Raw genomic sequence first — 108,642 nt, forward strand, 5'->3', positions numbered from 1 at the left:
ATTAATTTCTGGGAGGATTACCGGGGGATGGTGACCGGGCGGGTGAGCACGCCAGCGTCTTGTAAAAAACGCCCCTCCCTTCAACCTTGGCACACATCTCGCATAGCGTCTGCCATGAACCCGCAGCGCCCCAAACGTCCGTCTGAGAAAACCGCGCAGGATCTGGCGCAGGATGCCGGGTTTCAGCTGCTGGTCGGCCAGATGCGCCAGGCCCGCGCCGCGCAGGCGCGCTTTGCCGGGCGCATGGCGGCGGTCTTCACCGGCGCCGGTATCGCCGCCGTTTACCTTATTGTCTCCAGCCTTTCCGAATAGGCCGCGCGGCCACGCCGCCTTGCCAGGCGCGCCCTTTTCTGGTGCCCTCGAAGCCGCCCCACAACCCTGGCCGGAAACCTCCGCCAGCAACTCCAAAGGCCCGGCGTGAAACGCTTGCCCGCCCTTCTTGCCGCTGCCGCGCTGCTGGCGGCGCTGCCCGCCCCTGCCGGGGCGCAGGGCGCGCTGGTCGCCACGGCGGCTGAGCTCACCGCCCAGGCAGAGACGCTCCAGCCCGGAGACTGGGTGTGGGCGCCCGCCCTCTCCCCCGCCGGCCCGGTCACCCTGTTTGTGGACCTCACCCGGCAAACCGCCACCGTCTATCGCAATGGCGTGCGCATTGGCATCTCCACCATCTCCTCCGGCAAGCCCGGCCATGAAACGCCCACGGGCGTTTTCGTCATCCTGCAGAAGGATGCCGATCACCGGTCAAACCTCTATGACAACGCCCCCATGCCCTATCAGCAGCGCCTCACCTGGGATGGCATCGCGCTGCATGCCGGCGCCCTGCCCGGCTATCCGCAGAGCCATGGCTGCATCCGCCTGCCGCTGGAATTTGCCAAACGCCTCTTCGCCGTCACCGAGATGGGCGGCACGGTCATCGTCTCCGGCGTGGCGGGAGAGCCCGCGATCACGCCCGCCCCCGGCCTCCTGGCGGCCGAAGGCCCCGGCGGCGTGCCGCTGGACCACGCTCCACTGGCAGGCGACGAGCTTTACCGCTGGATGCCGGACAGCGCCCCCGAAGGCCCGCTCACCCTCGTCATCTCGCGCCGCGATCAAACCCTGGTGGCCCTGCGCGGGGCCGCCGAAATCGGCCGCGCCCGCGTCTATGTCCCGCAAGGCGAAACAGCCACGCATGTGCTGATGCTCAGCCAGGCGCCGGGGGGCGCCCTTCACTGGATCCAGTTGGAACTGCCCGAAGGCAAGCCCGGCGCGCCGGTGGCCACGCTGCCGCCCGCCTCGCCCGATGAGCTGGCCGATCAGGCGCTGCTGCCGCCCGCCTTTGCCGCGCTGCTGGAGCCCCTGCTGCTGCCGGGCACCACCATCCTGATCACGCCGGAATCTCTGGAAGAAGGCTCCGGCGGCCTGCCCCTCACCATTGCGGACGCCATCGGCTGAGCGCCTGAAAGTCTTCCTTCAGCGCGCCGATGAAAGCGGCCGACGCAGCCGCCGCCGCATGCGCAGCGCATGGGCCAGATCGCTTTCCCCGCCGCCGGGCGCGCTGCCCACATCCAGCCGGGACAATCCCGCCGCCAGCCGCGCCAGCGTCTCGGCCTCGTCATTCTGTAGTCTCGCGGCGGTTTTCCGCTCTGTCCGTTTCATGTCCATGTCTGTCTCCTGATGCTTACTTTGTCAGTTCGCTCGGTCGAGATCAGCCTCCCGTGGCGTCAATATAGGTCAGCGCGGCGTCCCTTCCCACCCCGCACAACCTTAAGGATTGTTTGCATTCGCCCCGCTTTGGCGGCAAAGGAGCGCCATGCTGAAAACCCGCATCATCCCCTGCCTCGACGTGAAAGACGGGCGCACCGTGAAGGGCGTCAACTTCGTGGACCTGAAAGACGCCGGCGACCCCGTAGCCCTCGCCCGCGTCTATGACGCCGCCGGCGCTGACGAGCTTTGCTTCCTGGATATCACCGCCAGCCATGAAGGCCGCGGCACGCTGCTGGAAACCGTCAGCCGCACGGCAGAGGCCTGTTTCATGCCGCTCACTGTGGGCGGCGGCGTGCGCTCGGTGGAAGATATGGTCGCGCTTCTGAGGGCAGGCGCCGACAAGGTGGCGATCAATTCGGCCGCGGTTGCAGATCCAGCGCTCATCTCCGCCTGCGCCGCCAAGGCCGGCCGCCAATGCGTCGTCGTCGCCATCGATGCGCGCGCCGTGGACGGCCATTGGGAAATCTTCACCCATGGCGGGCGCAAGCCCACCGGGATCAACGCGGTCGAGTTTGCCCGCGAAGCTGCGCGCCGCGGCGCGGGCGAAATCCTGCTCACCTCGATGGACCGGGACGGCACGAAATCGGGCTACGACATCCCGCTCCTGAAAGCGGTCTCCTCCGCCGTCACCATCCCCGTCATCGCCTCTGGCGGCGCGGGCAGCGTGGCAGACTTCGCCCCCGCCGTGCTTGAAGGCGGCGCCAGCGCTGTGCTCGCCGCCTCCATCTTCCATTTCGGCGAAGCGACCCTGGCCGAGGCCCGCGCAGCCCTCGCCGAAGCGGGCGCGCCGGTGCGCTCCCTTTAAGCCCTTCTCCCGAAGGAGAAGGGGCTTGAAACGTTACTCCGAAAACACCGGCTTGCGCTTCTGCATTTCGGCCATCACCGCTTCCATCTGGTTGGGTGTACGGATCACCTTCTTCTGCTCGTCGCTTTCCATTTGCAGCAGTTCGGCGTCGGTGCTGTCGGCCATCGCATTCAGCAGGCGTTTGGCCCCCTGCATCGCGGCGGGGTTCTTGCTCGCCATCAGCTTGGCCAGCCACAGCGCATCTTCCAGCGGCGTCTCGGAAACCTTGGTGGCAAATCCCAGCGCATGGGCCTCGGTACCCTTGAACTCGCGGTTGGTGTAAGTCAGCTCACGGAGCACATCGTCGCGCACATTGCCGCGCCACAGGGGGAAGCCCGCCATGTCCGGCACGAGGCCCCATTTCATTTCCATGATCGCGCAACGCGTTTCCGGATGAATGATGCGGATGTCCGCGCCTGAAAGAATCTGGAAGCCGCCGCCGAAGGCCACGCCATGGGCCGCTGCGATCACTGGCACCGGCAGCTCGCGCCAGCCCCAAGCCACATATTGGGCAAGGTTGGCAATGCCATGGCTGCGGTCGCCCAGATTGGAGGTCACATTCCCCTGCCCCGGCTTCTTGTCCTCGCTCGCGGCGAAGTTCGACAGGTCGAGACCGGCGCAGAAGGCACGGCCCTCGCCGGAAAGCACCACCACACGCAGGCCCTTGGTCGCCTTCAGCGTGTTGATCGCTTCGGCAATGCCGGCGAACATCGCCGGGTCCAGCGCATTCATCTTGTCGGTACGGATCAGGCGCACATCGGCAACGCCATCCTCCAGCATGGTAATCGAAACGCGGTCTTTCATCATGGCATCCTCCGGAACTTTGAGGTGAAGCTGGCGCCCTTCCGCTGGGGACGTCAAGCGGTCTGGAGGGCGGAAGTCCGCGCAAACTTTCCAGGGGGCTGGCCAACATGGCGGCTGAACGCGGTGCTGAACGTGCTGGCCGATCCATAGCCCACCCGGCGGGCGACCTCATCCATCGGCAAGTCCTCCCGCCGCAGCAGATCCTTGGCCAGGGCCATCCGCCAGGCCAGCAGGTATTCCATGGGCCGCAGGCCGACCGTGCGGGTAAACCGGTCAAAAAAAGCAGAGCGGGAGAGGCCCGCCTCCCGGCCGAGTTCATCAATCGTCCAGGGCTTCTGCGGGTCCTCATGCATCTGCCGGAGCGCCTCTGAGATGCGGACATCTGACAGCCCCCGGAGTAGTCCGGGTGCCGCATCGCCACTTTGCGATGCGCGCAGCGCCTCGATCAGCAACACTTCCACAAGGCGCTCCAGCACCAGGTCACGCCCGGCTCTCTCGCTGCTGGCTTCCTGCCCGAACAGATGCACAAGCGCCGAAAGCCGACTGTCGCCATGAATATGGATCAAGCGCGGAAGAAGCGACACAATCAGGGCGGCATCGGGCGAGCCAAAGAGAAAATAGCCGCCCTGCAGCCGCACATCCGGCGGGCCTGACGCACGTCCGTGACGCACCTCCTCACCGGAACGCATCGCTTTCCTTGGATCGATCCGCTTTGCAGGCGCAGGTTCAAAGCCGGACATCGTGAAGGCCGGCGTGGAAGGCAAAAGCACAAAGTCGCCTTCCTCCAGGGTGATTGCGGGCTCGCCGGCAACGGCCAGCCGGCACCGCCCTTCGAGCACTGCACAGAAGCCCGGATGTCCGAACTCGGAATAACTGACCGCCCATCTTCCGGCGCCGCTGATGCCCTTGGAGAACATCGTGCTTGGCCGCAGCAAACGGATCATCTGAGAAAGGGGGTCGATCATTTCGGACTTTTGCAAATGAAATAGAGACTATTGATTGATGATAGTCCTGATCACGCGCCTTAATCTCTTTCCTGTCAAGCATAGACAGGAAAGGAACTCTCACCATGAACACCGTCCTCATCACCGGCTGTTCGTCCGGCTATGGCCTTGAAACGGCCCGCTACTTCCATGCCCAGGGGTGGAACGTAATCGCCACCATGCGCACGCCCCGCGAAGGTATCCTGCCCCCGTCCGCCCGCATGCACGTTCTGCCTCTGGATGTGACCCGGCCGGAGAGCATTGCAGACGCGCTGGAGATGGCGGGCCCGATTGATGTTCTCGTGAACAATGCCGGTATCGGCGTTGTCGGTGCTTTCGAAGCAACGCCCATGGCGCATATCCGCAAGGTGTTTGAAACCAACACGTTCGGCGTGATGGCCGTGTGCCAGGCAGCGATACCGATGTTCCGGGCCCGGAAGTCCGGAGTGATCGTCAATGTCACCTCCAGCGTGACCCTCGCCCCGATGCCGCTGGCTGCGGCCTACACAGCCAGCAAGCAAGCGATTGAAGGCTTCACCGGATCGCTCGCCCATGAGCTGGCCTATTTCGGGGTCCGCGCCAAACTTGTGGAGCCCGGCTACGCACCAACGACACGCTTCTCGCAGAATACCGAAGTGCGCCTCGAAGATCTGATTCCGGAAAGCTATGCCGGCTTTGCTGAGCCCATCCTAGAAGGCTTTGCCACCCCCGCTCTTGTCACAAAGGAGCAGGACGTTGCCGAGGCCATCTGGCGCGCCGCGGGCGATCTCACCGGACAGCTCCGCTTCCCCGCTGGTCTGGATGCCGTGGCCCTCGCCGCAGCCTGACCGGCAATGCGCCTTCCCGCCCCTTCTCCCGGCAGGGAGAAGGGGTTAGAGGAAGACTATGACTGCCAAAGCCCCCCTCGCCTCGCCTGCGCGCCTCGCCGCTGCCCTGACGCATCTTGCCGAAACCATCGACGCGCGCGCGCTTGAGGGCGACGCCGCCTCAAGCTGGACGGCGAAGCTGCTCGCCAAGGGCCCGGATGCTGCCGCCTCGAAAGTGGCCGAGGAAGGCGGGGAGCTGGCAGAGGCCGTTCGCCGCGAGAGTGACGAGCGGGTAGCGAGTGAGGCGGCGGACGTCCTCTACCATGTCTTCGTCGCCCTCCGGTCGCGCGGGGTCGCGCTCGACGCCGTGGCCGCCGCCCTCGAAAAGCGCCAGGGCACCTCTGGCATCTCCGAAAAAGCCGCGCGCCCGCCCAAGGACTGAAAAAACTCCAACGGCGTTGGAGTTTTTGGTCTCGCGGTTGGAGTTTTTTTAGAGCTTCGTTGGAGTTTTTGGCGCCCTTATCCACGGGATAAGCGGGCCCCTGTCCAACCCCTTACATATCTTTCGGGGGCTTGAGGCGGCGCTTGGTCTGGTGGGCTTCGGCCTTCTCGCCATCGGGCTTCTCGCCCCGCATGTAATGGCGCTGCCAGCGCTCTTTCATGGCGTTTTCCTCGCCAGATTTGAGGCGCGTGTTGAAGTCCGCCCGGCTTTCCCGCCAGCCTTCATATTCCTTCACCAGCTCCGGATTGGTTTTCAGCAGCTTGCGTTCCGGCGTGATCTCTTCCAGCCGCTTGTGTTCCATAAGTGTAATGAAAGCAAAGGGTTCCCCCTTTTTGAAGATCACTTCGCCCGGCCGGGTCATCTGCCAGTTCATGGTGAAGGGAAAGGGCAGCCAGTCGGTCTCCACCAGGCCCGTCAGCGGCGCGATCCCGTCCTTCGGCCAGTTGGGCGCCCCGGTCACCCAGACGCCCCAGCCGGGCGGGGTGCGGAAGAGGTGCCCGGTATGGAACGTCACGATGCCGCGCATGAAATGGGCATCCGCAAAGCTCGGAATCGCGCGCGGGTCGCCCGTCGTCAGAAGCTGGATGTCTTCATTCCGCGGCCCGCCATTCCATTTGATCTTGATGTCCATCGGGCAGAGAATTTCCCAGCCCGTGGAGTTCGCCATCGTCAGCGGCAGGCACCGGTAGGGGTGGCGGTCGGTGAAGGCGTCCATCCATTCCCGGTCAGACCGGCCGGGCACGATCTCGGGGGCGACGTCGTAAATCTTATAACATTCAAGGCGCATGAATGGCTTTCCGCTTCCTGGCTGCTTGACGGGCAGGCAAAGTCCTGCCCCAAAGGACACCATGCCTGCAAGCCCTGATGACCTCTTCGCCTATCTCGACAGCCTCGGCATCGCTCACCAGACCACTTGGCATGAGGCCATGTTCACGGTTGAGCAGTCCTCTGCCCTGAAGGCGGACATGCCCGGCGCCCATACCAAAAACCTGTTCCTGAAAGCCGCCGATGGCGATCTCGTCCTGATCGCCGCCGAAGCGCATAATCAGTTGAAGCTCAACCAGCTGCACCGGAAGATCGGCACAAAACGCCTCTCCTTCGGCGCGCCGGATCTGATGACCGAAGTGCTCGGTGTCACGCCCGGTTCGGTCACCGCCTTTGCCCTGATGAACGACCGCCCGGCCCGCGTGCGGTTCCTCGTCGACGCGGTCCTTGCCGGCGCGGATATCGTGAACTTCCACCCGCTGACCAACACCGGAACCACGGCCATCAGCCAGGCAGATTTCCGCCGCTTCGTGGACGCGACCGGGCACGGCTTTGAAATCTTGGATTTTTCCGAGCTCTGAACCGGCCCCGCTTGACCCCATGGCCGCTTGGCGCGCAGGCTGGCGCATACGCCCTGCCTGTTTGAGCCTCGCCATGAAGCCGCAAGAGCCTGCATCCCCGTTCGAAATCGACATTGGCCTGCGGTCGCTGGACGAACTTTTCAACTCGCTCGACCCCTCCCCCCTCGTAGACCGCGATATCGACGATGCCATCGAGGATTTCATCGTGGATTCCGTGCCGGAGGCTCCGCGCGGCGCGCAGATCTCCCTGGTCCTCCATCTGCCCATAGGCCATCTGAGCGGCCTTGACCCGGCCGCGCTGGAGCAGTCGATCACCAACTACTTCTCATTTCTGGAAGCCCGGCAGACGCGGCAGCTCAGGCTATTCCTGAAGGAAAGCCGCCGAGACGCGCTGGTCGGCCTTCTCTTCCTGATCGCCTGCATTGCCGGCAGCCAGCTGGTCCGCGCGCTGGGGCCCAGTATGAGTACGGCCCTCATCAGCGAAGGGCTGATCATCATCGGATGGGTCGCAAACTGGCGCCCCGTCGCGGCGTTCCTGTATGACTGGAGACCGATGCGGGAGAAGGCGCGCATCTATGCCCGCCTCTCCGCCCTCCGGCTTCAGCTGCGCGAAGATGTCAGGAAAGCGCCTTCGCCGTTTCCGGCTTGATGATGCCGCGATTGAGTAGTTCTTCGGCGATCTGCACGGCGTTGAGCGCAGCGCCCTTGCGCAGATTGTCCGACACGCACCAGAAGGCGAGGCCGTTCTCGGTGGTGGGGTCGTTGCGGATGCGGCTGATATAGGTCGCCCACTCGCCCACGCACTCTTTCGGCGTGATGTAGAGGTCTTCCTTGGGATCATCGACCACCATCAGGCCGGGGCTTTCGCGCAGCAGGGCGCGGCACTCATCCGCCGTCATATGGCCGATGGTCTCGATATGAACCGCTTCGGAATGGCCGACGAACACCGGCACGCGCACGCAGGTGGCGACCAGTTCGATGCTCTCGTCGACGATCTTCTTCGTCTCGACGCGCATCTTCCATTCTTCCTTGGTGTAGCCGTCATCCATGAACACATCGATCTGCGGGATCAGGTTGAAGGCGATCTCTTTCGGGAAGACTTCCGGGGTAGGCTCATCGTTCACAAACACGCCGCGCGTCTGGTTCCACAGCTCGTCCATCGCGTCCTTGCCCTTGCCGGAAACCGACTGATAGGTGGCCACAACCACGCGCTTGATGCCGACGGCATCATGAATGGGTTTCAGCGCCACAACCAGCTGGGCCGTCGAGCAGTTGGGGTTTGCGATGATGCCCTTCTTCTCATAGCCGAGCACGGCGTCAGCGTTCACTTCCGGTACGACCAGCGGCACATCCGGGTCCATCCGCCACTGCGAGGAGTTGTCGATCACGATGGCGCCCGCCTTGGCGATCTTGGGCGACCAGACCTTCGAAACAGACCCGCCAGCCGACATCAGGACAACGTCCACCTTGCTGAAGTCGAACTGTTCGAGATCATGGCATTTCAGCGTGCGGTCGCCATAGGAGACTTCCTTGCCGATGGAGCGGCGCGAGGCGACAGCGTAGACTTCATCGGCCGGAAACAGCCGCTCATCGAGAATATTGAGGAGTTCCCGCCCAACATTGCCTGTGGCGCCGACAACCGCGATGCGTGTGCCCATGATAATCTCCTCTTGTGCTTGTTCGCGGGCTATATGGCCCATCTCGACCGCATCTTAAAGCGGCTTGTGCAATTCCCCCGCGTCGGGCAGGACTGCCCCGGGCTTAACAGGGCGGAGCTGGGATCATGCTCGACGAGATAATCCGCAAGTATATCGCCGCGTATAATGAGCGCGATATTGATGGAATGCTGTCCTATGTGACCGAAGATGTGGTGTTCGAGAACATCTCCAACACCGGCCAGTCGATGCGGCTGGAAGGCAAGGACATGATGCGCCAGGTGGCCGAAGTTTCCGGCAATGCCTTCTCCTATCGCCGCCAGCGGCTGATCAATCTTGTCTCCGGCGCGGGCAAGGCAGCCGCCGAAATCGAGTTTGAAGGCCGCGCAGCCGTGGACCTTCCGACCGGCGTGAAAGCCGGCCAGTCGGTCAAGGTGCGCGGGGCAAGCTTCTTCGAATTCCGCGGCCCCCTGCTCTGCCGGATTGCCGATTACAGCTAAGCAGAGAAGCGGCGATCATATTCGCTGCGCAAGCGCACCCAGTTGTCCCAGTGGGGCGCAGCTTTGGTTCCGGCGAGTTTCGCTTCCAGAACATCCACATGCGCATGCCAGCCGGCGGAGACGCTGAGCAGGACATCGCGCGTCGGCGGGCGGCGATGGGTGATGGTCAACAGCGTGTCTTCGCCCTTTTCGGCCAGTTCGAACAGAACGTCCGACTGCACGCCCCAGCTGATGAACAGGCGGCGAGGCGGGTCCACGTCGAGTATTTTGCAGGTCATGCGGTTTTCAGCGCCCATGCCGTCTGGCCGCGCGCCGGGCGGATCGGTCAGCTCATCATTGCGCCAGACAAATTCAAACTCGGTGCCCGGAGAAAGGTCCATAACGCCCGAGGCGAGCCATTGCCGGCGCAGCTCGCTCTGCGTGAGATAGTCCCATACGCGTTCGACCGGGCCCGGCAGCAGACGCTCAAGCTTCAGAACCGTCGGCTCAACGAGTTGGCCGTAGGCGGAGGATTTCGTGGTCTGGGTCATGATTTCTTTCCTTTGGGGGATGAGGCGCTGGCATCTGCCTCGCGCAGCAGGCGTTCGAGCGTGTCGAGGCGGCCAGTCCAGAAGCGTTCATAGAAGGCAAGCCAGGATGAGACGTCCGCGAGCGGGCCGGCCTCAAGATGGCAGACATGGGTGCGCCCGCGCACTTCGCGGCGGATAAGCCCCGCCCCTTCCAGCGCCTTGATGTGTTTCGAGGCTGCGGCAAGCGACATCTCGAAGGGCTCGGCAAGCTGGCTGACGGTGCGGGCACCTTCGGTCAGATCACGGAGCATATGGCGGCGGGTGGCGTCTCCCAAAGCATGGAACACGGCGTCGAGGCGGGGGGCATCTAGTTCAACCATGTGGTTGAATATAGACCGCGCCCCCGAATAGTCAACCATTTGGTTGAATTATTATCAGCCCGCCGCTTTCAGCATGGGCCGGCGCAATTCCGGGCTGAGCCTTTCGCCCATCAGATCGATGAAGTTTTCCGAATAGAAGGCTGTGATCTGCGATGGCGTGCAGCCCTGCAGCGTCTCATCAAACCGCTTTAGGGGATTTCGTCCGCCTTCCACATGCGGATAGTCCGACGAAAAGAGACAGATCTCGTCGCCTGCATTGCGGATGATCCAGCCGGCATCCTCATGCGGATAGGGCGCGGCGCGGAACTGGCGGCGCACAATTTCCGAAGGTTTTGCCGAGAGCTTCTGCAAGCGCTCTTCATTGCGCACGAAGGCATGCGCCGCCGAATCCATCGCGCGCATCCATCCGGGAACCCAGGACGCGCCAAGCTCGATGGCGCCCCATTTCAGCTTCGGAAACCGGTCAAACACGCCATCGAAAATCAGTGTTGCCAGCGTCTGCATCGCAGCATTGGGAATGGGCATATAGGAAACGGACGTGAAATTGTCGTCGCCGCCATGGAAATCCGGCACAGGCGGAAGCCCGTTCTCCTTGTAAACCGGGTTCATCTTCTCCTCGCCGCCGACATGTAAGAGGATCGGCAGACCCGCCTCCTCTGCCATGCGCCAGACCGGATCAAGGCCGATATGGCTCGGCGAATGCTTCTGCGGGCAGAGCGAGGGAACCATCAGCGCCTTTGCGCCCAGCCGAATGGCAAGCCTTGCTGTTTGCTCCGCCCTCTGAAAATCTTCCAGCGGCACATAGGCGACGGCGAGGAGGCGGCGGTCGATGGCGCAGAAATCGGTCATCATCCGGTTATGCGCGTCAGCGGCTGCGTAGCAGAGCTCCATATCGTCTGACTGGTCGAGCCCGAAATTGCCAAGACAGAAGGTGGTGAAGACAAGCTGGCTGGCAAAGCCCAGCCGGTCGAGCGCGGCGGGCCGGTCTTCACGGCGGAAAGCGCCGAGCGCTTCATAATTCTTCTTCAGCAGGATCGCATCGCCCGCCGCCGCGCGATAGGCGGCGTCTTCATGCCGGGCACGTTCCTCATCCATCCAGTGGGCGTGGGACTGTTTCCACTTGTAGACCGGCAGCGCGTGATAGCGCGCCAGCAGGCGGCGCTCGAAATAGGGATCGAGCACATCCGTCATCTCCATCAGATGACTGTCGGCATCATGAATGAGCCGCCCGGCAGCGTATGACATTACTTGTTTCCTCCGCTCTTGTTTTGAGCGGAGGATGTCACAAGGCAGATGGATTGTCCAAATCCGGACGGAAAAGGACGATCAGAGCGCCGCCAGGATCGCGTCTGCCATCTGGCGGGTGGTGAGGTCGCCGCCGAGATCGCGCGTGCGCGCGCCGCGATCAAGCGCCTTGCCAACGGCCGCAAAAAGCGTGTCAGCCGCTTTTTCTTTCCCCAGAGACCAGCGCAGCGCCATTTCCAACGACAGGATCGCGGCACAGGGATTGGCTATTCCCTGCCCGGCAATGTCCGGCGCAGATCCGTGAACCGGCTCATACAGACCCGGCACACCCGGCGCGCCGAGCGAGGCCGATGGCAGCATGCCGATGGACCCTGTCAGCATCGCAGCCTCGTCAGAGAGAATATCGCCGAAGAGATTGTCCGCCAGGATCACGTCAAACTGTTTGGGCGCCCGGACGAGTTCCATGGCGCAAGCATCGGCATACATATGGGATAGCTCGACACCGCCGCCGAGTTCGGCATGGGCGAGCGTCACTTCCTGGCGCCAGAAGAGACCCGACTCCATGACATTCGATTTTTCGACCGAGGTGACACGGGCATCGCGGCCGCGGGCAATCTCGAAGGCCACGCGCGCAACGCGCTCGATCTCCGGATGGGTATAGACAGCCGTGTCATAGCCCCGGCGCAGGCCGCCCTGCTCGTCAATGCCGCGCGGCTGGCCGAAATAGACCCCGCCCGTCAGTTCCCGGACGATCATGATGTCGAGGCCCTCGACGCGGTCTTTCTTCAGGCTGGAGGCTTCCACCAGCGCCGGAAAACAGAAAGCCGGGCGAAGATTTGCAAAAACGTCCAGACCCTTGCGCAAGGCAAGCAGGCCAGCCTCCGGGCGTTTGTCGCGTCCCACGCCGTTCCATTTGGGGCCGCCCACAGCGCCGAGCAGAACTGCGCTCGCCTTGCGGGCGCGCTCCAGCGTCTCATCGGTCAGCGGTGTGCCATGCGCATCGAAGCTGGCGCCGCCAACAAGGCCCTCCTCAATCTGCACATCGGGCACAAGCGCTTCAGCGATACGCCGTGCCTGAGCCACAACTTCGGGGCCAATGCCGTCACCCGGCAGCAGAAGGAGGGTCTGTCTCATGGGAATTCAACGCCTGCAATGTTCCAACACTGCGGCGCGTCTTACTGCCAGGCTGCCGATTAATCAAAAAGAATTCGGATCGACATTCTGCTTTGCCGCTGAGCCGGCGGCTTCGGCCTGAGCGGCTTGATCCTGATCCCGCTTTGCCCAATCGGACACCGTCCGGCATTCACGCTTGGCAATTTTCGAACCGGTTATGTCGAGCGTGCGGCACTCCCGCTCTTCATTTGCTGCCATGCCGGCCGGCGTACCGGCGCAGGCAACCATTGAGAGCATGGCGATGAGTGGCAAACTGCGCAGTATAGAACGAACCATAATTCCCCGCTTTCTGTGTATTTCAATTTCTAGGAAGCGATGTTGTGCAAGGCAACGAATAATCGTTGCCCCACTCGTTTTATTATTTGGGAAATAATACCCACATCATCCGGAGGCCGGGCTGCCGGAATTTTCACCAGCAGAGTGCCAGCTTCCGCTAAACGCCTGATAGGAAAATATCAGCGCGCCCGTTCCAGCCAGGGCGTGGTCAGGCGGCGCTGCTCTTCGAACCGGTCAATATGGGAGCCGGCCGTCAGTGAGGCACCGATTTCATCAAGGCCCGCGATGAGATTCGACTTTCGGCCTGGGTCAACGTCGAAGTGATGCACTTCGCCCGACGGGGTCGTCACGGTCTGGCTTTCCAGGTCCACCGAGAAAACATGGTTCGGCCCGCCAGCTTCTGCAGCGAGCTTTTCACAAACCTCTGCCGGAAGCCGGACGGGAAGAATGCCGTTCTTGTAACAGTTGTTGTGGAAGATATCGGCAAAGGAGGGGGCGATAATGCAGGTGATGCCCTGATCGGCCAGCGCCCAGGGCGCATGCTCCCGTGAGGAGCCGCAGCCAAAGTTTTCGCCTGCGATCAGGATGCTCGCCTTGGCATATTGCGGGCGATTCAACACGAAATTCGGGTCTTCGGAGCCATCAGCGCGCGTTTTCAGCTCATAGAAGAGGCCCTTGGCCAGACCGGTGCGCTCGGTCGTCTTCAGGAACTGTTTCGGGATGATCATGTCGGTGTCGACATTGGACATGGGCTTGCCCTTGTCCATGAGCGGCGCGGCGGTTCCATCAAGGCGTGTGAACGGGGTCATGGGGAGAGCTTCTAAACCGTCTCATGGGCAATGAACAAGGTCGGTACATTCATAGTACCGTTGCGGATGGTGAAGACCCGGCTGCCGGGCTTGCGGCCCTTGCGGATCTCGGAAATGTCAAAGCCGCTGTCGGTGAGGCGCTTGTGCGCCGCCTCGATGTCTTTGACCGCCCAGGTCAGCCCCCAGAAGGTATCGGGCCGGCCGGTATCCTCTGGCTCTGACAGGCGCCGGGCAATCTCGATCGTCAGCCCGCCCGTTCGGAAAAAGATCAGGCGCACGCCCCAGTCCGGGTTGGTCCGGTCCATAGCCAGCCGCAGTCCGAGCTTTGCGCCATAGAAGGCGAGTGCCCGGTCCGGCGCTGCCGTGTTGACCACCGCATGATCGAGCCCGTGGACCGCATCTGCCGCCGCTGGCGCCGGTGCAAGTGCCCCTTCCCCCGGCTCGACGACGAACACCTTGATGCCGCCAGCTTTTTCGTCGGGTAGACGCAGGCTCTGCCAGCGGCGTTCTGCGCCGGTTTCGGCGTGTCTGGACTGTCCGGACTTGATGTCACCGGGCTCGAGCCCCCGGCGAACGAATATCTCGCGGTCTGCCGCCAGGCCGTCGCTGCCAAATGCGAGCGTGGTCAGCCCCGGCCCATTCACCTCAATCAGCTCTGCCAGCCGCTGGCCCAGCGGCCCCTCTCCAGCCGGCGCCAGCAGTTCAAGCGAGGTGTTGCCCAGGCGGAACAATGCCGAAGCGCCCCCGCCTTCAACCTCTGCTCCCCAGTCTGCCTTGCGGCCGAGAAGCCGTTCATACACCGCCACGCCGGAGACGATCTCCGGGCAGAGCAGCACCAGATGGTCGAGCCCGGTGATCACGGCGCTTTCACGCTGGCTTGCGGCAGGCAGTCCTGCGGACCTTTGAACCCGGCCAGATCTTCCACCCGGCCCATCCATTTACGGACATTGCCGAACGCCTGCAGGTCAATCTGCGCCTGACCGGCATAAGCCGCGATGCCATAGATATCGAGGTCAGCGATCGTGGCCCCGCCGCCCACCAGCCAGCCGCGCCCGGTGAGCAGACCGTCGAGCTCCTTCAGCGCGCCAAGAGCCGACTGCAGGTTTGCCGCCTGAACCTCCTCCGGAAATTTGAAGAAACCCAGCTTCACCGCCCGCGTGCGATAAATGCCAGTGGTAAGCGGGCCCGCGGCCCAGAACTGCCATTCCCGCGCGCGCAGGCGTTCTGACCGATCCTTCCCGCCAAACTGGCCTGTTTCATCGGCGAGGTAATCCAGGATCACCGAAGATTGGGAAAGACAAATGTCCTTTTCATGATCGTCCAGAACCGGCACCTGACCGTAGCGGTTCTTCGCCAGGAAGGCATCCGCCTTGTGCGCGCCTGCCCGCAGATCGACATGTTCGTAATCGTGCGGCGTGTTGGTCAGGCGCAGCATCAGGCCGACTTTGTAGGTCGGCCCCGAAGGCCACATTCCATGCAGGGTAAATCGGGCCACTGAATATCCTCCGGACGTCATTATCTGACGGCACTATATCCACCAGCTGCCGGAGATTGGCGAGCCCTGCCTCTGCGGAGACCCGGCCGGATTACACGCCGTCAAACAATGCCGTCGAAAGATACCGCTCGGCAAAGCTCGCCAGGATTACCACAATGGTCTTGCCCGCCATCTCCGGCCGCTTGCCGATGCGAACGGCGGCGGCAGCCGCGGCGCCCGACGAGATGCCGCCGGGAATGCCTTCTGTCTTGGCAAGTTTGCGCGCCGTTTCAAACGCCTCCTCGTTGGAGACCTTCACGATCTCGTCGATCAGGCTCGTATCGGCATTGCCGGGCACAAAGCCCGCGCCGATGCCCTGGATCATGTGCGGTCCGGGCTGGCCCCCCGAGAGCACGGGCGAGGCTTCCGGCTCAATGGCGAACATCTTCAGGCCCGGCTTGCGCGGCTTCAGGATATGGCCCACGCCGGTGAAGGTGCCGCCCGTGCCTATGCCGGAGACGATGGCATCGACTGCGCCGGCCGTATCGGCCCAGATTTCTTCGGCTGTGGTCTTTTCATGGATTGCCGGATTGGCCGGATTGTCGAACTGGCTGGGGCTGACCGCGCCGGGAATTTCGGCCAGCAGTTCCTTGGCCCGCGCGATAGCGCCGCCCATGCCCTTTTCCTTCGGGGTGAGCACCAGTTCCGCGCCGAGATAAGCGAGCATCTTGCGCCGCTCGATCGACATCGATTCCGGCATGGTGAGGATCAGACGATAGCCCCGCGCGGCGGCCACGAAGGCAAGACCGATACCGGTATTGCCGGAGGTCGGTTCGATCAACACGCCGCCCGGCTTCAGCTTGCCCTCCGCCTCCAGGCCAAGCACCATGGCAAGACCGATCCGGTCTTTCACGCTGGCGAGCGGATTGAAGAATTCGAGCTTGAACAGGAGATCGGCGCCGACGCCTTCCGCCTTGGCAAATTTCTCGGCGCGAACCAGAGGCGTGGAGCCAACCGTCTCCAGGATCGAGCCATAGACCCGCCCGCGCGGGCCATCCAGCGTTACGCCGCCATCAAGCTTGACTGTTCCGGTCATGACTTTCTCCCTTCAGATCTTTTCTGAAGGGAGAATATCGGGCCGCGCGGCCGCAATGGCAACCGCGGCAGCGTTTAGCAGACCTAAACCCAGCTCAGCAGGTCGCGCAGCTGCCGCCAACGGATTCCAGCAGGCGGGCGTCCTTGTCCATCGCCGGGTTGGCGGTGGTCAGCAGGCGGTCGCCCACGAAGATCGAGTTGGCGCCGGCGAGAATGCAGAGCGCCTGGCCTTCGGAACTCATGGTTTCGCGCCCTGCGGAGAGGCGCACCCAGCTTTTCGGGAACACGATGCGGCAGACGGCGATGGCCCGGGCGAGTTCCAGCGTATCGAGCTCTTCGCTGTTGGCCAGCGGCGTGCCTTCGATCGGCACCAGCTTGTTGACCGGCACGCTTTCCGGATGCGGGCTGAGCAGGGAGAGCTCATGGATCAGGCCGACCCGGTCAGAGCGCGACTCGCCCATGCCGAGGATGCCGCCGCAGCACAGCTTGATGCCCGCCTGGCGCGCGCGGCCCAGCGTCTCGATCCGGTCATCAAACGTCCGTGTCGTGACGACCGTGCTGTAATACTCGCGCGAGGTGTCGAGGTTGTGATTGTAGTAGTCGAGGCCCGCTTCCTTCAGCGCCTCGGCCTGGCCCTCTTCGAGCATGCCAAGCGTGACGCAGGTTTCGAGGCCCTCTGCCTTCACGGCAGAAATCATCTCGGCCACTTTCGGCAGGTCGCGGTCCTTCAGCGAGCGCCAGGCGGCGCCCATGCAGAAACGGTCCGCGCCATTTGCCTTGGCGCGGCGGGCCGCATCGACCACCTCTTCCACCGGCATCAGCTTTTCCGCCTTGAGACCCGTCTTGAAGCTGGCCGACTGGCTGCAATAGCCGCAATTCTCGGCGCAGCCGCCGGTCTTGATGGAGAGCAGCTGGGATTTCTGCACCTTTCCATCCGGCCAGTTGGCGGCCTTGACGGCCAGGGCGCGCGCAAACAGCTGATCGAGCGGCAGCTCATACAGCGCTGCGATTTCCTCGCGGGTCCAGTTCTGGCGGGGGGTGAGGTCAGCAGAAGTCATGAGGCGATTTCCTGATCAGTTAACGGATTATCCGAGCACGCCATTGATGGCAGCGCGGGCGGCCAGCGTGGGGCTCATCAGGTGAGTACGCCCACCCCTGCCCTGCCGGCCTTCGAAATTGCGGTTGGATGTGGAGGCGCAGCGCTCACCGGGCGAGAGAATGTCCGGGTTCATGCCAAGGCACATGGAGCAGCCCGGCTCCCGCCATTCAAAGCCGGCTTCCATCAGAATGAGGTCGAGACCTTCGGCTTCGGCCTGCGCGCGCACAAGGCCAGAGCCCGGCACGACCATGGCGCGCACACCTGGGGCCACCTTGTTGCCCTTGGCAACGTCTGCGGCGGCGCGCAGGTCTTCGATGCGGCTGTTGGTGCAGGAGCCGATGAACACGCGCTGCACCGGCGTGCCCGCAATCGGTTTGCCGCCTTCAAGGCCCATATATTCCAGCGCCCGCTCGCAGGCGGCGCGCTTGACCGGATCGGCAAAATCTTCCGGCTTCGGAATAAGCCCTGAGAGCGGAATGCCCTGTTCCGGGCTGGTGCCCCAGGTCACGGTCGGCTCAACTTCTTCGCCTTTGATGTGGATCACCGTATCGAACACGGCGCCTTCATCGGTGAACAGCGTGCGCCAGTATTTCTCGGCCACTTCCCAGGCGCCGCCCTTGGGCGAGGACGGGCGGCCCTTCATATAGTCGAACGTCACGTCATCGGGTGCCACGAGACCAGCGCGCGCGCCGCCTTCGATGGAAAGGTTGCAAAGCGTCATGCGGCCTTCCATCGACAGCGCGCGAACAGCCTCGCCGCGATATTCGATCACATGGCCGGTGCCGCCGGCCGTGCCGGTGATGGCGATGACGTGCAGCGCAAGATCCTTGGCCGTCACCCCGTCGCGCAGGCGGCCGGAGACTTCCACCGCCATATTCTTCATCTTGCGCGCGCGCAGGGTCTGCGTGGCCAGCACATGTTCGACTTCCGAGGTGCCGATGCCATGGGCCAGCGCGCCAAAGGCGCCATGGGTGGAGGTATGGCTGTCGCCGCATACGATGGTCATGCCGGGCTGGGTGCGCCCCTGTTCCGGGCCGACGACATGGACGATGCCATTATTGATGTCGCCCATCGGGAAGAATTCGATGCCATGTTCGGCCACGTTCCGCGTCAGCGTTTCCAGCTGGTTGCGCGCTTCGGGGTCTTTCACGCCGGCAAAGCCAAGGGCCTGGTTCTCGGTGGGGGTGTTGTGATCGGCAACCGCCAGCGTCAGCTCCGGCCGGCGCACCTTGCGGCCTGCAGATTTGAGACCGGCAAAAGCCTGAGGCGTGGTAACCTCATGGATGAGGTGAAGGTCGATATAGAGAAGGCTCTCGCCCGACTGCGCGTCGGTGTGAACGACGTGGGATTCCCAGATTTTGTCGTAGAGCGTCTTAGGGGACATTTCGGCCTCTCACTTTCGCGGCGCACAATAACGCTGAAGCGCACATAGGGAAGACTTGCCCATGCGAAAACGCCCTCCGCGAAGGGAGGGCGTTTCACATAGCTGATATGTTTCAGCCAGAAGCTTACGCTTCACCGCCCTCGGCGGGAGCTTCTGCAGCGGCGGCGGCTTCAGCCGCAGCGGCCTCGGCAGCAGCAGCGTCAGCCTTGGCCTTTTCGGCGCGGGCCTGGGCAGCAGCTTCCTTACGGTTTGCTTTCTCGGCGTCTTTCTGGCGGCGGCGCTCGGTTTTCGAGACAGCAACTTCCTGCACCTCGATGCCGTGGCCGGTCGTACGCTCGGCGATACGGGCACCTTTGCCGCGCAGGTCGCGCAGATAGTAGAGCTTCGCGCGGCGCACGCGGCCTTTGCGGAGCACTTCGATCGAGTCGATCAGCGGAGAAACCAGCGGGAAAACGCGCTCAACGCCTTCACCGAAGGAAATCTTGCGGACCGTGAAGCTCTCATTGATGCCACCGCCAGAGCGGGCAATGCACACGCCTTCGTAGCGCTGGACGCGCTCACGGTCGCCTTCCTTGATCTTCACGTTCACGGCGAGGGTGTCGCCGGGGGAAAATTGCGGGATTTTCTTGTCGCCGAGTACGCGCGCGATTTCAGCGGTCTCAAGCTCTTTAATCAGGTTCATCGCCAGTCTCCGGCGCATTAGAGGTCGGGGTTTCGGAGTAAGCGGCGTATAAATCGGGGCGGCGCTCAAAAGTCAACGCCTTTGAGCGGCTGATTCGCCACTCTTCTATACGCCTGTGGTCGCCGGACAGCAAAACTTCCGGCGTCTTGTGGCCCTCCCACTCTCTGGGAAGGGTGTATTGGGGGTATTCGAGGAGGCCGTTCTCGAAAGATTCCCCTGTTATTGAAGCAGAATTTCCTGCCACGCCGGGAAGAAGGCGGATCGCCGCCTCCAGCATGGCCATTGCGGCGACATCCCCGCCGGCCAGAACGAAATCTCCGAGGGACACTTCCTGCATATCCCGCGCTTCGATGGCGCGCTCGTCCAGACCTTCAAACCGGCCGCAGAAAAGGATGACGCCGGGCCCGGCGGCCCAGTCCCGTGCCATTTGCTGGTCAAACCGGCGCCCCCGCGGCGAGAGATAGATGACAGGCCGTTTCAAAGCCGTCTCAGTCTGTTGCATTTCGTTGCAGCTTTGCACCGCATCGATGGCAGCGGCGGCCACATCCGGACGCAAAACCAGCCCTGCCCCGCCCCCGGCGGGCGTGTCATCCACCTTGCGGTGCTTGCCGAGACCGAACTGGCGCAAATCGACCGTTTCCAGATCCCAGATGCCTTCGGCGCGCGCGCGCCCGAGGATCGAGGCGCCGAGTGGCCCCGGCCAGGCTTCCGGGATGAGGGTGATGGCTGTGGCCTTGAACATGGGCGCCCTTTAACGCGGGCCGGGCCCCGCGTCACCCGCCTGCTGGCTCTGGGTCCGTATCTGGCGCCTTGGCATTCAGCGGCACAGCGCCGCCGCCATTGCCGAACATCAGCTCGCGGCCTGCAAAGGTGCCGCCGGTGAGCTGGAGGGCGAAGCGTTCCTCGTCGCGGCGGCGGACTTCTTCGATGGCGTCGGTGATGGCGTCTTCCGGTTCGCCCAGCCGGTCCAGCGCGGCATGGGCGAATTTGAGGGCGGATTCGAAGGTTTCGCGGACGGGATAGTCAGCCCCTGCCCGGACAAGCTGGAGGCCGTGATCCCGGTCATAAGCCCGCGCCAGAAGGAGGGCGCCGGGAAATTCGTGTCGGACGAGCTCCACAATCTTTGTGGCAGCGGCCTGGTCATCGACGCAGACGAGAATGAGACTGGCATGGTGGGCGCCGGCGGCGTGGAGAATGTCCAGTCGCGCGCCATCGCCATACCAGACCTTGAAGCCGAAATCGGCGGCGGCGCGGATCATGTCCGGATCATTATCAATCAGGGTGATGGTGTAGCCACGCGCCAGCAGCGGCTGGCTGACGACCTGGCCGAAGCGGCCAAAGCCGATCAGCAGGGCGGTGCCGCGCGCATCATGCGGGGTTTCAACGCCCGAAGCATCGACCTCCACTTCCGGCATCAGCCGGTCATGCACCAGGACGAAGAGCGGCGTCATCAGCATCGACACGATAATGATGGCCGTGAGCATGGCGCTGCCTTCCGGATCAATGATGCCGACGGCGAGGGCGGCGGCATAGAGAACGAAGGCAAACTCGCCGCCCTGGGTCATCAGCACGGTGCGTTCGATGGCTTCCCGGTGGCCGGCCTTGAACAGGCGGGCAACGCCATAGACGCCGGCGGCCTTGAGCAGGGTGAAGGCGACCACGCTGATGGCGATGACCTGCCAGTTGGCGGCGACCACGTTGAGATCCAGTGACATGCCGACGGCGAGGAAAAAGAGGCCGAGCAGGACGCCCCGGAAGGGCTCGATATCGGCCTCAAGCTCGTGCCGGTAAGACGATTCTGACAGCAGCACGCCGGCCAGGAAGGCGCCCATGGCGGTGGAAAGGCCGCCCAGCTGCATCCACCAGGCGGCGCCCAGGACCAGAAGCAGCGAAGCGGCGGTCATCACTTCGCGGGCGCGGGCCGCCGCCAGCACGCGGAAGATCGGGTTCAGCAGATAGCGCCCGGCCAGGACGAGGCCAAGAATACAGCCAAGGCCGATGACCACGCCCATGAAACGGTCTGTCAGCGTCACCTCTTCCCCACCCGGCGCGAGGAAGGCAACGAGCGCCAGAAGGGGCACAATGGCGAGATCCTCAAACAGCAGGATAGAGACCATCTTCTGGCCGCGCGGCTTGGCGAGGTCTCCCCGCTCCTGCAGCATCTGCATCACGATGGCGGTGGAGGTGAGGACAAAGCCCGTGCCGGCGATCAGGGATGTTTGCGCAGAATAGCCAAGCGCCATCCCGACCCAGGAGAGCAGCAGGATACAGATACCAACCTGGGCAAAGCCGAGGCCGAAGATTTCCTTCCGCATGGACCAGAGCCGTGAGGGCTGCATCTCCAGCCCCACGATGAAGAGGAACATCACCACGCCGAGTTCGGCGACATGCAGGATGGCCGTCGGCTCGGTGAACACCCGGAAGCCGAAGGGGCCAATAATAAGGCCGGCAGCGAGATATCCGAGCACGGACCCGAAGCCGATGCGCTTGAACAGGGGCACGGCCAGCACGGCAGATCCGAGCAAAATGACGACCGGGGCGAGATCCACCGCATGGGCGGCGTGCGTTTCAGTAGCCATCTGGTTCCCCTTGCGGTCAGCCTGAGGCTCAGTCTTAGAGGGATTGGCGGCAGGCGCAACGACTGGCTGGCCCGGCGGCCTGCCCGCGCAGCATGGGTGGCAGACGCCCCGATTTGCGGTTATGAGGCGAGACCTCCACAAGGCTGACCCATGAGCACAGCGCCTCAGCTTACCGTCCTCATCCCCTTCTTCAATGAAGCCGGCAACATCCATCCGGTGATCGATGAGGTGCATTCAGCCCTTGCCGGCATCGATTTCGAGATTGTCTGCGTCAATGATTGCTCAGCCGACGCGACCGGGGCGGAACTGGCCGAAGCCAGGGCGCGCCATCCGGAAACAGTGACCGTGCTGACCCATGTGCAACGCCGGGGAAAATCGGCCGCGCTGTTCACCGGCCTCAAATCAGCGCGCGGACAATGGGTGCAGCTGCTGGACGGGGATGGGCAAAACGACCCGGCCGACACAGCCCGGCTGTGGCAGGAGATCATTGCGCCGGGCGCGCCGCCACGCCTGGGCATCATTGCCGGCAAACGCAACAGCCGGAACGATTCAGGCTTCAAATGGGTACAGTCGCGCATCGCCAATGGCGTGCGCCGGTTTGTGCTTCAGGATGATGCCAAGGATACCGGCTGCGGCTGGAAACTGATCCGCGCTTCGGCGTTCAGAGACCTGCCCTTCTTTGCCTCGATGCACCGTTTCCTCCCGGCCCTGATCAAGCGGGCCGGATGGGAGGTGCGCGAGGAACTGGTAAATGATCGCCCGCGCCTGGCCGGGCAATCCAAATACGGATTCCTCGGCCGCCTGGGCGCGGGCATATTCGACCTGATCGGCATGTTCTGGCTGATCCGGCGCGGCGGATATGGCATTGCCGCCGAGTGGAATGATCCGCGCGCGAACGGTTAGTCCCGGTCGCGGCGCGGGCCGTCGCCTCTGGAGATACCGCCGCCCCGGCCTTCTCCGCCACGGCCGCCCCGCTCGACGCGCGGGGGCGGCGCTGGCCGGGATACCGCTGTCGGCGGAGGTGTGGGAGGCGATGAGACTGACGGCGCGGAAGGGGGCGCAGCGCTGCCACCGCGGCGGCCACTGTCTCCCCGCCACCCGCCATCACCTCCGCCGCCGCCACGGCGCGGTGTATCGGCAGCCGGGCGTGTTCCGCCGCCTCCGGGCGCACCCAGAAGCGCGCCATCACCGCCGGGCCTGCGGCCTTCACCGCGCCCGCCGCCTCGGTCCGGACGGCCCGACGGGGCCGAAGGGCTGACCACCGGGGGTGAGGACGGCGTTACCGATCCGGCGTCACGGTTGCCACTCCAATCGCCTCTTCCGTCTCCGCGACCACGGCTATCGCCGCGCGGGCCTCTATCATCGCGGGGCGGCGTTACGATGGCAGCGCCGCCATCGCGGGCGCCGCCGCTCCAGCTGCCGCTTCTGCCCCGATCGCCGCGACGGGGATCTGTCGGAATTGCACTGGTATCGGCGCGCGGGGGACGCCCGCCTCCCGTCCGCGGACCATCCGTCCTGGGAGTTTCTGCACGGGGGCCATCTCTACGAGACCCGTCCGTACGCGGCCCATCGGGGCGTGAGCCATCGCTCCGCCATCCGTCGCGCCCGCGCCCGTCGCCGCGATCACTGCCGGGGCCACGGCCACCTCCGGTCCAGCCGCTATCGCGGCCTGGTCCCCGTCCGGGGTCTCCCCGCCAATCCGGCTTGCGGCGCCAGTCTTCCCGGTGGCCTCTGCGGTCCCAGTGTTTGTGGCTCTTGCCCCAATGGGTTTTCCAATAGGTGTTGATAATGACCGGGCGCGGATGAACGCGGTAGGTGTAGGAGACATAGCGCGGGCCGCCGACAGGGCGCCAGGCAAAGCCGTAGGGATCGTACCCCCAACGCGGATCGTAATAACCAAAGCGCCAATAATCGGGCGAATAGCCATAATGCTGAACACTGACGCGGACGGTGCTGGAATAGCCGTAATTCCAGGTGTCGTAGCCATAGGACTGGTTGTGCGCGTAGCGGATGTAGCCGTTATTGTCGCGCGTGAACATCAGGCCATGCTGGGCCTCGGTATATTCGAAGATCGGACGGATGGAGGAGACGCGGCCGTTGAGATCAAACCAGCCGAGATCGGGCACATCTTCGCGGATGAATACGCAGCGGCCGGTGAAGTCCGCATGCTCACAGAGTTCCCACTGGCCGGCCAGAACCGCGACCGAGCGAGGGCGGTCGTTGAAGGCCAGGTCGTGCAGAGAGCCGAAGGGGTCGAAAGCTTCGCGCACATCACCCTGGAAATTCTGCGAGGAGAACAGCGCGATGGCTGCCGGGGGCTGGTAGTCATCATAATAGCCATCCTGCGCAAGCGCCGGGAGGGCAGCCGCCGCCGGAAGCGAGAGGACAAGCGCGAAATACCGGATCGAGTCCCGCATGAGGGCTCCTTTCGTCCATTACGCCCTCAGAATGACACGGGCCACCTGAATGGCCCGCAACAAACTGCAATTTTTATGCAGCAGGTATGTCAGGCTTCGTCGTCATCGGGGTTCGCCCAGAGAGCGAGTTCGGGGATGACGATGCGGCGGGCGGCCATGTCGATCACCGGCACATCGGCGCGGGTGAACGGGACATAGACTGTGGCTTGGGCGCCGGGGATCTCGATTTCGAGGAGGTCATCGGAGCCGAAATTCTGAACGGCGCGGACGCGGCCTTCCGGCGTATCGCCAACAGTATAGACGGACATGCCGATCAGGTCTTCGAAGTAGAATTCGTCTTCATCGGCTTCCGGCAGACGGTCGCGGGAGACATGAACGAGGCAGCCGCGCAGCGCGTCCCATTCTTCCTTCTGAAGGTTTTCCTTCGGGCGGACGATGAAATGGTCCTTGCCCGGCCGGGCCGATAGCGGCGTTACCAGCACCTTGCCGGCCTCGTCCATCAGGGGGCCATAGGTGAAGAGGGCGTCCGGGTCAGCGGTGAAGCTTTTCACCCGCACCTCGCCACGAACACCATGGGCGCCCTTCAGGACGCCCATGGGAATAAGTCTGTCAGTCTTTGCTTTTGCGCTCATGCGCGCTTGTTAGCGGCAAACCACGTCGGAGAGAACGGGGCCAGGTGCTTTATAGACCGCTTCATAAAACCCCATGCTCTGGCAGAAGCGGGTGGCAGCGCCTGAGCCGTCATTGATGCGGCGGCCATTGGTGGTCGGCGTGGGGAAAAACACGGTCTGCTCCCCCTGGAAACCGCCGCGCGTATCCTGCACCGGGCCGGTGACCGGCGGGATGGGGCGGCGCCACGGGCCTTCGCGGCGCACATCATAGCGGCGGAAAGAGGTGATCTTGTCGTTGAGGCCGATCGAGGAAAGATTTCCGGTAGACGCCTCCAGCAGTTCGCACTGGCCGCGATAATCGGCATGTTCGCAGACCAGCCAGTCGCCGCGGTTGATCATGATGGAGCTGGCTGTGTCGTTGAAGCGGTATTGGGAGAGGTCTGCCACACCCTCGTCAAAGCCCACAAAAGCGCCGCCATAATTGCCATCCGCGAAGAGGGCGATGTCATAGCTGCGGGGGCCTTTGTCATAGGGCACGCGCTTGGCCGAGGAGATGGCGCCGGAAAGGCCGATCTCTCCGAGATTGCGCACCGAGCGGTCGATATATTCGCAGCGGCCTTTGTAGTTGCCATCGGCGCAGACCATCCAGACGCCGCCGCGCACATCAATGCTGCGGGCCTTGTCGTTGAAGCGGATGGTATTGAAATTCGGCTGGTCGCCGGTGAGTTCCACCGCTTCGCCGCGCAGGTTCGTATCCGAATAGAGCGTGATGCCGGGCGGGCCGGAGGGGGCGCCGCCGCCACGCTGCGCAAGGGCCACGGGGCTGATGGCGGCAGCGGCAAGGCCGGCGGCCAGAAGCAGGCGGGACAGGGCGGACGTGAACATGAAGCCAGGCTCCTTTTGATCTTCGCGTCTAGACTTCGCATGGATGATCTGAACGATCTGTGCAGCCGCTGTTGGCCAACGTTCAGATCAGCACGAAAGAAAAGACCGGCGCCCCAGAGGAACGCCGGCCGTTTCAGGAGATGGCAAAAGCCGGAAGCTTAGCTTTCGGTTGCTTCTTCGGCCGGGGCCTCGGCAGCTGCGGCGCGGGCAGCTGCTTTCTCGGCGCGCTCTTTCGCGCGCTCCTGGGCTTTCTTGCCGGGCTCGGCTTTCTTCGGGTTGTTGCCGTGCGTCCAGGTTGCCACAGGCTTGCCGTCAACTTCGACTTTGGAGAGGAAGCGGGCGACGCGGTCGGTCGGCTGGGCGCCTTTCTTGATCCAGTCGGCGGCTTTTTCAGCGTCAACCTTCACGCGGTCCGGGGAGTCTTTGGCAATACGCGGATCATAGGTGCCGATCTTTTCGATGAAGCGGCCATCACGCGGGGCGCGCGCGTCGGCAACGACGATCGAATAGAAGGGGCGTTTTTTCGAGCCGCCACGGGCGAGCCGGATTTTGAGTGACATGGGGATCTCCTGTAAGTCTTGTCTCTCGGGGTTTCTTATTCGGCCTCTTGGCCGCGGATCTGCTCATGATGGCGGATGACTTCCGCCACGATGAAATTGAGGAACTTTTCGGCAAAGGCCGGATCAAGCCCGGATTCCTTGGCCAGATGGCGCAGGCGCTCGATCTGCTGGGCCTCGCGGGATTTGTCCGCAGGCGGCATATTGTGCAGCGCCTTCAGCTTGCCGACCTGCTGGGTCAGCTTGAAGCGCTCTGCCAGCGTGTGGATGAGGATCGAGTCCAGATTGTCGATGGACGCGCGCAGCTGGCCAAGCTGGAACTGGGCAAGGGCCTGATCAGGATTGGTCATTTCTTCTTGTTCCCTCCAGGAAGACCGGGGAGGCCACCGGGCAGGCCCGGAAGGCCATTGCCGCTGAGGCCGGGAAGACCGCCGGGGGGCAGCGCGCCGCCACCCATCTTGGCGAGGTCAGACTGGGAAATCCCTGCCTGCTGCGCCATGCCGAGCAGGTTTTTCATGCCGCCCTTGGTGCGCATCTTCTTCATCATGGTAGCCATCTGAAGGTGCATCTTCAGCAGCTTGTTGACATCTGACACCTCGACCCCGGCGCCAGCGGCGATGCGCTTGCGGCGGGACGCATTGAGGATGGCCGGCTTGCGGCGCTCCTCGCGCGTCATCGAATAAATGATCGCCTCCTGACGTTTCAGGATACGGTCATCGACATTGGCGCTCGCCATCGCTTCCTTGGCTTTGCGCACGCCGGGCATCATACCCATGATGCCGCCGAGGCCGCCCATACGCTGCATCTGGCGCAGCTGGTCGGCGAGGTCTTCAAGATCGAACTCGCCCTTCTTGAGCTTGGCCGCCATACGCTCGGCCTTCTCGGCGTCGTAATGTTCGGCAGCTTTTTCGACGAGGCTGACAATATCGCCCTGGCCGAGGATACGGCCCGCAACGCGCTTGGCATCGAAGGCATCGAGCCCATCAAGTTTTTCACCAACGCCGAGGAATTTGATCGGCAGGCCGGTGACTGCGCGCATCGACAGCGCGGCGCCGCCCCGGCCATCGCCGTCCATCCGTGTCAGGACAAGGCCGGTGAGCGGCAGGCGCTCATGAAAGCGGCGGGCGGTTTCCACCGCGTCCTGGCCGGTGAGAGCATCGGCCACGAGGAGAACTTCAGACGGGTTGGCAATGGCGGCAATCTCTGCCGCCTCGGCCATCATCTGCTCGTCGATCGAGGTGCGGCCGGCAGTGTCGAGGATCAGGACATCATAGCCGCCGATCTTGGCCGCCTGCATGGCGCGGCGGGCAATGTCAGCGGGAAGTTGGCCGGCAATGATCGGCAGAGAGCTGACGGTTTCGCCCGCCTGCTTTGCCAGGATCGCCAGCTGTTCCATGGCCGCCGGGCGGCGCACGTCGAGCGAGGCGAGGAGAACTTTCTTCTTGCCGCGATCAGCCAGGCGCTTGGCGATCTTGCCGGTGGTGGTGGTTTTACCCGAGCCCTGAAGGCCCGCCATCATCACAACGGCCGGGGGCGTGTCGACGCGGAGGTGGCTTTCTTCCTCATCGGCGCCGAGCATATCGACCAGCGCGTCATAAACGATCTTGATGACCTGCTGGCCCGGCTTCACCGAGCGGATAACCTCTTCGCCAACGGCGCGGGTTTTAACCTTTTCAACGAATTCCTTGACGACGGGCAGCGCCACATCGGCCTCAAGCAGGGCAACGCGGATTTCGCGCAGGGCTTCGCTGACGTCCTTGTCGGACAGCGCGCCACGGCCCGTCAGGCCGTCGAAAATACTGCCAAGGCGTTCGCTTAGAGCGTCGAACATACCGCGTTACTCCTCATTCTGCGCGCAATAGACAAAAGCCCCGCTGAGCGAAACTTCGCCGGGCGGGGGGCCCCGCTGGCCTCCCGTTCCGTCTATATAGGAACATGTGCCGGTCAGGGCGCGCTTATGGACTGCGCGGAATTTGGGGCGCCTAAAGCACGCGGCAATCCACAGGTCAAGCTTCGGCAGCCTCCAGGGCCTCCACATGCTGGCGGAGGCTGGCGATCGTGCGGTCTATTTCCGGGCCAATCAGGGAGAAAGCCGCCACATCGGCCCAGAGGCCGTTGGCGGTGCGCATATAGTGGCGCAGCGTACCTTCGCGGGCCGCGCCAAAGCGCTCAACCGCTGCGATGGCCTCCTTATTGGCGACATTCACCAGGAATTCGATGCGCTGGAAGCGGCAATCCTTTGCCCGCTGCATCAGGGCAAGGGATGTGGCCGCCGAGACGAGGCCGCCACGCATTTGGGGCGGTTGCCAGCGGTATCCGATGCGCAAGCGCCGGTGGAGACGGGCGATGTTCATATAGGAAACCACACCGGCAAACGCGCCGTCGGTGGTCCGCGTGATGGCGAAGGGCACCATCCGGCCTTCCCGGGCATCCTGCAGGGTCTGGTCGAAATAGGCGTTGAAACTGGTGCCGGTGTCCATCAGCGGCATCCAGTTCCACATCGCTTCGATGGCGCCGGAGGCCGCAAGGATTTCCCGGTGCGCCTCGATGACAGGGTCCAGGCGCACGTTTGCCACCACAAGTCCGGGCGCATCGAGCTTCATGACAGGCATTATGCCACAAGTAGCCCTCACCGGCAAAAGAAAGCCAAAAAGAAACGGGCCGGAATGAACCGGCCCGTCCTCACATATCTGCGCGCAGAAGCCTGCGGCCTGCCCGGCTATTCCGCCGCTTTCGGGAAAAGCTGGCGGGAGAGATAGGTGTATTCCAGCGCCGAGCGTTTGGCCCGGGCCGTCTGGTCTGCCGCAGCGGCGTGGCCCCCATCCATGTTTTCGAAATAGAGGAAAGGCAGGCCCGCCTCTTCGAAACGTTTGGCCATCTTGCGGGCATGGCCCGGATGGACCCGGTCGTCCTTCGTCGAGGTGACGAAGAAGGGCACCGGATATGGCTTCGACGCATCGAAATTCTGGTAGGGCGAGATGGTTTCGAGGAAGGCGCGTTCCTCCGGCAAATCCGGCGAACCATATTCATCAACCCAGGAAGCGCCTGCCAGCAGGAGGTGGTAGCGCAGCATGTCTAGCAGTGGCACCTGCACGACCACGGCATTCCAGAGATCCGGACGCTGATTGAGCATCACGCCCATCAAGAGGCCGCCATTCGAGCCGCCCATGATGCCGAGATGTTCGGGGCTCGTGATCTTCCGTTCAGTGAGGTCTTCGCCGACGGCGATGAAGTCGTCATAGATGCGCTGACGGTTCTGTTTGAGGCCCGCCTGGTGCCAGTTGGGGCCGAATTCGCCGCCGCCCCGGATATTGGCGAGGACATACGCCCCGCCCTCTTCCAGCCAGAGACGGCCGCTGACGGGGCTGTAGCCCGGCGTCATCGACACCTGGAAACCACCATAGCCATAGAGCAGGGTCGGCGTGGTGCCATCAAGCGGCATGTCTTCACGGTGGACAATGAAATAGGGCACGCGGGTGCCGTCTTTCGAGGTGGCGAAGAACTGCTCCACCTTGAGGCCAGTGGCATCAAACTTGGCGGGGAGGGATTTGAGCGGCGTGACGGCGCCAGAGGCGACATCATAGTTCAGCAGCGAGCTGGGCGTGAGGAAATCCTCATAGTTGAGGAAGACGGCGGTTTCATCCTCATCAGCAAACGCGATGCCGACCTGACCTGTGCCGGGGAGTTCCACCGGCGATGTGGTCCATCCGCCAGCCGACGGCTCGATGCGAAGCACCTTGCCTACGACATTGTCGCTGATGGAGAGAAGCGCCGCGCCCTTGGCGATGGCCACGCCATTGACCGCCTGGGCTTCCGTCGGGCGGAAGGCAAGCGTGACCGGCGGCAGGGAGCGGGTTTCGAGGAAAGCGCCAAGTTCGAAAGAAAGAAGGTCACCGGCCTTGAAGGCTTCCTGGCCTTCAGGCGTCCAGTCCTGCTCAATGGTGAAGAGGAACTGGCCCTTATAGATGCCATTGGGCGTGGCTTTCAGCGGCAGCGGCCAGCGGACACCCTCGGTCTCCCCTTCCGGGAACCAGAAATACTTCTGGGTAAAGAAGGTTTCTGCCTGCACCGCGCCCTGAAGGACGCGGCCATCTTCCAGCTTCATCGTCATCGGCCAGACGCCGACATCGGTTTCCTTGCCGCGGAAAAGTTCAACGGCTTCTTCCACCGGCGTGCCGCGCTGCCAGCGCTTGACGATGGAGGGATAGCCCGATTCCGTCAGTGTGCCTTCGCCCCAGTCAGTGGCGATCAGCAGCGTATCAGGCCCGGCCCAGGCAAGGCCCTGCTTGGCTTCAGCGGTGACGAAGCCGCCCTCGACGAACTGCTTCGTGGCCAGATTGAATTCGCGATTGATCACCGCGTCCTTGCCGCCATCTGACAGCGAGACCAGGCAGAGCCATTCTCCGCCCGGCGCCGGCCGCAGGCAGTTGGCGCCCTTGTAGACCCAGTTGGCGCCTTCATCGGCGGACAGCTTGTCGAAATCGACAATCGTTTCCCAGGCGGGGGTTTCGGTGGCGTAGCTGGCCAGAGGCGTGCGGCGCCAGAGGCCGCGGACGTTCTTTTCGTCCTGCCAGAAATTATAGACGTAACCATCGCGCACGCTGCCATAGGGGATGCGCTCGGACGAGTTGAGGACTTCAAGGGCCTCCGCCTCAAACCCGGCATAGCGGGGATCGGACTGAAGCTCGGCCAGCGTCCGCTCATTCTGCGCGGTCACCCAGGCAAGCGCCTCTGCGCCCTCCACCTCCTCCAGCCAGAGATGGGAGGTTTCATCAAAGGGTACAGCGGCGGGGGGAGTATCAGCGGTCAAATTGGTCTCCGATGGGGTGCCCGAAGCACAGGCGGCAAGAAGCAAGGCGCTCAGCGACACGAAAACGGTGCGCATGAAATCTCCTATTTCTGAAATCTATGGACCGGCAGCCCAGGCATATGAATGCCCCCGGTCCCTCTCAAAACATGAGGTTTGATACCGGCGGGGAGAAAGCTGTGCAACCGGCTTCGCAGCCTGGCGAAACCTGCTCAAGGCAGACGCTCCAGCACAATGCTCTCCAGAACGATGGCGCGCGACCCTTCCGGAATTGCCGGGCGGATGGCGATGTAATCGACCCCCTGCTCCCCCTGAAGCGGGGGCACATCATATTCAAAGCTCACCTCTGTGAAGCCTTCCCCCAGATCCAGCGTCTGCCAGCCGGAATCCCCCGACCGGCCGGCCGAATAATTCATCTCGACCTGGCTGGCGCCCCTGACATCTGCGGGGCGGACACGGGCGGTCACGCGAATGCGCCGCCCGGCGAACTGCATCTCGACATCTGCTGCGATCCGGAAATGCGGGTTGAGTTCAGGGGCGGCAACCAACCCGTCTGCTGTGCCTTCGATATGGAGGAAATAGGTGCCCCGGTCCCGGATCAGCTGGGCGCTGGCATCGGTGCCCTGCACGATCTTGTTGAGATAGGTGTCGTCAATCACGATGCGCGAATAGTCCACGCCATCCCCTGTTACAGCGCCCGTGGGCAGACGGCCAATGCCCGGCTGGATCGCCAGGAGGATCATCAACACGGTCAGCAGGGCCGCGAGGGGAAAGAAAATCTTGTCGCGCATCGGCGCTCCTGCATTACGGGCCGAATGCCTGTCAGGCGCTGGCCAATCTGTCAGGCTCCTGTTAGCAGGTGGACGCAGATATTGGCGAGCCAATTGCAGCGTTAGTCCGGGGGGAAGGCAACACCTTATGTCGGTATCGGCGCTTCAGAGGCGGGCCCGTGAGGCCAGAAGCTGGCTGTTTGACAGCTGCTTCCCGCTTTGGGCGGATCATGGCGTGAATGAAGCCGGCCTCTTCCCAGAGGCGCTGACGACATCGCTGGATGATGCGACGGTCGATACCACGCGCGTGCGGGTGCAGGCCCGGCAGACCTATGTTTTCGCTGAAGCCTGGCGGATGGGCTGGAAGCGCGACACGGCCGCCCGGCTGGTGAATGCCGGCGTGGCGACGCTGGCTGGCCCGGCCCTCAACCCGCAGGGGCTGACAGGGCGCGCGTTATCCTACACCACCGGCCAGCTGACCGACCCGACCTTTGACCTTTACGATAACGCCTTCACGCTGTTCGCCCTGGCAGAAGCCGCGCGCGGCCCCGGACCTGCAGAACATGCACTCACCGCAGCCAACGGCATCCTCGCGAACCTGGACCGGGAAGCGCACGACCGGGTGAATGGCGGATACGCCGAAGCCCTGCCCCCACCTGCCCAGCGCCAGCAGAACCCGCATATGCACCTGCTGGAAGCGTGCCTGTCGCTGCACACACTCCAGCCAGACGGGGGCCATCTGGCCAGGGCCGATGAGTTGGCCAGCCTGTTCGAAACGAAATTCACCGCCGGGGACCAGGGGCTGCTGGGCGAGTTCTTCGCGCCGGACTGGTCGCCTCTGCCCGGGGACGCCAGCCGGATTGTGGAGCCCGGACATCAGTTCGAATGGGTATGGCTGCTGCATGCCTACGCCCGCGCGCGGGGAGAAGCGGTCTCTGCATCTGCTGAGCGCCTTTACGCGTATGCGCTGACGACACTGGACGTGGAGGGACGGGCGATTCAGACGGCCGCCCGCGGCGGCGCGCCGGTAGACGCATCACGCCGTACCTGGCCGCAGACTGAAGCGCTCAAAGCCCATCTTGCGATGCTGGAAGCACGCCGGGACGAACGCTACGCCGCGGCCGCCTGCCGCAGCTTTGACATCCTGATGGACGAATATCTCACTGAAGACGGTGGCTGGATCGACCATTTCGGCGCTGACGGGGCCATCCTTTCTTCCAGCATGCCTGCCTCCACCGGCTATCATGTGGTGCTCGCCTTTGCAGAGCTGATCCGCGTGATGGGCGCTTGATATTCGGCCAATTTGCAGGAAAGAGAGCGGCCAAACCCGGCAGCCTTGAGCCAGGCCGCCCAGAAATTGAGGAATGCCATGACCAAGCTCGTCCTGATCCGGCACGGCCAGTCTGCCTGGAACCTTGAAAACCGCTTCACCGGCTGGTGGGACGCAGACCTGACGGAGAAAGGCGAAGCCGAAGCCCGCAAGGCCGGGCAGATGCTGGCGGCGCTCGACGCCGATTTCCGCGCCGGCTTTACCAGCGTGCAGACCCGCGCCATCCGCACGCTCTGGCTCGCCCTGACCGAAATGAAGCGTGTTTGGCTGCCGATCGAGAAGGACTGGCACCTCAATGAGCGCCACTATGGCGGCCTCACCGGGCTCGACAAGGCCGAGACCGCCGCCAAGCATGGCGAAGAACAGGTTCACGTCTGGCGCCGCAGCTATGACATTCCCCCCCCGCCCCTGGAAGTGGGCAGCACCTACGACCTCACGCCTGATCCGCGTTACAAAGGCATCGACATTCCGAACACGGAAAGCCTGAAAACGACACTGGAGCGCGTGCTGCCCTATTGGGAACAGCGTATCGCGCCCGAGCTGATTGCCGGCAAGGACACGCTGATCGCTGCGCATGGCAACTCGCTGCGCGCGCTGGTGAAACACCTGTTCCGGGTGCCGGACGACCAGATCACCGGCGTTGAGATCCCCACGGGTAACCCGCTGCTGATCGAACTCGACACCAATCTCAAGCCGGTTTCCGTGCGCTATCTCGACGAAAGCCGGGCCCAGCCGCTGCCACCGCTGCCATGAGCAAACGGCGCGACCGGCGGATGATGGGGCGGGCCTTTCAGCTTGCCCGCCTCAATCAGGGCCTGACCGGAAAGAATCCGTCCGTGGGCTGCATATTGGTGGATGCTGCCGGGCATATCGTGGGCGCCGGGGTTACCGGCACCGGCGGGCGGCCGCACGCTGAAGAGATCGCGCTAGAGGAAGCCGCCGGAAAAGCCAAAGGCGGCACAGCGTATGTGACGCTGGAGCCCTGCCGCGAACGCTCCAGCGGGGCAGCCTCCTGCTCGCGCAAGCTGGTGGATGCCGGGATTGCGCGCGTGGTTGTGGCCATCGAAGACCCCCACCCCACTGCGCGGGACGGGCTGGTGATCCTGCGGGAAGCGGGCGTGCGCGTGGAAACCGGCCTGGGAAAACACGCCGCAGCGCGGCTTTATCGCTGGTTCTTCGCGGCGTCTCAGGACCACTGATCAGCCGGCAAATGGCCCGGCATGGGCGCGGACGCGCTCATAGAAGGCGGCCGAGTCGCGCTGGAAGGCGGCCTTGTTGAACTGCGCCTCATAACTGGCGCGCCCGCCTTCGACCAGCTTTGCGGCGAGCGCCTTGTCGGTGATCACGCGGGAGAGTGCGTTGGCGAGCGCGTCGACATCATTCTTCGGAATGAGAAGACCGTTCACCCCGTCCTTCACATAGGCGGCCGGACCGACCGCGTCGGCAGCGACGAGCGGACGAGAAGCCGCCCAGGCATCGACCGTCACCGTGCCGAAAGGTTCGTAGCGGGAGGGAAAGGCCACCACATCGCACGCTTCCAGCAGAGCGCCGCGATCATTCCGCCAGCCGAGAAAACGGACGCGGTCATCGAGGCCAAGGCGTGTGCAATGCGCTTTGAGTTCTGCCTCGAGCGGCCCCTCCCCCGCAATCCAGACATAAAGGCCGGGCACTTTCGCCGTCGCGTCCAGCAGTGTGTCGAGGCCCTTCTTCTCATGCAGGCGCGCCAGGGCGAGCGCGACGGGCGCATCGGCGGGTGTATTGAGGGCGGCGCGATCTGCCGGGGCTGATCCGGTAAAATCAGCATACGTATGAATGATGGCAGAGCGGTCTTCCGGCACGCCCTGCTCGCGGATATGGCGCAGAAGATCGATGGTGAGGCCCACATGCCATTCGCAATTGGTGAAGCGGGCGAGCTTGTAATAGCCGCCATACCAGGCAACCGACCGGTTGCGGTAAGCCTTGGGCGCAAACTGGCCGGCGCGGCCCATCCAGTATTCGATCACATCCGGCTTGAATGCCTTGATCGCGCGGCCAAGAACGCTGCGCGTCGGGAATGGCCACGCATTGTTGAAGCTGGCGGTATCAACCCCGATGCCGGCGTCCTTGAACTTGCCGATGCGGAACTGATTGTCCGGGCGCGTCACCACATGCTGGGCGTATCCGGCCTCAGCGAGGGCCAGCACCGATTCCAGCATGATGTTCTCTGCGCCGCCTTCAGCCGCGCCCGCCATGACATGCATCACCCGCATTTTCATCTCCCGGAACCGTATTCCTGTTGCAACAGCGCATACCGGGGAACAGCGTTTGCGGCAAACTATGCTTGGCAGCGGGAAGTGAACTGCCTAGAGAGACCCCATGTTTCCCGAGAGATTTTTCTGATGGCCGGCTACAGACTCTTTGGCGCTGACACGTCGCCCTACTCTTTCAAGGTGCGCGCGGCGTTGCGTTACAAGGGGCTCGACTTCGAATGGGTCGCCCGCTGCAGCGCCAATGACGCCGAGTTCCGCGAACTGGCCAAGGCGCCGACGGTGCCGCTGCTGGTTTCGCCCGAAGGCAAGGTGAACCAGGATTCCACGCAGATCCTGTCGATCCTCGACAAGGCCCATCCAGAGCCCGCGATCCAGCCGGAAGATGCCACGCTCGCCCTTATCTCGCTGATCCTTGAGGACTATGCGGACGAATGGCTGAACAAGGCGATGTTCCAGCAGCGCTGGGGCCAGATGCCTGACCGGGACGCGGCCTCCATTCGCGTGCTGGTGCAGCTGAACGGCGGCAAACGCCCGCGCGCGTACAAGACCCCGGCCAAGCAGATTGCCGAGCGGATGCTGGCGCGTCTGCCGCTTGTGGGCGCAGAAGCAGACAATGCCCCGGCGCTGGAGGCGTCTTATCGCAACTTTGCGCTGCGCCTTAACGACCATCTGAAGGAACATCTGTTCCTGCTCGGCGGGCGCCCATCGGCGGCGGACTTCGCGCTGGCCGCGCAGTTCCAGCAGATGCTGACCGACCCGACGCCGGCGGCCTGGCTGAATGACCGGGCGCCTTTCGTGGTAGCGTGGTGCGAGAATATGGCTGATCCCAAGGCAGGCGGGCCGTTTGCCGAGCTGGACGCACTGAAGCCCACGCTGCTGGCGTTGTTCGAGGGCGATGTCGCCCGCGCCTATCTGCCCTGGGCGAATGCCAATGCGGCGAGCGCCGGACGCCAGGCCAAGCGGTTTTCGGTGACGCTGGAAGGCGGCGTGTTCGAACAGGCGACGCAGAATTATGCCGGGCGCTCTTTCCAGAAGCTGCGCGACCGGGTGCGCGGGGCGAAAGAGGCTGAAGGCCTTGCCGCCTTCCTGGCTGAAGCGGGAGCGGACGGCTACTTCGCCGAGCCGCGCACAAAGGAAAAGACCCCCGCAGCCTGAGCTGCGAGGGCCTTCCGTTCCGTCGCCTCACGGCAAACGCTGTAAGCTGATTTAAGCTGCGTTGTCTGTGGCGGACTTCTTGCCGATCAGTTTCGGACCCTTGGCAGAGGTGCCCGTGCCGATTTCGATCTTGCGGGCTTTCTTCTCTTCCGGGATCTCGCGGATGAGGTCGATGCGCAGCACGCCATGCTCAAGGCTGGCGGCGGTCACGAGAACGTGATCGGCCAGCTGGAAGCGGCGGATGAAGCTGCGCTGGGCGATGCCGCGATGGAGGAAATTGCGGCCGTTGCCGTCTTCGGTTTCGCCTTTCTTGCCGGCGACCGTAAGCAGGCCTTCCTTGGTTTCGATTTCGAGGTCAGCCTCGGTAAACCCGGCGACGGCGATTTCGATGGCGAAGGCGTTTTCGTCGACTTTCTCGATATTATAGGGGGGATAGCCCTGCGTCCCGTCGAGGCGGGAGGCCTGATCGATCATGCCAGCGAGACGGTCAAAGCCGACCATGGTGCGATACAGGGGGGTGAGATCGATATTGCTCATTTTACAGTCCTCTCAAAAGCAACTGTGGTTGGAGTTTTTCGGAGGGGAAGCGAAACTCCAGCCCGTTCACATGGCGCTGGCACCTCTTCCGGCCCCGGCCCGCTTTGCGGCACCGTGACAAGCCCTATGTGGGTAGCGTAGGAGGTGTATCAAGACCCCTGGGATGGAGACGTTTTATGAAAAAACTGATGCTGATGGCCGCTTCGGCGGCGATGCTGGCCGCCTGCAACCAGGCAGCCCCGCCGGCCGAAACGCCCGCAGATGGCGCCGCCGAAACCGCAACAACGGAGGCTGCGCCCGCCACCAGCCTGGCCGACATCGTCAATTCCGACCTGCGCTCGCCCGAGGAAAAGGCGCGTGACCAGTGGCGCCACCCGGTGGAGACGCTGGAATTCTTCGGCGTCGAAGCAGGGGACAAGGTGGTCGAGATCTGGCCGGGCGGTGGCTGGTATACCAATATCCTGGCGCCCTGGCTGGCGTCTGGCGGCGGCACGCTGGTGGCCGCCGGCTTTGACATCGCCTCCGTGGACGACGCCGAGCGGCGCGCCCGGATGGAGGAGCGCCTGGCCGAATTCCAGGCCGCCTATGCCGACCCGCGCTTTGGAACCATTGAATATTCAGCGTTTTCCGCTACGTCCGGCCCGCTGACCGAGGCGGGCACGGCCGACGCCGTGCTGACCTTCCGCAACATTCATAACTGGATGGCCGGCGGCTATACCGAGAAATTCTTCACCGACGCCTATGCCGCGCTGAAGCCCGGCGGCACCCTGGGCGTGGTGGAACACCGCCTGGCCACCGCCGCCGGTTTTGAATTCGTGGAAGCGAGCGAAATCAACGCCAACCCGGCCGACACCGCCGACCACCCCTTCGGCGTGTGGACCCTGCCGCCCAACAGCGCCACCTCTGGCCGCGAGGGGGTGACCATCGAGGGCTTTGACCCGGAGAAATACAAGGCCATCGGCGAAAGCGACCGGATGACCCTGAAGTTCCGCAAGCCGGAATAGGGCCCCGCCCTTCCCTGACAAAGCCCGCCCGGACCCCTCCGCGGCGGGCTTTTTCTTTGGGGACAAGCGCGCCGGAAAAACTCCAACGGAAACTCCAAGGAACGGGGCAAAATCTCCAACGGGGCTTCAAACGGGCGCTTTACCCTGCCCCGCCTCGGCGCCATGCTCCGGACATGGACCTGCCCACGCCTGGCCAGATTGAAACCATCATGCGGCGGGCCGCAGACTTGGCAATGGCGCACTCGGCAATGCGCGACACGCTGATCGTCGATGAAAAATCCAGGGGTCAGTTTGTCACCAACGCGGACATCGAAGTCGAAGATCTGCTTCGCGGGGAAATTACAGCGGCCTTCAAGGGCGCCCGTATTCTCGGCGAGGAAAAAGGCGGCGCCCTGGACGAGACCGCAACGGGCTGGGCAATTGACCCGATTGATGGGACCACGAACTATGTGTTGGGCCTGCCCATATGGGGCATTTCAGCCGGGTATCTACAAAATGGCCGCTCTGTGCTGGGCGCGATTGCCCTGCCGGAACTCGGACTCCTGCTTTCGGCAGAAGCCAAAGGCGGGCTGCGTGTGAACGGGCAGCCCGTTGCCCAACGCCGCCCCTTGAGGGCCCCAAAACTCATCGCCCTGGGAGAAAACGATTTTGAGGCGGGCTCCGATACCGATTCAAGAGCCCAGCTCTTTCGAGCGAAAGGGTTTGCCGTCGTGCGCTATCGCTGCGCCGTCTTTTCACTCGCCTCTGCTGCTCTGGGTAGGTTGAGCGGATATATCGAGCATGGTTGCGGCCTTTGGGATGTTGCCGCTGCCGAAATCATCTGCCGCGAAGCCGGCATGACCGTCGCGATCAGACAGGTTGCGCCGGGTCGCTACAGCGTTGATGCGCGCTGGCCTGATCTGATCTGACGCTATTTCCTTCCCGCCTTCCTGAGTATCGGATCACTTCGCGGCTCGTAGGTCGGATAGAGGCTGGGAAGCCGAAATCCGGCGCACACGGGCGCTGTGTTTGGCGATGGCGGATTTCGCTACGCTCTATCCGCCCTACGCGTTGCAAACCGGCGTTGCCGTCCAATTCCCGATCGGCCGGGTTCAAGTCCAGGTCCCTGCCTTCGCGAGGGCGTCTTCGGACAGGGGCGCACGGGTGTCGAGTTGAGCTTGCTTGACAGCAATACCGACTGGTTGGTATGTATTCCTTCAAGGAGCACCCACGCATGGCCCGGAAGGCAAATCCGCAGACGCGCGACAATCTGATGGAGGCTGCATTCGGGCTGGTGCGGCGGCAGGGGCTTTCCGCGACGAGTGTGGATGAGATCTGCGCGGCGGCCGGGGTTTCCAAGGGCGCGTTCTTTCATCATTTCAAGAGCAAGGAGGAGCTGGCCGCCGCCGCCGCAGACCATTGGAGCGCGGTGACCGAGGCCTTCTTCGAGACCGCGCCTTATCATCAGCCTGCTGATCCGCTCGCCCGCCTGCTCGGTTATATCGACTTTCGCCGCGAGATGATGAGCGGGGAGATTGCCGAGTTTACCTGCTTCGTGGGCACCATGGCGCAGGAAGCCTGGGCGACCAGCCCGCCTGTGGCGGCGGCCACCTGGGACAGCATGCGCCGGCATGGCGAGAGGCTGGTGCCAGATATTGAAGCGGCGATGGCCGCACACGGACTTTCCGGGGGCGCGGCGGGCGGCTGGAGCGCGCAGAGCCTGGCACAGCACATTGTGGCAGTAACGCAGGGCGCCTTCATCCTGGCCAAGGCGAGCGGGGACGCCGGCCCCGCGCAGGCCAGCCTTGATCACCTGCGCCGGTATATCTGCCAGCTTTTCGAACCGGCGGCTTAAACCCGCCCCCTCTCCGCAAAAAGGAAGCGCCCATGCTGACCCTCGTTCCCAATCTCTGGTTCGACAATGATGCGCTGGAGGCCGCCGAATTTTACACCGGTCTTTTCCCCGATAGCCGGATTGAGGCTGTCCGGCGCGCGCCGGCGGACAATCCCCACAATCCAGGGGTGCCCAAGGGCGCGGTCATGGTGGTGGAGTTTACCATCCGGGGACAGAAGTTTGCCGCGATCAATGGCGGGCCGGTATTTCCGCAGACGGAAGCCTTCTCCCTGTTGATCGAATGCGAAACGCAGGAAGAGGTGGATTACTATTGGGACGCGCTGATTGCGGGGGGCGGAAGCGCCAGCCAGTGCGGTTGGTGCAAGGACCGGTTCGGGCTTTCCTGGCAGGTATCGCCCCGGCGCCTGGAGGAGCTTGTCTGGTCAGATGATCCAGGCACCGCCGAGCGCGCGATGACCGCGATGCTGGGGATGACGAAGATTGATATTGCCGCGCTGGAAGCCGCCGCGCGCCCAGAGCGACTCAGCCGCTCATGACCCCCACGATCACCGTCTTTGCAAACTCGCCCGACCGCGGCCGGGGCCTTGCGCGGGACATGCCGGTACGCTGGGCGCTGGAAGAAGCGGGGCGGGCTTATGAGGTGCGCTCTGTTTCCTTTGCCGAGATGAAAGGAGCGGCGCACAAGGCGCGCCAGCCTTTCGGGCAGATACCGGCCTATGAGGAAGAGAGGCTGACCCTTTTTGAATCGGGCGCCATCGTTCTTCACATTGCCGGGCACTGCCCTGCCCTTCTGCCTGCGGAAGAAGCCGCGCGGGCACGGGCGATGGCCTGGATGTTTGCCGCGCTCAACACGGTGGAGCCGCCGGTGTTTGATTACAGCCTTGCAGGCGTGCTGGAGAAGGAGAAGCCCTGGCATGACGAGCGGCGGGCCCTTCTGGAAGCGCGCATCCATGACCGGCTGGGTGATCTTTCCCGGCACCTCGGCGAGGCTGACTGGCTGGAGGGGGCGTTCAGCGCGGGCGACCTGATGATGATCAGTGTGCTGCGCCGGCTGAATAGTACGGGCCTGCTTGAGGCCTGGCCGGCGATTGCCGCCTATGTGGCGCGCGGAGAAAGCCGGCCCGCTTTCACCCGGGCCTTTGACGCCCAGCGCGCCCTTTTCACCCAATCCCAGGCTCAACAGGCCCAACCTCTCAAGGAAAGCGACACCGCATGACTTCTCACGAACCGAAATTCGTTCTGACCCATGAGCGGGTGATGGACGCGCCCTTGGAAAAGGTGTGGCGTTGCTGGACCGAGCCTGCCCTGCTGGAGAAATGGTTCTGTCCCAAGCCCTGGTATGTGACCGATGCGCGGATGGACCTGCGGCCCGGCGGGGAAAGCTATAGCGTGATGAACGGCCCGGAGGGGGAGCGGTTTGAGAATCTCGGCGTATTCCTGGACGTGACGCCGATGAAACGGATCGTGACGACCGATGCATTCCTTCCGGGATGGGTGCCTTCCGAGCGGCCGTTCCTGACCTGCGAAACGCTGTTTGCAGACGCCGGCGAGGGCCGCACGCATTACATCTGGCGCGCGCTGCACTGGAGCGAGGAAGCGATGAAGGAACATGAGGTCATGGGCTTTCATGAGGGCTGGCGGATGGCGGCCGATCAGCTTGAAGCCCTCGCCAAGGGATTGTAAGGGCGCGGGAAGCTTTGGAGGCCCCTGCCCATGCGCGTTCTGTTTGCCACCCGGATCGAGGAATTGAAGATTGGCAGTGCGGCCCTGCGCGAGGGGCTGGAGCGGTGCGCCTGGCTGCTGGAAGAGGAAGACGCGGCGGGGAATGCCTGGTGCGAGGCGGAGGGGTATGATGGGTATACGTCCTATGCCTCGCTTGACGACCTGCCCGAGCGCTTTCCCGAATTTGCCGAGCTGAAGAAACATCTGGACAAGGCGGCGGCGAAATTTGCGCGCGATCACTCCTGGGACATGGACGGGCTTTCCCTGACGCTCGACGCGATCTGGGTGAATATCCTGGGCGAAGGCGGGCATCATTCCGGGCACATACATCCCGGGAGTGTGATCTCGGGCACCTATTATGTGGCGGTGCCCGAAGGCGCAGGCCGGATCAAGTATGAAGACCCGCGGCTGGCGATGATGATGGCGGCGCCGCAGCTGCGCGAGGATGCGCCGGAAGAGGCGCGGCGGTTTGTTTATGTGCAGCCGCGCGAAGGCCATTGCCTGTTGTGGGAAAGCTGGCTGCGCCATGAGGTGATGCCGAGCCGGACAGACGAGGCGCGCATCTCCGTCAGCTTCAATTACGGGCTGAAGCGGCGGGGATGAAAATCGCTGCTTGACCTTTTCCATATTTCCACGATATTGGAAATATGGAATCGAAAACCACCCTCTCGCAATCGGCTGCATTGGCGCAGCTTTCCGCCCTGGCTCAGGAAAACCGGCTGGCGCTGTTCCGCCTGCTGATCAAGGCGGGGCCTGACGGCCTGCCCGCCGGGGAGATAGCCGCCGCCCTCGGCGTGCCGCCCAATACGCTTTCGGCGCAGTTGACGCTGCTGTCCAATGCCGGCCTGATCGAAGGCACGCGGCAGGGCCGGTCGATCATCTACAAAGCTCAATATGAGGCCATCAGCGGACTGATTGTGTTCCTGATGGAAGATTGCTGCCAGGGGCGCAGCGAGATTTGCACGCCTGTGCTTGAGGCGGCGCAGTCGCGCTGCTGCTGACTTTCCGGGAAGAAAGGACATCCCATGAAACGCCTGCATGTTCACATTGCGGTGGAAGATCTGCCACGCTCAGTGGCGTTCTATTCGACGCTGTTTGCCGCCCAGCCTACGGTGCTGAAGGAAGATTATGCCAAATGGATGCTGGAGGATCCGCGGGTGAACCTCGCGATCAGCGCGCGGGGCGCATCGCCGGGCGTGGAGCATCTCGGCATCCAGGCGGAAACGGGCGAGGAGCTGACCGAGGTGTATGCCCGGCTGAAAGCGGCCGATGCGCCGGTGCTGGAAGAGGGCGCGACGGTGTGCTGCTATGCGCAGTCCGAAAAGAGCTGGGTGAATGATCCGGCGGGCGTGCCCTGGGAAGTGTTCCACACCGTTGGCGAAAGCGCCGTGTATGGCGGCGGGCCAGAGATTGAAGGCGGGCGCCTGGCCGCAACGCCGACTGGCATGGCGATTCCGGCGACGGCCTGCTGCCCGGCCCCGGCCCCGAAGGCCGAAACCACCCCTGCCGGTTGTTGCGGGTAAGGATCAATGGGGGCGTTTGAAAAATACCTTTCGGTCTGGGTCGGTCTCTGCATCCTTGCAGGGATCGGTCTTGGCCTGCTTGTGCCGGGCGCCTTTCAGGCGTTGGCGGCGCTGGAATATGCCAATGTGAATTTCGCCGTTGCCGTGCTGATCTGGGCGATGGTCTGGCCAATGATGATCGGGGTGGATTTCTCCGCCATGCGGCGCGTGGGCGAGAGGCCAAAGGGCCTGATCATTACCCTGACGGTCAACTGGCTGATCAAGCCGTTCAGCATGGCGCTTCTGGGGGTTGTGTTCTTCCGGCATGTATTTGCCGGGCTGATCCCGCCGGAGGATGCCGAAGGCTATATCGCGGGGCTGATCCTGCTGGGCGCTGCGCCGTGTACGGCGATGGTGTTTGTCTGGTCTCAACTGACGAGAGGCGACCCGAACTATACGCTGGTGCAGGTGAGCGTGAATGATGCCGTGATGGTGTTTGCCTTTGCACCGATCGTTGCGCTGCTGCTCGGCGTGACAGACATCTTCGTTCCCTGGGAAACGCTGATCCTGTCAGTATTGCTCTATGTCGTGATCCCGCTGATTGCCGGAGTGATCATGCGCAGCTGGCTGATGAAGCGGGGCGGGACGGGCGCCGTGGACGGGTTCACGCAAAGGATAAAGCCGCTCTCCGTGATCGGCCTTCTGGCGACGGTGGTGCTTCTGTTCGGATTTCAGAGCGGGACCATTCTCGCCTCACCCCTTGTCATTGTGCTGATCGCCGTGCCGATCCTCATCCAGTCCTACGGCATCTTCGCCCTTGCCTATGCGGCGGCCTGGGCCTGGAAAGTGCCGCACAAAGTGGCCGCGCCCTGCGCGCTGATCGGCACGTCGAACTTTTTCGAGCTGGCTGTGGCCGTCGCGATCAGCCTGTTTGGGCTCAACTCCGGCGCGGCCCTGGCAACGGTGGTCGGGGTGCTGGTTGAAGTACCGGTGATGCTGACGCTTGTCGCCTTCGCCAACCGCACCCGCAGCGCCTTCAAGGAGGAGGAAACGGCATGATCGTCATCCATCACAATCCTGACTGCGGCACCTCGCGCAATGTGCTCGCCATCATCGAGGCGAGCGGCGAGACCCCCGTGGTGGTCGAATATCTGGCAGAAGGCTGGAGCCGGGCTCAGCTGCTCGGTCTTTTCGCCGCGGCGAGCCTCACGCCGCGCGCCGCATTGCGCGAAACAAAGTCTCCGGCAAAGGAGCTGGGCCTGCTGGAGCCCGGCGTCAGCGACGAGACAATCCTGGCGGCAATGCTGAAGCATCCAGTCCTCGTCAACCGGCCCATCGTGTGCAGCCCGAAGGGCGTGCGCCTCTGCCGCCCGAGCGAGCTGGTTCTGGACCTGCTGGAAACGATGCCGCCCGGCCCCATCTACAAGGAAGACGGCGAGATGATCCTTGACGCCGAGGGGCGCAGGATGGGCTGAAACTGCCCCTGTAGGGGGTCTCTCGCCTACCCCGAATGGGCAGTTTAACGATCCGGGCCTTGACCTGAAGCCTTCTGCAGTTCATCGGAGCGCCGAACTTTCCTGCCCTCCCACAGCGAAGGACGCGACGCGCTATGGACCTTTCCAAAATATCCGCCGGCCAAAATCCGCCTGACGACATCAACGTTCTGATCGAAGTGCCCCTTGGCGGCGACGCGATCAAATACGAGATCGACAAGGCCTCCGGCGCGATGTTCGTCGACCGCTTCCTCTACACCGAGATGCGCTATCCCTGTAATTACGGCTTCGTGCCCCACACGCTGAGCCTGGATGGTGATCCGGTGGACGTGATGGTGGTGGGCAACCGCCCGCTGGTGCCCGGTTCTGTCCTGCGCGCGCGCCCCGTGGGCGTGCTGATGATGACCGATGACAAGGGCCAGGACGAGAAGATCCTCGCCGTTCCGCACCCGAAACTGACGGGCTATTACGACAAGATCTCAACCTATCACGACCTGCCGCAGACCCTCTGCGACAAGATCCAGCACTTCTTCGAGCACTACAAAGACCTCGAAAAAGGCAAGTGGACCCGCATCGATGGCTGGCAGGGCATCGAAAAGGCGCGCGAGCTGATCCGCGAAGCCGTGGCCCGCGAGCAGGCAAACTCCAAGTAAGGCTTCGCCTTCCGAAACGAAAACGGCCCGGAGGGATCATCCTTCCGGGCCGTTTTGTTTTTACCGCCTGGCGGGGTTACGGCGCGACGATCTCGAAGCGTTTCGAGCGCGGGTTGCGCCAATGCAGTTCGCCGTGCCGGATGGCAAACCAGGCGCCGTGGATTTCCAGCGTTCCGGCTTCGACCTTTTCACGGACAAATGGGAAGGTCATCAGGTTTTCGATGGAGGTTTCAATGCCTTCCAGCTCGAGGGCAAATTGCGGGTTTACCGGCTGGCTGGCCAGCACGCGCTCCCGCGCTTCATCGAGCAGCTTCACCCAAGGGGCCACAAACTCGCCGATCAGTGGGCTGTCATTCTTGGTAAGGGAGGCGGTGACACCGCCGCAACCGCCATGGCCCATCACCACGATGATCTTCACCTTGAGAATGTTGACGGCAAATTCGAGCGCCGCCGAAACCCCGTGCAGCCCGCCATTGGGCTGATAGGGCGGCACCAGATTGGCCACGTTGCGCACCACGAACATCTGTCCGGGGGCCGCATTGAAAATGTCCGAAGGCTCTGCGCGGCTATCGGCACAGCCGATCAGCATGATGTCCGGGTCCTGACCCTGGCTCAGCTGCTGATAGAGTTCTACCTGCTCGGCATAGGCACCGGAGCGGAAGCGCCGGTAGCCGGTGATCATGTCATCAACGGTTTTCATCCCAGTTCTCCAAGCTGTCGGACGCGCGGATCGCCCAAAAATTGCTGCGGCGCAAGCAAATTTGAAACGAATCCTCGTTAACACGGAACGGTCAGTCTCGCCTGAGGGCCGAATCCGGTTTATCAAGGCAGGCCGCCATGGAGAACCAGAGATGAGCACGCCGACCGAGACCCCGAGCACGCCCTCACGCTCCCGCAAAGGCCCGACGCGCAGCGAAGTGTCGAAAGCGGCCATTCTGGAAGCCGCGCGCGACGAGATGGCGGAGAATGGCTGGCGCGGGTTCAGTGTCGATTCGGTCGCCAAGCGGGCCAGCGCCTCAAAACAGACGATCTATCGCTGGTGGCCCTCCATCGGCGCGATGTGCGTGGACGCCGCCCTTGCCCTGATCCCCGACGCCCCGGATGGCGGGCGCGACCCGCAGGAGCGCATCACCGCGCTGATCATCCCGCTGGAAGCGGCCGCGCGCACCGGCCATGGCCATGCCGTTCTGCGGGTGGCGCTGCTGGCGGCGGCCGATGACAAGGATGCCGGCGAAGTCTGGCGCGCCTGGGTTGGCCGCGACATTCGCCAGCCGCTGCGCATGTTGCTGGCGGAACTGGCGGCCAAACGGGTGATCCGCCGCGATTTCGAACTGGATGATGTGCTTGAACAGCTGCTCGGGCCGATCTTCCACCGCCTGACCATCTCGCGCGCGCCGGTGAAGGAAGGCTTCTGCGCCGAACAGGCAACTGCCTTCCTGCGGACCTACGCGCAATTCTGACAGGCTGAAGGCTGAACGGTTCTGGCGCCGGAACTTACTTGGCGCGGCGCCAGATCATCAGCGGATCAAATGCGCCGGTATCGGCCGCTTTCTGAAGCGCGGCGATCTGCTGGGACACCGGATTGGCTGACGGGGCCCCGTGGCCGGGCTGGTAGAGCGCTTCATCCAGGCGGCAGATCTGTTCGAACAGGGCTTCGGCCCGGCCGACGAGTTCGAGGAAGCGGGGCGGCAGGCCCCTGCCCTCCTGCATTGCCGGATCAAGCGCGGGCTCGTCCCGGCGGATACGATATTTCCGGGCGCTGGCATCTTCGCGGAGCATATCGCCGTCGCGCACGGCCTTCTGCATCACCAGCCAGGAGGCTGCCTGCATCAGACGCGTGGTCAGCTCCATGCTCCAGGCCGAATAAGTGAGGCTGGCTTCCCTCGGCAGGTTTTTGGATTGCTCGCGGCCAGGGCCATCGAGATAGGCGGCCGTTTCCTCAACCAGGGCCATGCCGCGCGTGAACACGGTGTCGAAAAGCTTGCCGCCCGTGAACGGCTCCAGCGACTGCGGGGGAACCAAATCGCGCTCTGCCATCACATCTCTCCACGCATTCTCGCGGCATATCTTTGCAGGTTTAACCCGCAAGCCGTTTCGGCCCGCTTAACTGTTACCACCAAACAGGGCATCTGCGGCGCGTTTCTGCGCTTTCTTTTTTTCAATCTCGGCTTCGCAGGCCAGAATTTCAGCTTTCAACTGACCGATGCGCGTTTCCAGTTCATCGATCGACATCTGATCGAGCGCCTGCGCCTTGCGCACCAGGACGGGCTCTTCATCATTGAGTGCCATGGGGATGCCTCCGTCTCACTGGTTTCATCAAAGCAGAAAGCCGGGCTAGAAGCGACTCCGAGAGCCTTAAAACCTGCGCAAGGAGTTACCCCGATGACCGCAATCATGACCGCCGCCCATGGCGAACCCGGCGGGCCACTGACGCTGATTGAACGGCCCCGGCCCGTGCCCGGCCCCGGCGAAATCCTGATCGAGGTGGCCGCTGCCGGCCTCAACCGCGCAGACCTTGCCCAGCGGGCGGGCCGCTATCCGCCCCCGCCGGGCGCGTCGGACATTCTGGGACTGGAAGTCTCCGGGGTCGTTGCGGCGGCCGGGCCGGGCGCGTCGCGCTTCAAGACGGGAGACCGGGTGTGCGCGCTGCTGGCGGGCGGAGGCTATGCCAGCCATGTAGTGGTGGATGAAGGCTCTGTGCTGCCGGTGCCGGAAAGCATCGACCTTGTGACGGCGGCCTGTTTCCCTGAAGCGATGATGACGGCATGGGCCAATGTGTTTGACCGGGCGGGCCTCAAACCCGGCGAAACCTTCCTCTGCCACGGCGCCACCAGCGGCATCGGCGTGATGGCGATCCAGATGGCGAAGGTTTACGGCGCCTCGAAAATTTTCGGGACGGCCGGATCAGAGGACAAATGCGCGCTGGCCCGGGATCTGGGCGCCGACATTGCCATCAATTACCGCACGCAGGATTTCGAACAGGTGGTGAAGGAAGCGGGCGGCGCAGATGTGACCCTCGACATGGTGGGCGGGGATTACATCCAGAAGAATATCGGCGCGGCCAAGGCCGATGGGCGGATCATCAACATTGCCTATCAGAACGGCATGACGGCGACGGTGAATTTCGGGCTCGTGCTGATGAAGCGGCTCTCCCTCATGGCCACCACCCTGCGGGCGCGGCCGGTGCCGGAGAAATCCCGCATCCGCGCGGCTGTGGAGAAGGATTTCTGGCCGCATGTGGCCAGCGGGAAGCTCCGCCCGGTGCTGGATACGGTCTACTCCCTGGCCGAGGCAGAAGTGGCCCTCGCCCATATGGACAAGGGCGGCCATTCGGGGAAAATCCTGCTGAAGGTATAGACTGCTTCCCAAGGGGGCGCATTTGCCGTATAAACCCGTTCAAGGTTGACAGTTTGCCTGAAACCTCATCCCGCCCGGCACTCGCGTGCCGGGCGGTTGCATTTCAGGCCCCAGATTTGGAAAGATTACAGGAGACTTCCATGGCCGATGTCCTGATGCCCCGCGCCACCGCCGTCTGGCTCCTCGACAACACGACGCTGACCTTCGCGCAGATCGCGAAATTCTGCGGCCTGCACCATCTTGAGGTCAAAGGCATTGCTGATGGCGATGTGGCCGAGAACATGCGCGGCGTTGACCCGATTGCCGGGGGTATGCTGTCGCGCGAAGAGATCGCCAAGGGCGAGGAAAACCCGGACTATGACCTGCAGGTGGCCAAGTCCAAGATTGCCCACATTCCCCAGCCCAAGCGCAAGGGCAGCCGCTATACACCGGTGATCCGCCGCCAGGACAAGCCGGACGCCGTGGCCTGGTTCATCCGCAACCACCCGGAAGTGACCGACGCGCAGATCATCAAGCTGATCGGCACCACCAAGACGACGATCAACAATGTGCGCGACAAGTCTCACTGGAACGCCCAGAATATCCGCCCGGTTGACCCGGTGACGCTGGGCCTCTGCAGCCAGATCGAGCTGGACGAGGTGATCGCCAAGGCATCTGACCGCCGCCGCAAGATGGACGCCGAACGCGCCGCGCGCGGGGAAGGCCCCGGCCTCACCCCGGCCAAGGATACCGCTGACGCCTACGAGGCCGAGGAAGAGGATATCCGCAAGAAGGACGTGTCGGCCGCCGACGTGTTCCGCGACTTCGACTGATCCTCTGGTAACAGACAGTTTTGAGAGCCGGGCCTTTCGGGGCCCGGCTTTTTTATTCCGTCCGCCTCAGGAAGACATAGAAGGCGCCGCTGCCGCCATGCTTGGGATGGGATTCGGCATAGCCGGAGACGAGCGCGCGCGCCTCCGGGCTTTCCAGCCAGAGCAGGAAATTGCGGCGCAGCACGCCCTGCCCTTCCCGCCCCTTGCCGGTGATGACGAGCACGCAGCGCGCGCCATCTGCCTGCTGAGCAATAAGGAAGCCCGGCAGAGCGCGGGCCGCGCTGATCTGGGTATGGCCGTGCAGATCGAAGGTGGCGGCGATGTCTAGCTTGCCGCGCCGCACCCGCTTTTCGCGGCCGCGGTCTGCCGGCGGGACCAGCACTTTGGGGGCTGGGGGCTCTGGCGATAGGGCGCGCGGGGGTGTTTTGCGCGCGGGCTTTTTCTCTTCGCGCAGCTCGGCTTCGCCCGCTTCCAGCGCAGCCTGAAACTCCGGCAGCGACGCTTCGCGCGGGCCGATGCGTTTCACTGTTGAGGCAACTTTCGCCCAGGCGCGGGCCTCCTCTTCGCTGAGCCGGCGGCCTTTCACCGGCTTAACCCATGCCTGGCGCAGTTTCGAGCGCAGCCACGGGACGGGCGCCGAGATTGTGATAGAGCCGCTCGGCCACCTTGCGCGGCAGCAGCACCCAGAGGCGGCCGGGCGCATTCATCGTGCCTGCGCGCTGGCCTGCGTCAAAGCCGGTGCCGAAATAGATGTCGCCGCGCACGGGGCCCTTGATGGCGCCGCCGGTATCCTGCGCGATCAGCAGGCCGGACCAGGCCCCGCCGAGGCCAGGCGCCGTCGTCTGCACAAACATCGGCAAGCCGAGCGCATGGAAGGATGGGTCCACCGCCATAGAACCGAGCGGGGTGAGCGGGACATTGTGCGCGCCGTTGGGGCCCAGCGCGGCGTCCCCTTCAGGCAATGACTGGAAGAAGACAAAACGCGGATTGATGTTCATGGCCTGGCGCACTTCATCCGGGGACGCACGGTCCATCCAGGCGCGGATGCCCTGCATCGACCCCTCCCCCCGCGTGATGCGGCCGGTTTCGATCAGCCAGTTGGCGACAGATTTGAAAGGCTGGCCATTATGCGCGGCATAAGCGGCGCGCATCGTATGGCCATCCGGAAAGACGAGGCGGCCTGAGCCCTGCACCTGCAGGAAGAACACATCCGAGGGATGGGCCCAGGCGATAACCGGCGCAGAGACGTTTGAAGTGATCTCCGCGCGCGGAGGATAAGGCCGGGTGGTGCCATTGGGCAGGCGCTGGAGCGGGCTGTCCCCATTGGCGACAAAATCAGACGGCAGAGCGAGCACAGGTTCGGTGAAACCGGGCTCGGGCGAGCGGCGGGCTTCATACATCGGCTCGAAATAGCCGGTGAAGCGCGGCTTGCCTTCCGGGTCGATGATCTCGACCGGGACGAAGAGGGATTCAAACACTCGCCGGGCGGCCGCGTCATCCAGCGGGGTGGAGAGCGAGGCGCATGCGGGGGCCCAGTCTTCTGCTGTTCCGGCCCAGGCGGCGTTGCGCGAAAGCGGCGCGTCCCAGGCGCGGCGCGAGAACCGGTCACAGGTGCGCCGGAACGCCTCGAGCGAGGCGGCCAGCGGAGCGCCCTGCCAGCCGGGCAGATCGCGGTAGCTTGCCGGGCTGGAGGCCGGCGGGGGCGTAAACAGGCCGGGTACCTGCTGGCCGGGCGGCGGTGCAGGTGGCGGCACGGAACGCGGGGTTGACTGACATCCAGCCAGAAACAGGGCGGCACAAAGAAGGGAGACAAGACGGATCATGGCCCGCCGGTTATGCCGCGAAACCTCTTAACATGTCATCTGAGAGATATGTCAGGCGGCAACATCCACATCGTCCAACAACCAGTTCGGGTCGCTGGAGGACACATTGCGCATGAAGGTCCAGATTTCCTTGGCAATACGCGTGGTCTCGCCATCGCCCAATTCTGCCTCATAGCGTACCATCACCCGGGCCATGCTGCCGTCGAGTTCAGCGCGCTCAATCTCGGCCTTCTTGATGCGCAGCAGTTCGAACGGGCGGGCGCCATTGGCATCCCGCTCTGCAATCGCCGCATCCCAGGCTTCATAAACATCATCATCCAGCAGCGGGCGCAGGGCATTGCGATCGCCTTTGGCATAGGCCGCGACAATCATCTGATAGGCGGCCTTGGCGCCGCGCATGAACTCTTCAGCGCGGAAAGACCGGTCGGCATTATAAATGTCTTCCAGGCCAGCGGCGGCCGGGCCGGTGAAGATCGGACGCTCATTGTCCACGCGGCGCTGCATGGGAACCGGCGCCTCTCCCTGCGGGGCGCGCTTTTCCGGCGTTGGCGCAGGACGCTGCATCGGGCCTTCATCCCCGCCCCTGCCGAGCGCGGAGTACAGGCGCCACAGAACGAACAGGGCGACAGCCGCAAGGATAAGGACTTCAATCAGCGGGTTGGACATTTTAGCGGCGAAATCCTTCAGTGCATTACAAGGTCTCAAGTACAGGCTCTCAGGCACACATAGTGCCAGTACCGTCCCGTTGCCAGCCCATGCGTTGCACCTGACGGGGCTGCATGCTAGGCGCGAGACCCTAACTTCAGAGGTGGATAATGACAGATACGAGCGCCCCCGGAAACCCCACCCCCGGTCAGCAGCCCGCCAATCCGCCGAGCCTTCGCGTGCTCGGCCAGTATGTGAAGGACCTCTCTTTCGAGAATCCAGGCCATGCACCGGTTCAAACCCAGCCGAATATCGATCTGGGGATCGATGTGGGCGCCACGCCGCATGCCGACGGCAACGGCCTGTTCGAGGTTTCCCTGAAACTTTCGGCCAAAGCGACGGCCGGCGACACCGTCCTGTTCATCTCCGAACTCGACTATGCGGGCCTGTTTCAACTGCAGAGCGTTCCGGAAAACCAGGTTGAGCCGATGCTGCTCATCGAATGCCCCCGCCTGCTGTTCCCGTTTGCCCGCCGGATCATCGCCGAGATCACCCGTGAGGGCGGCTTCCCGCCCCTGCTGATCGATCCGGTCGATTTTGTTGCGCTGTATCAGGCGCAATACCGGCGCGCCGCCGAGCGGCAGAATGGGAATGGCGGCGCGAACTGATCGCCCGTCAGGTATACGCCTTCCAGAGCGCGTCCGGCCCAAGCTTTTCCACAAGCGCGGCATGGGCGGCGCGCTCTGCCTCGGTGATCAGAGATCCCAGCGGCTCTGGCCGCTGTTGCGCGGCGGGGCGCTTGTAGTTGCTGCTGTCAAAGGCCGGTTCGAACGCAAAGGCGCGAGCCCGCCCGCCTAGCAGTTCCAGATAGACGCTCGCCAGAAGCTGGCTATCGAGCAGCGCGCCGTGAAAGGTGCGGCTTTCAAGGGAAATGTCAAAGCGCTTGCAGAGCGCGTCCAGGCTGGCCGGGGCGCCGGGATAGCGTTTGCGCGCAATCTGCACCGTATCGACCCAGCGCGCCTCCGGAATGATGTCCCGCCCGCAGCGCTGCAATTCCATATTCAGAAAGCCGCGGTCGAAGCTGGCATTGTGCGCCACGATGGTGGCGTCGCCCAGAAAGTCTAGGAAGGCCTCTATAATGTCTGGATGCTCGAACGGCGGCTTGTCGCGCAGGTGATCATCCGTGATGCCGGTGATGCGGATCGTGGCTTCCGACACCGGTTTGCCCGGATTGATCAGGCGGCGGAACGTCTTGCCCGTCGGGATGTGATTGATCATCTCGACCGCGCCGATCTCGATGATCCGGTCGCCCTCATTCGGATTGAGGCCGGTGGTTTCAGTATCGAACGCGATTTCGCGGATACGGTCAGTCATGGCGCCTCTCCCGATGCGATTCGCTGCATCAGGGCAATGATGGCGCGGACCTGGTCGCGTGCAAAGTCGAAACCATGGGCTGTCGACAGGATAAAGTCGGCGCGGGCGCGCTTGTCGGCGTCCGGCATCTGGCGCGCGAGAATGGCCTCGAACGCCTCTTCCGTCATACCCGGCCGGGCGAGCACGCGGGCCCGCTGCACATCGGCCGGCGCGGTGACCACCAGCGTGTAGGTGCAATGCCGGTTTCCGCCGGTTTCAAACAGCAGCGGAATATCCAGCACGGCGAAGGGCGACCCCTGCTCCTTGGCGCGGCGGCGGAAATCGAGCTGGGCTTCTCCGGCGAGGGGATGGACGATGCCTTCCAGCCGCTTCATCGCGGCGGCATCATCCAGCACGCGGGCGCGCAACTTCTGCCGGTCGATGGCGCCCTTTTCGGCGACGCCGGGAAAGGCTTCCTCAATCGGGGCCACCGCTGCGCCGCCTTCCGCATAGAGCGCATGAACGGCCGCGTCGGCATCATAGACCGGCACGCCGCCATCCCGGAAAAGGCTCGCCGTGGCAGACTTGCCCATGCCGATTGAACCGGTCAGCCCGAGGATGATCATGAAGTGGCCTCCACAAGTTTGCGGCAGCGGGCATGAGCTTCGGCCATGTCCGGCATGATGCCGAACCAGTGATCAAAGCTGATGGCTGCCTGGGCAACCAGCATGCCGAGCCCGTCCAGCGTGCGCCAGCCTTTGGTCTTGGCTTCGGCCAGCGCGGCGGCCGCGCCCTTGCCATAGCTGATGTCATAGAAAATGCCGCCGGCCGCTTCTGGCAGCTCCAGCTTTTCGCCCGAATGACCCAGGCTGAGTGTGTTGACGACGAGGGCGGCAGAGGGAAGCTGGCGCAAGCCTTCTTCCAGCGAGAGGACGCGCGCGCCAGGCGCCAGATCCCGCTTCAGGACTTCTGCCCGGTCGACGGTCCGGTTACAGAGGGTCAGCTTTGCGCCGCGCTCGGTCAGCACCGATGCCACGGCGCGCGCCGAGCCCCCTGCCCCGAGCAGAAATACCGTGCGGCCGGAGACATCTATATCACCATAGTCCAGCGTGAGGCCGAACCCGCCCGCGTCTGTATTATCCCCGATCCAGCCATTGTCTCGGCGGACAAGAAAATTCACCGCGCCGAGCCGCTGCGCCGTTTCGCTGACCGAGGCAGAGAGGCGGAGGGCTTCTTCCTTGTGCGGAAGGGTGACGTTGAGGCCAATCACACCTTGACGGGCGAGACCGTCCAGCCCGGCAGCAAGTTCACCGGCCTTCACCTCGAACGCGGAATAGACCGCATCGATCTGGTGGGCACGCAGCCATCCATTGTGAATGAAGGGCGAGAGTGAATGGGCGATGGGATCACCCACTACGCCGAGAAGATGTGTCATGTAGGGAGCACTTTCCGGATACGGAGGTAATCCAGGAGCGGCAGCAGCGGCAGGCCGAGAATGGAGAAATAATCTCCCTCGATCCGCGCAAACAGCTGCGCGCCCAGACCCTCGAGCTGGTAAGCCCCCACAGTCGAGAGAAGCGCGTCGCCACAGGTCGAGACATAATTCTCGATATATTCTTCCGTGAGCGGGCGCATGGTCAGTTTCGGCCGGGCAAGGTGGCGCCATACCGGCGCGCCATCTTCACAGACCACAATAGCGGTTTCCAGCGTATGGGATTTCCCCGAAAGCTGGCGCAGGTGATTTTTTGCCGCTTCCAGATCAGCCGGTTTATCAAAGGCCTGGTCGCCAAGGGCAAGCATCTGATCGCCGCCAATCACCAGGCCAGAGCGTTTGGAAGACACGCGCATCGCCTTGAGTTCGGCCAGCTGCATGGCCTGTTCGCGCACGGGCAGCTTGTTGGCGCGCATGGTGTTGCGGAAGGCTTCCTCATCCACATTCGGCGCGGCGCTCTCTGCCTCGACGCCAGCAGCAGCAAGCAGCGCGCGCCGGCTCTTGCTGGTGGAAGCAAGCGTGACGGCCAGGCTCATGAATGTCCCCAGCGTTCATGCAGCATGTTGAGAATGCCCGCGGCGGTCTCTTCCACGGAGCGGCGGGAGACATCGATCGTTTTCCAGCCATTGCGCTGAAACAGGCGATTGGCCTGGGTGATCTCGTCGCGCACGGCTTCTTCATCGGCGTATTCGGTGATCTCATCCTGGTTCAACGAGATGAGGCGCTGGCGGCGGATCTGCACGAGGCGTTCGGCGGAGATCTTGAGGCCCACTACCAGCGGGCCCTTGTCGCCGAGCTTTTCCATGAACTCCGGCAGCGGCACGCCGGGCACCAGCGGGATGTTCCCTGCCCTCACTTTCCGGTTAGCCAGATACACGCAGGTTGGCGTCTTCGAGGTACGGCTGACCCCCAGGAGGATAACGTCGGCGCCGATCAGGCTTTCCACATTCTGCCCATCATCATGGGCCAGAGTGAAGTTGATGGCTTCCATCCGCTCGAAATAGTCTTCGTCCAGCGCGTGCTGGCCGGCGACCCGGTTATTCGGCGCCACGCCCAGATGGCGGCTCAGCATGGCGATGGACGGGTCCAGCACCGGCAGGGTCGGAATGCTCCGCTCACGGCAGAAGGCTTCCAACCGGCCGCGCAGGGCGCCATCTGAGATAGTATACCACACCACGCCGGGAGCCGCCTCGATCTCCTTCATCACTCTTTCAAGCTGACGTTCGGAGCGAACCAGATAATAGTTGTGTTCCAGCGGCTGCACATTCTCGAACTGGGCGCAGGCCGCGCGCTGGATGGCGTTGAGCGTCTCGCCCGTACTGTCGGACACGAGATGCACATTGAAATAGATGCTGGGGCGTTGAGGCTGGGTCACGAAAGTCTCTTGCCGGTCTGGCGGCGATTTCACAAGGGGTGTGACTCCCATGTGGAATTTCAAATCACACACACGGATTCACAGGCGACTCACAATTGCAGGATTCTCACCTCTGGAGAGTCACGCTGCGTTCTCCTCTGTGATTCCAACACGGACGTTTACACCCTGTTAACCATTGACTCATTTCGGATTTGAAACGCCAAAGCGTCGCGGACCATTCTGTGACTCGCCTGTGGATTTGCCGGGATAAAGCGTTAACAGACGGGTTATCCCTGAATCCCTCGGGGTTATAATCATAAGCGCCCTGACGGGCATTTAGATGAGATCGGGAAGGGGACTGCGTGGCAACGTCCGTTAAGAAATTGCTGGCTGTGCTGTCAGGCGAGACTGTGAAAGTTCCTCCGGTATGGATGATGCGTCAGGCTGGGCGCCACCTGCCCGAATATCTGGAGACGAGAGCGAGGGCGAAAGACTTCCTCGACTTCTGCTACACGCCTTCTCTTGCCACCGAAGCCACCCTTCAACCCATCCGCCGGTATGGCATGGACGGGGCAATCCTCTTCGCAGACATCCTGCTCATCCTGGATGCGATGGGTCTGAAAGTGGCTTTCGAGAAGGGAGAAGGCCCCCTGGTCGAACAGATATCCGGCCCGTCTGATCTGGGAATGGTGACGCCCCAGAAGGCGGCTGACCGGCTTGCGCCTGTTTATGAAACCGTTTCCCGCGTGAAGGCGTCCCTGCCCCCCTCCACCACGCTGATCGGATTTGCCGGTTCTCCCTGGACGGTCAGCCTCTATGCCGTTGAGGGCCGGGGGAAGACCGACAAGTCCACCGCCTGGCGCTGGGCCCACGGCCGGCCGGAGGACCTGGCCGCAGTGATGGATCAGGTCACCGAAGCGACCGCATATTATCTCTCCCGCCAAGTTGAGGCGGGGGCCGACGCGCTGATGCTGTTCGACAGCTGGGCCGAGGGCCTGCCCGACAACATCTTCCGCGAAGTGGTCATCCAACCGACCAGGAAGCTGGTCGCCCGGCTTCGGGAGATCGGCATTACGGTGCCAGTGATCGGCTTTCCGCGCGGCGCGGGCGTCATGCTACCCGAATATGTGCGCGAAACCGGAGTGACGGCCGTTGGCCTGGACACGGCGGCCTCCCCAGCTTTCATCAATGCCGAGCTGCCGGCAGGCTTTCCGGTTCAGGGCCATCTCGATCCCCTGCTGCTGATCGAAGGGGGTGGGCGACTTGACGCACGGGTCCGGCAATTGCTGGACGCCTACCGGGGCCGGCCCCATATCTTCAATCTCGGTCATGGCATCCGCCCCGAGACCCCGATTGCGCATGTCGAACGCGTGTTGGAACTGATCAGAACCGAATAGAAAGTGAGGGCCGAGATGGGCCGCCGGATCGCTGTTGTGCTGTTCAACCTGGGTGGCCCGGATACTGGCGACGATGTTCAGCCCTTCCTGAAAAATCTATTCCGCGATCCGGCCATCATCCGGGCACCTCTTCCGATCAGATGGCTGGTTGCCAGGATAATTTCTTCCCGGCGCGCCCCTATGGTGAAGCAAAACTATGCCCTGATGGATGCCGGCGGCGGTTCTCCCCTGCTCGGCGAGACGAAGAAACAGTCCGCTGCGCTTGAGGCAGAACTGGCAATGCGGCTTCCGGGGGATGAGGTTCGCTGCTTCATCGCCATGCGCTATTGGCATCCCTTCACAGAGGAAGCCGCAGCCGAAGTTCAGAAATGGGGCGCTGATGAGGTCGTCCTCCTGCCTCTTTATCCTCAATTCTCCACGACCACGACGGGATCTTCCCTCACCGCCTGGAACAAGGCGTATAAGGGCCAGAGCCGCACGGTCTGCTGCTATCCTTTCGAGGAAAATTTCGTTTCCGCGCATGTCGACCGGATCATGGAAGCCTGGGAACGGGCTGGCCGGCCGGACCAGGTAAACCTTCTCCTTTCGGCCCATGGGCTGCCGGAAAGTGTGATCAAAGCGGGCGACCCGTATCAGTGGCAGTGCGAGGCGCTGGCTGAAATGGTGGCCGGGCGCGTGCCTGCCCATTGGGAGGTCAGCGTCTGCTACCAGTCCCGTGTTGGCCCGATGAAATGGATTGGACCGGCCACCGAAGAAGAGATCGCCCGGATTTCCGATCAGGGCGGAAATATCCTGATCGCGCCTATCGCCTTTGTGTCTGAGCATATCGAAACGCTGGTAGAGCTTGGCGAGGAATACCGCCTGGTGGCCGAGAAACACGGCGCAGCAAGTTATACCCGGGTCGAGGCGCTGGGCACCCATCCCGGCTTTATCGCCACCATGGCGGGCGAAGTGACCCAGGCGCTCTCAATGAAGGCAGCTATCCGCTCCTGCGCCGGTGACCGCCTCTGCCCTTCCGGCTGGAGCGGGTGTCCCCATGCGGAAAGGAAACAGAAAGCCGGCGTGCGTATCACGGAAAACGCTGTTTAACGGGGAGCGCAGATATGGACCTCTATAACTGGCTGAAGGCCGGGCACGTGGTGTTCGTCATCGCGCTGATGGCGGGCCTGCTGGTCTATCCGCGCTACAAGATCCACCAGCTCTCCAGCCAGCCCGGGGAAGCCCTCTTCGAAACGATGAAGAAATCCTCCGGCCAGCTCCGGATGATCATCCTCAATCCCAGCCTCGTCCTCGTATGGCTTTTCGGCCTCGCGATGGTCTATGTCGACTGGCAACGCGGCGGGCAGCTTTATCTCGAGGGATGGTTTCACGCGAAACTTCTGCTCGTGCTGATCATTTCCGGCCTGCATGGCTACTTCATCGGCCTAGGCAAGAAAGTTGATCGGGTGACCGGCACCGTTCAGGCCAAGACCCTGCGGATGATGAACGAGGTGCCTTTCCTGCTGATGATCGGCGTTGTGATCCTGGTGATCGTTAAGCCTTTCTGACCGGGCCACGGCCACAATCGCTTGACGGGCGGCGGGTTTGTGACGGATAAGGCACGGGCTGGCCCGCCAAGTCCTTTGGCGCCGCGATGTATATTCGCCCGGCCCCTCCCCTTTTGACTTTTCCAGTCCGGATACTGCCCGAATGGCTTCCACGATGCTCGACAACCTTACCAGTGTGACTCTGCGCGAACTCAAGGCGAAGTCGCCTGAAGAACTCCTCGCTTATGCCGAGGAGCTCGAGATCGAGAACGCTTCCTCGATGCGGACGCAGGACATGCTGTTCGCCATCCTCAAGGAACTGGCAGACAGCGAAGTCGAGATCACCGGTCAGGGCGTGCTGGAAGTGCTCACCGACGGGTTCGGTTTCCTCCGCTCACCGGAATCAAACTACCTGCCCGGCCCGGACGACATTTATGTCAGCCCGGAAGTGCTGAAGAAGGCCAACATCCGCACCGGCGACACCGTCGAAGGTCCGATCGTCGCCCCGCAAGACAGCGAGCGTTACTTCGCGCTGACCGATGTGAGCCGCATCAATTTCGAGGAGCCGGAAAAGGCTAACAAGAAGGTCCACTTCGACAACCTCACCCCGCTCTATCCGGAAAAGCGCCTCAAGATGGAGAGCCGCGATCCGACCAAGAAAGACCGCTCGGGCCGCGTCATCGATATCGTCGCGCCCATCGGCAAAGGCCAGCGCGCCCTGATCGTCGCCCCGCCGCGCACGGGTAAGACCGTTCTGATGCAGAACATCGCGGCCGCCATCGAAGAGAACCATCCCGAATGCTATCTCATTGTTCTGCTGATCGATGAGCGCCCGGAAGAGGTGACCGACATGCGCCGCACCGTGAAGGGAGAAGTTGTTGCCTCCACCTTCGACGAGCCGGCGACCCGCCACGTCCAGGTGGCCGAGATGGTCATCGAGAAAGCCAAACGCCTTGTCGAACACAAGCGCGATGTCGTCATCCTGCTCGACTCGATCACACGCCTTGGCCGGGCGTACAACACTACCGTTCCTTCCTCCGGTAAGGTGCTCACCGGCGGTGTGGACGCCAACGCCCTTCAACGCCCGAAGCGTTTCTTCGGCGCGGCGCGGAATGTCGAGAATGGCGGTTCGCTGACGATTGTCGCCACCGCCCTGATCGATACCGGCAGCCGTATGGACGAGGTTATCTTCGAAGAGTTCAAGGGCACCGGTAACTCCGAAGTCGTCCTCGACCGGAAGATTGCAGACAAGCGCACCTTCCCGGCCATCGACATCATGAAGTCGGGCACGCGGAAAGAAGAACTCATCACGCCGCAGGACCAGCTTTCGAAGATCTACATCCTGCGCCGCATCCTTGGCCCAATGGGCACGACCGATGCGGTCGAGTTCCTGCTCGACAAGCTGAAGCAGACGAAGACCAACGAAGAATTCTTCGAAGCGATGAAGAACTAGGGAGCCTGGCGCGATGGGCGCGCAAGATACAATCTGCGCGCTCGCCTCAGGCCCTCCGCCGTCGGCCATTGCCATCATCCGAATTTCCGGCCCCGCAGTTGCCGAGGTTGGAAAGCGGTTTCTCGCGTCCGGTCTGCCGGAGCCGAAGCGCGCATCGCTCACATATATATATGACGCATCCGGCGAGTTGATCGACCAGGGGATCGCGCTCCACGCCAGGGCGCCGCACTCCTATACCGGTGAAGACACACTTGAGCTCTACCTGCATGGCGGGCCGGCAGTCATCGATCATGCCCTCCGTGCGCTGACGTCCGTGTCCGGAATACGCCTGGCTGAACCCGGAGAGTTTACGCGCCGCGCCTTCGAAAATGGTAAACTGGATCTTACCGAGGCCGAAGGCGTCGCTGACATTATCGAGGCCGAAACCACCGCGCAGAAATCCCAGGCCCTTCGCCAGCTCGGCGGCGGCCTCACCGAAATATATGATACCTGGCGCGAGGAACTGACCGGCGCCCTCGCCCTCATCGAAGTGATGATCGACTTTCCCGATGAGGGAGACGTGCCGGAAGACACCGTCCGGCCAATCCTCGAACGGCTCGCCAAGGTGATCGCGGAAATAGAGACGGGGCTCGGGGACCGGGGCGTCGGTGAACGCATCCGGGACGGGTTCCGGATTGCAATCGTCGGCCCGCCTAATGCCGGCAAGTCCTCCATCCTCAACCGCCTGGCCCGGCGGGAAGCCGCCATCGTCACCGACATCGCCGGCACGACGCGCGACATTGTCGAGGTGAGGATCATCCTCGGCGGACAGGTCGTCTGGATTGCGGACACGGCGGGCCTGCGCGAGACCGAAGACGTGGTCGAGGCGGAAGGCGTGCGCCGCGCGCGCCGGGCAGCGGCCGAAGCGGACCTCCGCATTCATGTGATAGATGGCGCGGCCCCCTCCCCTCCCCCCGGCCCCATCGAGGCGCAAGATATTGTCATCTTCAACAAGGCCGATGCCCGGCCAGCTATTCTCCCGCCGGATGGCGCGCTGCCTGTTTCGGCGGTCACCGGCGAAGGCATTGATACGCTCGAATCCTGGATTGCCGGATTTGTCTCCCAGCGGGCCGCCTCGGTCGAGGCGCCCGTCATCACCCGCGCGCGCCACCGCGAAAAGCTTGCCGCCGGTCTTGCCAGCCTGGTCTCCGCCCGGGAAGCCCTCGCCCAGGATATTGGCGCCGAGCTTGCCGCCGAAGATGTCCGCATGGCGCTGCGCCAGCTTTCTTCCGTCATCGGCAAGGTCGATGTGGAAGACGTTCTCGGGGCCGTGTTCTCCAAGTTCTGCATCGGAAAATGACCCCTAGGGTTTGAGGGCGCCCGGCGTTATATAGCCGCCTCAAGCAGCGCTTAAGGGTTGGTTAATGCCGGACTTCCCGGATTTCGACGTGATTGTGATTGGCGGCGGCCATGCCGGCTGCGAAGCGGCGGCGGCCTCTGCCCGCTTTGGCGCGCGCACGGCGCTCATCACCCACAAGCTCTCCACCATTGGCGAGATGAGCTGCAACCCGGCGATCGGTGGTCTCGGCAAGGGTCACCTCGTTCGAGAGATCGATGCGCTCGACGGCGTCATGGGACGTATGGCTGACAAGGCCGGCATCCAGTTCCGGATGCTCAACCGGTCCAAAGGCCCCGCCGTCTGGGGCCCCCGCTCGCAGATCGACCGGAAGCTTTACCGCGAGGCGATGCAGGCCGAGCTCGCTGACTATCCCAACCTCACCCTCATCGAAGACGGCGCTGAAGATCTGATCGTCGAGGACGGCAAGGTCTGCGGCGTGATTGGCCTCACCGGCAAACGCTATCCGGCGGCCAGGGTCGTCATCACCACTGGTACCTTCCTCAAGGGCGTCATTCATATCGGTGCCAAACGCATTCCCGCGGGCCGGATTGGCGAAGCGCCTGCCCTTGGCTTGTCCGACCGGCTCTATGCCATTGGCCTTCCGATGGGCCGCCTCAAGACCGGAACCCCGGCACGCCTTGACGGCCGCACCATTCATTGGGACCGGCTCGAAATGCAGCCGGCCGATGAGCAGCCGATCCCGTTCTCCTTCCTCAATTCGGAAATCACCGTCCCGCAGGTTCAATGCGGCATCACCTGGACGACACCGGAAACCCATTCGATCATCGAAGCGCATATGGAAGAGTCGGCGGTCTATTCCGGCGCCATTTCCGGACGTGGTCCGCGCTATTGCCCCTCGATCGAAGACAAGGTGAACCGGTTCGGCGACCGCGACCGGCATCAGGTGTTTCTCGAGCCCGAAGGCCTCGATGATCACACCGTCTATCCGAACGGCATCTCCACCTCGCTTCCCGAAGAGGTCCAGGAGAAGTTCATCCGTACGATTCCGGGTCTCGAGGATGTTGCCATCCTCCAGCACGCCTATGCCATCGAATATGATTATGTCGATCCACGCGCGCTCAGCCCCGCGCTGGAAGTCAAACAGATGCCCGGCCTTTATCTCGCCGGACAGATCAATGGGACGACGGGATATGAAGAAGCCGGCGCCCAGGGCCTAATGGCCGGCCTCAACGCCGCGCGCGCCGCTGTCGGGAAAGACCCCATCATCTTCGACCGCGCGGAAGCCTATATCGGCGTTCTGATCGACGACCTGGTGACCCGCGGTGTGACCGAGCCCTATCGGATGTTCACCTCGCGGGCCGAATACCGCCTGGCGCTCCGGGCGGATAATGCCGATCAGCGTCTCACCGGAAAAGGCATCGAAGCGGGTGTCGTGGGCGAGAAACGCGCCGCAATGTTTCACGTGAAACATCGGGCGCTGGAATCGGCCCGGAATCTTCTGAAAAGTCTCAATCTCAGTCCGGCGGCTGCCGCTCGAAATGGGTGGACGGTCAATCAGGATGGCCGCGTCCGCTCTGCCTGGGAATATCTCTCCTATAAGGACATCAGCTTCTCGCATCTGATTGCCGTCTGGCCCGAGCTTTCCGAAGTGCCCGCCGAAATTGTTGCGCAGATCGAGATTGAAGCGCTTTATTCTGCCTATCTCGATCGCCAGGCCGAAGACGTGGCCGCGCTCCGCCGGGATGAGGCGCTGAGCCTTCCGGGTGATCTCGACTATGATCAGATTGGCGGCCTCTCGAACGAAGTGCGCCAGAAACTGAAAGCGGTCCGCCCGGGCACACTTGGTCAGGCCGCCAGGATCGAAGGCGTCACACCGGGGGCGCTGACGGCGCTACTCGGACACGTCCGCCGCATCCGCAAAGCGGGGTGAAAATGAGCGCGCAGGATGACCGCGCGGCCTTTCTGGCCGCCAACGATGTTTCACGTGAAACATTGAATCGGCTCGACCGGATCATTTCGGAACTCGATGTCTGGCGGCAGAAGTCAAATCTGATCGGTCCGAAGGAGTGGCCTCAGATCTGGACGCGCCATGTCGGCGACTCCTGGCAGCTTCTGGATCACATTCCGGAAACGGCCCGCATTGTGGATCTCGGATCGGGCGCTGGCTTTCCCGGGCTCGTCATCGCGGCAGCGCGCCCGAAAGCTCATGTCACAATGATGGAATCGGTCGGCAAGAAATGCGCCTTCCTCCGCGCGGCCATCGAGGCGGCGGGTCTGAACGCGTCTGTCTATCAGAGCCGGATCGAGGCAGCGCCGCCGAGCAAGGCGGAGATCGTCACCGCGCGGGCCTTTGCGCCAATGCCACAACTTCTGGAATACGCGTCTCCCTGGCTCCGAAAAGGCGCAACGGGGGTTTTCCCGAAGGGCGAACGCTGGAAAGAAGAATTGACTGAAGCCCGCCAAAGGTGGAATTTCGCTTATGAAGCGATTCCAAGTCGCAGTGGTGGGTCAGGCGTCATTTTGATTGTCAGGGAGGTCTTACGTCGTCATGACTAGGCCGAGAATCTTCGCTGTGGTGAATCAGAAAGGGGGTGTCGGCAAGACGACGACCTCCATCAATCTCGGGACCGCGCTCGCCGCCGTCGGCCGCCGCGTCCTGATCGTCGATTTCGATGCTCAGGGTAATGCGTCCACCGGCCTTGGCATTTCACGTGCCGAGCGCCTGATGACCTCCTATGATCTGGTGGTCGACCGTGTGCCGCTCGAGGAGGCTGTCCTCTCAACCATCGTTCCGCGCCTCGACATCGTTCCGGGCGACGAGAACCTTTCCGGGGTCGAAACCGAGCTCGCTGGGGATGCCCACCGGTCATACCGGCTGAAGGAGTCGCTGCACTCCTATATCGACCGGGTCGAACAGGGCGGACTGGTTAAGTATGACTATGTGCTGATCGATTGCCCGCCTTCGCTTTCGGCGCTCACGGTCAATGCCATGACGGCTTCGGACGCGCTGCTGGTGCCGCTCCAGTGCGAGTTCCTCGCGCTGGAAGGTCTGACCCAGCTTCTGCGCACCGTCGAGGTTGTCCGCTCCGGCCTCAATCCGACGCTCGAAATCCAGGGCGTGGTGCTCACCATGTATGACCGCCGCAACAGCCTGTCGGACCAGGTGGCCAATGAGGTTCGCGCTTTCTTCGGCTCGAAGGTCTACAACACCGTCATTCCGCGTAACGTCCGCCTGTCGGAGGCGCCATCCTTCGGCAAGCCTGCGCTGCTCTATGATTATCGTTGCCCCGGCAGCGAGGCCTATATCCGTCTCGCTTCTGAAGTGCTGCAGCGTGAAAAGGCGAGGGCGGCATGAGCGACCCGGCAGAAGACAATCGCGGTCGACCCAGCCGGCTTGGCCGGGGTCTCTCGGCCCTGATCGGCGAAGTGGAGGCGATGAATGTCCGGCCCACCGCCCAACCCTCTGCGCCTGCTGCTTCGGGCGAAACAGCCTCGTCAGCAACCGGCGCTCCAGCCGGCAGCCAGGGCGGCGCAACCGAAATTGCCATCGACCATATCCGGCGCAATCCGGCTCAGCCGCGCCGGACGTTCACCGAGGAGAACCTCCGGGAACTCGCCGACTCGCTGAAAGCCAAAGGTGTGCTTCAGGCGATCTTGGTCCGCCCGGATCCGAAGGAAGAGGGCAAGTATCAGATCATCGCCGGCGAACGCCGCTGGCGCGCGGCGCGGATGGCGGGGCTTACTTCCATTCCCGCGGTCGTCCGCAATGTCGATGAACTCGAACTGCTCGAGATCGGCATCATCGAAAACGTCCAGCGGTCCGACCTCAATCCGATTGAAGAGGCCGAAGCCTATGAGGCGCTGATGAAGCGCTTTGGCCGGACACAGGAGAGCCTTGCCTCCAGCGTCGGCAAAAGCCGCGCCCATATCACCAACACGCTTCGGCTGCTTCAGCTTCCCGATGGCGCGCGCACCCATGTCCGTGAAGGCCGCATCAGTGCCGGCCATGCTCGCGCCGCGCTCGGTTCGCCGGATCCTGAAGCGCTGATCGAGATCGCGGTGGAGAAGGGCCTTAGCGTTCGTGAGGTTGAGGCGCGCGCGAGAGAAGCCCGCAGCAACGCCCCGATCGAAACCAAGTCGATGGACAGCCTCACCCCGCAGGTGAAGGACATAAACACCGAAGCCCTCGAAGCGGACATCAGCCGCACGCTGGGCCTGGATGTCGATATTCGCCATGGCAAGAATGGCGGCGAGATCCGCATCAAGTATCGCGATCTGGAACAGCTCGATGAAGTGTGCCGCCGGCTGACGGCCAAGCGCCGCGCGCCGGAGTAATCGCCCGGCTGAATAATCCGTTAACGAACGTTTTCGGCAGCCCTTGCCAGATCGTTAATCAGCAGACGGATCACGGGGTCCCCCGTCGGCCCGGCCAGCTTGGTCTGCCGCTCGGCATCATGGATGCGTTCCATCACCCGCATCAGGCGGCGCGCCGGCCATTTGCCAAGGCGCGCGCGAAAGGCCGGCCATTCATTTGGCCAGACCGGCGGGCGCAGATACTTTCCGGGGTTTCCATCCCCCCCGGCAATCTTTTCATGAGCGCTCAGCATCCGGAGCACTTCCATCTGAAGGGAGCGGAGGATGGAGATGCCGCTCGTTCCGTTCTCGGAAAGCTTGTCGAAAGCGGTCTGCGCTTCGCCCGGCCGGCCGTCGAGCGCCGCGGCCACGATGCCGGAAATCGCCTGTTTCACATCCGTCGCCGAAAGCGCGCGCACATCTTCAAGGGTCAACGGACGGCCGAGCCCGCGCGCGTAGAGGGCGAGCTTTTCGATTTCTGAATTCGCAAGCCCCCGGTTTCCTGGCAAATCACCGACGAAAGCGTCGAGGGCAGGGGGGTCTATCACTGCTCCTTCGGCCAGCAGGGCGGTCTTCACCCGGCTCGCCACATCGGCTTCCTCTTCGGCGAAGAGCTGCAGGCAGGCGGCGCGTTTGGCGCTTTCGGCCGCTGCGCGGAGTTTTGACCGCGCCGGAAGGCTGCCCGCTTCGATGACGAGCTTGGCGGCAAAGCGCCCCGGATCCTTGTCGCCCGCTTCGATGGCTTCGGCCAGCAAAGCGGCGATCTTGTCGCCACTTGTGCGAACCCGAACGGCGCGGGCGTCGCCCAGAAGCGAGACCGCTTCCAGCGCATCGAACAGAAGGGCGGGTTCTTTCTTGATGGCGTCATCATCCAGCACGGTCACATCCATGCCCTGCTTGCCGCCCCAGCTGGCGATGAGTGCCTGGCCGGCATCAAAGGACAACCCTTCATCCTCGCTGAAAGCGAGCACGGCCCAGACTTCCGGATCAGGCCGCCGGGCGAAACCTTCCGCCGCGCGTCCCTTGTGCAACATCAGGGGCTCGCAAACTTCAAACGGATGTCATCGGCGATCTGTTTGGCCAGAACCCGCATTGCGCGATCGCCCGCGTCGGTCTGCGCGGCAATATCACCATAGGGAGAGTCCGGCACAAGGAACCCGGTTTCGACTTCGGACCGTCCCGTAACCCGTACATTCTCGCCTTCAAGGCGGTAGCTGCCGCTCGCCATGATGCTTGAACGGGACGCCGCGCCATCCGGCAGCAAGGCCAACCGCGTGAGATCGCTCTGCAGATTGACTGTCAGCGTAACCGGTTCTGTGAGCCCCGGCATGCCGACGGCGAGCTCCTCCTGCAGAGCCCGGCGCAGCATGTGCCCCTCGCGGCCCTCAATGGGCGAAACAGAGATGAGGCCAGATTCGGCATACTGCCCGTTGACCGGCGCATAGACCGGCTGAAAGCCACACGCACCAGTGGCCAGGAGCAGAAGAGGGGCAAGAAGACGCTTCATGCGACCACGATATTCACAATCCGGCCGGGCACAACAATCGTTTTCTTCACGCTCTTGCCTTCGATAAAGGTGGCCACTTCAGGCAAGGCTTTGGCCGCCGCTTCGACGGCATCACTGGCCATATCCTTTGCCACTACGATTTCGGCGCGGCGCTTTCCGTTCACCTGAACCGCCAGCGTCACCGTATCATCGACCACCAGTGAGCCATCAACTTCCGGCCAGCTTGCCTGTGAAACAAGGCCCGGATTGCCGAGGCGCTCCCAGCAGGCTTCGGCCAGGTGCGGCATGAACGGAACGAGACAGCGAGCCAGCATGTCGGCCCCTTCGGCCCGCGCCCCAACTGTTGCGGGGTCGCTCTCGGCCTTCTTCAGCGTGTTCACCCATTCATGCACGGTAGCGATGGCGGAGTTGAAGCGGAACTCCTCGATGGCCTTGTCGATGCCGGCGACCGCCTTGTGGCTTGCCTTGCGCAGCGCGGTTGAGGCGTCATCACTGCCGGGGGCAGGGAAGGGGCCCGTCTCTGGCAGGGCGTCGACGAAGGACCAGACCCGCTGAACAAAACGCGCGGCGCCTTCGGCGCCAGACTGGGTCCACTCCACATCCCGCTCGGGCGGAGAGTCGGACAGCACGAACCAGCGCGCCACATCCGCCCCATAGGTGGCCACAATCGCGTCAGGGTCGACCGTGTTCTTCTTCGATTTCGACATCTTCTCGATGGCACCGACCTTCACCGGCTGCCCGGTGGCAATCTCGAAGACCTTGCCATCTTTCCGCTCGACGGCGGAGGGTTCGAGCCATGTTCCGGCCTCGGACTTGTAGGTCTCGTGCGTTACCATGCCTTGCGTGAAGAGGCCGGCAAACGGTTCGCCCGTAGGCAGATCAAGTTCGCCCACATCCCGCATCGCGCGGGCAAAGAAGCGGGAATAGAGCAGGTGCAGAACAGCATGTTCCACCCCGCCGATATACTGGTCCACGGGCAGCCAGTAGGCGCGCTCGGCCGGATCGGCCGCGCTGGCAAAGCGCGCGTAATACCAGGAGCTGTCGACGAAAGTGTCCAGCGTATCGGTTTCGCGGCGCGCCGGCTTGCCGCATTTCGGGCAGTTCACATGCTTCCAGGTTGGGTGGCGGTCCAGCGGATTGCCGGGCACGTCAAAGGTCACGTCTTCAGGCAGGCGCACGGGAAGGTCCGCCTGCGGAACGCCCACAACCCCGCAATCGTCGCAATGGATCACCGGAATGGGGCAGCCCCAATAGCGCTGGCGAGACACGCCCCAATCACGCAGGCGATAATTCACCTTGCCTTCGCCCTGGCCGGTTTCTTCGATCTTCGCAATCGCCGCGCGCTTGGCGTCGTCAATGGAAAGTCCGTCGAGGAAGCCTGACTTATATATATGTCCGGGTCCGGCATACGCCTCGGTGCCGACCTCAAAGGTGGCCGCGTCCGCATCCGGCGGCAGCACCACCGGATAGACGTTCAGCCCGAACTTGCGGGCAAAATCGAGATCGCGCTGGTCATGCGCCGGGCAGCCAAAGATGGCGCCGGTACCATATCCCATCAGTACGAAATTCGCGACCCAGACCGGAACCGTCCGTCCGGGCTCGAACGGATGGGCAACCGTCAGGCCGGTATCGAAGCCCAGCTTCTCGGCCTTCTCGATCGCCTCCTCGCTGGTGCCCACCTGCGCGCATTTCGCGCGGAAGGCTTTGAGTTCATCCGACTTCTCTGCCAGTTGGATCGTCAGCGGATGATCCGGGGAAAGTGCGACAAAGCTCGCGCCAAACAGCGTGTCCGGGCGTGTGGTGAAAACGGTGATGCCGTCTTCAAAGCCGGCAGGCGCCGCCCCCTCAAAGGCAAACGTCATCTCCAGCCCTTCGGACCGGCCAATCCAGTTGGCCTGCATCGTGCGGACCTTTTCCGGCCAGCGCTCCAGCTTCTGAACCGCTTCGAGCAGATCATCGGCATACGCCGTGATCTTGAAGAACCATTGGGTCAGCTCGCGCTGCTCGACCAGGGCGCCGGAGCGCCAGCCGCGCCCGTCGATCACCTGCTCATTGGCGAGCACGGTATTGTCCACCGGGTCCCAATTCACCTTCGAGGCCTTGCGATAGACCAGACCCTTTTCCATCAGTTTCAGGAACAGGGCCTGTTGGGCGCCGTAATAGTCCGGGTCGCAGGTCGCAAACTCCCGGCTCCAGTCGAGTGACAGGCCGAGCTTGCGGAACTGTGCCTTCATCGACTCAATGTTGGCATATGTCCATTTGCCAGGGTGAACCTTGCGTTCCATCGCGGCGTTCTCGGCCGGCATCCCGAACGCATCCCACCCCATCGGGTGGAGCACGTTATAACCCTTGGCGCGCTTGTGACGCGCCACCACATCGCCCATCGCATAGTTGCGCACATGGCCCATATGCAGACGCCCGGAAGGGTAGGGGAACATCTCCAGCACGAACGCCTTGGGCGCGCCGGGCGCCTCCTGCGGCGTCTTCGTCCGGAAAATGTCTGCCGTCTCCCAGGCTTCACGCCAGCGGGGCTCCGCGCTCTGCGGATCATAACGGGTGGCCATCCTGGGCTCCCTTGAATGGAATCGAAGTGTTACAGGCTTGTATCGGCGCTTTAGCCGATCTGCGAGGTCCGAAGAAGCCGCGCCCGTTCAAGAATCTTGTTTTCGAGCTGGATCGCCGTTTCCGGGTCGGCGGCGGCATCGGCCCACTGACCTTCGGTATTCACCTGGCGGTGAACGGTTACCTTCACGCCATCGGCGCGCAGGCGCGAATCCAGAATGAACACGGTCGCCTTCACGCGCTCATTCGGGGAATCGGGAAAGCTCTTCCAGTCATAGGAAATGATCCCGCCGATCGGGTCGGTGGACTGAAGCGGCAGCGTGGACAGCGTATCCAGCGTCGCGCGCCACAGATACGGGTTGGATGCGCCGACCGACTGGACCACAAGCGGGCCATCATTGGCTTTACCGCGCGATTGGCAGCCCGAGACGAGCAGCAGGCCGGCAAAGGCGGCGGTGAGGATCGGCTTGATCATGTTCATTTTCCGCATGCAATTCCTTGTTGACCCGGCGTGTATAACAAGCGGGTTCTGGCCTCGCCAGTATTGTTATGCGCTTGGCTGAGTCAGCCGCAGCGCCTGTGATGGAGCCGCACGTGATGATTAATGCCCGCCTGTTTGCCTTCGCCCTTGCCGCGCCGGTGATGGCGCTCGCCCCTGCGGCTTCGGCTCAGGATGTGTGGGACGATCCGGGCGGGGTTGAAAGCGAGGCGAGCGTCGAGATTGCGCTGGTTGCCGCGCCTGACGCCGATGAAGCAGTGCTCGGCCTCGCAAAGGCGCGGATGGCGATCAACTATGTGCTGATGAACGGGGCCGAGATCGGCGCGGTTGGCGGCGTGGAGCTTCAGCGGGATCATCCCGCCCGCGCCGGCTTCAGCGGCGTCTTTCCGCCTGCGGCCGGGGCAGGGGCCTCTTCGGGCGGCGCCTTCAGCGGCCTCGCGCGCGGTGATACTCCGGCAGACCGGGATCTGCGGATCAGCCTCGAGACAGCTTACATCTATATAGACGGGGGCTATGGCGAAGCCCGTCTGGGCGCGGATGAGGGGATCGCCACCCGCTTCTTTGAGGGCGGCCCCGCGCTCTTTGCCCATTCCGGCCTTGTCAATCCGGCGCTCGATCCCACAGGCCAGATCATCGCCCGCACTGATCATGATCTCACCGGCCCCGCAGCAAAGATCAGCTACGCCACTCCGCGTATCCTGGGTCTGAGGGGCGGCGTCTCCTACACCCCCACCGCAGACCGCCGGGGCGTGGACCGGGACACCGAAAGCGCTTTCCCGGGGGCGTCGCGCCCGGAGATCGAAGACGCGTTCGAAGTGGCACTCAATCTCTCCCGCCGCCTGCCGCAAAGCGGGGTGCGCCTGCGCGCGGCGGCGGCCTACAGCCAGGCCGAAGCGCGCTTTGCGCCCGATCCCAGCCTCTATGGCACCGTTGAAACCTGGTCGGCGGGGGCCTCGGCAGAGTTTTCCCGCCTGCGCCTTGGCGGCAGCTATCTGGAATCAAACAATGGCATCGCCGCCGGGCCGGGCGATTATTCGGCCTGGGCCGTTTCGGCGGCTCTGCCTTTCGGCAAGTTCGAGGCGGTGGCGGAAGTCTCCGGCGCGGAAGATGAATTTGCCGGACTCAGTAGTGACAGCTGGCAGATCGGCCTCGTCTGGAAGCCAAGTGCAGACTGGCGGCTTGCCTCAGGCTGGCGGGATGTGGATACTGCATACTTGAATTCCGGCGCGCAGGTTCCCGCCACAGGGGGGAGTCGCAACGGCATTGTGATCGAAATCACACGTTCCTTCTAAATCCTCGCTTTATCAGAAACTTAATCTTTCATTAAGCCGGTCCCCTCACTATCATTAGTGGCTGGGAGTTAACATGCGCGCAGACCTTATTCTTTCTTTTGCCCTTGCGGCCGCAGCCTTCACGCTGCCGGCTGTGGCACAGGAACGTGTGGCAGGCGATGCGATCCGTGTTGAGGCGCCCACCTTGTCGGAAACCAATTCGGCCCGCTCCGAATGGTATCGCCAGTTCTCCGAAGGCAAGCCTGCCGAATCCCGTCTGCAATGGCAGGCTGAACCCAATCAGGACTTCTCGGTCCAGATCGGCAAGGATTCCCGCTGGCAGCTGAACTTCGACAAGGTCACCCGTCCGGGTGAAACCTATCTTCCGCGCGAAGAAGTTCAGGCCGGCGCCACCTTCCGCGTCACCCCCCGCTTCTCTGTCGGCGGCGAAGTGCGCATCGGCGCAGATGAATTTGATTCGTCCAAGCGCTGGGAAAACCAGGATGTCGAAGCCGGCATCCGTCTGAAGTCTGCCTTCAAGTTCTGATAATCTGAAAATAATGAAAGACCGTGCGGCGCCTTTGCAGGCGTTGCCTGCGTTTCTGCGTCTTGGGGTCAGACTTTGAAACAGTTCCAGCCGCCGATGGCCGCCAGCCCGGCTGAATCCGCAATGCAGAGTCCATTATCAGGAGTTATTCCGCCCAAAGCATAGACAGGGAAGGGGAGGGACGTGGCCAGCCGCCGGAACCGCTGCGCGCCGATAGCCTTTCCGGCGCTGGCGCTACGGGACGCAAAAACGGTCGAAAACAGCACCGCCTTGACCGGCAGTGTCCGGAAATGTCCGAAATTGTCCCCTTGGTGTCCGCTCATTGTCTGCAATTTGAACCGCCCGCGCCACTTGCGGGAGGCGCCGGCCATCCGGCCCGGCCAGTGAACCCCGTCCGCCCCGATCTTTGCCGCCAGTTCGGCATCGGCGCCGATCAGCAGACGAAGTTTCCGCGCCCGGCAGAGTTTCAGCAACCGGCGCGCAACGATTTCCCGGTCAGGGGCCCCGAAATGACGATAGATCACCCCCCAGCCCGCCGGAAGCCCCGCCACAATGGCTTCCGGGTCAGGCGTTCGCGCTGGATCGGTGAGGAAAAAAACGGGCGGCAACCCCTCCGGCAGGTGGCGTGCCGCCACGCGCGCGGCCATCCGCGCCTTGCGCCTCGAACTGGATTGGGGTTTCTCGCTCATCATGAGCACTGATAGCCTGAACCAGGACATTGCCAACCGCCGCGCCGAGATCCTCGCTGCGCTGGCTGCCGCGAGTGCGCCCGCGCCGGAGCTGATTGCTGTCTCAAAATCTCAGCCGGACGCCGCCATCGAGGCGATTCTCGCCGCTGGTCAGCGGGTTTTCGGGGAGAACCGCGTTCAGGAAGCGCAGGCGCATTGGGAAAGCCGCCGCGAAGCCTATCCGGATCTTGTGCTGCATCTGATTGGCCCCCTGCAGACGAATAAGGCCGCCGATGCCGTACGCCTGTTCGATGTCATCCAGACGCTCGACCGGGAAAAGCTCGCCGACGCGCTGGCCAATGCGATGGAAAAGGAAGGCCACCGCCCGCAGATCCTCATTCAGGTGAATACGGGCGAAGAACCCCAGAAGGCGGGCGTTATCCCCTCAAAAGTGGGCGATTTGCTGCGATATGCGCGCCAGCAGGCAGGGCTGGAAGTTGCCGGCCTGATGTGCATCCCGCCCGCGGACGAGCCTGCCGGTCCGCATTTTGCTCTGTTGAAGAAGATCGCCCGCGATTACGGGCTCGGCATTATCTCCATGGGCATGAGCAGCGATTACGAACTCGCCGCCCGTTACGGCGCCACGCATGTACGCGTCGGAACAGCCCTGTTTGGCGATCGCAGCGTCCTCTAAGCTCGGATTTCGAGGGTTGAGGCGCCCTGAAGCCGCTTCAACACTTCACGCAGGTCAGCCTCCGCCAACGCTACGCACCCTTCCGTTGGCGCGTATCCTGGCCGTGCCACATGCAGGAAGATCGCGCTGCCTCTGCCCGGCATGGCAGGATCGTCATTATATCCCAGCTCCACAATCAGATCGTAGAGCCCGTCCTCCCGCCACAGCCGCTCGTGACGCGCGGGGTAGGGCAGGGGCACCCATTGATTGTAGCGGACGTCTCCCGGCGCATCGCACCAGCCGTCTGAAGGGCGCAGGGCAATCGCCGGAATGCCTGTTTCCGGCGCCGGCCCTTTGTCTGGCCTGTACCAGACCCGGCGCACCGGCCATACCCCGGCAGGCGAAGCGCCATCGCCTTCGCGTTTCTCCGGCGCCCGGATAACGCCGCCTTTTCCCAGCGCGCAGCGCAGGGAAAGCCCGCCGCCTTCCAGCCGCCCCTCTGAAAACGCAATGAAATGCGTCACCTGGCTGCGCCTCCCGTTCTTGTTATTGGATAAACAGGCGCCACCTTTCTATGCAAGCGGCAGGCGCGAATGGCGCGCGGGTGAAGCGAGACATGCAGATGACGGCCAAGAAGTTCATTCTGATCGTTGATGACGAGGAAGACCTGCGGGAAACCCTCGCCGAGCAGTTCGCCCTGAGCGACGGTTTTACCGCGCTGACTGCCGCTACCGGTGAAGAGGCCCTCTCCCGGCTGGCCGAAGAGCGCGTCGATCTTGTGATCCTGGATGTCGACATGCCCGGCATGAGCGGCCGGGACGTTTCCCGCAAGCTGCGTGAGGCCGGAAACCGCGTCCCCATCATTATGCTCACCGGGCGTTCCGGGGAGAGCGATACGGTGGCGGGCCTGGAGGCCGGCGCGAATGATTACGTCGCCAAACCGTTCAGCTTTGCCGTGTTGCTGGCCCGTGTCCGGGCCCAGCTGCGCAGTTTCGAGCAGACCGAAGACGCCACCTTCGACATTGGCCCCTATGAATTCCGCCCCTCGATGAAAGTGCTTCGCACCAAGGAAGGCCGCCGCATCCGCCTGACAGAGAAGGAAACCGAGATCCTGAAGTTTCTCTACAGGGCAGGGGGCAAGCCGGTCGCCCGCGAGACGCTCCTCTCGGAAGTCTGGGGCTATAACGCCGCCGTCACCACTCACACGCTCGAAACCCACATCTACCGCCTGCGTCAGAAGGTCGAGCCAGATCCTTCCAACGCCCAGCTCTTGCTCACGGATACGGGTGGCTACCGCCTCAGGCCCTGATCTTCAGCGTCACCGGTGCATGGTCTGACGGTTTCCAGCCGCTGCGCCAGGCCGGATGGATACGGAAAGAGCTGACATCCACATCCTCCATCGCCGCCTTGTTGGCCCAGATATGGTCCAGCCGGCGGCCCCGGTTGGAAGCGGCCCAGTCTGCGGCGCGGTAGCTCCACCAGGTATAGAGCTTCTGCTCCTCCGGCACGGCCAGGCGGGCAATATCCTCAAAACCGGCGGATTTGCGCGACTCCTCCAGCCGCTCGGTCTCTTGCGGTGTGTGCGAGACGATCCCCAGGAGCTGCTTGTGGGACCAGACGTCATTTTCATGCGGCGCGACATTGAGATCGCCGACGAGAATGCGTTTCGCGCCCTTTTTCAGTTTCTTGTAGCCAGGCCCGAGCCGCTCCAGGAAATCCAGCTTGTGATCAAACTTGGCGTTCACATGCGGGTCGGGAACGTCTCCGCCCGCAGGCAGGTAGATATTGTGGATCTCCAGGCCGGAGGGGAGGCGGGCGGCAATCACGCGCGCATGATTTTCCCGGCAGAGGTCGGGCACGTCCACCTGTTCCAGCGGCAGGCGTGAGGCAATCGCCACGCCGGCATGGCCGCCGCGCTGGCCGCGGATCACCAGATGCGGCAGGCCCATCTCCTTGAAGGCTTTTAGCGGAAACTCACCGTCCTGGCATTTGGTCTCCTGCAGACACACGACGTCGGGCTTTTCAGCGGCCACGAAGGCTTCGACATTCGGCGCACGCAGGCGGACGGAGTTGATATTCCAGGTGGTAATCTTGATGGGGCGGGTCATGCGCCTCTGGCTAACACCTCGCCCTTAAACGTCAACGCGCCCGAACGCGGGGAGTTCGGGCGCGCCGGACGCTGTTCAGCGTCGTGATGTCCGGACATCGTGTATCCGGTGTCGAGCGGGCGGAAGGTATCGCAGCGGGGGGTCGGTGCTACGCGGCTTCCTGTCCGTCGATGTGTCATTTATGTCACGCCGAGTTGGAAATCTCAAATTAACTCGACGTAACGGCAATCACGCTTTTGTGTGTCAGTTGTTGTCGAAGTCCCGCAGGATGAACAGGCGCGGGTTGAGGCGCGCGCCGGTCTCTACATCGCTCAGCAGAACCGACGTATTGCCGCCATTGGCATCGGTGGTGCGCCAGCCGACCAGCGAATTATCTGCCGAGGCGAGCACCAGTGTCAGCGTGCCTTCCATATCCCCGCTCTTGTCCTGAACGGTGATGTTGGTCCGGCCATCGGCGCGGCGCACATCGATCACGCTCGCCTGGCTCTCGAAATCCAGCCGGTCGCTCAGCAGCAGCGAGAGAGGGGTCGATTTCAGCGGCACGCGGTCAGTGGTTTCGAGATCGCTGTCCTGAAGGGCGACGGTTGTGCCATCACTCACCATCAACAGCGGCACAGGGTCATCATAGTCAAACCGCACCTTGCCAGGCCGCTGCATGGCGAACTGGCCGGTGGAGAAAGACCCGTCCGGCGAATACTGCTCGAACCGGCCCCGCGCGGTTTTCACCGTGGCGAGCGCTTTGGACGCTTCCTTCAGCAAGGCGGCGCGCTCGGCGCCGGTCAGCTGGGCTGCGGTGGCCGGGGCGGCAATCGAGGGGCTCACAGGGGCCTGCTTCAGGGCGGGCAGCAGGGGAGAGGCCCCGGCAATCATCGCGGCAGCAGCAAGCGGAGCAAAGAAATTCATCATCGTTCTGGCCTCCTTTATATGACCATACGGGATCACGCCTACACTTAGGGGGCTGAACCGGGCCTAAACAGGGCGCATGGCAGATTTTCATCAACCGGCTGCGGCGCGCATGGCGTGCCCGCTTGCGCTCGTCTTTCCGCAGTCCCATCTTTGCGCCCGAAACAAAGGGATTCTTGCAATGAGCAACGCTGAACTCCAGCACGTAAAGGAAGGCACCGACCAGGGCTTCATGGCCGATGTCGTGGAAGCCTCCATGACCCAGCCGGTGATCGTCGATTTCTGGGCCCCTTGGTGCGGTCCCTGCCGTACGCTCGGTCCGATCATCGAGAAGGTGGTCGAAAGCAAGAAGGGCGCGGTGAAGCTGGTGAAGATCAACACCGAGGAGCACCAGGCCTATGCCGGTCAGCTCGGGGTGCGCTCCATTCCCGCCGTCTATGCCTTTGACAAGGGCCGCCCGGTCGATGGCTTCCTCGGCGCGCTGCCGGAAAGCCAGGTCCGCGCCTTCGTCGAAAAGCTGCTCTCGGGCACCGATGACGCGCAGATGATTGCCGAAGCGCTCAGCCAGGCAGAAGCGGCCATTCAGCAGGGCGATATTGCGCTCGCCGCTGAAATCTATGCCGCTGTCCTTCAGCAGGAGCCGGAGAACATTGCCGCGATTGCCGGTCTTGCCCGGTGTCACCTTGCCAATGGCGACAAGGAGGCGGCTGAGGCGACGCTCGCCATGGTGCCGGAAACAAAGAAGAATGACAGCGCCATCAAGGGCGTCCGCATGGCGATCGAGATGATGGCCGACGCGCCCCCGCCCAGCGAGCTGGATGCGGCGCTCTCGGCCGTCATGGCTGCGCCCGGCGATCATGAGAAGCGCTTCGAACTCGCCGAGCAGTATGCTGCGCTCGGCAAGTACCAGGATGCGGCTGATCATCTTCTGATCATCCTCTCCGCCAAGCTCGATTGGGAAGGCGGCAAGGCAAAAGACAAGCTGCTGAAGATTTTCGAAGCGGCTGGTCCGACCGAGCCGGTCACCATCGAAGGCCGCCGCCGCCTCTCATCCCTGATGTTTGCCTGACCTTCTGATGGCCTGCCCGCGCCGGGCGAAAGGAAAAAGATCATGGCGCCGTATCGCAAGACAGCTGATCTGCCTGCGACGCTCGCCGTGTTTCCGCTCCCCGGCGCGTTGGTCTTCCCCCGCTGGCAGCTGCCGCTCAACATTTTCGAGCCGCGCTATCTCAACATGATTGATGACGCGATGAGCGGTTCGCGCCTTATCGGCATGGTGCAGACCATTGGCGGCCCGCGCCATCAGCCGCTGATTGCGGAGGTTGGCTGCGCGGGCCGCATCACCAGCTATACCGAAACTCCCGATGGCCGGTATCTGATCTCGCTGACCGGCGTGTGCCGCTTCGGCGTCGTGCGCGAACTTGATGTCACCACGCCTTACCGGCAGGTGCAGCCGGATTGGGAACGCTTCGCTGGCGATCTTGTCCCCCCGCCGGAAGGGGAGGGGAGGGAGCGAGAAGCGCTGATCGCTGCCTTCCGGCATTATGCGACCGCCAATGGCCTAGAGACGGACTGGTCTGCCCTGGAGGAGGCCTCGCTCGAAACGCTGGTCCATGCGCTGTCGTCCGGCTGCCCGTTCGGACCGATGGAAAAGCAGGCCCTGCTTGAAGCGCCGACCCTCGCCGAACGTGCCAGCGCCTTGACGGCGCTTCTCGAGTTCGGCAGTGCCCCCGGCGGGGCAGGCCCTGTCCAATAGGAGTAGACATGAGCGAGTTGCCCGGCGGCGCGCCAAAAGATGAGATCGTCCCCTTCGAGCATAATGGCGTCGACCCCCGCCTGCTCGAAACCCTGATCTGCCCGCTGACGCGCCAGCCGCTCGCCTATGACCGCGCCCGGAATGAGCTGGTCTCGAAGAATGCGCGCCTCGCTTATCCCATTCGCGGCGGCATCCCGATTATGCTGCCGGAAGAGGCCCGCGATCTGGATGAGGCCGAAGAGGCAGCCGAGCCATGAGCGCCCAGCCTTGGCCGGTCAAACTCACCTTTCGCGCCGGCGCCCAGGAACTGGTTGCCGAGTTCGAGGATGGCCGCGCTGGCCGGGTGGATTATCGCACCCTGCGGCTGGAAAGTCCGTCGGCGGAAGTGCAAGGCCATGGCCGGGGCCCGAAACCGCCGCCGCCCGTCGTGCCGGAAGATATCCGTGTCCTGAAGGCAGAGCCGGTGGGGCGCTATGCCGTGCGCCTCTTCTTTTCCGATGGCCACTCCAGCGGGCTCTACACCTGGAATATTCTCCGGTCCCTGACGGTCGGAGATTAAAAATTGCGCGATTAGCGCATCAAGCTGGGCAGGCTTTCCTGATCGGAGCTCGCCTGCCGGGCAAGGGCTTGCCGGATGGGCGCCACCTTGTTGGCCGCCGTCAGCGCGAGGGTGCGCAGCGGCTTCAGCAGCAGATTGTCGTTTGAGAAGGTCCGGTCCACAGCGTCCATGAACAGGGCCGTCGCCGCGGAATCAAAGCGCCGCCATTCGCGGTAGCGCGCCAGCACGGTTTCGCTGCCCGGATCAAGGCCCACTTCGCGCGCCTCGAGGATTACGTCATAGAGCGCGGCGGCATCCTTGAAGCCAAGATTGAGGCCTTGTCCTGCCAGCGGGTTGATCCGCCGGGCGGCGTCCCCCAAGAGCGCGGCGCGCGGGCCGGTCATGTCGCGCGCAATCTGCATCACTAGCGGATAGGCCAGCGGTGGCCCGTCCAGCGTCATCGGCCCGGCAAACTCGGCAAAGCGCGCATTGAGTTCGGCCTCGATCGCTTCCTTCGGCATCTTCGCCAGCGTCTCGGCCGCGCCGCTTTTCATATACCAGGCGAGGTTTGCCCGGTTATCAGGCAGGGGCAGGGTGGCAAACGGGCCTTCCGGCGTGAAAAGCTGGCGGGCAATGCCGCCATGCGGGCGGGAGAGTTTGACGTCCGCCGCAAAGACAGACTTGCCATAGCTGCGCCCCTCCGTGCCGATCCCCGCTGCCTGGCGCACGGCCGAATGAATGCCGTCGCAGGCGGCAATCACCGCGCAGCGGAAGCTCTCTCCGCTTTCCAGATGCACCCGCGCGCCCGAAGGGCCCGCTTCATAGCCTGAAAAACGGGCGCCCCGCTTCCAGACAAGACCTTCGGTCTCGCCCGCTTTCCGGTCGAGCGCGGCCTGCAGCGCCCCGGCTGGCACCAATTCGCCCAGCGCTTCGCGGTCGCCTTCGGGCAGATCGTCATTGGAAAACGCCGCCCACGGCGCACCAAACCAGTGAGTGCCGCCGTCGACAGCCTCAAGCCCGTTGAGGGGTTCGGTCAGGCCCTTGAGATCGCCGTGAACCCCCGCCGCGCCGAGCAATCGCCAGCTGCCGAGCACGATCGCGAAACTCCGCGTATCTGCTGCAGGGGCTGCACTTTCGGAGCGCACGTCCACCAGTACGGTGCGCAGGCCGGCCTTGGCGGCCAGCACGGCGAGCGCGGTGCCGACAGGGCCGGCGCCGATCACCGCAAGGTCTGCGTCCAAGGGAGCGGAAAACACGGTTTCAACCATGTGACTGAGGTAGCCCTGAGAGGCCGTCTGGTCCAGCGATGGCGCCCGTTTGGGCGATTGGCCGCATCTCTGCACAAGTTCTGACCACGCCAGGGCAGAATCGAAGCCCGCCTTTGCGTCATGTGCGACTTTTCCGGGCAGGCACAATCATATCGCGGTGGGAGAGCGCTGGGGGTCACCGGGCTCTGCGTGATGAAGATGGCAAGTAAGGAGGGGCCAATGGGCCAACTGATTGGACGATGGATCCGCGGGGCGACACTCGCGCCGCTGGCACTGCTCACGGCAGGCATTGCATATGCGCAGGAAGACGATGTGGCGGCACGTCTGGCCGCGCTTGAAGAAGCGGTGAGCGGCAGCGCCAGCGCTTATGTGGACAACAGCTACCTGTTCCTCATCGGGGGCCTGATCGTCATGTTCATGGCGGCCGGTTTCTGCATGCTGGAAGCGGGTCTCGTGCGGTCCAAGAACGCCGCCATGCAGGCCACCAAGAACGTTACCCTGTTTGCCGTTGCCGGTCTTATGTTCTGGGTCGTCGGCTACAACATGGCTTATCCTGCCGAAACCACCCTGATGGGCCTTCTGGGCAAAACTCCTGGCCCCTGGAGCGGCGGCGATCTCTCCGTTGAATCCGATGGCGGCTACGCCCCGGCATCTGACTGGTTCTTCCAGATGGTGTTTGTTGCCACCGCAGCCTCGATCGTCTCGGGCACCGTGGCCGAACGTATCAAGATCTGGCCGTTCCTGATCTTCACCGCCGTTCTGACCGCGTTCATCTACCCGATCGTGGCCAGCTGGGAGTGGGGCGGCGGCTATCTCGACAGCGAGTGGGGCTTCTCCGACTTTGCCGGCTCGACACTGGTTCACTCCACCGGCGGCTGGGCAGCTCTCACCGGCGCGATCATCATCGGCGCCCGTAAAGGCAAATACTCCGGCGGACATGTGAACCCGATGCCGGGCTCCAACATTCCGCTCGCCGCCCTGGGTACGTTCATCCTGTGGTTCGGCTGGTTCGGCTTCAACGGCGCCTCGCAGCTTGCTGCCGGCACCGCCGCCGACATCAATTCGGTCGCCCAGATCTTCGCCAACACCAACATGGCTGCCGTCGGTGGCGTGCTGGCGGCGATGGTGACGACGGCTATCCTTTATAAGGGCAAGCTCGATGCCACGATGATCTTCAACGGCGCCATCGGTGGCCTCGTCTCGATCACCGCTGAGCCGCTCGCGCCGTCGATGGGCCTCTCGGTTCTGATCGGCGCCGTCGGGGGTGTCCTGGTCGTGGTCTCTGTCCCGCTGCTCGACAAGTTCAAGATCGATGACGTGGTCGGCGCCATCCCGGCTCACCTTGTCTGCGGCATCTGGGGCACGATGATCGTTCCGCTCTCCAACGGCGATGCCAGCTATCTCGGCCAGCTCGTCGGCGTGGCGCTTACCGGTGTGTTCGTGGTTGTTGCCTCGTCCGTCATCTGGCTGGCCCTCAAATTCACGCTCGGTGTACGTCCGAGCGAGGAAGACGAGGAAATGGGTCTCGACCGGGCAGAAATCGGCCTCGAAGCCTACCCGGAATTCTCGAACCGGTAATCGGTCGCTAATCAGGATAGAATTCCACAGACCTTGGGCCCCGGCGGAGTGATCCGCCGGGGTCTTTCACATTCCACCCCCCGGAGAAACCCCTGCTTGAATTGCAGATTCTTTGAAATTTCAGGCGATCCGTTTGCAGGGCGTTAAGCCTAACGGAGGCATGGTGAAGGCCCGCACCAGAGTCCAATACGGAGCGTCCTCCCCGATGACAGATTACGCCAGCCGCGATTCAGAACTCCGCACGGTAAGTGACCCCGTCTGGAGGATTCTGACAGGCGCTGCCGCCTTTGGGGCAGGGGTCTTCGTGTGCGGCGCTGTGGGTTCCTACACGCCTACTGATCCCAGCTGGAACGCCGCTACGGGCGCCGCTGTACAAAACCTCTTCGGCTCTGCCGGCGCTGTCTTCGCAGACCTGGCGCGCCAGACGCTGGGCTGGTCAGGCTGGATCGCCGGTCTTGCCCTGATGATCGGCGGCGCGATGCGCGCCGTGCTGGTCGGGAAGCCGCGTGTGCGCCGCTGGATAATGGGAGCCATCTCCGTTCCGCTGTCGGCAGCCTGCTTTGCGTCCTGGCCTGTCCCGGAATCCTGGCCGCTCAGCGCCGGGCTCGGTGGCATGATGGGCGATGGTCTGTTTAATCTCACTGTACTGCCCTTCCGCGTGCTGATGCTGCCCTCGCCGCAAGTCTGGGCGGGCTTCCTGATGGGCGGGCTTGCCCTCTGGACCGCACTTTCCGCGCTCGGCTTCGGCCGCCGGGATGCCCAGCTGCTTCAGGAAACCGCCACCCGCAGTGGCCGGCATGCTGCCATCCAGGCGCGGGGGGCAGGGGGCATGCTGCTGCGCATCGGCCAGAAGCTCGTCACCCGCGAACCCGGCCTGCCGCACGAAACGGCCGCGCCTGCCGCCACACGCGAAGAGCGCACCCTCATCATCAAGTCGGACGAGGATTACGTCCCCACCTCGCGCTATCTGCGCGACCTTGATGACGAGGATGAAGACTACGCCCGCAACGAGGACGACGACCGTTGGGAAGATGAAGACGAAGACGACGGCTATGAAGCCGCCAATGACGAGGATGAAGATGCCTCCCGTCCGCCGCGCTTCACCTTCTCAAAGCCGGCCCAGGCGCCGCGCTCGGCCTCTGTGCCGAAAGTCTCCCAGCCTGAGCGCCGCCGCGCCGCCGCCACCCGCCTGCCGTCGATCGATCTGCTGCAGGAGCCGGAAGCCCGCCGCGAGACCATTGATGAGGACGCCCTCATCGCCAAGGCCGCGCGCCTGTCCGAAGTTCTCAAGGAATTCGGCATCCGCGGCCGCATCAAGGAAGTGCGCCCCGGCCCGGTGATCACCCTGTTCGAAATGGAACCGGCCCCCGGCGTGAAATCCTCCCGCGTCATCTCGCTGGCAGACGACATTGCCCGCTCGATGAGCGCTGTCTCTGCCCGCGTGGCCGTTGTGCCCGGCAAGAACGCCATCGGTATCGAGCTGCCCAATGAAGAGCGCGACACCGTCTGGCTGCGCTCGCTGCTGGAGTCCGAAGCCTACACCGCCAACCGCGCCAGCCTGCCCATGGCGCTCGGCGAAGACATTGGCGGCGTGCCCACCGTGGTCGACCTTGCCAAGATGCCTCACCTGCTGATCGCCGGTACCACCGGCTCGGGCAAGTCGGTCGGCGTCAACGCCATGATCCTGTCGCTGCTCTACCGTCATACGCCGGAACAGTGCCGCTTCATCATGATCGATCCGAAGAAGCTTGAACTCTCCGTATACGAAGGGATCCCGCACCTCCTCGCGCCGGTCGTCACCGAGGCGGACAAAGCCGTCAACGCGCTGAAATGGACCGTGCGCGAAATGGAAAGCCGCTACGAGCTGATGTCGAAGGCCGGCGTCCGCAACCTGGCCGGCTATAACGAGAAGGCCGCGAAGTATCGCACCGCCGGTGAAGAAATGACCCGTAAGGTGCAGACCGCTTTCGATGATCGCGGCAAGCCGGTCTATGAAACTGAAGTTCTGCCCGTGGACCATATCCCCAACATCGTCGTCGTGATCGACGAGATGGCGGACCTGATGCTGGTTGCCGGCAAGGAAGTGGAAAGCTGCGTCCAGCGTCTCGCCCAGATGGCGCGTGCTGCCGGCATCCACCTGATCACCGCCACGCAGCGTCCGTCCGTGGACGTCATCACCGGCACGATCAAGGCAAACTTCCCGACCCGTATTTCCTATATGGTCACCAACAAGGTCGACAGCCGCACGATCCTCAACGAGCAGGGCGCCGAACAGCTCCTCGGCATGGGCGACCTCCTGTACCAGGCCCCCGGCAAGAAATCCCAGCGTCTGCACGGCCCCTTTGTGGCGGACGAGGATGTGGGCGCCGTGGCAGACTGGCTGCGCGAGCAGGGCGAGCCTGACTATGTGATGGACATTCTGGAATCGCCTGATGACGGCTCCACCGGCTCGGCCGTCATGGATGCAATCCTTGGCACCGGCGGTGGCGGCGATGATGATGAAGGCCTCTTCTCTCAGGCTGTCCAGATCGTGGTGCGCGATCAGCGGGCTTCCACATCCTATCTCCAGCGCCGTCTGAAGGTTGGCTATAACAAAGCCGCCGGTCTGATCGACCGACTGGAAGAGGAAGGCGTCATCTCGGCCCCCAACCATGCCGGCAAGCGCGAAGTCCTCGCCGGTGGCGGGGGCGGTGGCAAGGCCAGCGCCGCCTGACAGTATTCCCAGCCATGGTGGGCCCCCAAGGGCGGCCCCCGGCCTTCCATAGAAGGAGGCGGGGGCCATTTTGGTTTTAAGGCTTGTCGATCAACTCGTCTCTCTCAGGGAGAGGCCCGGCCAGCGGGAAGGCCTCATCCCATCGGATAGAGGATTTCCCGGGAAACCTTGTCGCACGCTTTCATGACGTCGTCGGGCAACACAAGGTCCGCCGCTGCCAGAATATCTGACAGCTGATCAAAGCGCGACGCGCCGACAATCGTGGAAGCCACAAAGCTGTGCTGCTTCGACCAGGCCGTCGCCAGCGTCACCGGGCTCATGCCGGCCTGTTTGGCAATTTCCATATAGCGGGCTGTAGCTGCCAGGCTCTTCTCATTGACGAAACGCTGCGTCATGGCCGTGTGGCGCCCGCCCCTGTTGGCATAGGCGGAGAAGCGCGCGCCCTCGGGGAAGGCGCCGTCCTGATACTTGCCAGACAGCACGCCGCCCCCCAGCGGGGAATAGGGAATAAGGCTTACCCCTTCGCGCTCACAAATCTTTGAAAGCGCATCCTCGAAGCGGCGATTGTTCAGCGAGAAATTGTTCTGGATCGTCTGATAGCGGACTGTTCCGAGACGGCTGGATGTCTCAATCGACTTCATCAGCCCCCAGGCGTCTTCGTTGGAGCAGCCCACGATGCGGACATAACCTTCGCGCACCAGCTCATCGAGCGTTTCCATCGTCTCGTCGAAACCGGTGCCATGGTCGGGCCAGTGGGTCTGGTAAAGGTCGATATAGTCGGTCTGCAGGCGGGTCAGGCTCGCCTCCACCGCGCGGCGGATATTGTGCCGGTCCAGCGCCGTCATGCCGGCCCGCTGCGATCCCTTGATCCAGCCATGCGAAGGCCCACACACTTTTGTGGCGAGGATGATCGCGTCCCGGTCCTTGGTTTTCATCCAGCGCCCGAAGATTTCCTCGGTCAGCCCGCCATATTTGAGATCCGGCGGCACCGGATAGTTCTCGGCCGTGTCGAAGAAGTTGATCCCCGCATCAAGGCTCGCGTCCAGAATACGGAAGGCTTCCTTCTCGTCGGTCTGGGTGCCGAAAGTCATCGTGCCCATGCAGATGTCGGAAACATAGATGGCGCTTTTGCCAAGACGGCGGTGTTGCATGGCGTTTCTCCATAAGGCTTGTCGCCGGACACCCTAACGCCGCCCGCGCCAAGCGCCAGTCACCCCCGCCTGCGCTCTCCCGGCGTAAGGCAGCCTTCAGCTTCCAATATGTCCAGCGCGGGCTGGAGGCCCGCCTCATACCGGCGCCAGCGGCCAAGCGCGGAGGTGTAAAGGGGCTCACGCACCTGCGCCGAGGAAGCCGTCGCCACGGGCGCAGCATTCTGGTGGAAGGCCAGGCATCCCTCTTCGAAGGGCAGGCCACAGAACGCCAGAACCCGCCGCGTCTCCGCTTCCTGATCGGTCACTATCTTCTCGTAATGCACAACCGTGAAACGATCTGCGGGCAACACCTCTTCATAACGCCGTACCAGCCGGTCAAACCCGGCATAGTAACGGGCCGTGTCTTCCAGAGTGTAGGCATAGTTGTAATAGGAAAAGCTGGTGGCAAACATCTGCCGGTAGTTCGACAGCACCGTATCTGCCGGATGCCGCCGCAGGCATATGATCCGCGCGCCCGGCAGCGCCGCCAGGATGACCGGTGCCAAAAGGATGTTGAGTGGCATCTTGTCGGTAAACAGCTCGGCGAGGCCAAGAGACGTGCGCACGCTATGCAGATAGGCTGTTCCGAGGGCGGAGAGATCCATGCCGCGCGCGGCCCCCAGGGTCTCCGGGTCCAGCACCAGATTGGAGGGCGTTTTTGCAAGCCGCTTCAGGCAAAGCGCAAAGTCTGACAGCTCGCCAGCCGGGGTAACGGCGCTGTGGCTTGTCAGGATACGGTCCACCAGCGTTGTTCCCGTCCGGGGCATCCCGCAAATGAATACCGGGCCTTCGCCCGATGGGGCAGGGGCCACCGGCAAGGTCTCTGCCAGCGCGCCGGCGGCGGCGAAGAGAGCGCTGTCCACATCAGGGGTATGCCGGATCAGGCGGCGCTTCCCGGCCTTGGCGCGGGCGAGCCAGGCGAGGGCGTCTCCGGGTTGCTTCAAGTCCTCATGGGTCTTCGCCAGGGCATGGCCGATACGCAGGGCCGCGTCGGCATCCTCCTGATGCCGGATAAACATCGCCTCCAGCGCAGGAATGTAATTTTCCTCCGGCGTCTGACGGGTGATCTGCACCAAGGATGGCAAGCCGCGGGTGTCATCGGGGTCGGCGGCGGCGCAGCGCAGATAGGCGTCCCGCGCCCGGTCCATATCTCCGGCAAACTGCAGAGCCGCGGCAAAGTTATACTGATAGTTGGCGTTCCCCGGCTCTGCTTCGGTCGCCCGGGCATAATAGGGCAGGGCGTCTTCATGAAGGCCAGCCCGGCTCATCACCACCCCAATTGTATCACATGTAAAGGCGTCTTCCGGCGCCGATGCGGCAGCTGCGCGGACGGTAGCCACCGCGTCGCTGCGGCGGCTGAGCGCCAAAAGGCAGCGCGCCTGTTGGGCAAGGGCGCCGGCATGGCGCGGATCAAGTTGAACGGTCACTGCGAAGAGCTCCTCCGCCTTGCCGATGTTGCCGTGGTCAAGCGCCAGCTGGCCCAGCAGATAATAGGCCTGCGCCGTCCGGGGCGCTTCTTTCAGCACGGCCAGGCACAAGCCATGGGCTTGCTCATAGGCGCCCGCTCGCAAAAGGCGAGTGGCCTCAGCCAGCCTCTCGCCGGCCAAACCTGTCTCTGAAAGGGTCTTTTGCAGGGCGCTATTCTCCGGCTGCTTCAGAATTGAGCAGATCAGGCGCACTTTGCTGCACGCATGCGGAAAATCCAACCGGCCATTGTTGCTTCTCTTGCTGCAGGTTGGTTCTGCACAGCTTCTGAGCATGTCGAGGGGACTTTTAACGACATAGCAGAGGTACACATATGATCCGGAAATACCTGCTCCTGTCCGCAAGTGCGGCGGTGATGACCAGTGCCTTAACCCTGTCAGCTCAGGCTCAGGAGACCGCAGATGGCGAACTCCGTGTCGAAGCGGTAACGGTGACCGCCACCCGCCGGGCAGAAAGTGTGCAGGACATCCCGATCAACATTTCCGCCATTGGCGATCAACAGATCACGGAGCAGGGGTTTGACGAACTCGCAGACATGCTCGCCTATGTGCCCGGTATCAATGTGGTGGACCGGGGCGGGCGCCAGGGAAACCCCCTGATCGTACGCGGCCTTAACGCGGATGGTCTTGGCTCGGGCGATGGTAATAACAACGGCGGCGGCACCGTTGCCACCTATATCGGCGAAATTCCCGTCTATCTGGATCTGAAGCTCAACGATCTGGAGCGGGTGGAGGTCCTGCTTGGCCCTCAGGGCACGCTCTATGGAGCCGGCACGTTGGGCGGAGCGATCCGCTATATTCCGAAGAAACCGGACTTCGCAGGCGATACGCTCGATGTGCGTACGGAGATTTATCAGTATTCGGAAGCTGATGATCTTTCCTATGATGCCGGCCTCACCATCAACAAGGCGCTCGCGCCGAACTTCGCCATCCGCGCCTCGGTGGATTACGAGAATGATTCCGGCTTCATCGACTATCCCTATGTTGTTCGTGAAATTGGCGTTTCCAATCCGGATCCGGACTTCACGGACCCTGCCGACGTTGCGGCCAATCTGCGCCGCATCACCGATGCCGACAGCGAGGAAACCATCTCCGCCCGCATTGCGGCCCGTTGGGAACCGTTGCCATGGCTCGACACCACGCTCACCTATTATCTTCAAAAGTCGGACATTGGAGGCCGCCGCGGTTCCAGCGCCCGCTCCACGGTTCCGGCTGGAGACTATGAGCTCGCCAAGCGGGTCGAGGAGCCCAACGAAATCACCAACCAGCTCCTGGCGCTGGAAATGGTTGCAGATCTCGGTTTTGCAGAGCTGACCTCGGCCACCGGCTATTCCCGGTTTAACGACAATGGCCAGCGCGACCAGACAGACCTTCTGATAACGCTGGAGTACAGCTACGAGGCGTTCCCCACCTTCACCTCCTTTACCCATGAAAAGGGCAAGGAAAGCCGGATCAATCAGGAACTCCGCCTTGTGTCGACCACGGACGGTCCGCTGAACTGGATCGTCGGGGCCTTCTACAACCAGTATGAAGGGGCCAGCTATTCGGCAGAGTATACGCCTGGCTACGCAGACTTCGCTGGTTTCAACCGGCCGGACGATCTTGAGTATTTCTCCCAGGGTTTTTCAAAGCTGGAAGAGTCCGCCTTCTTCGGAGAGATCGGCTACGATATCACGGACAAGTGGACCGTAACGGTCGGTGGGCGGTACTATCAGTATGATCTTGAATCGTTCAGCGATGTCGACTTCCCGCTGTTTGATCCGGGTTTTGCCCGGGTCGGGGTCAGCGCGCTGGAATCCAGTCTGCGGTCAGACTTTGCCGCTGGCAGCCCGAACGGCACGGAGCGCACCAGCCAGTCGGATGAAGGCACTCTGTTCAAGATCAACACGTCCTATCAGGTGACGGACGATATTCTCGGCTATTTCACAATTTCCGAAGGCTACCGGATCGGGAACCAGAACGGCATTGCGGTCTGTCCGGACTATGATCCCACCAATACTCAGCAGGGCGCCTGCGCGCTGCTTCCCGGCCAGCAATACGGGCCCGGCGCGGGGGATATTTCCACACGGGATGAGAGCCAGTACCTGCCGGACAAGACGATCAATTATGAGCTGGGTTTCAAGTCCACACTGGCCAATGGGCGGCTCATCCTCAACGGCGCGGTCTATTATATCGAGTGGAAAGATCCGCAGCTGACCTCGGCCACCATCAACGCGTCAATTCCAATCACCGTCAACGCCGAGGGCGCTGAAACCAAAGGCTTTGAAGTTTCCGGCAACTGGCTGGTCACAGATGCGTTCTCCGTACGCGGAAGCTACAGCCACACCGAAGCGTCATTGACCGCGGTTGCGCCTGGGCTTGTGGGCACGATCTCTCCGCCAGGCTTCAGCACGATCCTACTCGATGGCCAGGACGGAGACCGGCTGCCAGGGTCTCCGGAAGACCAGTTCTCGGTCTTCGGCTCATATGTTCACCAGCTTGCCTCTGGCCGGACGCTCACCTTCAATGGCAGCTATTCCTGGCAGGGCGACGTGCTCAGCCGGACCGGCGGCCGGGGCGGCGGGCTGACATTGGACAGCTACGGGGTGGCCAATGCGTCGGCGGTTTATGACGCGGGCAAGTGGCAGGCGACCCTGTTCGTCAACAATCTGTTCGACGAGTATTACGAGACCGGCGTGGTCTCCTCACCACTGTCCAACCAGATCGTGGCGGATGCCAACGGAGACCCGGTCTATATCCGCTCCTTCTACACCTATGTCGGCGCCCCGCGGGCCATTGGCATCCGGGCCAGTTACAAGTTCGGCCAGTAAGGGCAGGGCACTCTTGATCGGAAGGGCCGCGCTTCAAGGGCGCGGCCTTTCTTGTTGAGCTTTGCTCCGGGGCGGCTGAGCAAAATCCGGGTGGCGAAAGGCAGCGGCCAGGCCTATAGCACGCCGCCATGAGCCCCGCCCTCCGTCTTGGTTTTCCCGCTGCGCTTCTCTCCTACCTGATCTGGGGGAGCCTGCCGCTCTATATCCGCGCCATGCAGCATACCGGCGCGCTGGAACTGCTCGCGCACCGGGTGCTCTGGTCGGTGCCCACCGCCATCCTGTTCATTGCGGTGGCCGCCAACTGGCGGGATGTTCGCGCCGCCTTCACCGGCAGCAATCTCAAATGGCTCACCGTGTCCGGCCTGCTGATCGGGGCGAACTGGGCCATCTATATCTGGGCCGTCAATGCCGGGCGCACGATGGAAGCGTCTCTGGGCTATTACATCAACCCGCTGGTCAATGTGCTGTTCGGTATGCTGATCTTCTCGGAGAAGCTGCGTCCGGCCCAATGGGTTGCCGTTGCCATCGCCGCCATCGGCGTGGGCGTGATGACCTTCGCCTTCGGCCGTGTGCCCTGGGTCGCGCTGATCCTCTGCATCACCTTTGCCTGCTATTCGGTGATCCGGAAGAAGGTCGCCATCGACAGCCGCGCCGGCTTCCTGGTGGAAGTCGCGCTGCTCGCGCCCGTCGCCCTGGCCTGGCTCACCTGGTTTGCCACCACCCAGCCGGGTGGCCGCTGGCTCGGGGAAGGGGGGTGGGATATTCCGCTGCTGATGGCGGCCGGGCCGATCACGGCCATTCCGCTGATCCTCTATGCTCTTGCTGCCAAGCGGCTGCGTTTCTCCACCATCGGCATGATGCAGTATATCGGGCCCACGATTCAGTTCCTGATCGCCGTGCTGGTCTTCAAGGAGGGCTTCGGGATGACCCACGCCGTCGCCTTCGGTTTCATCTGGACGGCTCTGGTCGTGTTTACCGCCGACAGCCTGATGGGGGATGCCAAGGCCCGGCGCCTCGCGCGCACCGCCCGGCCGGCCTGATACCCGCACAAGAAAACAGCGGCCTCCGTCGGGAGACCGCTGCAAGGTCAAGTGCATGACGGAAATGGAGCCTTCCAGTTCCAAACCTGGCGTTGCAACTGCCGTGCCAGTCTTCGCTCAGAGGCAGCCGTAAGCCGCTTCCACCAGCGCTACCGCGCGCGGATCGCCCACCAGCGAGGCCGATTGACGGTTCATCACATAGGCCGCAGACAGCTCCCGCGCCGGATCGGCAATCGCCATCGACCCGCCCCAGCCCGAATGGCCCAGCGTTTCCGGGTTGGGCCCGAATTTGCCATGGCAATTGATCATGATGCCGGCGCCAAACATGGTATGCATCGGCAACACCAGGTCGGGCCCGTCCACGCGCGGCCGCGTCAGCGCCTCCAGCGTTTCCCGCCGCATCAGCGTCTTGCCCCCGGCGATCTGTCCGCCCCGCGCATAGGCTTCGTAAAGGCTCGCGACTGCCAGGGCCGCCCCATGCCCGTTGGCGGAGGGGATTTCGATCTCCCGCCACGCCCGGCCCGCCCGGTCCGGCGAAGCCCATTTGTAGACAAAGGCCGCTTTGCGCTCCGGCGTCAGGTTGCCCAGCGGCGCCAGCGCCTTGGGCCGCAGCATGTCGCCCACGCGCGGCTCGTCGGCTTGCGGAAGGCCGATCTGGAAATCGATGCCCGCCGGCCCGCAGATGTCTTCCTTCAGGATCGTGCCCACGCTGCGCCCGGTGATGCGTTTGACCACCTCGCCCAGCATGTAGCCCCAGGTCAGCGGGTGATAGCCATGCGCGCTGCCCGGCGGCCACATCGGGGGCAGGGCGGCAATCGCGGCGGCGCAGGCGGGCGGGTCCAGCCACAGCGCGGGGTCGATTTCCTTCTCAAAGCCCGGCAGGCCTGCCTGATGGCTCACCATCTGGCCAATCGTGACCTCGCCTTTACCTTCAGCCGCAAATTCCGGCCACACATCGGCAACGGGCGTCTCATAGCCTGCGGGCAGGTCTTCCACCGCCATCGCCAGCACCAGCGCGGAGATGCCCTTGGAGGCCGAATAGATCGGCACAATCGTTGTCTCGTCCCAGATGCGTTCCTTGCCCCGGTCAGCCCAGCCCCCGCGCAGGTCCACCAGCGTCTCCCCGCCCATGCGCAGGGCAAAGCTCGCCCCATGCTCCTCGCCGCCGGCAAAATTCGCCTCGAATGCCTCGCGCACCGGCTCAAAGCCGGGGGCAACATGGCCGGAAATGGGCGTATCAGTCATGCGTCGGGCTCCCTGTCACATTGATTTCGGCCCGGAAACAGGCCACCCCTTCGACCGCAAGAGACCCCATACCGTCAAGGAGGCAACGCCCCATGTCCACCCCCCACCGCCCGCGCCGTTCCTGCCTCTATATGCCCGGCGCCAACACCCGCGCGCTGGAAAAGGCCCGCGAGATTCCGGCCGATACGCTGATCCTGGACCTGGAAGACGCCGTTGCCCCGGAAGCCAAGGAAGAGGCCCGCGCCGCCATCCTCGCGGCCGTCACCCAGGGCGGCTATGGCAAGCGCGAGATCGTCATCCGCATGAACGGCCTCGACACGCCCTGGGGCCATGAGGATCTCAAGGCCATCGCCACATCCGGCGCCCATGCCGTCCTCGCCCCGAAGGTCACCGGCCACCGCGACATTGAGCGTCTCAGCCAGCTCCTGAAGGATGCCGGCGCGCCCGAGGCAATGGCCCTCTGGGTGATGATCGAAACCCCGCTCGCCATCCTCAACATCAAGGACATCGCCGCCGCCGCCATCGGCACCCACCTCTCCACCTTTGTCATGGGCACGAATGATCTGGCCAAGGAATACCGTGCCCGGATGACCGCTGACCGGCTCGCCTTCCAGACGGCGCTGCAACTCTCCATCGCGGCGGCCCGCGCCTATGGCCTCACCGCGATTGATGGCGTCTATAACGACATCAAGAACGAATCCGGTTTCCGCGACGAGTGCGAGCAAGGCCGCGACCTTGGCTTCGATGGCAAGACCCTGATCCATCCCAGCCAGGTGGACGAAGCCAACCGCATCTTCGCCCCCAGCCCGCATGATGTCGAACAGGCCAAAGCCGTCATCGAAGCCTTTGCCGACCCCGCCAATGCCGGCAAGGGCGTCCTGAAAGTGAACGGCAAGATGACCGAGCTGCTCCACCTGGAAGAGGCCCGCCGCGTGGTGGAGATGGACGAGGCGATCCGCGCCCTCGCCTGAGAGCGCCGGGTGGGGGAGGGGCGTCCGTAAGGCCGCCTTGTCCCCCGTTTTTCCGCAGTAAAAACGCCGCTTCACCAGAGGGTTATCAGAAAAACAGGGCCATCTTATCCACCCCCTGTGCGCCCATGGTATTTTCTGCGCCATGGACACCGAAGATCAGATCCCGGCAGAAGATGCCTTGAGCTACCTGCTCGGCCGGGCGCGGTGGTTCATCCTTAATCTGATCGATTTCATGGATACCGCGCTTGCCCGGCAGCCGGCCTCTCCTTCGCGCCAGGTCATCGCCTATCTCACCCGCCGCGCGCTGCTTCCGGCTGAGACTGCCCTGCGCCGCGCCATCCTGCTGATCGCCAGTGAGATGGAGTTGCCGGTCCCCCGCGCCCCGCAGGCAAAATCGACGCGCCCGGCTGCGCCGCCGCTCCGCAAGGAAGCCCCCGGCGGCCGCGCGCCCGTTTTCCGGATGAACGAACCCCCGCCGCGCGCGGCAAAGACAGAAGGTGCCCCTCCGAAGGCGGAATATCTGCCTGAACATCTTTTCCCCCGTATCCGTACGCTGACCGATGACGTGCTGAGCGCTCCGCCGCCGCCGCTGCCCGCGCCTGCTGCCCGCGATCCGGGCGCGCGTTTTTTCCGGCGGCTTGCCGCGCTGCGCCAGGCTTATGACGATCCCCGGCGCGAAGCCCGCCGCTGGCTGCGCCGCAACGCAGCCCCCGCTCAGCGCCCTGCGCCGATCATCTCGGGGAAAATCCCCGGCACGCGCCGCGCCCTCGGGCCGGACGCGCAGGCGCTCCTCCGGGAGCTGACAGAAGCCGCCCTGCGCACCCTCACCCCCAACACCTCCTGACCCGCCGGAAACTGCCCGCCAGGCTGGAAACCGCCTCCCCCGCACAGAGCAGGGGAGGATAAGGGCGTTTCGCCGCCGTCAACCGCAAGTGCGCCCCCCCCTCGACACGCCGCCAAAGCCCCCTAAGTCAAACCCCAGACAAGCTCAGGAGGCCCCCATGACCTACATCCTCATCCACAATCCCGGCTGCGGCTCCTCGAAGAAGGGGCTCGAACTGCTTCAGGCGAACGGCATCGAGCCGAAGGTGCGCAAGTATATGAATGCGGCAGAGCGGCTGTCGGCGGAGGAGTTGAAGGACGTCGCCAAAAAGATGGGCGTCAAATCCCCCCGCGCCTTCCTGCGCGAGAAGGACGCGGCCGCCGCCGGTCTGCCTGAAACCGCCTCCGATGAAGAGGTCTATGCCGCCATGGCGGAAAACCCGAAGCTCATCCAGCGGCCCATCGGCATCAATGGCAAGAAGGCTGTCCTCGGCCGCCCGAATGAGAAACTGCTCGAGATTGTGTGATTTGGCTGCCGTTCGGCCCGGATTCGTTAAAATTTGATCGATTGGCTTCGCGGTTTCTCAGCCCTGATGGGCGATAACGGCCCCATGTTGTTTATCGCCCTCTCAACTGCCGGTCTCCTCCTTGCCTTTTCGGCCTTCGCTGCCTTCGGGCTGCCCTGGCTTGTCATGGGGAACCGGGCTTTTGAGGAGTTCCCCGAGCGGCGCGATCAACAAGTGATGGCCGGAATGCTGGCCACCACGGCCATCTGCCTCGCGTGCATGCCGCTCCTCGGCTCGGCCCTTGCCGCCGCCAGCCCGCAGCTGCAACTCTTTGCCGAGACGGTGCTGGCTGTGCCGGAACGCTTCTGGAGTTAACCGCCGGAAGCGGCTAAAGCCTCGCCCATCAGAAGATGAGGGCAAGCCATGGCGACCAGCACGAAATCCAATCCGGGCAACTTCTTTGAAGATTTCAAACCCGGCGAAACGCTGATCCACGCCACCCCGCAAACCGTCACCGAAGGCGACATCGCCCTCTACCGCGCGCTGACGGGCAATCGCTATGCCCAGTATTCCTCCGCCGAATTTGCCAAGGCGGCTGGCCTGCCGGGCCTTTGCGTAGACCCGCTGCACGCCTTCCACATCGTCTTCGGCAAGACCGTGCCGGATATTTCCCTCAATGCCGTCGCCAATCTCGGCTATGCTGATGGCCGCATCCTGCGCCCGGTTGAACCTGGCGATACCCTCCGCGCCAGTTCCGAGGTGATCGGGGTGAAGGAAAATTCCAACGGCAAGACGGGCGTGGTCTGGGTGCGCACCAAGGGCGTCAACCAGCGGGCCGAGGAAGTCATCACCTATGTCCGCTGGGTGATGATCAACAAGCGCGATGCGGCCTCGCCTGCGCCTGAAGAAATCGTCCCCAGCCTGCCATCGGCGGTCGCTCCGGCAGACCTCACCGGCTTCCCGGAAATGAAATCCTGGCCCTTTGCCCAATCGGGCAGCCGCCATGTCTTTGAGGATTATGAAGTCGGCGAGAAGATCAACCATGTTGACGGCATGACGGTTGAAGAAGCCGAACACCAGATCGCCACCCGCCTTTATCAGAACACCGCCAAGGTGCATTTCGATGCCCATGGCCAGAAGGCCAGCCGTTTTGGCAAACGGCTCATCTATGGCGGCGTGGTCATCTCGATTGCCCGCTCGCTCGCCTTCAACGGCCTTGAGAATGCCGGTCAGATCCTCGCCATCAACGCGGGAACGCATGTGAACCCGCTCTTTGCCGGCGATACGATCTATGCCTGGAGCGAAGTGCTGGCCAAAACAGAGCTGTCAGACACCTGCGGCGCCCTGCGCCTGCGCCTGGTGGCCGTGAAGGATGCAGACCCCGGCGCCTTTATCTACAAGGACGAAGCCGGCAAGCACGACCCGCGCGTCCTCCTCGATTTCGACTATTGGGCCGCCATTCCCCGCGCCCGCTAGCGGATAGGTTCTGCCACCCTATATCCATGCGATGGGCGGCTATCCTCCATATGCGGGCTTCACCGAATTTGCGATTGCGCTCGGCGTGATCCTCTCGGCCATTGTCAGCCTGCTCGGCACCTCCAGCCGCAAGCGCATGATTGCGCAAGGGGAGGCGCGCCTGCAGGATCTCTCCGAAATGACGGGGATTCTCGACCCCAAGCAGCTCTTTGCCGTGTTTGGGCCGCCGGATATGGGCCGGGTCTGGCGCAGTGTCACCCTGCTGGACATTCGCCGCGCCCGGACCCCTGCCGGCTGGCTGATGTCGAGCGACCTTGTGGATTATGCCTGCATTCTGGCGGCGTTCATCGGCATCGCCATAAACTACTGGCTCGTTCCACTGCTTTTGCTCGGGGCATTGGGGGTACAGGCGGCTGGCTGGATTGTGTCGGCCCGCGTTCCGAAATAAGGGGCAGGGGGGAGCGCGGTTTCGCGCATGTGGGGAAATCTAGGAAGCGGTCCATGAAGCTCTGGAAGATGAACGGTGCGGGCAATGCCTTTGCCATTTTCGATGCCCGCTCGACGGCATTTACGCCAACTGTGGAGCAGATCCGCAAAATCGCGGCGGATCTGAAGGCCGATCAGGTGATCGCGATGGAGCGCGATGCCACCAAGGACGTCTTCATGCGCATCTGGAACTCCGACGGTTCGGAAGTCTCCGCCTGCGGCAACGCCACCCGCTGTGTAGGCCTTTTGATGCTGGACGAGACGGGGAAAGACCGCGTGACCATCCAGACCGAGGCCGACATGCTGCGCGCCTCCCGTGCCGAAGGCGGCCTGATCACGGTCGATATGGGCTCCCCCCAGATGGGCTGGGAAGACATTCCGCTGTCCGAGAAGATGGATGTGCGCGGCGTGGACCTGAAGATCGGTCCAATCGACGCGCCGATCCTGTCGCGCCCGGCCGTTGTCTCGATGGGCAATCCTCACGCTGTCTTCTTCGTGAAGGATGTGGACGCGTATGATATCCCGGCCATCGGCCCGCTGGTCGAATGGCATCCTCTGTTTCCCGAAGGCACGAATGTCGGCTTTGCACAGGTGATTGACCGGGAAACCATCCGCCTGCGCGTCTGGGAGCGGGCCGCCGGCCTGACGAAAGCCTGCGGCACCGGCGCCTGCGCCGCTTTGGTTTGCGCCGCCCGCGCCGGGCTGACGGGCCGCAAGGCAAGGATGATCCTTGATGGCGGGGATCTCTTCATCGACTGGCGCGAAACCGATGACCATGTCTACATGACCGGTCCGGTCGAGCTGGAATTTGAAGCCGAAATCTGAACCCCCGGCTCAGGGTATTGCGCGGGATCGTTATCGCGCTCAATCTGGACGACACTTATCAGAGGAACTACCCCCATGCGGCCCGCCTTGACCCTTGCGACCCTCCTTCTCGCGGCAGCGGCCGCTCAGGCCCAATCCATCTCGGTGAACAAGGGACAATGGTCCGTCACCCAGGATATGTATTACGAAGTCAGCGCCGGGGGTGAAGTGATTGATATCCCGGCCGAGCATACCGCCATCGAGGAATGCTGGTCGCTGGACGAGGAAGTCCTGATCGATGAAAGCATGGTCGAAATGTTCGAAGGCTGCGTCTCCACCGGGGTAAACGCAAAGCAGTTCGGGCTCGATATCGGTCTTTCGTGCAATTTTGACGGCATCAATGTCGACGGCGCCGCGCTGTTCTCAGTCTCCCATGGACGGGACAGCTTCGCCGCCCAGATTTACCTCGCAAGCCCCAGCGGCGATGAAATCGATTTCCAGAGCCATATCCTGATGATCGGCCACCGCACCGGCACCTGCCAGGCCCCCGGCTGAGGTCCAGCAGGCCTATCTGCTTGCAATTTGGCCCCATCGGCGCGATCTGACGGGCTCATGGCTGACACCGCCCCACCTTCCGGCCCGACCGTCATCACGCTCGGATGCCGCCTCAACACCTACGAGTCCGAGGTGATGCGCCGCCATGCGCAGGAGGCGGGTCTCGGTGATGCGGTGATCGTCAACACCTGCGCGGTCACCTCCGAAGCCGTGCGCGGCGCCCGCCAGGCCATCCGCCGGGCCGCCCGCGAGAACCCCGGCGCGCCGATCCTGGTCACCGGCTGCGCCGCCCAGACAGACCCCGGCGCCTTCGCCGCCATGCCGGAAGTCACCCGCGTCATCGGCAATCATGACAAGATGAAAGCCGAAACCTGGAAACCGGCAGACCTGCTCGGCGGGGAAGAGAAGGTCCGGGTGAACGACATCATGAGCGTGCGCGAAACCGCCGCCCATCTGATCGACGGCATGGAAGGCCGCGCGCGCGCCTATGTGCAGGTCCAGAATGGCTGCGACCATCGCTGCACCTTCTGCATCATCCCCTATGGCCGCGGAAACTCCCGCTCGGTTCCGGCAGGGGAGGTGGTGGCCCAGGTGCGCGCCCTCGTCGCCAGCGGGCATCATGAAGTGGTGCTGACCGGCGTGGACCTCACCAGCTGGGGCGCAGACCTTCCGGGCACGCCGCAGCTCGGCAATCTGGTTCAGCGCCTCCTGAAGCTCGTGCCAGACCTCCGCCAGCTGCGCATATCCTCCATCGACGCCATCGAGATGGACGAAGCCCTGCTTGAGGCGATGACAGATCCGCGCCTTGCGCCCTATTTTCACCTTTCGCTCCAGCATGGCGACAATCTCATCCTGAAGCGGATGAAGCGCCGCCATAGCCGCGAAGACGCCATTCAGCTTACAGAACGTCTGCGGACCTTACGGCCAGATATTGCTCTGGGAGCGGACATCATCGCCGGATTCCCGACGGAAACCGAAGCGCATTTTGAAAACTCCCTCCGTCTTGTCGAAGAATGCGGCCTCTCGTTCCTGCATGCCTTCCCCTACAGCCCGCGCCCCGGAACGCCGGCGGCAAGGATGCCCCAACTCGCCAAGCCGCTGGTCAAGGAGCGCGCCGCCCGCCTGCGTGAGGCCGGAGAGGCAGCGCTGCGGCGCCACTTCGCCCGCCATGCAGACCAGGTGCGCGAAGCCCTTGTCGAGCGCGGCAGCATGGCCCGCCTTTCAGACTTCACCCAGGTAAAACTCATCTGGCCGGATGGGGCAGGGAGCGACACGGCAGGGCGCGTTCTCCGTGTACAGATAACCGGCCATGACGATAAACAGCTATTTGGAACACCCCTCTCATGATCCTCTGGTTCGGCAAGAAAAAGAAACTCGAAGAGGCCAAGGCTGCCGGCGAAGCGATGAAGGCGCCGGAGCTGACGGCGGAGGAAATCGCCGCGCAGGAAGCGGCCGCGCGCGAGAAGGAAGAGATCGAGCGCAAGGTCGCCGAGGCCAACCGCGCCTGGGAAGAACGCCAGCGCCGGGAAGCTCAGGAGGCGGAGGATGAAGCCGTCCGCGCCAAGGCGGCGGCGGAACTCAAACTTCTCGAAGAGCGCCGCGAGCATGAACGCCTGCGCGCGGAAGCTGCCGAGGCTGCGCGCCTTGCTGCGGAGGCGGAAGCCAATGATCCGGGCCTCTTCGGGCGTCTGGGCGAAGGCCTGGCCCGCTCCACAGCCAAGCTCAGCGAGGGCATTGCCGCCCTCGGCCGCCGCAAGCTGGATGAGGATACGCTGGAGGAGCTGCAGGACCTTCTCATCACTTCCGATATGGGCACCAGGGTCGCCGCCCGCGTCACCAAAGGGCTCGCCAAGGGCAGGTTCGACAAGGAAATCTCCGGCGACGAGATCCGGCTCGCCCTGGCTGAAGAGATCGAAGAGATTCTGAAACCGCGCGAAAAAGTGGTCGACTTTTCAGATGGCCCCCGCCCGCGCATCGTGCTCTTCGTCGGCGTCAATGGCTCAGGCAAGACGACCACCATCGGCAAGATTGCGTCAAAGCTGAAGGATCAGGGCGCCAAGGCGCTGCTGGTGGCAGGCGACACCTTCCGCGCGGCCGCCGTGGAACAACTAAAAGTTTGGGGCGCGCGCGCCGATATTCCGGTGCTTGCCAAAGATACCGGCGCGGATGCCGCCGGCCTCGTTTATGAAGCCGTGGAGCGGGCCAAAGCGCAGGATCTCGATCTTGTGCTGGTGGATACGGCAGGCCGCCTCCAGAACAAGGCGGAGCTGATGTCGGAGCTTGCCAAGGTCGTCCGTGTCGTGAGGAAAATTGATCCCGATGCCCCGCATGACGTGATCCTGGTACTTGATGCCACGGTCGGCCAGAACGCGCTCTCCCAGGTCGAGGCGTTCCGGCATACGGCCGGCGTCACCGGTCTCGTGATGACCAAGCTCGACGGCACCGCAAAGGGCGGCGTGCTGGTCGCCATCGCCGAAGCGTATGATCTGCCGATCCATTTCATCGGCATCGGCGAAAAAGCAGAAGACCTCCGCCCGTTCAGCGCGGAGGCCTTTGCAAAGGCGCTGGTGGGCATCAAGGCGCCCTAGGTTTACTCGGCGGCCTTTGCCACGCTCCGGCCATCGTCAAATATCTCTTCGATATGCCGCTCGAACAAGCGGGCAATGGCGAAGGCCAGTGGCAGGGAAGGGTCATACTTGCCGGTCTCGATGGCGTTGACCGATTGGCGGGATACGTCCAGCAGGTCAGCCAGTTGCTGCTGGCTCCAGCCGCGTTCAGCCCTCAGGGCACGGATATTGTTTTCCATGGCCCGGCCCCTCAGACCGTCTTGCCAAGAGATTGGCGAAGATGCGCAAGGCCATAGAAGAAGAAAAAGCCCGGTCCAAACAGGAAGAGGGGAATGTCGGGGATCACGTTGAACCGCTCAAGGAAGCCCAGAATGAAGATGGCCCCGGTCAGCATTACGCCGCCTTCCGACAGGGCCTGCAATTGCCGCATCCGTGTGTACTCGTCCGTCTCCCGGACCAGCCGCAGGATGGCCATCAGAATGGCGATCAGCGGAAGGGCGATCGCCACCGCTGCGCCCATGCGCACGCCGGTGGAGGCTGTGTCGAGGTCGATGAAGGTGAGGGCAACGGAGATGGCCACACAATAGAGCGCCATCATCGGGACGAAGATCCGCATGTAGCGCTTATTGGCGGTACGAAAGCCTTTGGGTTGGGTCACGGGAAAGCTCCATGTCAAGTTTCCTTGTCTATATGACAAGGAAACTTGTCTTGTAAAGGACCCTTTACAGACATTTTTTGAGCTCCGCGCATAACAAATCCCGGCGCGGCGAGGCCGGCCGGGACATGCAGAATGCTGAAAGGACGAGGAGGCCTATTCTGCCGCCATGGCGCTCGCCGGCGCGGCCCGCGCGCCGCGCATGAGGCGGCCGGGCAGCTTGCCGGTCGGGTCGCCGTCGCGGTGGGTGATCTCGCCCTGAAGGATGGTCGCGGTATAGCCCGAGGCGCGCTGCATCAGGCGGCGCCCGCCCGCCGGCAGGTCGCGTACCACGTTGGGCAGGTGCAGCTTCATATTGGCTAGATCAATCACATTGAGGTCCGCGCGGTATCCCGGCGCAATCAGGCCCCGGTCCCAGAGGCCGATCCATTCGGCGGTCTTTCGCGCCTGGCGATGTACGATGCTCTCGACACTGAGTTTCTGACCCTTCGTCCGGTCACGCACCCAATGGGTCAGCATGGTGGAGGTGAACGAGCCGTCACAAATCATGCCGACATGCGCGCCGCCATCGGAGAGGCCGGGCAGGGTGGCCGGGCTCTGCATCATCTCCAGGATCGGATCGAGGCTGCCTTGGGCGTAGTTGAGGAAAGGCAGGTAGAGCACGCCGCTGCCCTCCCGCTCCAGCATCAGGTCCAGCGCCACGGCTTCAGGTGAAACCCCGCGCGCCTCGGCCATCGCGGCCAGCGTGCTTTCCGGGCCCGGCTCATAGTTTACCGGATCGGTGAGCTGGAAGATCTTGCCGAAATTGCGGACCATGGATTTCAGGAACGGATTGTCCGTCTGCGGCGCATCGGCCAGAAGGCGTGCGCGGAATTCCGGGTCGCGCAGACGGGCCACACGCGCTGCCAGCGGAAGATCGGCAATCTCCCGATAGGTCGGGTGAGCGCTGAACGGGTTCAGCGTCAGCTCCAGCCCCAGCAGCACGCCCACCGGGCGCGGCGCCACCTGCGCGCGAATCGGCACGCCGTCTGCGGCCGCCGCCTCAATCGCGCCGAGCAGGTGTCGCCAGCCATTGGGTGCCACATCCGATTGGGCCAGGGACACAGACAATGGCCGCCCGGTCTTCTCGACGATCCGGCGCAGCATCGCCGCTTCCTTCTGCGGGTCGTCAAAGTCTGAGACGAACTGCAGCACGCCGCGGCCTGCCTCGGCCAGGCCCATGCCGATGCCGGTGAGTTCGGCTTCAGAGGCTGTCAGCGTCGGGGTCGGCTGGCCGTCGGAGGTGCGGTGGTTCAGCGTGCGCGAGGTGGAAAAGCCCATCGCGCCGGCCATCACGGCCTCCTTGGCGAGCTTTGCCATGGCGGCAATATCGTCCGGGGTCGCATCTTCCCGGTTTGCGCCCCGGTCGCCCATCACGAATACGCGCAGCGCAGCATGGGGCAGCTGCGCGCACACGTCTGTGTCGAAGCGGCGGGCGGAGAGGAATTCTAGATAGTCCGGAAAGCTTTCCCAGGTCCAGGGAAGGCCCTGTGCCAGAACGGGGAAGGGGATGTCTTCCACGCCTTCCATCAGGCGGATCAGCCGGTCATGATCCTCGCTCTTGCAGGGCGCAAAGCCCACGCCGCAATTGCCCATCACAACGGTGGTAACCCCGTGCAGGGAAGACGGGCTGATCGCCTCGCCCCAAGTCACCTGGCCATCATAATGGGTGTGCAGGTCCACAAAGCCCGGGGTGACGATCTGGCCTTTCGCATCAATCTCTTCGATGCCCTTGCCGCTGACCTTGCCCACCTGCGTGATAACACCGCCGGAAACGGCCACATCGCCCTCGAAGGCTGCCCCGCCACTGCCATCAATGATGGTGCCGCCGCGAATGATCAGATCGTGGGTTGCCATGTGCGTAGTCCTCCGGTGGCCTTTATCTTCATTCAGGATGCCTCAAGGACAGGGGGTGTCAAACCCTGACGCCGCGACCCCCTCTGTCAAAACAGGCGCGGGAAAAAGAAAGAGCGGAGCGGCTTTGACGCCGCTCCGCTCGGTATGTGCCTCATTTTGCGCGGTCTCAGGGCGCGCTGATCAGCCGGTCTTCCAGACCGTCCCGCTCGCGGCCACCGAACACGGCTGCGCCCGCGGCCACAAAGGCGCCGATCATCATCGCCAGCGCGGTGGCAATGGCCAATGTTGCACTCGCCGCGCGGGCCGCGTCGGCCTCGTCCTTGGCGGCTTCACGGGCTTCGGCGATTTCGGTGAAAGCCAGCTGCACGCGGGCTTCAGCCTCGCTGTCGCTCATGCCGGTCCACTCGATCACGTCGGCAGTAAGCCAGGCGCGGTCTTCAGCGGTCACGGCTTCTTCGTCTGCAATCGCGCGGATCACCAGACGGCCAGCCTGCTCGCGGGCCCCGTCCAGCGTGATCGGATTGCCACCAGGGATGCGGTAAAGCCGGTCGGTGATGACATTCGGGGGCGCGAGGGCGTCCTCCTCGGAGGCAACGGCCGCTGTAGTCACGGCAGCGGCTGCCGCCGATCCACCTGCAGCGGCAACGCCTGCAATGGCAAACATGAACGCGCTTGCCACGGCCCAGGTGAGAAAGCCGTGTACACTGTCCCGAAAGAAAACCTCATCCCGGTGGATGGCCCAGCGGCGGCGCACGCGGCCGGCGAGATAACCCCCGGCAATCGAAGCGAAGATCTGGATGAAGATCAGCCAGATGATGGTGACCACGCCGATTGTCGTCAGCGATAGCCCATCATCGGCAAAGGGCGACATGGCGCCAAAGCCAAAGGCAGAGCCGAGGACAACGAGAACAATCGTCAGCCCAAGCGCGGCAAAGGCGCCGGCAAAGACGGCGGACCAGCTAATCGCCGGGCCTTCCCAGCGCGAAGGGGACGCGCCCGCAGGCGCGTGAATAGGTGCATCAGTCATGATGAGCGCCTCCTTAGAAGATGAGAAGAATGAGAAGGATCAGCGGGATCGGAACCCCGAGAAACCAGAGTAAAATGCCCTTGCCCATGATGGGTGTTTCCTCCTGTGAATGACCCACGCCCGCCACGTATCGTCGAAGGGTAACGCTCCGCTCTCCGTTAGGTTCCCGCTCTGCTTGTTTGGGAGCGCTTGCTGCACAATCGAACGGGTTCCTCCGCCAAAGGAGGAAAGCCCGGGGCGGCCCGCAAAAGAACGCCTCGCGCGTCCCTGCGGCACGGCTTCCCTCGGTCCGCAAACCCGCCTAATCGGGGCGCGCATGTCTGCTTCGCTCCTCCCGGTTGTTCTCTGTCTTCTCTCTGCGCTGACGGTCGCGATCACCAATGTCATGGTGAAGCGCGGCGGCGACGTACTGACCGCGCGGGCCATCGTTGCCATCGTCATGGGGCTCAGCGTCCTGCCGCTCCTGCCATTTGCGCCGCTGCCGCCGCCGGAAACCTGGCCGCTGATCGCCGTGTCAGTCGTCGTGCACTGGTTCTATCAGTTCTCCGCCATCCGGGCGCTGCACCGGGGCGCGCTCTCGCTCGTCTTTCCGGTGATGCGCGGGCTCGGGCCCCTGGCCACCGCCGTGCTTGCCGCCATCTGGCTGCGCGAAAGCCTCTCGCCCATCCAGATTGCGGGCCTGATGGTGGCTTCGCTCTCGATCCTTGTCTTTGCCCTGCCGACGGGCCTGACCGAAGCGGCGCGCCGTCTTGACCGGGCCGCGCTCTTCTGGGCGCTGATGACCGCGATCGGGGTAGGTCTTTATGCGGTGGCCGATACGCGCGCCGCCCGCGCCATGGAAACGCCGCTGACTTTTGTTGTCTGGCTGTTCCTGCTCGACTGGATCGGCGTCACGCTGGTCCTCCTCTGGCAGCGGAAGGGCAGGGTGGTCGCCTGCTTGCGCAAGGAGGCGCGCGCGGGCGCCATCGGCGGCATAGCGGGCTCGCTCTCCTATGGCATGGCGATCTATGCCTACACGCTGACAGACGCCGCCATGGTGACGGCGCTGCGCGAAACATCCGTGGTCTTCGCCGCCGCGTTTGGCGCCTGGCTGCTGAAGGAGGGTTTTGGCAAACGGCGCATCTTCGCTGCGGCAACGCTCGCTGCCGGGCTTGTGCTGATGCAGGCGGCAGGCTGACGGAACCTTTCATTCATGAGAAGACGGTAGCGAGCTGAACCGGAAGCTGCTCCCGCGCGTAAGGAATGCCATGACCGAGATGACCCCGCCCCCTTCGCCCGCCAATGGCATCGGCACCGCTGCCGGCAAGGCAAATCAGATCTGGGGCGATTTCATCCCCGTGATCGGCTTCATCCTCACATACAATGTGTTTCGCCGCGTGGAGCTGCTCGGCGGGCTGATCAACAAGGATACAGCCATCTACTGGGCCACCGGTGTGTTGATCGTCCTGATGCTTGGTTTCCTCGGCAAGCAGATCATCGAGCGCAAACCCGTTTCGCAGATGATGGTGTTTTCCTCCGCCATTGTCGGCGGCTTTGGTCTCATCGGCATCCTGCTTCAGGAGAAGGCCTTCATCTATGTGAAGCCGACAATCCAGCAGATCTTCATGGCCGGCATGATCTTCATTCCGCTGCTGTTCGGGAAGAACCTCTGGAAGACGCTCTTTTCAAAAGTATTCGATCTTCCGGATTTCGCCTGGCGCACGCTGGCCATTCGCTGGGGCCTCTTCTTCATCGCCATGGCCTTCTGGAATGAATATCTCTGGCGCACCTATGCGCCCGGTTTTGAAAGTCCGCTTGTGCTCGCCGGCATTCCGGTGGCGCCTGCTGGGACCTATGAATTCCTTGGCCTGACATTCGGCGCGAAGAATGCCGAAGATGTCTGGGCAAACTGGAAGCTCGGCAACATGGTGATCGTCTTCCTCTTCGGCGCACTGAATACGCCTTACACGCTGAAGCACCTGCGCACCGACGAAGCGCCCCCCGAAACGGCCTGACGCTTTGCAGCAGTGAACCCGCCTGAGACAGGCTGCCGCAGTCTACCGCGTCACCTTATCCGTACCCGGCGGGTTACCAAATGGCGGGAATATCTTCATATGCCGGGTCTGGGCAAAATGCGTCAGAGCCCATACAGCGGTCGGAAAGGCCATCTGCGACCAGGGGATCTCGGACCATCGGACGAGTTTCACCTCTTCGCTTTCCGGTCCTGGCGCGATGTCTGACAATAGTTTCGCGCGGAACATGATCTGAACCTGCGAAATGCGGGGCACGGAATAGACGCCGAGAATGCCTTCAAGCTCGATTTCGGCCATCGCCTCCTCGCGGGCTTCGCGCCGCGCGGCGTCTTCCACGCTCTCTCCTTCTTCCATGAATCCGGCCGGAAGGGTCCAGAAGCCCTTGCGGGGTTCGATTGCACGCCTACAGATGAGGATAAGGTCGTCCTTGATTACGACCGATCCGGCTACAATCTTAGGATTCACGTAATCAATAAAATTACAGCGATTGCAGATTCTCCGCTCTCGATCGTCCCCATCTGGCACATCAAGGCGAAAATCTGTGTTCTGGAAAGGAGTTGGCAATTGATCAGTCATCCAATCTTTATCCTGTCGCCTATATGGAGAATGTGTTTGATCCGCCTACGGGGCTCTTGTTAACGCCCCGGAACACGGATCGGCCCCTTTCCCAGTCCCGTCCTCCCCGGACACCTAACAATACACTAACCAATCAAGGAACCCAGTCATGAGCTTCAATCTCAACGCTTCGCCCAGCCACCTCCTGCACCGTGCCCAGCAGATCGCCGCCAACCATTCGGCAGCTGCTCTGAAATCGGCAGGCGTCACGCTGCGTCAGTTTTCTGTCCTCGCTGCCCTGTCGGGCAATGAAGGTGTCAGCCAGTCTGATCTTGTCAATGCCACCGGCATCGACCGCTCCACCCTCGCCGACATGGTTGCCCGTATGGAAACCGCTGGCCTCATCAAGCGCGCCGATTCCAAAACCGACGCCCGCGCCAAATCCGTCAGCCTGACGGCAAAAGGCAAGAAGGCCTATGACAAGGCTCTCCCGGCTGTCACCAAAGCTGACGACGCACTCTTCTCCACCCTGGCCAAAGCCAAGCAGGACGCCCTGCTGCAAGGTCTGACCGGCCTCGTCGACGACGCCGAGAAGAAAGAAGCTGCTCCGGTCGCGCCGAAGGCACCGAAAGCTCCGAAGGCTGCCAAAGCCCCGAAAGCTGTCAAAGCCGCTGCGCCGAAAGCCAAGAAAGCGCCTGCCAAGAAAAAGGCTGCCAAGGCTGAAGTGAAAAAAGCTCCGGTCGCCGTGAAGAAGGCCCCGGTTGCCAAGAAAGCTGCTGCGAAGAAGAAGTAAGCCTTCTTCCTTCGTCAGAAGGTCATGAGCGGGGCGCCCCAAGCGCCCCGCTTACTTTTTGGGTCAGCGCTTCGTCCAGCGGCCCGCCGATATGCAGGATGATCTCGCCCTCGGCAGAGATCACGAACGTCTCCGGAACGCCCGTCAGGCCGAAATCCAGCCCGCCGCGTCCCTCCGGGTCCAGCGCCACCTGGGTGTAGGGATTGCCCAGCCGCTCCAGGAATTTCGCCCCGTCAGCCACCTTGTCCTTGTAGAGAACGCCGTAAACTTGGCCGGGATGCTTCTCGCCCAGCGCCACAAGGTACTTGTGCTCGGCCTCGCAGGGGGCGCACCAGCTGGCAAACAGGTTCACCACCACCGGCTGCCCGCCGGGGGGAGGGGCAAAGGAAATCTCGCCGCTTTCATTCATCAGCGGAAAGACATGTTCAGGCGCGGCCCGTGAAATCCGCTCGAACTCACCCTTGGAGGGCCGCATCATCTGCCAGCCGCCAAACCCGGCCACCACCACCAGAGCCGCCACCGGCAGGGCGTAGAGCCAGCGGTTCATGCCCGCAGATCCTCGTCATTGGCCACCAGGGCGTCGAGGCGTTTCCTGGCCGCCCGCGCCGCCAGCCAGGCCTGAAGGCAGGCTGCGCCAATCATCAGCGCGCCGATCAGATAGCAGGCCCAGATATAAGCGGCGTTCTTGTCAAATTCCGGCATCTGTTCAGCCCTCCAATGCGCTGGCGGTGAGCCGCGCAATCCGCCGCTGACGGATCTCCGTCCGCATATGCGTCATCACCAGCCCGCCAAACAGCAGGGCATGGCCAAGGCCGGATACCAGAAGCGGGGTAAGGTAAACC

Annotated in this window: 124 protein-coding genes (1 of these 124 only partly in view); 63 read left to right on the forward strand and 61 right to left on the reverse strand. The window is 63.2% G+C overall.

The window, feature by feature from the left end; genetic code table 11:
* Window positions 1-114 precede the first annotated feature (114 nt).
* Both HPO_RS08635 and HPO_RS08640 read left to right on the forward strand, forming a co-directional pair.
* Window positions 115-312 (forward strand): hypothetical protein, encoded by a 198-nt coding sequence (locus tag HPO_RS08635; RefSeq protein ID WP_035597181.1) that lies wholly within the window; start codon window positions 115-117, stop codon window positions 310-312.
* Between the two features lie 105 nt (window positions 313-417).
* Entirely contained in the window at window positions 418-1,428 is a 1,011-nt protein-coding gene (locus HPO_RS08640; RefSeq protein ID WP_051612464.1) for a L,D-transpeptidase family protein, read from the forward strand.
* An 18-nt stretch (window positions 1,429-1,446) separates the two neighbouring features.
* On the opposite strand, the gene HPO_RS08645 is transcribed toward HPO_RS08640, so the two are convergent.
* The gene (locus HPO_RS08645; RefSeq protein ID WP_035597187.1) at window positions 1,447-1,638 is read right to left on the reverse strand and encodes a hypothetical protein; all 192 of its coding nucleotides are present in this window, start codon (window positions 1,636-1,638) and stop codon (window positions 1,447-1,449) included.
* Between the two features lie 148 nt (window positions 1,639-1,786).
* Between HPO_RS08645 and hisF the strand changes: the two genes are divergently transcribed.
* Window positions 1,787-2,545: an imidazole glycerol phosphate synthase subunit HisF gene (hisF, locus tag HPO_RS08650; RefSeq protein WP_035597190.1), complete on the forward strand. Its 759-nt coding sequence runs from the start codon at window positions 1,787-1,789 to the stop codon at window positions 2,543-2,545.
* Between the two features lie 33 nt (window positions 2,546-2,578).
* Here the strand turns inward: hisF and HPO_RS08655 are convergent, their stop codons facing one another.
* The gene (locus HPO_RS08655; RefSeq protein WP_035597562.1) at window positions 2,579-3,388 is read right to left on the reverse strand and encodes a crotonase/enoyl-CoA hydratase family protein; all 810 of its coding nucleotides are present in this window, start codon (window positions 3,386-3,388) and stop codon (window positions 2,579-2,581) included.
* A 53-nt stretch (window positions 3,389-3,441) separates the two neighbouring features.
* Window positions 3,442-4,353: an AraC family transcriptional regulator gene (locus HPO_RS08660; protein WP_035597193.1), complete on the reverse strand. Its 912-nt coding sequence runs from the start codon at window positions 4,351-4,353 to the stop codon at window positions 3,442-3,444.
* Between the two features lie 104 nt (window positions 4,354-4,457).
* Between HPO_RS08660 and HPO_RS08665 the strand changes: the two genes are divergently transcribed.
* On the forward strand, window positions 4,458-5,198 hold the full coding sequence (locus tag HPO_RS08665) for an SDR family oxidoreductase (RefSeq protein WP_035597195.1): 741 nt from the start codon (window positions 4,458-4,460) through the stop codon (window positions 5,196-5,198).
* A 58-nt stretch (window positions 5,199-5,256) separates the two neighbouring features.
* Complete coding sequence (hisE, locus tag HPO_RS08670) at window positions 5,257-5,619, forward strand: phosphoribosyl-ATP diphosphatase (protein ID WP_051612465.1); 363 nt, start codon at window positions 5,257-5,259, stop codon at window positions 5,617-5,619.
* Window positions 5,620-5,731: 112 nt separating this feature from the next.
* Here hisE and HPO_RS08675 read toward each other — a convergent pair whose 3' ends face one another.
* Window positions 5,732-6,466, reverse strand: a complete 735-nt coding sequence (locus HPO_RS08675) for a DUF6065 family protein (RefSeq protein ID WP_035597197.1) — start codon at window positions 6,464-6,466, stop codon at window positions 5,732-5,734.
* Window positions 6,467-6,527: 61 nt separating this feature from the next.
* Between HPO_RS08675 and HPO_RS08680 the strand changes: the two genes are divergently transcribed.
* Together HPO_RS08680 and HPO_RS08685 are read left to right on the forward strand one after the other, a co-directional pair.
* The gene (locus HPO_RS08680) at window positions 6,528-7,025 is read left to right on the forward strand and encodes a prolyl-tRNA synthetase associated domain-containing protein (protein ID WP_035597198.1); all 498 of its coding nucleotides are present in this window, start codon (window positions 6,528-6,530) and stop codon (window positions 7,023-7,025) included.
* Between the two features lie 73 nt (window positions 7,026-7,098).
* The gene (locus tag HPO_RS08685) at window positions 7,099-7,674 is read left to right on the forward strand and encodes a hypothetical protein (RefSeq protein ID WP_035597201.1); all 576 of its coding nucleotides are present in this window, start codon (window positions 7,099-7,101) and stop codon (window positions 7,672-7,674) included.
* Here HPO_RS08685 and HPO_RS08690 read toward each other — a convergent pair.
* Window positions 7,643-8,683 carry an aspartate-semialdehyde dehydrogenase gene (locus HPO_RS08690; protein ID WP_035597204.1) on the reverse strand — a complete coding sequence of 347 codons (1,041 nt, stop codon included), beginning with the start codon at window positions 8,681-8,683 and terminating at the stop codon, window positions 7,643-7,645. The two genes, HPO_RS08685 and HPO_RS08690, sit on opposite strands and share 32 nt — an antisense overlap.
* A gap of 125 nt (window positions 8,684-8,808) precedes the next feature.
* Between HPO_RS08690 and HPO_RS08695 the strand changes: the two genes are divergently transcribed.
* Window positions 8,809-9,180 carry a nuclear transport factor 2 family protein gene (locus HPO_RS08695; protein WP_035597207.1) on the forward strand — a complete coding sequence of 124 codons (372 nt, stop codon included), beginning with the start codon at window positions 8,809-8,811 and terminating at the stop codon, window positions 9,178-9,180.
* Here HPO_RS08695 and HPO_RS08700 read toward each other — a convergent pair.
* The 14 genes from HPO_RS08700 to HPO_RS08765 all read right to left on the reverse strand — a co-directional run bounded on the left by HPO_RS08700 (window position 9,177) and on the right by HPO_RS08765 (window position 21,885).
* Window positions 9,177-9,710, reverse strand: a complete 534-nt coding sequence (locus HPO_RS08700) for an SRPBCC family protein (protein ID WP_035597209.1) — start codon at window positions 9,708-9,710, stop codon at window positions 9,177-9,179. The genes HPO_RS08695 and HPO_RS08700 overlap by 4 nt on opposite strands.
* Window positions 9,707-10,069, reverse strand: coding sequence for an ArsR/SmtB family transcription factor (locus tag HPO_RS08705; protein ID WP_199285908.1), 363 nt, complete (start codon window positions 10,067-10,069; stop codon window positions 9,707-9,709). Before HPO_RS08705 ends, HPO_RS08700 begins: the two co-directional genes overlap by 4 nt.
* 54 nt (window positions 10,070-10,123) lie before the next feature.
* Window positions 10,124-11,314, reverse strand: coding sequence for an amidohydrolase family protein (locus HPO_RS08710; protein ID WP_035597212.1), 1,191 nt, complete (start codon window positions 11,312-11,314; stop codon window positions 10,124-10,126).
* Window positions 11,315-11,395: 81 nt separating this feature from the next.
* Window positions 11,396-12,448 (reverse strand): 3-isopropylmalate dehydrogenase, encoded by a 1,053-nt coding sequence (gene leuB / locus HPO_RS08715; RefSeq protein WP_035597215.1) that lies wholly within the window; start codon window positions 12,446-12,448, stop codon window positions 11,396-11,398.
* Window positions 12,449-12,511: 63 nt separating this feature from the next.
* Complete coding sequence (locus tag HPO_RS08720) at window positions 12,512-12,763, reverse strand: hypothetical protein (protein ID WP_157532750.1); 252 nt, start codon at window positions 12,761-12,763, stop codon at window positions 12,512-12,514.
* Between the two features lie 179 nt (window positions 12,764-12,942).
* Window positions 12,943-13,572: a 3-isopropylmalate dehydratase small subunit gene (leuD, locus tag HPO_RS08725; protein WP_035597222.1), complete on the reverse strand. Its 630-nt coding sequence runs from the start codon at window positions 13,570-13,572 to the stop codon at window positions 12,943-12,945.
* An 11-nt stretch (window positions 13,573-13,583) separates the two neighbouring features.
* Window positions 13,584-14,432 carry a VOC family protein gene (locus HPO_RS08730; protein ID WP_035597225.1) on the reverse strand — a complete coding sequence of 283 codons (849 nt, stop codon included), beginning with the start codon at window positions 14,430-14,432 and terminating at the stop codon, window positions 13,584-13,586.
* On the reverse strand, window positions 14,429-15,067 hold the full coding sequence (locus HPO_RS08735) for a glutathione S-transferase family protein (RefSeq protein ID WP_162174029.1): 639 nt from the start codon (window positions 15,065-15,067) through the stop codon (window positions 14,429-14,431). Before HPO_RS08735 ends, HPO_RS08730 begins: the two co-directional genes overlap by 4 nt.
* A 91-nt stretch (window positions 15,068-15,158) precedes the next feature.
* Entirely contained in the window at window positions 15,159-16,142 is a 984-nt protein-coding gene (gene cysK / locus HPO_RS08740) for a cysteine synthase A (protein WP_035597228.1), read from the reverse strand.
* Between the two features lie 94 nt (window positions 16,143-16,236).
* Complete coding sequence (gene bioB, locus HPO_RS08745; protein ID WP_035597231.1) at window positions 16,237-17,199, reverse strand: biotin synthase BioB; 963 nt, start codon at window positions 17,197-17,199, stop codon at window positions 16,237-16,239.
* Between the two features lie 27 nt (window positions 17,200-17,226).
* Window positions 17,227-18,624, reverse strand: a complete 1,398-nt coding sequence (gene leuC, locus HPO_RS08750; RefSeq protein WP_035597232.1) for a 3-isopropylmalate dehydratase large subunit — start codon at window positions 18,622-18,624, stop codon at window positions 17,227-17,229.
* Between the two features lie 124 nt (window positions 18,625-18,748).
* Window positions 18,749-19,306: a 50S ribosomal protein L19 gene (gene rplS, locus HPO_RS21215; RefSeq protein ID WP_035597234.1), complete on the reverse strand. Its 558-nt coding sequence runs from the start codon at window positions 19,304-19,306 to the stop codon at window positions 18,749-18,751.
* Window positions 19,293-20,048: a tRNA (guanosine(37)-N1)-methyltransferase TrmD gene (gene trmD / locus HPO_RS08760; RefSeq protein ID WP_035597235.1), complete on the reverse strand. Its 756-nt coding sequence runs from the start codon at window positions 20,046-20,048 to the stop codon at window positions 19,293-19,295. The genes rplS and trmD overlap by 14 nt, the downstream gene beginning before the upstream one ends.
* A 31-nt stretch (window positions 20,049-20,079) precedes the next feature.
* Complete coding sequence (locus tag HPO_RS08765) at window positions 20,080-21,885, reverse strand: monovalent cation:proton antiporter-2 (CPA2) family protein (protein WP_035597236.1); 1,806 nt, start codon at window positions 21,883-21,885, stop codon at window positions 20,080-20,082.
* A 150-nt stretch (window positions 21,886-22,035) separates the two neighbouring features.
* On the opposite strand from HPO_RS08765, the gene HPO_RS08770 reads away from it, so the two are divergent.
* Complete coding sequence (locus tag HPO_RS08770) at window positions 22,036-22,788, forward strand: glycosyltransferase family 2 protein (protein ID WP_035597239.1); 753 nt, start codon at window positions 22,036-22,038, stop codon at window positions 22,786-22,788.
* Here HPO_RS08770 and HPO_RS08775 read toward each other — a convergent pair.
* The 9 genes from HPO_RS08775 to HPO_RS08815 all read right to left on the reverse strand — a co-directional run bounded on the left by HPO_RS08775 (window position 22,785) and on the right by HPO_RS08815 (window position 31,953).
* Window positions 22,785-24,302 (reverse strand): beta/gamma crystallin-related protein, encoded by a 1,518-nt coding sequence (locus tag HPO_RS08775; protein WP_035597242.1) that lies wholly within the window; start codon window positions 24,300-24,302, stop codon window positions 22,785-22,787. The two genes, HPO_RS08770 and HPO_RS08775, sit on opposite strands and share 4 nt — an antisense overlap.
* 89 nt (window positions 24,303-24,391) lie before the next feature.
* Window positions 24,392-24,934 carry a ribosome maturation factor RimM gene (gene rimM / locus HPO_RS08780; protein ID WP_051612468.1) on the reverse strand — a complete coding sequence of 181 codons (543 nt, stop codon included), beginning with the start codon at window positions 24,932-24,934 and terminating at the stop codon, window positions 24,392-24,394.
* Window positions 24,935-24,943: 9 nt separating this feature from the next.
* Entirely contained in the window at window positions 24,944-25,798 is an 855-nt protein-coding gene (locus HPO_RS19730; protein ID WP_051612469.1) for a beta/gamma crystallin-related protein, read from the reverse strand.
* Window positions 25,799-25,956: 158 nt separating this feature from the next.
* On the reverse strand, window positions 25,957-26,358 hold the full coding sequence (rpsP, locus tag HPO_RS21170) for a 30S ribosomal protein S16 (protein ID WP_199285909.1): 402 nt from the start codon (window positions 26,356-26,358) through the stop codon (window positions 25,957-25,959).
* Window positions 26,359-26,393: 35 nt separating this feature from the next.
* Window positions 26,394-26,705, reverse strand: coding sequence for a chorismate mutase (locus tag HPO_RS08795; RefSeq protein ID WP_035597245.1), 312 nt, complete (start codon window positions 26,703-26,705; stop codon window positions 26,394-26,396).
* On the reverse strand, window positions 26,702-28,186 hold the full coding sequence (gene ffh, locus HPO_RS08800; protein ID WP_035597248.1) for a signal recognition particle protein: 1,485 nt from the start codon (window positions 28,184-28,186) through the stop codon (window positions 26,702-26,704). The genes HPO_RS08795 and ffh overlap by 4 nt, the downstream gene beginning before the upstream one ends.
* A 175-nt stretch (window positions 28,187-28,361) precedes the next feature.
* On the reverse strand, window positions 28,362-28,958 hold the full coding sequence (locus tag HPO_RS08805; protein WP_162174030.1) for a GNAT family N-acetyltransferase: 597 nt from the start codon (window positions 28,956-28,958) through the stop codon (window positions 28,362-28,364).
* Between the two features lie 116 nt (window positions 28,959-29,074).
* Complete coding sequence (locus tag HPO_RS08810; RefSeq protein WP_035597255.1) at window positions 29,075-31,240, reverse strand: prolyl oligopeptidase family serine peptidase; 2,166 nt, start codon at window positions 31,238-31,240, stop codon at window positions 29,075-29,077.
* A gap of 134 nt (window positions 31,241-31,374) precedes the next feature.
* A complete protein-coding gene (locus HPO_RS08815) occupies window positions 31,375-31,953 on the reverse strand; it encodes a hypothetical protein (RefSeq protein WP_035597258.1) in 579 nt (192 codons plus the stop codon).
* A gap of 127 nt (window positions 31,954-32,080) precedes the next feature.
* Between HPO_RS08815 and HPO_RS08820 the strand changes: the two genes are divergently transcribed.
* From HPO_RS08820 to HPO_RS08830, 3 genes are all read left to right on the forward strand, one after another.
* On the forward strand, window positions 32,081-33,223 hold the full coding sequence (locus HPO_RS08820) for an AGE family epimerase/isomerase (RefSeq protein ID WP_051612470.1): 1,143 nt from the start codon (window positions 32,081-32,083) through the stop codon (window positions 33,221-33,223).
* 78 nt (window positions 33,224-33,301) lie between these two features.
* Window positions 33,302-34,015 (forward strand): 2,3-diphosphoglycerate-dependent phosphoglycerate mutase, encoded by a 714-nt coding sequence (gpmA, locus tag HPO_RS08825; protein ID WP_035597260.1) that lies wholly within the window; start codon window positions 33,302-33,304, stop codon window positions 34,013-34,015.
* A complete protein-coding gene (locus HPO_RS08830; protein WP_035597263.1) occupies window positions 34,012-34,461 on the forward strand; it encodes a riboflavin biosynthesis protein RibD in 450 nt (149 codons plus the stop codon). Before gpmA ends, HPO_RS08830 begins: the two co-directional genes overlap by 4 nt.
* Here HPO_RS08830 and HPO_RS08835 read toward each other — a convergent pair whose 3' ends face one another.
* On the reverse strand, window positions 34,462-35,511 hold the full coding sequence (locus HPO_RS08835) for a glycosyltransferase (RefSeq protein ID WP_035597266.1): 1,050 nt from the start codon (window positions 35,509-35,511) through the stop codon (window positions 34,462-34,464). It lies immediately after the preceding gene.
* A 129-nt stretch (window positions 35,512-35,640) separates the two neighbouring features.
* Here HPO_RS08835 and HPO_RS08840 point away from each other — a divergent pair, with 129 nt between their 5' ends.
* Window positions 35,641-36,666 carry a glutathione S-transferase family protein gene (locus tag HPO_RS08840; RefSeq protein ID WP_035597269.1) on the forward strand — a complete coding sequence of 342 codons (1,026 nt, stop codon included), beginning with the start codon at window positions 35,641-35,643 and terminating at the stop codon, window positions 36,664-36,666.
* A 51-nt stretch (window positions 36,667-36,717) separates the two neighbouring features.
* On the opposite strand, the gene HPO_RS08845 is transcribed toward HPO_RS08840, so the two are convergent.
* Complete coding sequence (locus HPO_RS08845; RefSeq protein ID WP_035597272.1) at window positions 36,718-37,203, reverse strand: Hsp20 family protein; 486 nt, start codon at window positions 37,201-37,203, stop codon at window positions 36,718-36,720.
* Window positions 37,204-37,379: 176 nt separating this feature from the next.
* Between HPO_RS08845 and HPO_RS08850 the strand changes: the two genes are divergently transcribed.
* From HPO_RS08850 to ppa, 12 genes are all read left to right on the forward strand, one after another.
* Complete coding sequence (locus tag HPO_RS08850; RefSeq protein ID WP_035597274.1) at window positions 37,380-38,207, forward strand: class I SAM-dependent methyltransferase; 828 nt, start codon at window positions 37,380-37,382, stop codon at window positions 38,205-38,207.
* A gap of 173 nt (window positions 38,208-38,380) precedes the next feature.
* Entirely contained in the window at window positions 38,381-39,115 is a 735-nt protein-coding gene (locus tag HPO_RS08855) for an inositol monophosphatase family protein (protein WP_051612472.1), read from the forward strand.
* Window positions 39,116-39,420: 305 nt separating this feature from the next.
* Window positions 39,421-40,041: a TetR/AcrR family transcriptional regulator gene (locus HPO_RS08860; protein WP_035597277.1), complete on the forward strand. Its 621-nt coding sequence runs from the start codon at window positions 39,421-39,423 to the stop codon at window positions 40,039-40,041.
* Between the two features lie 32 nt (window positions 40,042-40,073).
* Entirely contained in the window at window positions 40,074-40,577 is a 504-nt protein-coding gene (locus HPO_RS08865) for a VOC family protein (protein ID WP_035597280.1), read from the forward strand.
* A complete protein-coding gene (locus HPO_RS08870; RefSeq protein ID WP_035597283.1) occupies window positions 40,574-41,257 on the forward strand; it encodes a glutathione S-transferase family protein in 684 nt (227 codons plus the stop codon). Before HPO_RS08865 ends, HPO_RS08870 begins: the two co-directional genes overlap by 4 nt.
* Complete coding sequence (locus HPO_RS08875; RefSeq protein ID WP_035597285.1) at window positions 41,254-41,724, forward strand: SRPBCC family protein; 471 nt, start codon at window positions 41,254-41,256, stop codon at window positions 41,722-41,724. Before HPO_RS08870 ends, HPO_RS08875 begins: the two co-directional genes overlap by 4 nt.
* A gap of 30 nt (window positions 41,725-41,754) precedes the next feature.
* Window positions 41,755-42,366 carry a 2OG-Fe(II) oxygenase family protein gene (locus HPO_RS08880; protein WP_035597288.1) on the forward strand — a complete coding sequence of 204 codons (612 nt, stop codon included), beginning with the start codon at window positions 41,755-41,757 and terminating at the stop codon, window positions 42,364-42,366.
* A gap of 44 nt (window positions 42,367-42,410) precedes the next feature.
* Window positions 42,411-42,764, forward strand: a complete 354-nt coding sequence (locus HPO_RS08885; RefSeq protein WP_035597290.1) for an ArsR/SmtB family transcription factor — start codon at window positions 42,411-42,413, stop codon at window positions 42,762-42,764.
* A gap of 24 nt (window positions 42,765-42,788) precedes the next feature.
* Window positions 42,789-43,286: an ArsI/CadI family heavy metal resistance metalloenzyme gene (locus HPO_RS08890; RefSeq protein ID WP_035597293.1), complete on the forward strand. Its 498-nt coding sequence runs from the start codon at window positions 42,789-42,791 to the stop codon at window positions 43,284-43,286.
* A gap of 6 nt (window positions 43,287-43,292) precedes the next feature.
* Window positions 43,293-44,324: an ACR3 family arsenite efflux transporter gene (gene arsB / locus HPO_RS08895; RefSeq protein WP_035597296.1), complete on the forward strand. Its 1,032-nt coding sequence runs from the start codon at window positions 43,293-43,295 to the stop codon at window positions 44,322-44,324.
* Window positions 44,321-44,740 (forward strand): arsenate reductase (glutaredoxin), encoded by a 420-nt coding sequence (arsC, locus tag HPO_RS08900; RefSeq protein WP_035597298.1) that lies wholly within the window; start codon window positions 44,321-44,323, stop codon window positions 44,738-44,740. The genes arsB and arsC overlap by 4 nt, the downstream gene beginning before the upstream one ends.
* Before the next feature lie 134 nt (window positions 44,741-44,874).
* Complete coding sequence (ppa, locus tag HPO_RS08905) at window positions 44,875-45,411, forward strand: inorganic diphosphatase (RefSeq protein ID WP_035597301.1); 537 nt, start codon at window positions 44,875-44,877, stop codon at window positions 45,409-45,411.
* 76 nt (window positions 45,412-45,487) lie between these two features.
* Here the strand turns inward: ppa and HPO_RS08910 are convergent, their stop codons facing one another.
* Window positions 45,488-46,111 (reverse strand): carbonic anhydrase, encoded by a 624-nt coding sequence (locus tag HPO_RS08910; protein WP_035597304.1) that lies wholly within the window; start codon window positions 46,109-46,111, stop codon window positions 45,488-45,490.
* Between the two features lie 151 nt (window positions 46,112-46,262).
* On the opposite strand from HPO_RS08910, the gene HPO_RS08915 reads away from it, so the two are divergent.
* The gene (locus tag HPO_RS08915) at window positions 46,263-46,871 is read left to right on the forward strand and encodes a TetR/AcrR family transcriptional regulator (protein ID WP_035597307.1); all 609 of its coding nucleotides are present in this window, start codon (window positions 46,263-46,265) and stop codon (window positions 46,869-46,871) included.
* Window positions 46,872-46,905: 34 nt separating this feature from the next.
* Here the strand turns inward: HPO_RS08915 and HPO_RS08920 are convergent, their stop codons facing one another.
* Together HPO_RS08920 and HPO_RS08925 are read right to left on the reverse strand one after the other, a co-directional pair.
* Window positions 46,906-47,448: a DUF1465 family protein gene (locus tag HPO_RS08920; RefSeq protein WP_035597310.1), complete on the reverse strand. Its 543-nt coding sequence runs from the start codon at window positions 47,446-47,448 to the stop codon at window positions 46,906-46,908.
* A 66-nt stretch (window positions 47,449-47,514) separates the two neighbouring features.
* Window positions 47,515-47,700 (reverse strand): DUF1192 domain-containing protein, encoded by a 186-nt coding sequence (locus HPO_RS08925; protein WP_035597314.1) that lies wholly within the window; start codon window positions 47,698-47,700, stop codon window positions 47,515-47,517.
* 93 nt (window positions 47,701-47,793) lie between these two features.
* Between HPO_RS08925 and HPO_RS08930 the strand changes: the two genes are divergently transcribed.
* Both HPO_RS08930 and HPO_RS08935 read left to right on the forward strand, forming a co-directional pair.
* Window positions 47,794-48,768 (forward strand): NAD(P)H-quinone oxidoreductase, encoded by a 975-nt coding sequence (locus HPO_RS08930; protein WP_035597317.1) that lies wholly within the window; start codon window positions 47,794-47,796, stop codon window positions 48,766-48,768.
* 140 nt (window positions 48,769-48,908) lie between these two features.
* Window positions 48,909-49,580, forward strand: a complete 672-nt coding sequence (locus HPO_RS08935) for a DUF1013 domain-containing protein (protein ID WP_035597320.1) — start codon at window positions 48,909-48,911, stop codon at window positions 49,578-49,580.
* A 52-nt stretch (window positions 49,581-49,632) separates the two neighbouring features.
* Here HPO_RS08935 and HPO_RS08940 read toward each other — a convergent pair whose 3' ends face one another.
* The 3 genes from HPO_RS08940 to HPO_RS08950 form a co-directional block, all read right to left on the reverse strand.
* Complete coding sequence (locus HPO_RS08940) at window positions 49,633-50,166, reverse strand: Smr/MutS family protein (RefSeq protein ID WP_051612473.1); 534 nt, start codon at window positions 50,164-50,166, stop codon at window positions 49,633-49,635.
* Window positions 50,167-50,170: 4 nt separating this feature from the next.
* Window positions 50,171-51,334 carry a murein transglycosylase A gene (gene mltA / locus HPO_RS08945; protein ID WP_241767888.1) on the reverse strand — a complete coding sequence of 388 codons (1,164 nt, stop codon included), beginning with the start codon at window positions 51,332-51,334 and terminating at the stop codon, window positions 50,171-50,173.
* A 120-nt stretch (window positions 51,335-51,454) separates the two neighbouring features.
* Complete coding sequence (locus HPO_RS08950) at window positions 51,455-52,069, reverse strand: Tim44/TimA family putative adaptor protein (protein WP_035597326.1); 615 nt, start codon at window positions 52,067-52,069, stop codon at window positions 51,455-51,457.
* 149 nt (window positions 52,070-52,218) lie between these two features.
* Here HPO_RS08950 and secB point away from each other — a divergent pair, with 149 nt between their 5' ends.
* Window positions 52,219-52,716, forward strand: coding sequence for a protein-export chaperone SecB (gene secB / locus HPO_RS08955; protein ID WP_035597329.1), 498 nt, complete (start codon window positions 52,219-52,221; stop codon window positions 52,714-52,716).
* 7 nt (window positions 52,717-52,723) lie between these two features.
* Here secB and dnaQ read toward each other — a convergent pair whose 3' ends face one another.
* The 5 genes from dnaQ to HPO_RS08980 are packed head-to-tail and all read right to left on the reverse strand — an operon-like array spanning window position 52,724 to window position 56,268.
* Window positions 52,724-53,422 carry a DNA polymerase III subunit epsilon gene (gene dnaQ / locus HPO_RS08960; RefSeq protein WP_051612474.1) on the reverse strand — a complete coding sequence of 233 codons (699 nt, stop codon included), beginning with the start codon at window positions 53,420-53,422 and terminating at the stop codon, window positions 52,724-52,726.
* Window positions 53,419-54,027 (reverse strand): dephospho-CoA kinase, encoded by a 609-nt coding sequence (gene coaE, locus HPO_RS08965; RefSeq protein WP_035597332.1) that lies wholly within the window; start codon window positions 54,025-54,027, stop codon window positions 53,419-53,421. The genes dnaQ and coaE overlap by 4 nt, the downstream gene beginning before the upstream one ends.
* Window positions 54,024-54,836, reverse strand: coding sequence for a shikimate dehydrogenase (gene aroE, locus HPO_RS08970; protein WP_035597335.1), 813 nt, complete (start codon window positions 54,834-54,836; stop codon window positions 54,024-54,026). Before aroE ends, coaE begins: the two co-directional genes overlap by 4 nt.
* Complete coding sequence (locus tag HPO_RS08975) at window positions 54,833-55,429, reverse strand: Maf family protein (RefSeq protein ID WP_035597339.1); 597 nt, start codon at window positions 55,427-55,429, stop codon at window positions 54,833-54,835. Before HPO_RS08975 ends, aroE begins: the two co-directional genes overlap by 4 nt.
* On the reverse strand, window positions 55,426-56,268 hold the full coding sequence (locus HPO_RS08980) for a pyruvate, water dikinase regulatory protein (RefSeq protein WP_035597597.1): 843 nt from the start codon (window positions 56,266-56,268) through the stop codon (window positions 55,426-55,428). The genes HPO_RS08975 and HPO_RS08980 overlap by 4 nt, the downstream gene beginning before the upstream one ends.
* A 341-nt stretch (window positions 56,269-56,609) precedes the next feature.
* On the opposite strand from HPO_RS08980, the gene hemE reads away from it, so the two are divergent.
* The 9 genes from hemE to HPO_RS09025 all read left to right on the forward strand — a co-directional run bounded on the left by hemE (window position 56,610) and on the right by HPO_RS09025 (window position 66,297).
* Window positions 56,610-57,644, forward strand: coding sequence for a uroporphyrinogen decarboxylase (gene hemE, locus HPO_RS08985; RefSeq protein WP_035597342.1), 1,035 nt, complete (start codon window positions 56,610-56,612; stop codon window positions 57,642-57,644).
* A gap of 15 nt (window positions 57,645-57,659) precedes the next feature.
* A complete protein-coding gene (hemH, locus tag HPO_RS08990; RefSeq protein WP_035597345.1) occupies window positions 57,660-58,733 on the forward strand; it encodes a ferrochelatase in 1,074 nt (357 codons plus the stop codon).
* 14 nt (window positions 58,734-58,747) lie between these two features.
* Window positions 58,748-59,191: a CopD family protein gene (locus HPO_RS08995; protein ID WP_035597348.1), complete on the forward strand. Its 444-nt coding sequence runs from the start codon at window positions 58,748-58,750 to the stop codon at window positions 59,189-59,191.
* Window positions 59,192-59,333: 142 nt separating this feature from the next.
* Complete coding sequence (rho, locus tag HPO_RS09000; RefSeq protein ID WP_035597351.1) at window positions 59,334-60,623, forward strand: transcription termination factor Rho; 1,290 nt, start codon at window positions 59,334-59,336, stop codon at window positions 60,621-60,623.
* Window positions 60,624-60,636: 13 nt separating this feature from the next.
* Window positions 60,637-61,962: a tRNA uridine-5-carboxymethylaminomethyl(34) synthesis GTPase MnmE gene (mnmE, locus tag HPO_RS09005; protein WP_035597354.1), complete on the forward strand. Its 1,326-nt coding sequence runs from the start codon at window positions 60,637-60,639 to the stop codon at window positions 61,960-61,962.
* 64 nt (window positions 61,963-62,026) lie between these two features.
* Window positions 62,027-63,892, forward strand: a complete 1,866-nt coding sequence (gene mnmG / locus HPO_RS09010) for a tRNA uridine-5-carboxymethylaminomethyl(34) synthesis enzyme MnmG (RefSeq protein WP_035597356.1) — start codon at window positions 62,027-62,029, stop codon at window positions 63,890-63,892.
* A gap of 2 nt (window positions 63,893-63,894) precedes the next feature.
* Window positions 63,895-64,518 (forward strand): 16S rRNA (guanine(527)-N(7))-methyltransferase RsmG, encoded by a 624-nt coding sequence (rsmG, locus tag HPO_RS09015; RefSeq protein ID WP_035597359.1) that lies wholly within the window; start codon window positions 63,895-63,897, stop codon window positions 64,516-64,518.
* Window positions 64,511-65,317, forward strand: coding sequence for a ParA family protein (locus tag HPO_RS09020; protein ID WP_035597362.1), 807 nt, complete (start codon window positions 64,511-64,513; stop codon window positions 65,315-65,317). The genes rsmG and HPO_RS09020 overlap by 8 nt, the downstream gene beginning before the upstream one ends.
* Complete coding sequence (locus HPO_RS09025; RefSeq protein WP_035597365.1) at window positions 65,314-66,297, forward strand: ParB/RepB/Spo0J family partition protein; 984 nt, start codon at window positions 65,314-65,316, stop codon at window positions 66,295-66,297. Before HPO_RS09020 ends, HPO_RS09025 begins: the two co-directional genes overlap by 4 nt.
* Before the next feature lie 20 nt (window positions 66,298-66,317).
* On the opposite strand, the gene holA is transcribed toward HPO_RS09025, so the two are convergent.
* The 4 genes from holA to HPO_RS09045 are packed head-to-tail and all read right to left on the reverse strand — an operon-like array spanning window position 66,318 to window position 70,859.
* The gene (gene holA, locus HPO_RS09030) at window positions 66,318-67,349 is read right to left on the reverse strand and encodes a DNA polymerase III subunit delta (protein ID WP_035597369.1); all 1,032 of its coding nucleotides are present in this window, start codon (window positions 67,347-67,349) and stop codon (window positions 66,318-66,320) included.
* Window positions 67,349-67,822, reverse strand: a complete 474-nt coding sequence (locus tag HPO_RS09035) for an LPS assembly lipoprotein LptE (protein WP_035597372.1) — start codon at window positions 67,820-67,822, stop codon at window positions 67,349-67,351. The genes holA and HPO_RS09035 overlap by 1 nt, the downstream gene beginning before the upstream one ends.
* Window positions 67,819-70,386 (reverse strand): leucine--tRNA ligase, encoded by a 2,568-nt coding sequence (gene leuS, locus HPO_RS09040; RefSeq protein WP_035597374.1) that lies wholly within the window; start codon window positions 70,384-70,386, stop codon window positions 67,819-67,821. Before leuS ends, HPO_RS09035 begins: the two co-directional genes overlap by 4 nt.
* Window positions 70,387-70,436: 50 nt before the next feature.
* Window positions 70,437-70,859, reverse strand: a complete 423-nt coding sequence (locus tag HPO_RS09045) for a DUF3576 domain-containing protein (protein WP_233349204.1) — start codon at window positions 70,857-70,859, stop codon at window positions 70,437-70,439.
* Between the two features lie 122 nt (window positions 70,860-70,981).
* On the opposite strand from HPO_RS09045, the gene HPO_RS09050 reads away from it, so the two are divergent.
* Together HPO_RS09050 and HPO_RS09055 are read left to right on the forward strand one after the other, a co-directional pair.
* Window positions 70,982-72,175, forward strand: a complete 1,194-nt coding sequence (locus tag HPO_RS09050; protein ID WP_162174031.1) for a porin — start codon at window positions 70,982-70,984, stop codon at window positions 72,173-72,175.
* Window positions 72,176-72,248: 73 nt separating this feature from the next.
* A complete protein-coding gene (locus tag HPO_RS09055; RefSeq protein ID WP_035597381.1) occupies window positions 72,249-72,701 on the forward strand; it encodes an NtrZ family periplasmic regulatory protein in 453 nt (150 codons plus the stop codon).
* 68 nt (window positions 72,702-72,769) lie between these two features.
* On the opposite strand, the gene HPO_RS09060 is transcribed toward HPO_RS09055, so the two are convergent.
* A complete protein-coding gene (locus HPO_RS09060) occupies window positions 72,770-73,390 on the reverse strand; it encodes a thiamine phosphate synthase (protein ID WP_206742144.1) in 621 nt (206 codons plus the stop codon).
* A 1-nt stretch (window position 73,391) separates the two neighbouring features.
* On the opposite strand from HPO_RS09060, the gene HPO_RS09065 reads away from it, so the two are divergent.
* Window positions 73,392-74,063, forward strand: coding sequence for a YggS family pyridoxal phosphate-dependent enzyme (locus tag HPO_RS09065; RefSeq protein ID WP_035597603.1), 672 nt, complete (start codon window positions 73,392-73,394; stop codon window positions 74,061-74,063).
* On the opposite strand, the gene HPO_RS09070 is transcribed toward HPO_RS09065, so the two are convergent.
* Window positions 74,060-74,566, reverse strand: coding sequence for a L,D-transpeptidase family protein (locus HPO_RS09070; protein WP_035597383.1), 507 nt, complete (start codon window positions 74,564-74,566; stop codon window positions 74,060-74,062). The genes HPO_RS09065 and HPO_RS09070 overlap by 4 nt on opposite strands.
* Window positions 74,567-74,664: 98 nt before the next feature.
* Here HPO_RS09070 and HPO_RS09075 point away from each other — a divergent pair, with 98 nt between their 5' ends.
* Window positions 74,665-75,351, forward strand: coding sequence for a response regulator transcription factor (locus HPO_RS09075; RefSeq protein ID WP_035597606.1), 687 nt, complete (start codon window positions 74,665-74,667; stop codon window positions 75,349-75,351).
* Here the strand turns inward: HPO_RS09075 and HPO_RS09080 are convergent.
* Together HPO_RS09080 and HPO_RS09085 are read right to left on the reverse strand one after the other, a co-directional pair.
* A complete protein-coding gene (locus HPO_RS09080; protein WP_035597384.1) occupies window positions 75,341-76,150 on the reverse strand; it encodes an exodeoxyribonuclease III in 810 nt (269 codons plus the stop codon). The two genes, HPO_RS09075 and HPO_RS09080, sit on opposite strands and share 11 nt — an antisense overlap.
* Window positions 76,151-76,393: 243 nt before the next feature.
* A complete protein-coding gene (locus HPO_RS09085; RefSeq protein WP_035597387.1) occupies window positions 76,394-77,056 on the reverse strand; it encodes a LolA family protein in 663 nt (220 codons plus the stop codon).
* A gap of 178 nt (window positions 77,057-77,234) precedes the next feature.
* Between HPO_RS09085 and HPO_RS09090 the strand changes: the two genes are divergently transcribed.
* The 4 genes from HPO_RS09090 to HPO_RS09105 are packed head-to-tail and all read left to right on the forward strand — an operon-like array spanning window position 77,235 to window position 79,368.
* Window positions 77,235-78,122: a thioredoxin family protein gene (locus HPO_RS09090; protein ID WP_035597609.1), complete on the forward strand. Its 888-nt coding sequence runs from the start codon at window positions 77,235-77,237 to the stop codon at window positions 78,120-78,122.
* 42 nt (window positions 78,123-78,164) lie between these two features.
* Window positions 78,165-78,809, forward strand: a complete 645-nt coding sequence (locus tag HPO_RS09095) for an LON peptidase substrate-binding domain-containing protein (RefSeq protein ID WP_035597389.1) — start codon at window positions 78,165-78,167, stop codon at window positions 78,807-78,809.
* Between the two features lie 8 nt (window positions 78,810-78,817).
* Window positions 78,818-79,066 carry a Trm112 family protein gene (locus HPO_RS09100; protein WP_051612476.1) on the forward strand — a complete coding sequence of 83 codons (249 nt, stop codon included), beginning with the start codon at window positions 78,818-78,820 and terminating at the stop codon, window positions 79,064-79,066.
* On the forward strand, window positions 79,063-79,368 hold the full coding sequence (locus HPO_RS09105) for a gamma-butyrobetaine hydroxylase-like domain-containing protein (RefSeq protein WP_035597392.1): 306 nt from the start codon (window positions 79,063-79,065) through the stop codon (window positions 79,366-79,368). The genes HPO_RS09100 and HPO_RS09105 overlap by 4 nt, the downstream gene beginning before the upstream one ends.
* A gap of 11 nt (window positions 79,369-79,379) precedes the next feature.
* On the opposite strand, the gene HPO_RS09110 is transcribed toward HPO_RS09105, so the two are convergent.
* Window positions 79,380-80,615 (reverse strand): FAD-dependent monooxygenase, encoded by a 1,236-nt coding sequence (locus tag HPO_RS09110; RefSeq protein ID WP_035597395.1) that lies wholly within the window; start codon window positions 80,613-80,615, stop codon window positions 79,380-79,382.
* Window positions 80,616-80,834: 219 nt separating this feature from the next.
* Here HPO_RS09110 and HPO_RS09115 point away from each other — a divergent pair, with 219 nt between their 5' ends.
* Complete coding sequence (locus HPO_RS09115) at window positions 80,835-82,193, forward strand: ammonium transporter family protein (RefSeq protein WP_035597398.1); 1,359 nt, start codon at window positions 80,835-80,837, stop codon at window positions 82,191-82,193.
* A gap of 205 nt (window positions 82,194-82,398) precedes the next feature.
* A complete protein-coding gene (locus HPO_RS09120; protein WP_035597402.1) occupies window positions 82,399-84,906 on the forward strand; it encodes an FtsK/SpoIIIE family DNA translocase in 2,508 nt (835 codons plus the stop codon).
* Window positions 84,907-85,040: 134 nt separating this feature from the next.
* On the opposite strand, the gene HPO_RS09125 is transcribed toward HPO_RS09120, so the two are convergent.
* Window positions 85,041-86,057: an aldo/keto reductase gene (locus HPO_RS09125; protein ID WP_035597405.1), complete on the reverse strand. Its 1,017-nt coding sequence runs from the start codon at window positions 86,055-86,057 to the stop codon at window positions 85,041-85,043.
* A gap of 59 nt (window positions 86,058-86,116) precedes the next feature.
* On the reverse strand, window positions 86,117-87,703 hold the full coding sequence (locus tag HPO_RS09130) for a tetratricopeptide repeat-containing sulfotransferase family protein (protein WP_162174033.1): 1,587 nt from the start codon (window positions 87,701-87,703) through the stop codon (window positions 86,117-86,119).
* A 191-nt stretch (window positions 87,704-87,894) separates the two neighbouring features.
* Between HPO_RS09130 and HPO_RS09135 the strand changes: the two genes are divergently transcribed.
* Together HPO_RS09135 and rarD are read left to right on the forward strand one after the other, a co-directional pair.
* Window positions 87,895-90,390, forward strand: a complete 2,496-nt coding sequence (locus tag HPO_RS09135; RefSeq protein ID WP_035597407.1) for a TonB-dependent receptor — start codon at window positions 87,895-87,897, stop codon at window positions 90,388-90,390.
* 128 nt (window positions 90,391-90,518) lie between these two features.
* Entirely contained in the window at window positions 90,519-91,430 is a 912-nt protein-coding gene (rarD, locus tag HPO_RS09140) for an EamA family transporter RarD (protein ID WP_035597410.1), read from the forward strand.
* A gap of 117 nt (window positions 91,431-91,547) precedes the next feature.
* Here rarD and HPO_RS09145 read toward each other — a convergent pair whose 3' ends face one another.
* Entirely contained in the window at window positions 91,548-92,675 is a 1,128-nt protein-coding gene (locus HPO_RS09145; RefSeq protein ID WP_035597414.1) for a serine hydrolase domain-containing protein, read from the reverse strand.
* A gap of 92 nt (window positions 92,676-92,767) precedes the next feature.
* Here HPO_RS09145 and HPO_RS09150 point away from each other — a divergent pair, with 92 nt between their 5' ends.
* The 10 genes from HPO_RS09150 (at window position 92,768) to ftsY (ending at window position 100,883) form a co-directional block, all read left to right on the forward strand.
* Entirely contained in the window at window positions 92,768-93,646 is an 879-nt protein-coding gene (locus HPO_RS09150; protein WP_035597417.1) for an HpcH/HpaI aldolase/citrate lyase family protein, read from the forward strand.
* A gap of 142 nt (window positions 93,647-93,788) precedes the next feature.
* Entirely contained in the window at window positions 93,789-94,490 is a 702-nt protein-coding gene (locus HPO_RS09155; protein WP_035597420.1) for a hypothetical protein, read from the forward strand.
* Between the two features lie 157 nt (window positions 94,491-94,647).
* On the forward strand, window positions 94,648-94,995 hold the full coding sequence (locus HPO_RS09160; RefSeq protein WP_035597422.1) for an ArsC/Spx/MgsR family protein: 348 nt from the start codon (window positions 94,648-94,650) through the stop codon (window positions 94,993-94,995).
* Window positions 94,996-95,028: 33 nt separating this feature from the next.
* Entirely contained in the window at window positions 95,029-95,349 is a 321-nt protein-coding gene (locus tag HPO_RS09165; RefSeq protein ID WP_157532751.1) for a hypothetical protein, read from the forward strand.
* A 48-nt stretch (window positions 95,350-95,397) separates the two neighbouring features.
* Window positions 95,398-96,450 carry a MaoC family dehydratase gene (locus tag HPO_RS09170; protein WP_035597426.1) on the forward strand — a complete coding sequence of 351 codons (1,053 nt, stop codon included), beginning with the start codon at window positions 95,398-95,400 and terminating at the stop codon, window positions 96,448-96,450.
* A gap of 31 nt (window positions 96,451-96,481) precedes the next feature.
* Window positions 96,482-96,898, forward strand: coding sequence for a hypothetical protein (locus tag HPO_RS09175; protein WP_035597427.1), 417 nt, complete (start codon window positions 96,482-96,484; stop codon window positions 96,896-96,898).
* A gap of 53 nt (window positions 96,899-96,951) precedes the next feature.
* Entirely contained in the window at window positions 96,952-97,761 is an 810-nt protein-coding gene (dapF, locus tag HPO_RS09180) for a diaminopimelate epimerase (RefSeq protein WP_035597429.1), read from the forward strand.
* A gap of 75 nt (window positions 97,762-97,836) precedes the next feature.
* Window positions 97,837-98,295, forward strand: a complete 459-nt coding sequence (locus tag HPO_RS09185; protein WP_035597432.1) for a DUF3617 family protein — start codon at window positions 97,837-97,839, stop codon at window positions 98,293-98,295.
* A 57-nt stretch (window positions 98,296-98,352) separates the two neighbouring features.
* Window positions 98,353-99,642, forward strand: coding sequence for a tRNA (N(6)-L-threonylcarbamoyladenosine(37)-C(2))-methylthiotransferase MtaB (gene mtaB / locus HPO_RS09190; protein ID WP_035597434.1), 1,290 nt, complete (start codon window positions 98,353-98,355; stop codon window positions 99,640-99,642).
* On the forward strand, window positions 99,639-100,883 hold the full coding sequence (ftsY, locus tag HPO_RS09195) for a signal recognition particle-docking protein FtsY (protein ID WP_035597436.1): 1,245 nt from the start codon (window positions 99,639-99,641) through the stop codon (window positions 100,881-100,883). Before mtaB ends, ftsY begins: the two co-directional genes overlap by 4 nt.
* Before the next feature lie 2 nt (window positions 100,884-100,885).
* Here the strand turns inward: ftsY and HPO_RS09200 are convergent, their stop codons facing one another.
* From HPO_RS09200 to HPO_RS09215, 4 genes are all read right to left on the reverse strand, one after another.
* Window positions 100,886-101,101: a helix-turn-helix transcriptional regulator gene (locus HPO_RS09200; protein WP_035597438.1), complete on the reverse strand. Its 216-nt coding sequence runs from the start codon at window positions 101,099-101,101 to the stop codon at window positions 100,886-100,888.
* 11 nt (window positions 101,102-101,112) lie between these two features.
* Window positions 101,113-101,520, reverse strand: a complete 408-nt coding sequence (locus HPO_RS09205; protein ID WP_051612479.1) for a hypothetical protein — start codon at window positions 101,518-101,520, stop codon at window positions 101,113-101,115.
* Between the two features lie 153 nt (window positions 101,521-101,673).
* A complete protein-coding gene (locus HPO_RS09210) occupies window positions 101,674-103,413 on the reverse strand; it encodes an N-acyl-D-amino-acid deacylase family protein (protein ID WP_035597440.1) in 1,740 nt (579 codons plus the stop codon).
* 166 nt (window positions 103,414-103,579) lie between these two features.
* Entirely contained in the window at window positions 103,580-104,440 is an 861-nt protein-coding gene (locus tag HPO_RS09215) for an MFS transporter (RefSeq protein WP_051612480.1), read from the reverse strand.
* A gap of 316 nt (window positions 104,441-104,756) precedes the next feature.
* On the opposite strand from HPO_RS09215, the gene HPO_RS09220 reads away from it, so the two are divergent.
* Together HPO_RS09220 and HPO_RS09225 are read left to right on the forward strand one after the other, a co-directional pair.
* Complete coding sequence (locus HPO_RS09220) at window positions 104,757-105,617, forward strand: DMT family transporter (RefSeq protein WP_035597443.1); 861 nt, start codon at window positions 104,757-104,759, stop codon at window positions 105,615-105,617.
* 70 nt (window positions 105,618-105,687) lie between these two features.
* Window positions 105,688-106,434, forward strand: coding sequence for an inner membrane-spanning protein YciB (locus tag HPO_RS09225; protein ID WP_233349207.1), 747 nt, complete (start codon window positions 105,688-105,690; stop codon window positions 106,432-106,434).
* A 42-nt stretch (window positions 106,435-106,476) separates the two neighbouring features.
* On the opposite strand, the gene HPO_RS09230 is transcribed toward HPO_RS09225, so the two are convergent.
* Window positions 106,477-107,028 (reverse strand): NUDIX hydrolase, encoded by a 552-nt coding sequence (locus HPO_RS09230; RefSeq protein ID WP_051612481.1) that lies wholly within the window; start codon window positions 107,026-107,028, stop codon window positions 106,477-106,479.
* Between the two features lie 148 nt (window positions 107,029-107,176).
* Between HPO_RS09230 and HPO_RS09235 the strand changes: the two genes are divergently transcribed.
* Complete coding sequence (locus HPO_RS09235) at window positions 107,177-107,800, forward strand: MarR family winged helix-turn-helix transcriptional regulator (RefSeq protein ID WP_035597446.1); 624 nt, start codon at window positions 107,177-107,179, stop codon at window positions 107,798-107,800.
* 22 nt (window positions 107,801-107,822) lie between these two features.
* On the opposite strand, the gene HPO_RS09240 is transcribed toward HPO_RS09235, so the two are convergent.
* The 3 genes in view from HPO_RS09240 to ccmC are tightly spaced (at most 4 nt apart) and all read right to left on the reverse strand, a layout consistent with a single transcriptional unit that may run on beyond the window.
* Entirely contained in the window at window positions 107,823-108,347 is a 525-nt protein-coding gene (locus tag HPO_RS09240) for a redoxin family protein (protein WP_035597449.1), read from the reverse strand.
* Window positions 108,344-108,502 carry a heme exporter protein CcmD gene (locus HPO_RS20510; protein WP_114106842.1) on the reverse strand — a complete coding sequence of 53 codons (159 nt, stop codon included), beginning with the start codon at window positions 108,500-108,502 and terminating at the stop codon, window positions 108,344-108,346. The genes HPO_RS09240 and HPO_RS20510 overlap by 4 nt, the downstream gene beginning before the upstream one ends.
* A 4-nt stretch (window positions 108,503-108,506) precedes the next feature.
* Window positions 108,507-108,642, reverse strand: partial view of a heme ABC transporter permease CcmC gene (gene ccmC, locus HPO_RS09245; RefSeq protein ID WP_035597452.1) — the final stretch only. It continues 593 nt past the right edge of the window; the window shows 136 of its 729 coding nt (coding positions 594-729); its start codon lies off the right edge, out of view; it ends in the stop codon at window positions 108,507-108,509.

It is taken from the genome of Hyphomonas polymorpha PS728 (assembly GCF_000685315.1).
Classification (GTDB): Bacteria; Pseudomonadota; Alphaproteobacteria; order Caulobacterales; family Hyphomonadaceae; genus Hyphomonas; species Hyphomonas polymorpha.

Bases quoted from the DNA above. Each gene is read 5' to 3' on its own strand.
- HPO_RS08635 (WP_035597181.1), top strand. From the start codon at position 115: ATGAACCCGCAGCGCCCCAAACGTCCGTCTGAGAAAACCGCGCAGGAT.
- HPO_RS08645 (WP_035597187.1), bottom strand. From the start codon at position 1,638: ATGGACATGAAACGGACAGAGCGGAAAACCGCCGCGAGACTACAGAAT.
- hisF (WP_035597190.1), top strand. From the start codon at position 1,787: ATGCTGAAAACCCGCATCATCCCCTGCCTCGACGTGAAAGACGGGCGC.
- HPO_RS08655 (WP_035597562.1), bottom strand. From the start codon at position 3,388: ATGAAAGACCGCGTTTCGATTACCATGCTGGAGGATGGCGTTGCCGAT.
- HPO_RS08660 (WP_035597193.1), bottom strand. From the start codon at position 4,353: ATGATCGACCCCCTTTCTCAGATGATCCGTTTGCTGCGGCCAAGCACG.
- HPO_RS08665 (WP_035597195.1), top strand. From the start codon at position 4,458: ATGAACACCGTCCTCATCACCGGCTGTTCGTCCGGCTATGGCCTTGAA.
- hisE (WP_051612465.1), top strand. From the start codon at position 5,257: ATGACTGCCAAAGCCCCCCTCGCCTCGCCTGCGCGCCTCGCCGCTGCC.
- HPO_RS08675 (WP_035597197.1), bottom strand. From the start codon at position 6,466: ATGCGCCTTGAATGTTATAAGATTTACGACGTCGCCCCCGAGATCGTG.
- HPO_RS08680 (WP_035597198.1), top strand. From the start codon at position 6,528: ATGCCTGCAAGCCCTGATGACCTCTTCGCCTATCTCGACAGCCTCGGC.
- HPO_RS08685 (WP_035597201.1), top strand. From the start codon at position 7,099: ATGAAGCCGCAAGAGCCTGCATCCCCGTTCGAAATCGACATTGGCCTG.
- HPO_RS08690 (WP_035597204.1), bottom strand. From the start codon at position 8,683: ATGGGCACACGCATCGCGGTTGTCGGCGCCACAGGCAATGTTGGGCGG.
- HPO_RS08695 (WP_035597207.1), top strand. From the start codon at position 8,809: ATGCTCGACGAGATAATCCGCAAGTATATCGCCGCGTATAATGAGCGC.
- HPO_RS08700 (WP_035597209.1), bottom strand. From the start codon at position 9,710: ATGACCCAGACCACGAAATCCTCCGCCTACGGCCAACTCGTTGAGCCG.
- HPO_RS08705 (WP_199285908.1), bottom strand. From the start codon at position 10,069: ATGGTTGAACTAGATGCCCCCCGCCTCGACGCCGTGTTCCATGCTTTG.
- HPO_RS08710 (WP_035597212.1), bottom strand. From the start codon at position 11,314: ATGTCATACGCTGCCGGGCGGCTCATTCATGATGCCGACAGTCATCTG.
- leuB (WP_035597215.1), bottom strand. From the start codon at position 12,448: ATGAGACAGACCCTCCTTCTGCTGCCGGGTGACGGCATTGGCCCCGAA.
- HPO_RS08720 (WP_157532750.1), bottom strand. From the start codon at position 12,763: ATGGTTCGTTCTATACTGCGCAGTTTGCCACTCATCGCCATGCTCTCA.
- leuD (WP_035597222.1), bottom strand. From the start codon at position 13,572: ATGACCCCGTTCACACGCCTTGATGGAACCGCCGCGCCGCTCATGGAC.
- cysK (WP_035597228.1), bottom strand. From the start codon at position 16,142: ATGACCGGAACAGTCAAGCTTGATGGCGGCGTAACGCTGGATGGCCCG.
- bioB (WP_035597231.1), bottom strand. From the start codon at position 17,199: ATGACTTCTGCTGACCTCACCCCCCGCCAGAACTGGACCCGCGAGGAA.
- leuC (WP_035597232.1), bottom strand. From the start codon at position 18,624: ATGTCCCCTAAGACGCTCTACGACAAAATCTGGGAATCCCACGTCGTT.
- rplS (WP_035597234.1), bottom strand. From the start codon at position 19,306: ATGAACCTGATTAAAGAGCTTGAGACCGCTGAAATCGCGCGCGTACTC.
- trmD (WP_035597235.1), bottom strand. From the start codon at position 20,048: ATGTTCAAGGCCACAGCCATCACCCTCATCCCGGAAGCCTGGCCGGGG.
- HPO_RS08765 (WP_035597236.1), bottom strand. From the start codon at position 21,885: ATGGCTACTGAAACGCACGCCGCCCATGCGGTGGATCTCGCCCCGGTC.
- HPO_RS08770 (WP_035597239.1), top strand. From the start codon at position 22,036: ATGAGCACAGCGCCTCAGCTTACCGTCCTCATCCCCTTCTTCAATGAA.
- HPO_RS08775 (WP_035597242.1), bottom strand. From the start codon at position 24,302: ATGCGGGACTCGATCCGGTATTTCGCGCTTGTCCTCTCGCTTCCGGCG.
- rimM (WP_051612468.1), bottom strand. From the start codon at position 24,934: ATGAGCGCAAAAGCAAAGACTGACAGACTTATTCCCATGGGCGTCCTG.
- HPO_RS19730 (WP_051612469.1), bottom strand. From the start codon at position 25,798: ATGTTCACGTCCGCCCTGTCCCGCCTGCTTCTGGCCGCCGGCCTTGCC.
- rpsP (WP_199285909.1), bottom strand. From the start codon at position 26,358: ATGTCACTCAAAATCCGGCTCGCCCGTGGCGGCTCGAAAAAACGCCCC.
- HPO_RS08795 (WP_035597245.1), bottom strand. From the start codon at position 26,705: ATGACCAATCCTGATCAGGCCCTTGCCCAGTTCCAGCTTGGCCAGCTG.
- ffh (WP_035597248.1), bottom strand. From the start codon at position 28,186: ATGTTCGACGCTCTAAGCGAACGCCTTGGCAGTATTTTCGACGGCCTG.
- HPO_RS08805 (WP_162174030.1), bottom strand. From the start codon at position 28,958: ATGAAGCTCGATGCGCCCGGACTTGTGGTGGCAAACGTGCGCCTGGAC.
- HPO_RS08810 (WP_035597255.1), bottom strand. From the start codon at position 31,240: ATGCGCACCGTTTTCGTGTCGCTGAGCGCCTTGCTTCTTGCCGCCTGT.
- HPO_RS08815 (WP_035597258.1), bottom strand. From the start codon at position 31,953: ATGCGCGACAAGATTTTCTTTCCCCTCGCGGCCCTGCTGACCGTGTTG.
- HPO_RS08820 (WP_051612470.1), top strand. From the start codon at position 32,081: ATGTCGGTATCGGCGCTTCAGAGGCGGGCCCGTGAGGCCAGAAGCTGG.
- gpmA (WP_035597260.1), top strand. From the start codon at position 33,302: ATGACCAAGCTCGTCCTGATCCGGCACGGCCAGTCTGCCTGGAACCTT.
- HPO_RS08830 (WP_035597263.1), top strand. From the start codon at position 34,012: ATGAGCAAACGGCGCGACCGGCGGATGATGGGGCGGGCCTTTCAGCTT.
- HPO_RS08835 (WP_035597266.1), bottom strand. From the start codon at position 35,511: ATGCGGGTGATGCATGTCATGGCGGGCGCGGCTGAAGGCGGCGCAGAG.
- HPO_RS08840 (WP_035597269.1), top strand. From the start codon at position 35,641: ATGGCCGGCTACAGACTCTTTGGCGCTGACACGTCGCCCTACTCTTTC.
- HPO_RS08845 (WP_035597272.1), bottom strand. From the start codon at position 37,203: ATGAGCAATATCGATCTCACCCCCCTGTATCGCACCATGGTCGGCTTT.
- HPO_RS08850 (WP_035597274.1), top strand. From the start codon at position 37,380: ATGAAAAAACTGATGCTGATGGCCGCTTCGGCGGCGATGCTGGCCGCC.
- HPO_RS08855 (WP_051612472.1), top strand. From the start codon at position 38,381: ATGGACCTGCCCACGCCTGGCCAGATTGAAACCATCATGCGGCGGGCC.
- HPO_RS08860 (WP_035597277.1), top strand. From the start codon at position 39,421: ATGGCCCGGAAGGCAAATCCGCAGACGCGCGACAATCTGATGGAGGCT.
- HPO_RS08865 (WP_035597280.1), top strand. From the start codon at position 40,074: ATGCTGACCCTCGTTCCCAATCTCTGGTTCGACAATGATGCGCTGGAG.
- HPO_RS08870 (WP_035597283.1), top strand. From the start codon at position 40,574: ATGACCCCCACGATCACCGTCTTTGCAAACTCGCCCGACCGCGGCCGG.
- HPO_RS08875 (WP_035597285.1), top strand. From the start codon at position 41,254: ATGACTTCTCACGAACCGAAATTCGTTCTGACCCATGAGCGGGTGATG.
- HPO_RS08880 (WP_035597288.1), top strand. From the start codon at position 41,755: ATGCGCGTTCTGTTTGCCACCCGGATCGAGGAATTGAAGATTGGCAGT.
- HPO_RS08885 (WP_035597290.1), top strand. From the start codon at position 42,411: ATGGAATCGAAAACCACCCTCTCGCAATCGGCTGCATTGGCGCAGCTT.
- HPO_RS08890 (WP_035597293.1), top strand. From the start codon at position 42,789: ATGAAACGCCTGCATGTTCACATTGCGGTGGAAGATCTGCCACGCTCA.
- arsB (WP_035597296.1), top strand. From the start codon at position 43,293: ATGGGGGCGTTTGAAAAATACCTTTCGGTCTGGGTCGGTCTCTGCATC.
- arsC (WP_035597298.1), top strand. From the start codon at position 44,321: ATGATCGTCATCCATCACAATCCTGACTGCGGCACCTCGCGCAATGTG.
- ppa (WP_035597301.1), top strand. From the start codon at position 44,875: ATGGACCTTTCCAAAATATCCGCCGGCCAAAATCCGCCTGACGACATC.
- HPO_RS08910 (WP_035597304.1), bottom strand. From the start codon at position 46,111: ATGAAAACCGTTGATGACATGATCACCGGCTACCGGCGCTTCCGCTCC.
- HPO_RS08915 (WP_035597307.1), top strand. From the start codon at position 46,263: ATGAGCACGCCGACCGAGACCCCGAGCACGCCCTCACGCTCCCGCAAA.
- HPO_RS08920 (WP_035597310.1), bottom strand. From the start codon at position 47,448: ATGGCAGAGCGCGATTTGGTTCCCCCGCAGTCGCTGGAGCCGTTCACG.
- HPO_RS08925 (WP_035597314.1), bottom strand. From the start codon at position 47,700: ATGGCACTCAATGATGAAGAGCCCGTCCTGGTGCGCAAGGCGCAGGCG.
- HPO_RS08930 (WP_035597317.1), top strand. From the start codon at position 47,794: ATGACCGCAATCATGACCGCCGCCCATGGCGAACCCGGCGGGCCACTG.
- HPO_RS08935 (WP_035597320.1), top strand. From the start codon at position 48,909: ATGGCCGATGTCCTGATGCCCCGCGCCACCGCCGTCTGGCTCCTCGAC.
- HPO_RS08950 (WP_035597326.1), bottom strand. From the start codon at position 52,069: ATGTCCAACCCGCTGATTGAAGTCCTTATCCTTGCGGCTGTCGCCCTG.
- secB (WP_035597329.1), top strand. From the start codon at position 52,219: ATGACAGATACGAGCGCCCCCGGAAACCCCACCCCCGGTCAGCAGCCC.
- dnaQ (WP_051612474.1), bottom strand. From the start codon at position 53,422: ATGACTGACCGTATCCGCGAAATCGCGTTCGATACTGAAACCACCGGC.
- coaE (WP_035597332.1), bottom strand. From the start codon at position 54,027: ATGATCATCCTCGGGCTGACCGGTTCAATCGGCATGGGCAAGTCTGCC.
- aroE (WP_035597335.1), bottom strand. From the start codon at position 54,836: ATGACACATCTTCTCGGCGTAGTGGGTGATCCCATCGCCCATTCACTC.
- HPO_RS08975 (WP_035597339.1), bottom strand. From the start codon at position 55,429: ATGAGCCTGGCCGTCACGCTTGCTTCCACCAGCAAGAGCCGGCGCGCG.
- hemH (WP_035597345.1), top strand. From the start codon at position 57,660: ATGGGCCGCCGGATCGCTGTTGTGCTGTTCAACCTGGGTGGCCCGGAT.
- HPO_RS08995 (WP_035597348.1), top strand. From the start codon at position 58,748: ATGGACCTCTATAACTGGCTGAAGGCCGGGCACGTGGTGTTCGTCATC.
- rho (WP_035597351.1), top strand. From the start codon at position 59,334: ATGGCTTCCACGATGCTCGACAACCTTACCAGTGTGACTCTGCGCGAA.
- mnmE (WP_035597354.1), top strand. From the start codon at position 60,637: ATGGGCGCGCAAGATACAATCTGCGCGCTCGCCTCAGGCCCTCCGCCG.
- mnmG (WP_035597356.1), top strand. From the start codon at position 62,027: ATGCCGGACTTCCCGGATTTCGACGTGATTGTGATTGGCGGCGGCCAT.
- rsmG (WP_035597359.1), top strand. From the start codon at position 63,895: ATGAGCGCGCAGGATGACCGCGCGGCCTTTCTGGCCGCCAACGATGTT.
- HPO_RS09020 (WP_035597362.1), top strand. From the start codon at position 64,511: ATGACTAGGCCGAGAATCTTCGCTGTGGTGAATCAGAAAGGGGGTGTC.
- HPO_RS09025 (WP_035597365.1), top strand. From the start codon at position 65,314: ATGAGCGACCCGGCAGAAGACAATCGCGGTCGACCCAGCCGGCTTGGC.
- holA (WP_035597369.1), bottom strand. From the start codon at position 67,349: ATGTTGCACAAGGGACGCGCGGCGGAAGGTTTCGCCCGGCGGCCTGAT.
- HPO_RS09035 (WP_035597372.1), bottom strand. From the start codon at position 67,822: ATGAAGCGTCTTCTTGCCCCTCTTCTGCTCCTGGCCACTGGTGCGTGT.
- leuS (WP_035597374.1), bottom strand. From the start codon at position 70,386: ATGGCCACCCGTTATGATCCGCAGAGCGCGGAGCCCCGCTGGCGTGAA.
- HPO_RS09045 (WP_233349204.1), bottom strand. From the start codon at position 70,859: ATGATCAAGCCGATCCTCACCGCCGCCTTTGCCGGCCTGCTGCTCGTC.
- HPO_RS09050 (WP_162174031.1), top strand. From the start codon at position 70,982: ATGATTAATGCCCGCCTGTTTGCCTTCGCCCTTGCCGCGCCGGTGATG.
- HPO_RS09055 (WP_035597381.1), top strand. From the start codon at position 72,249: ATGCGCGCAGACCTTATTCTTTCTTTTGCCCTTGCGGCCGCAGCCTTC.
- HPO_RS09060 (WP_206742144.1), bottom strand. From the start codon at position 73,390: ATGAGCGAGAAACCCCAATCCAGTTCGAGGCGCAAGGCGCGGATGGCC.
- HPO_RS09065 (WP_035597603.1), top strand. From the start codon at position 73,392: ATGAGCACTGATAGCCTGAACCAGGACATTGCCAACCGCCGCGCCGAG.
- HPO_RS09075 (WP_035597606.1), top strand. From the start codon at position 74,665: ATGACGGCCAAGAAGTTCATTCTGATCGTTGATGACGAGGAAGACCTG.
- HPO_RS09080 (WP_035597384.1), bottom strand. From the start codon at position 76,150: ATGACCCGCCCCATCAAGATTACCACCTGGAATATCAACTCCGTCCGC.
- HPO_RS09085 (WP_035597387.1), bottom strand. From the start codon at position 77,056: ATGATGAATTTCTTTGCTCCGCTTGCTGCTGCCGCGATGATTGCCGGG.
- HPO_RS09090 (WP_035597609.1), top strand. From the start codon at position 77,235: ATGAGCAACGCTGAACTCCAGCACGTAAAGGAAGGCACCGACCAGGGC.
- HPO_RS09095 (WP_035597389.1), top strand. From the start codon at position 78,165: ATGGCGCCGTATCGCAAGACAGCTGATCTGCCTGCGACGCTCGCCGTG.
- HPO_RS09100 (WP_051612476.1), top strand. From the start codon at position 78,818: ATGAGCGAGTTGCCCGGCGGCGCGCCAAAAGATGAGATCGTCCCCTTC.
- HPO_RS09105 (WP_035597392.1), top strand. From the start codon at position 79,063: ATGAGCGCCCAGCCTTGGCCGGTCAAACTCACCTTTCGCGCCGGCGCC.
- HPO_RS09110 (WP_035597395.1), bottom strand. From the start codon at position 80,615: ATGGTTGAAACCGTGTTTTCCGCTCCCTTGGACGCAGACCTTGCGGTG.
- HPO_RS09115 (WP_035597398.1), top strand. From the start codon at position 80,835: ATGGGCCAACTGATTGGACGATGGATCCGCGGGGCGACACTCGCGCCG.
- HPO_RS09120 (WP_035597402.1), top strand. From the start codon at position 82,399: ATGACAGATTACGCCAGCCGCGATTCAGAACTCCGCACGGTAAGTGAC.
- HPO_RS09125 (WP_035597405.1), bottom strand. From the start codon at position 86,057: ATGCAACACCGCCGTCTTGGCAAAAGCGCCATCTATGTTTCCGACATC.
- HPO_RS09135 (WP_035597407.1), top strand. From the start codon at position 87,895: ATGATCCGGAAATACCTGCTCCTGTCCGCAAGTGCGGCGGTGATGACC.
- rarD (WP_035597410.1), top strand. From the start codon at position 90,519: ATGAGCCCCGCCCTCCGTCTTGGTTTTCCCGCTGCGCTTCTCTCCTAC.
- HPO_RS09145 (WP_035597414.1), bottom strand. From the start codon at position 92,675: ATGACTGATACGCCCATTTCCGGCCATGTTGCCCCCGGCTTTGAGCCG.
- HPO_RS09150 (WP_035597417.1), top strand. From the start codon at position 92,768: ATGTCCACCCCCCACCGCCCGCGCCGTTCCTGCCTCTATATGCCCGGC.
- HPO_RS09155 (WP_035597420.1), top strand. From the start codon at position 93,789: ATGGACACCGAAGATCAGATCCCGGCAGAAGATGCCTTGAGCTACCTG.
- HPO_RS09160 (WP_035597422.1), top strand. From the start codon at position 94,648: ATGACCTACATCCTCATCCACAATCCCGGCTGCGGCTCCTCGAAGAAG.
- HPO_RS09170 (WP_035597426.1), top strand. From the start codon at position 95,398: ATGGCGACCAGCACGAAATCCAATCCGGGCAACTTCTTTGAAGATTTC.
- HPO_RS09175 (WP_035597427.1), top strand. From the start codon at position 96,482: ATGGGCGGCTATCCTCCATATGCGGGCTTCACCGAATTTGCGATTGCG.
- dapF (WP_035597429.1), top strand. From the start codon at position 96,952: ATGAAGCTCTGGAAGATGAACGGTGCGGGCAATGCCTTTGCCATTTTC.
- HPO_RS09185 (WP_035597432.1), top strand. From the start codon at position 97,837: ATGCGGCCCGCCTTGACCCTTGCGACCCTCCTTCTCGCGGCAGCGGCC.
- mtaB (WP_035597434.1), top strand. From the start codon at position 98,353: ATGGCTGACACCGCCCCACCTTCCGGCCCGACCGTCATCACGCTCGGA.
- ftsY (WP_035597436.1), top strand. From the start codon at position 99,639: ATGATCCTCTGGTTCGGCAAGAAAAAGAAACTCGAAGAGGCCAAGGCT.
- HPO_RS09200 (WP_035597438.1), bottom strand. From the start codon at position 101,101: ATGGAAAACAATATCCGTGCCCTGAGGGCTGAACGCGGCTGGAGCCAG.
- HPO_RS09210 (WP_035597440.1), bottom strand. From the start codon at position 103,413: ATGGCAACCCACGATCTGATCATTCGCGGCGGCACCATCATTGATGGC.
- HPO_RS09215 (WP_051612480.1), bottom strand. From the start codon at position 104,440: ATGACTGATGCACCTATTCACGCGCCTGCGGGCGCGTCCCCTTCGCGC.
- HPO_RS09220 (WP_035597443.1), top strand. From the start codon at position 104,757: ATGTCTGCTTCGCTCCTCCCGGTTGTTCTCTGTCTTCTCTCTGCGCTG.
- HPO_RS09225 (WP_233349207.1), top strand. From the start codon at position 105,688: ATGACCGAGATGACCCCGCCCCCTTCGCCCGCCAATGGCATCGGCACC.
- HPO_RS09230 (WP_051612481.1), bottom strand. From the start codon at position 107,028: ATGACTGATCAATTGCCAACTCCTTTCCAGAACACAGATTTTCGCCTT.
- HPO_RS09235 (WP_035597446.1), top strand. From the start codon at position 107,177: ATGAGCTTCAATCTCAACGCTTCGCCCAGCCACCTCCTGCACCGTGCC.
- HPO_RS09240 (WP_035597449.1), bottom strand. From the start codon at position 108,347: ATGAACCGCTGGCTCTACGCCCTGCCGGTGGCGGCTCTGGTGGTGGTG.
- HPO_RS20510 (WP_114106842.1), bottom strand. From the start codon at position 108,502: ATGCCGGAATTTGACAAGAACGCCGCTTATATCTGGGCCTGCTATCTG.